The organism is Azoarcus sp. KH32C, assembly GCF_000349945.1.
Lineage (GTDB): Bacteria > Pseudomonadota > Gammaproteobacteria > Burkholderiales > Rhodocyclaceae > Aromatoleum.
Genome location: NC_020516.1, coordinates 2,916,342 through 3,030,396 on the forward strand (window position 1 = coordinate 2,916,342; position 114,055 = coordinate 3,030,396).

101 protein-coding genes and 2 pseudogenes (2 of these 103 only partly in view) are annotated in these 114,055 nt (G+C 65.9%); 49 read left to right on the plus strand and 54 right to left on the minus strand.

The genetic code is table 11. The features are described from left to right. Both AZKH_RS12740 and AZKH_RS12745 read right to left on the minus strand, forming a co-directional pair. Nucleotides 1-273, minus strand: partial view of an efflux RND transporter periplasmic adaptor subunit gene (locus AZKH_RS12740; RefSeq protein ID WP_015436190.1) — the beginning only. The gene continues 960 nt to the left of window position 1, outside the view; the window shows 273 of its 1,233 coding nt (coding positions 1-273); the start codon lies at nt 271-273; its stop codon lies beyond the left edge, outside the window. 31 nt (nt 274-304) lie between these two features. Further along, nucleotides 305-1,183, minus strand: coding sequence for an alpha/beta hydrolase (locus AZKH_RS12745; RefSeq protein ID WP_015436191.1), 879 nt, complete (start codon nt 1,181-1,183; stop codon nt 305-307). Between the two features lie 158 nt (nt 1,184-1,341). On the opposite strand from AZKH_RS12745, the gene AZKH_RS12750 reads away from it, so the two are divergent. After that, nucleotides 1,342-2,253, plus strand: a complete 912-nt coding sequence (locus AZKH_RS12750; RefSeq protein ID WP_015436192.1) for a LysR family transcriptional regulator — start codon at nt 1,342-1,344, stop codon at nt 2,251-2,253. Between the two features lies 1 nt (nt 2,254). On the opposite strand, the gene AZKH_RS12755 is transcribed toward AZKH_RS12750, so the two are convergent. Continuing rightward, a complete protein-coding gene (locus tag AZKH_RS12755) occupies nt 2,255-3,901 on the minus strand; it encodes a fatty acid--CoA ligase (protein ID WP_015436193.1) in 1,647 nt (548 codons plus the stop codon). Nucleotides 3,902-4,098: 197 nt separating this feature from the next. On the opposite strand from AZKH_RS12755, the gene AZKH_RS12760 reads away from it, so the two are divergent. Continuing rightward, nucleotides 4,099-4,704, plus strand: a complete 606-nt coding sequence (locus AZKH_RS12760) for a cytochrome c oxidase subunit 3 family protein (protein ID WP_015436194.1) — start codon at nt 4,099-4,101, stop codon at nt 4,702-4,704. A 3-nt stretch (nt 4,705-4,707) separates the two neighbouring features. Further along, nucleotides 4,708-5,016 carry a hypothetical protein gene (locus tag AZKH_RS12765; protein ID WP_015436195.1) on the plus strand — a complete coding sequence of 103 codons (309 nt, stop codon included), beginning with the start codon at nt 4,708-4,710 and terminating at the stop codon, nt 5,014-5,016. Between the two features lie 12 nt (nt 5,017-5,028). Here AZKH_RS12765 and AZKH_RS12770 read toward each other — a convergent pair whose 3' ends face one another. Beyond that, on the minus strand, nt 5,029-6,645 hold the full coding sequence (locus AZKH_RS12770; protein ID WP_015436196.1) for a methyl-accepting chemotaxis protein: 1,617 nt from the start codon (nt 6,643-6,645) through the stop codon (nt 5,029-5,031). An 84-nt stretch (nt 6,646-6,729) separates the two neighbouring features. Further along, nucleotides 6,730-7,179, minus strand: coding sequence for a cache domain-containing protein (locus AZKH_RS12775; protein WP_015436197.1), 450 nt, complete (start codon nt 7,177-7,179; stop codon nt 6,730-6,732). A 197-nt stretch (nt 7,180-7,376) separates the two neighbouring features. On the opposite strand from AZKH_RS12775, the gene AZKH_RS12780 reads away from it, so the two are divergent. From AZKH_RS12780 to AZKH_RS12795, 4 genes are all read left to right on the plus strand, one after another. Next, a complete protein-coding gene (locus tag AZKH_RS12780) occupies nt 7,377-8,780 on the plus strand; it encodes a PLP-dependent aminotransferase family protein (RefSeq protein ID WP_051071765.1) in 1,404 nt (467 codons plus the stop codon). A 389-nt stretch (nt 8,781-9,169) separates the two neighbouring features. Beyond that, complete coding sequence (locus AZKH_RS12785) at nt 9,170-10,249, plus strand: hypothetical protein (RefSeq protein WP_015436199.1); 1,080 nt, start codon at nt 9,170-9,172, stop codon at nt 10,247-10,249. A gap of 153 nt (nt 10,250-10,402) precedes the next feature. Continuing rightward, entirely contained in the window at nt 10,403-11,107 is a 705-nt protein-coding gene (locus AZKH_RS12790; RefSeq protein ID WP_015436200.1) for an HNH endonuclease, read from the plus strand. A 107-nt stretch (nt 11,108-11,214) separates the two neighbouring features. After that, on the plus strand, nt 11,215-12,132 hold the full coding sequence (locus tag AZKH_RS12795; protein ID WP_015436201.1) for a hypothetical protein: 918 nt from the start codon (nt 11,215-11,217) through the stop codon (nt 12,130-12,132). Between the two features lie 36 nt (nt 12,133-12,168). On the opposite strand, the gene AZKH_RS12800 is transcribed toward AZKH_RS12795, so the two are convergent. Beyond that, nucleotides 12,169-13,110 (minus strand): helix-turn-helix domain-containing protein, encoded by a 942-nt coding sequence (locus AZKH_RS12800; RefSeq protein ID WP_051071679.1) that lies wholly within the window; start codon nt 13,108-13,110, stop codon nt 12,169-12,171. A 369-nt stretch (nt 13,111-13,479) separates the two neighbouring features. On the opposite strand from AZKH_RS12800, the gene AZKH_RS12805 reads away from it, so the two are divergent. The 6 genes from AZKH_RS12805 to AZKH_RS12830 all read left to right on the plus strand — a co-directional run bounded on the left by AZKH_RS12805 (nt 13,480) and on the right by AZKH_RS12830 (nt 20,799). Continuing rightward, the gene (locus AZKH_RS12805) at nt 13,480-14,367 is read left to right on the plus strand and encodes a TorF family putative porin (protein WP_015436203.1); all 888 of its coding nucleotides are present in this window, start codon (nt 13,480-13,482) and stop codon (nt 14,365-14,367) included. A gap of 27 nt (nt 14,368-14,394) precedes the next feature. Then, nucleotides 14,395-15,834, plus strand: coding sequence for an ethanolamine permease (gene eat / locus AZKH_RS12810; protein WP_041656146.1), 1,440 nt, complete (start codon nt 14,395-14,397; stop codon nt 15,832-15,834). Between the two features lie 17 nt (nt 15,835-15,851). Continuing rightward, nucleotides 15,852-17,150 (plus strand): haloacid dehalogenase-like hydrolase, encoded by a 1,299-nt coding sequence (locus AZKH_RS12815; protein WP_015436205.1) that lies wholly within the window; start codon nt 15,852-15,854, stop codon nt 17,148-17,150. A gap of 38 nt (nt 17,151-17,188) precedes the next feature. Further along, the gene (locus AZKH_RS12820; RefSeq protein ID WP_015436206.1) at nt 17,189-18,580 is read left to right on the plus strand and encodes an ethanolamine ammonia-lyase subunit EutB; all 1,392 of its coding nucleotides are present in this window, start codon (nt 17,189-17,191) and stop codon (nt 18,578-18,580) included. A gap of 10 nt (nt 18,581-18,590) precedes the next feature. Beyond that, nucleotides 18,591-19,403 carry an ethanolamine ammonia-lyase subunit EutC gene (gene eutC, locus AZKH_RS12825; protein ID WP_015436207.1) on the plus strand — a complete coding sequence of 271 codons (813 nt, stop codon included), beginning with the start codon at nt 18,591-18,593 and terminating at the stop codon, nt 19,401-19,403. Nucleotides 19,404-19,863: 460 nt separating this feature from the next. Further along, nucleotides 19,864-20,799: a LysR family transcriptional regulator gene (locus AZKH_RS12830; RefSeq protein WP_015436208.1), complete on the plus strand. Its 936-nt coding sequence runs from the start codon at nt 19,864-19,866 to the stop codon at nt 20,797-20,799. 158 nt (nt 20,800-20,957) lie between these two features. On the opposite strand, the gene AZKH_RS12835 is transcribed toward AZKH_RS12830, so the two are convergent. Next, a complete protein-coding gene (locus tag AZKH_RS12835) occupies nt 20,958-21,503 on the minus strand; it encodes an SRPBCC family protein (protein ID WP_070099116.1) in 546 nt (181 codons plus the stop codon). A 98-nt stretch (nt 21,504-21,601) separates the two neighbouring features. Further along, a complete protein-coding gene (locus AZKH_RS12840) occupies nt 21,602-22,504 on the minus strand; it encodes a LysR family transcriptional regulator (protein WP_015436210.1) in 903 nt (300 codons plus the stop codon). Nucleotides 22,505-22,642: 138 nt separating this feature from the next. Here AZKH_RS12840 and AZKH_RS12845 point away from each other — a divergent pair, with 138 nt between their 5' ends. Further along, complete coding sequence (locus tag AZKH_RS12845) at nt 22,643-23,242, plus strand: FMN-dependent NADH-azoreductase (RefSeq protein WP_041657276.1); 600 nt, start codon at nt 22,643-22,645, stop codon at nt 23,240-23,242. An 18-nt stretch (nt 23,243-23,260) separates the two neighbouring features. Here the strand turns inward: AZKH_RS12845 and AZKH_RS12850 are convergent, their stop codons facing one another. The 3 genes from AZKH_RS12850 to AZKH_RS12860 form a co-directional block, all read right to left on the minus strand. Continuing rightward, a complete protein-coding gene (locus AZKH_RS12850) occupies nt 23,261-24,214 on the minus strand; it encodes a DMT family transporter (protein ID WP_015436212.1) in 954 nt (317 codons plus the stop codon). An 89-nt stretch (nt 24,215-24,303) separates the two neighbouring features. Beyond that, nucleotides 24,304-25,131: an AraC family transcriptional regulator gene (locus AZKH_RS12855; protein WP_015436213.1), complete on the minus strand. Its 828-nt coding sequence runs from the start codon at nt 25,129-25,131 to the stop codon at nt 24,304-24,306. A gap of 45 nt (nt 25,132-25,176) precedes the next feature. After that, nucleotides 25,177-25,761, minus strand: a complete 585-nt coding sequence (locus AZKH_RS12860; protein WP_015436214.1) for a hypothetical protein — start codon at nt 25,759-25,761, stop codon at nt 25,177-25,179. 216 nt (nt 25,762-25,977) lie between these two features. On the opposite strand from AZKH_RS12860, the gene AZKH_RS12865 reads away from it, so the two are divergent. Continuing rightward, on the plus strand, nt 25,978-26,484 hold the full coding sequence (locus tag AZKH_RS12865; protein ID WP_041656148.1) for a DUF1993 family protein: 507 nt from the start codon (nt 25,978-25,980) through the stop codon (nt 26,482-26,484). 46 nt (nt 26,485-26,530) lie between these two features. Here the strand turns inward: AZKH_RS12865 and xsc are convergent. After that, nucleotides 26,531-28,231, minus strand: a pseudogene (gene xsc / locus AZKH_RS12870) (sulfoacetaldehyde acetyltransferase); the annotation flags it as partial. Between the two features lie 227 nt (nt 28,232-28,458). Here xsc and AZKH_RS12875 point away from each other — a divergent pair. The 10 genes from AZKH_RS12875 to AZKH_RS12920 all read left to right on the plus strand — a co-directional run bounded on the left by AZKH_RS12875 (nt 28,459) and on the right by AZKH_RS12920 (nt 39,892). Beyond that, complete coding sequence (locus AZKH_RS12875; RefSeq protein ID WP_231874404.1) at nt 28,459-29,820, plus strand: aminotransferase class III-fold pyridoxal phosphate-dependent enzyme; 1,362 nt, start codon at nt 28,459-28,461, stop codon at nt 29,818-29,820. Between the two features lie 36 nt (nt 29,821-29,856). Beyond that, nucleotides 29,857-30,870 (plus strand): taurine ABC transporter substrate-binding protein, encoded by a 1,014-nt coding sequence (tauA, locus tag AZKH_RS12880; protein WP_015436218.1) that lies wholly within the window; start codon nt 29,857-29,859, stop codon nt 30,868-30,870. Beyond that, nucleotides 30,867-31,739 (plus strand): taurine ABC transporter ATP-binding protein, encoded by an 873-nt coding sequence (locus AZKH_RS12885; protein ID WP_015436219.1) that lies wholly within the window; start codon nt 30,867-30,869, stop codon nt 31,737-31,739. The genes tauA and AZKH_RS12885 overlap by 4 nt, the downstream gene beginning before the upstream one ends. An 11-nt stretch (nt 31,740-31,750) precedes the next feature. Continuing rightward, nucleotides 31,751-32,614, plus strand: coding sequence for an ABC transporter permease subunit (locus AZKH_RS12890; RefSeq protein WP_015436220.1), 864 nt, complete (start codon nt 31,751-31,753; stop codon nt 32,612-32,614). Nucleotides 32,615-32,753: 139 nt separating this feature from the next. Next, nucleotides 32,754-33,539 carry an aliphatic sulfonate ABC transporter permease SsuC gene (gene ssuC / locus AZKH_RS12895; RefSeq protein WP_015436221.1) on the plus strand — a complete coding sequence of 262 codons (786 nt, stop codon included), beginning with the start codon at nt 32,754-32,756 and terminating at the stop codon, nt 33,537-33,539. 11 nt (nt 33,540-33,550) lie between these two features. Further along, the gene (locus tag AZKH_RS12900; protein WP_015436222.1) at nt 33,551-34,327 is read left to right on the plus strand and encodes an ATP-binding cassette domain-containing protein; all 777 of its coding nucleotides are present in this window, start codon (nt 33,551-33,553) and stop codon (nt 34,325-34,327) included. Nucleotides 34,328-34,359: 32 nt separating this feature from the next. Further along, nucleotides 34,360-35,328: an aliphatic sulfonate ABC transporter substrate-binding protein gene (locus tag AZKH_RS12905; protein ID WP_015436223.1), complete on the plus strand. Its 969-nt coding sequence runs from the start codon at nt 34,360-34,362 to the stop codon at nt 35,326-35,328. Next, nucleotides 35,325-36,722 (plus strand): aldehyde dehydrogenase family protein, encoded by a 1,398-nt coding sequence (locus AZKH_RS12910; protein WP_015436224.1) that lies wholly within the window; start codon nt 35,325-35,327, stop codon nt 36,720-36,722. Before AZKH_RS12905 ends, AZKH_RS12910 begins: the two co-directional genes overlap by 4 nt. Beyond that, a complete protein-coding gene (locus AZKH_RS12915) occupies nt 36,719-38,248 on the plus strand; it encodes an AMP-binding protein (protein ID WP_015436225.1) in 1,530 nt (509 codons plus the stop codon). The genes AZKH_RS12910 and AZKH_RS12915 overlap by 4 nt, the downstream gene beginning before the upstream one ends. A gap of 54 nt (nt 38,249-38,302) precedes the next feature. After that, nucleotides 38,303-39,892 carry a rhodanese-like domain-containing protein gene (locus AZKH_RS12920; protein ID WP_015436226.1) on the plus strand — a complete coding sequence of 530 codons (1,590 nt, stop codon included), beginning with the start codon at nt 38,303-38,305 and terminating at the stop codon, nt 39,890-39,892. A gap of 39 nt (nt 39,893-39,931) precedes the next feature. Here the strand turns inward: AZKH_RS12920 and AZKH_RS12925 are convergent, their stop codons facing one another. After that, the gene (locus AZKH_RS12925; RefSeq protein ID WP_015436227.1) at nt 39,932-41,098 is read right to left on the minus strand and encodes a sugar diacid recognition domain-containing protein; all 1,167 of its coding nucleotides are present in this window, start codon (nt 41,096-41,098) and stop codon (nt 39,932-39,934) included. A 164-nt stretch (nt 41,099-41,262) separates the two neighbouring features. Between AZKH_RS12925 and AZKH_RS12930 the strand changes: the two genes are divergently transcribed. After that, complete coding sequence (locus AZKH_RS12930) at nt 41,263-42,627, plus strand: glycerate kinase (RefSeq protein ID WP_015436228.1); 1,365 nt, start codon at nt 41,263-41,265, stop codon at nt 42,625-42,627. Here AZKH_RS12930 and AZKH_RS12935 read toward each other — a convergent pair. Next, complete coding sequence (locus tag AZKH_RS12935; RefSeq protein WP_015436229.1) at nt 42,563-43,999, minus strand: C13 family peptidase; 1,437 nt, start codon at nt 43,997-43,999, stop codon at nt 42,563-42,565. The two genes, AZKH_RS12930 and AZKH_RS12935, sit on opposite strands and share 65 nt — an antisense overlap. Nucleotides 44,000-44,202: 203 nt before the next feature. Between AZKH_RS12935 and ccoG the strand changes: the two genes are divergently transcribed. The 3 genes from ccoG to AZKH_RS12950 are packed head-to-tail and all read left to right on the plus strand — an operon-like array spanning nt 44,203 to nt 47,736. Continuing rightward, nucleotides 44,203-45,660, plus strand: a complete 1,458-nt coding sequence (gene ccoG / locus AZKH_RS12940) for a cytochrome c oxidase accessory protein CcoG (RefSeq protein WP_015436230.1) — start codon at nt 44,203-44,205, stop codon at nt 45,658-45,660. Nucleotides 45,661-45,686: 26 nt separating this feature from the next. After that, nucleotides 45,687-47,351, plus strand: a complete 1,665-nt coding sequence (locus AZKH_RS12945; RefSeq protein WP_015436231.1) for a nitrite/sulfite reductase — start codon at nt 45,687-45,689, stop codon at nt 47,349-47,351. Then, nucleotides 47,329-47,736: a DUF934 domain-containing protein gene (locus AZKH_RS12950; protein ID WP_015436232.1), complete on the plus strand. Its 408-nt coding sequence runs from the start codon at nt 47,329-47,331 to the stop codon at nt 47,734-47,736. The genes AZKH_RS12945 and AZKH_RS12950 overlap by 23 nt, the downstream gene beginning before the upstream one ends. Here AZKH_RS12950 and AZKH_RS26365 read toward each other — a convergent pair. Then, complete coding sequence (locus AZKH_RS26365; protein ID WP_015436233.1) at nt 47,723-48,148, minus strand: DUF4383 domain-containing protein; 426 nt, start codon at nt 48,146-48,148, stop codon at nt 47,723-47,725. The two genes, AZKH_RS12950 and AZKH_RS26365, sit on opposite strands and share 14 nt — an antisense overlap. Nucleotides 48,149-48,400: 252 nt before the next feature. Between AZKH_RS26365 and AZKH_RS12960 the strand changes: the two genes are divergently transcribed. After that, on the plus strand, nt 48,401-49,900 hold the full coding sequence (locus AZKH_RS12960; RefSeq protein WP_015436234.1) for an FAD-dependent oxidoreductase: 1,500 nt from the start codon (nt 48,401-48,403) through the stop codon (nt 49,898-49,900). Nucleotides 49,901-50,055: 155 nt separating this feature from the next. Here the strand turns inward: AZKH_RS12960 and AZKH_RS12965 are convergent, their stop codons facing one another. From AZKH_RS12965 to AZKH_RS13015, 11 genes are all read right to left on the minus strand, one after another. Continuing rightward, nucleotides 50,056-50,571: a hypothetical protein gene (locus AZKH_RS12965; protein WP_015436235.1), complete on the minus strand. Its 516-nt coding sequence runs from the start codon at nt 50,569-50,571 to the stop codon at nt 50,056-50,058. Between the two features lie 45 nt (nt 50,572-50,616). Next, complete coding sequence (locus AZKH_RS12970) at nt 50,617-50,820, minus strand: hypothetical protein (RefSeq protein ID WP_015436236.1); 204 nt, start codon at nt 50,818-50,820, stop codon at nt 50,617-50,619. Between the two features lie 95 nt (nt 50,821-50,915). Continuing rightward, on the minus strand, nt 50,916-51,359 hold the full coding sequence (locus tag AZKH_RS12975) for a PRC-barrel domain-containing protein (RefSeq protein WP_041656151.1): 444 nt from the start codon (nt 51,357-51,359) through the stop codon (nt 50,916-50,918). A gap of 253 nt (nt 51,360-51,612) precedes the next feature. After that, complete coding sequence (locus AZKH_RS12980) at nt 51,613-54,486, minus strand: ATP-binding protein (RefSeq protein ID WP_015436238.1); 2,874 nt, start codon at nt 54,484-54,486, stop codon at nt 51,613-51,615. 595 nt (nt 54,487-55,081) lie between these two features. Beyond that, the gene (locus AZKH_RS26370; RefSeq protein ID WP_070099119.1) at nt 55,082-55,375 is read right to left on the minus strand and encodes a YqjD family protein; all 294 of its coding nucleotides are present in this window, start codon (nt 55,373-55,375) and stop codon (nt 55,082-55,084) included. A 537-nt stretch (nt 55,376-55,912) separates the two neighbouring features. Beyond that, nucleotides 55,913-57,421 (minus strand): glycogen synthase GlgA, encoded by a 1,509-nt coding sequence (gene glgA / locus AZKH_RS12990; RefSeq protein WP_051071680.1) that lies wholly within the window; start codon nt 57,419-57,421, stop codon nt 55,913-55,915. Further along, nucleotides 57,418-62,553 (minus strand): malto-oligosyltrehalose synthase, encoded by a 5,136-nt coding sequence (locus AZKH_RS12995; RefSeq protein ID WP_015436241.1) that lies wholly within the window; start codon nt 62,551-62,553, stop codon nt 57,418-57,420. Before AZKH_RS12995 ends, glgA begins: the two co-directional genes overlap by 4 nt. After that, on the minus strand, nt 62,546-64,450 hold the full coding sequence (gene treZ / locus AZKH_RS13000) for a malto-oligosyltrehalose trehalohydrolase (RefSeq protein WP_156822105.1): 1,905 nt from the start codon (nt 64,448-64,450) through the stop codon (nt 62,546-62,548). The genes AZKH_RS12995 and treZ overlap by 8 nt, the downstream gene beginning before the upstream one ends. Further along, the gene (locus AZKH_RS13005; RefSeq protein WP_015436243.1) at nt 64,447-65,661 is read right to left on the minus strand and encodes a glucose-1-phosphate adenylyltransferase; all 1,215 of its coding nucleotides are present in this window, start codon (nt 65,659-65,661) and stop codon (nt 64,447-64,449) included. Before AZKH_RS13005 ends, treZ begins: the two co-directional genes overlap by 4 nt. Continuing rightward, nucleotides 65,658-65,840, minus strand: coding sequence for a hypothetical protein (locus AZKH_RS13010; RefSeq protein ID WP_015436244.1), 183 nt, complete (start codon nt 65,838-65,840; stop codon nt 65,658-65,660). The genes AZKH_RS13005 and AZKH_RS13010 overlap by 4 nt, the downstream gene beginning before the upstream one ends. Before the next feature lie 2 nt (nt 65,841-65,842). After that, the gene (locus tag AZKH_RS13015; RefSeq protein WP_231874405.1) at nt 65,843-67,153 is read right to left on the minus strand and encodes a putative zinc-binding metallopeptidase; all 1,311 of its coding nucleotides are present in this window, start codon (nt 67,151-67,153) and stop codon (nt 65,843-65,845) included. A 428-nt stretch (nt 67,154-67,581) separates the two neighbouring features. On the opposite strand from AZKH_RS13015, the gene AZKH_RS13025 reads away from it, so the two are divergent. From AZKH_RS13025 to AZKH_RS27690, 4 genes are read left to right on the plus strand one after another with little or no spacing between them, the layout of a single operon-like run. Further along, nucleotides 67,582-69,024 carry an RNA polymerase factor sigma-54 gene (locus tag AZKH_RS13025; RefSeq protein ID WP_015436246.1) on the plus strand — a complete coding sequence of 481 codons (1,443 nt, stop codon included), beginning with the start codon at nt 67,582-67,584 and terminating at the stop codon, nt 69,022-69,024. Between the two features lie 37 nt (nt 69,025-69,061). Then, a complete protein-coding gene (locus AZKH_RS13030; protein ID WP_015436247.1) occupies nt 69,062-69,583 on the plus strand; it encodes a hypothetical protein in 522 nt (173 codons plus the stop codon). A 19-nt stretch (nt 69,584-69,602) separates the two neighbouring features. Next, nucleotides 69,603-70,721 carry a glycosyltransferase family 1 protein gene (locus tag AZKH_RS13035; RefSeq protein WP_015436248.1) on the plus strand — a complete coding sequence of 373 codons (1,119 nt, stop codon included), beginning with the start codon at nt 69,603-69,605 and terminating at the stop codon, nt 70,719-70,721. A gap of 38 nt (nt 70,722-70,759) precedes the next feature. Further along, nucleotides 70,760-71,587 carry a DUF2334 domain-containing protein gene (locus AZKH_RS27690; protein WP_070099062.1) on the plus strand — a complete coding sequence of 276 codons (828 nt, stop codon included), beginning with the start codon at nt 70,760-70,762 and terminating at the stop codon, nt 71,585-71,587. On the opposite strand, the pseudogene AZKH_RS28020 reads toward AZKH_RS27690, so the two are convergent. Together AZKH_RS28020 and AZKH_RS13045 are read right to left on the minus strand one after the other, a co-directional pair. Next, nucleotides 71,569-71,649 (minus strand): annotated as a pseudogene (locus AZKH_RS28020) (hypothetical protein); the annotation flags it as partial. The gene AZKH_RS27690 and the pseudogene AZKH_RS28020 sit on opposite strands and share 19 nt — an antisense overlap. Beyond that, complete coding sequence (locus tag AZKH_RS13045; RefSeq protein WP_015436250.1) at nt 71,630-72,808, minus strand: glycosyltransferase family 1 protein; 1,179 nt, start codon at nt 72,806-72,808, stop codon at nt 71,630-71,632. The pseudogene AZKH_RS28020 and the gene AZKH_RS13045, both read right to left, overlap by 20 nt. A 261-nt stretch (nt 72,809-73,069) precedes the next feature. On the opposite strand from AZKH_RS13045, the gene AZKH_RS13050 reads away from it, so the two are divergent. From AZKH_RS13050 to AZKH_RS13065, 4 genes are all read left to right on the plus strand, one after another. Next, nucleotides 73,070-73,630, plus strand: coding sequence for a bacterioferritin (locus tag AZKH_RS13050; RefSeq protein ID WP_231874406.1), 561 nt, complete (start codon nt 73,070-73,072; stop codon nt 73,628-73,630). A gap of 12 nt (nt 73,631-73,642) precedes the next feature. Then, on the plus strand, nt 73,643-75,931 hold the full coding sequence (locus tag AZKH_RS13055) for a VTT domain-containing protein (protein ID WP_015436252.1): 2,289 nt from the start codon (nt 73,643-73,645) through the stop codon (nt 75,929-75,931). Continuing rightward, a complete protein-coding gene (locus tag AZKH_RS13060; protein WP_015436253.1) occupies nt 75,903-76,706 on the plus strand; it encodes an endonuclease/exonuclease/phosphatase family protein in 804 nt (267 codons plus the stop codon). Before AZKH_RS13055 ends, AZKH_RS13060 begins: the two co-directional genes overlap by 29 nt. Before the next feature lie 63 nt (nt 76,707-76,769). Beyond that, nucleotides 76,770-77,156, plus strand: coding sequence for a ChaB family protein (locus AZKH_RS13065; protein WP_041656155.1), 387 nt, complete (start codon nt 76,770-76,772; stop codon nt 77,154-77,156). Between the two features lie 64 nt (nt 77,157-77,220). Here AZKH_RS13065 and AZKH_RS13070 read toward each other — a convergent pair whose 3' ends face one another. Next, nucleotides 77,221-78,243 (minus strand): cytochrome d ubiquinol oxidase subunit II, encoded by a 1,023-nt coding sequence (locus AZKH_RS13070; protein WP_015436255.1) that lies wholly within the window; start codon nt 78,241-78,243, stop codon nt 77,221-77,223. Beyond that, nucleotides 78,236-79,648: a cytochrome ubiquinol oxidase subunit I gene (locus AZKH_RS13075; protein WP_015436256.1), complete on the minus strand. Its 1,413-nt coding sequence runs from the start codon at nt 79,646-79,648 to the stop codon at nt 78,236-78,238. Before AZKH_RS13075 ends, AZKH_RS13070 begins: the two co-directional genes overlap by 8 nt. Nucleotides 79,649-80,052: 404 nt before the next feature. Here AZKH_RS13075 and AZKH_RS13080 point away from each other — a divergent pair, with 404 nt between their 5' ends. Continuing rightward, on the plus strand, nt 80,053-80,826 hold the full coding sequence (locus AZKH_RS13080; protein WP_015436257.1) for a hypothetical protein: 774 nt from the start codon (nt 80,053-80,055) through the stop codon (nt 80,824-80,826). Nucleotides 80,827-80,866: 40 nt separating this feature from the next. Here the strand turns inward: AZKH_RS13080 and AZKH_RS13085 are convergent, their stop codons facing one another. Next, nucleotides 80,867-81,202, minus strand: coding sequence for a hypothetical protein (locus AZKH_RS13085; protein ID WP_015436258.1), 336 nt, complete (start codon nt 81,200-81,202; stop codon nt 80,867-80,869). 51 nt (nt 81,203-81,253) lie between these two features. Beyond that, complete coding sequence (locus AZKH_RS26580; RefSeq protein WP_015436259.1) at nt 81,254-81,427, minus strand: DUF1328 domain-containing protein; 174 nt, start codon at nt 81,425-81,427, stop codon at nt 81,254-81,256. 297 nt (nt 81,428-81,724) lie between these two features. On the opposite strand from AZKH_RS26580, the gene AZKH_RS13095 reads away from it, so the two are divergent. From AZKH_RS13095 to AZKH_RS13105, 3 genes are read left to right on the plus strand one after another with little or no spacing between them, the layout of a single operon-like run. Continuing rightward, nucleotides 81,725-83,134 carry a trypsin-like peptidase domain-containing protein gene (locus tag AZKH_RS13095; protein ID WP_015436260.1) on the plus strand — a complete coding sequence of 470 codons (1,410 nt, stop codon included), beginning with the start codon at nt 81,725-81,727 and terminating at the stop codon, nt 83,132-83,134. A 29-nt stretch (nt 83,135-83,163) separates the two neighbouring features. Then, nucleotides 83,164-83,439: a hypothetical protein gene (locus tag AZKH_RS13100; protein ID WP_231874407.1), complete on the plus strand. Its 276-nt coding sequence runs from the start codon at nt 83,164-83,166 to the stop codon at nt 83,437-83,439. Continuing rightward, nucleotides 83,436-86,744 carry a DUF748 domain-containing protein gene (locus AZKH_RS13105; protein WP_041656158.1) on the plus strand — a complete coding sequence of 1,103 codons (3,309 nt, stop codon included), beginning with the start codon at nt 83,436-83,438 and terminating at the stop codon, nt 86,742-86,744. The genes AZKH_RS13100 and AZKH_RS13105 overlap by 4 nt, the downstream gene beginning before the upstream one ends. On the opposite strand, the gene AZKH_RS13110 is transcribed toward AZKH_RS13105, so the two are convergent. Genes AZKH_RS13110 through AZKH_RS26585 form a run of 4 tightly spaced genes read right to left on the minus strand, consistent with a single transcriptional unit; the run spans nt 86,739 to nt 89,106 of the window. Further along, nucleotides 86,739-88,109, minus strand: coding sequence for a phosphatidylserine/phosphatidylglycerophosphate/cardiolipin synthase family protein (locus tag AZKH_RS13110; protein WP_231874408.1), 1,371 nt, complete (start codon nt 88,107-88,109; stop codon nt 86,739-86,741). The two genes, AZKH_RS13105 and AZKH_RS13110, sit on opposite strands and share 6 nt — an antisense overlap. Before the next feature lie 32 nt (nt 88,110-88,141). Further along, nucleotides 88,142-88,486: a BON domain-containing protein gene (locus AZKH_RS13115; RefSeq protein ID WP_015436264.1), complete on the minus strand. Its 345-nt coding sequence runs from the start codon at nt 88,484-88,486 to the stop codon at nt 88,142-88,144. Further along, on the minus strand, nt 88,483-88,929 hold the full coding sequence (locus tag AZKH_RS13120; RefSeq protein ID WP_015436265.1) for a BON domain-containing protein: 447 nt from the start codon (nt 88,927-88,929) through the stop codon (nt 88,483-88,485). The genes AZKH_RS13115 and AZKH_RS13120 overlap by 4 nt, the downstream gene beginning before the upstream one ends. A gap of 15 nt (nt 88,930-88,944) precedes the next feature. Further along, complete coding sequence (locus AZKH_RS26585) at nt 88,945-89,106, minus strand: DUF1328 domain-containing protein (RefSeq protein WP_041656161.1); 162 nt, start codon at nt 89,104-89,106, stop codon at nt 88,945-88,947. Between the two features lie 397 nt (nt 89,107-89,503). On the opposite strand from AZKH_RS26585, the gene AZKH_RS13130 reads away from it, so the two are divergent. The 5 genes from AZKH_RS13130 to AZKH_RS13150 are packed head-to-tail and all read left to right on the plus strand — an operon-like array spanning nt 89,504 to nt 93,599. Next, entirely contained in the window at nt 89,504-89,722 is a 219-nt protein-coding gene (locus AZKH_RS13130) for a hypothetical protein (RefSeq protein ID WP_156822108.1), read from the plus strand. Nucleotides 89,723-89,726: 4 nt separating this feature from the next. Further along, a complete protein-coding gene (locus tag AZKH_RS13135; protein ID WP_015436267.1) occupies nt 89,727-90,095 on the plus strand; it encodes a hypothetical protein in 369 nt (122 codons plus the stop codon). Further along, nucleotides 90,092-91,552, plus strand: a complete 1,461-nt coding sequence (locus tag AZKH_RS13140; protein WP_015436268.1) for a RimK family alpha-L-glutamate ligase — start codon at nt 90,092-90,094, stop codon at nt 91,550-91,552. Before AZKH_RS13135 ends, AZKH_RS13140 begins: the two co-directional genes overlap by 4 nt. Continuing rightward, a complete protein-coding gene (locus tag AZKH_RS13145; protein ID WP_015436269.1) occupies nt 91,549-92,802 on the plus strand; it encodes a glutamate-cysteine ligase family protein in 1,254 nt (417 codons plus the stop codon). The genes AZKH_RS13140 and AZKH_RS13145 overlap by 4 nt, the downstream gene beginning before the upstream one ends. Beyond that, on the plus strand, nt 92,763-93,599 hold the full coding sequence (locus AZKH_RS13150) for an N-formylglutamate amidohydrolase (RefSeq protein ID WP_015436270.1): 837 nt from the start codon (nt 92,763-92,765) through the stop codon (nt 93,597-93,599). Before AZKH_RS13145 ends, AZKH_RS13150 begins: the two co-directional genes overlap by 40 nt. A 25-nt stretch (nt 93,600-93,624) precedes the next feature. Here AZKH_RS13150 and AZKH_RS13155 read toward each other — a convergent pair whose 3' ends face one another. Continuing rightward, entirely contained in the window at nt 93,625-94,416 is a 792-nt protein-coding gene (locus tag AZKH_RS13155; RefSeq protein WP_015436271.1) for a hypothetical protein, read from the minus strand. A gap of 254 nt (nt 94,417-94,670) precedes the next feature. Here AZKH_RS13155 and AZKH_RS13160 point away from each other — a divergent pair, with 254 nt between their 5' ends. Beyond that, nucleotides 94,671-95,219, plus strand: coding sequence for a hypothetical protein (locus tag AZKH_RS13160; protein WP_015436272.1), 549 nt, complete (start codon nt 94,671-94,673; stop codon nt 95,217-95,219). Between the two features lie 21 nt (nt 95,220-95,240). Here AZKH_RS13160 and AZKH_RS13165 read toward each other — a convergent pair whose 3' ends face one another. From AZKH_RS13165 to AZKH_RS13200, 9 genes are all read right to left on the minus strand, one after another. Further along, nucleotides 95,241-95,621 (minus strand): four-helix bundle copper-binding protein, encoded by a 381-nt coding sequence (locus tag AZKH_RS13165; RefSeq protein WP_015436273.1) that lies wholly within the window; start codon nt 95,619-95,621, stop codon nt 95,241-95,243. A 121-nt stretch (nt 95,622-95,742) separates the two neighbouring features. Continuing rightward, a complete protein-coding gene (locus AZKH_RS13170) occupies nt 95,743-96,618 on the minus strand; it encodes an SDR family oxidoreductase (RefSeq protein WP_015436274.1) in 876 nt (291 codons plus the stop codon). Nucleotides 96,619-96,655: 37 nt separating this feature from the next. After that, a complete protein-coding gene (locus tag AZKH_RS13175; protein ID WP_015436275.1) occupies nt 96,656-96,892 on the minus strand; it encodes a hypothetical protein in 237 nt (78 codons plus the stop codon). A gap of 26 nt (nt 96,893-96,918) precedes the next feature. Continuing rightward, on the minus strand, nt 96,919-97,095 hold the full coding sequence (locus AZKH_RS27300; RefSeq protein WP_015436276.1) for a hypothetical protein: 177 nt from the start codon (nt 97,093-97,095) through the stop codon (nt 96,919-96,921). Between the two features lie 215 nt (nt 97,096-97,310). Further along, entirely contained in the window at nt 97,311-98,225 is a 915-nt protein-coding gene (locus AZKH_RS13180; protein WP_015436277.1) for a DNA-3-methyladenine glycosylase, read from the minus strand. 89 nt (nt 98,226-98,314) lie between these two features. Further along, nucleotides 98,315-100,771, minus strand: coding sequence for an EAL domain-containing protein (locus AZKH_RS13185; RefSeq protein WP_015436278.1), 2,457 nt, complete (start codon nt 100,769-100,771; stop codon nt 98,315-98,317). 34 nt (nt 100,772-100,805) lie between these two features. After that, nucleotides 100,806-101,291: an adenosine-specific kinase gene (locus tag AZKH_RS13190; protein WP_015436279.1), complete on the minus strand. Its 486-nt coding sequence runs from the start codon at nt 101,289-101,291 to the stop codon at nt 100,806-100,808. A 70-nt stretch (nt 101,292-101,361) separates the two neighbouring features. Beyond that, the gene (locus AZKH_RS13195; RefSeq protein ID WP_015436280.1) at nt 101,362-101,589 is read right to left on the minus strand and encodes a DUF3820 family protein; all 228 of its coding nucleotides are present in this window, start codon (nt 101,587-101,589) and stop codon (nt 101,362-101,364) included. Beyond that, the gene (locus AZKH_RS13200; RefSeq protein WP_015436281.1) at nt 101,586-103,061 is read right to left on the minus strand and encodes an aminoacyl-histidine dipeptidase; all 1,476 of its coding nucleotides are present in this window, start codon (nt 103,059-103,061) and stop codon (nt 101,586-101,588) included. Before AZKH_RS13200 ends, AZKH_RS13195 begins: the two co-directional genes overlap by 4 nt. Nucleotides 103,062-103,221: 160 nt before the next feature. Between AZKH_RS13200 and AZKH_RS13205 the strand changes: the two genes are divergently transcribed. Further along, nucleotides 103,222-103,905: a DUF6781 family protein gene (locus AZKH_RS13205; protein WP_015436282.1), complete on the plus strand. Its 684-nt coding sequence runs from the start codon at nt 103,222-103,224 to the stop codon at nt 103,903-103,905. A gap of 4 nt (nt 103,906-103,909) precedes the next feature. On the opposite strand, the gene AZKH_RS13210 is transcribed toward AZKH_RS13205, so the two are convergent. The 8 genes from AZKH_RS13210 to AZKH_RS13245 form a co-directional block, all read right to left on the minus strand. Then, nucleotides 103,910-105,070 carry an MFS transporter gene (locus AZKH_RS13210; RefSeq protein ID WP_015436283.1) on the minus strand — a complete coding sequence of 387 codons (1,161 nt, stop codon included), beginning with the start codon at nt 105,068-105,070 and terminating at the stop codon, nt 103,910-103,912. 29 nt (nt 105,071-105,099) lie between these two features. Then, nucleotides 105,100-106,674 (minus strand): alpha,alpha-trehalase TreF, encoded by a 1,575-nt coding sequence (treF, locus tag AZKH_RS13215; RefSeq protein WP_015436284.1) that lies wholly within the window; start codon nt 106,672-106,674, stop codon nt 105,100-105,102. A gap of 12 nt (nt 106,675-106,686) precedes the next feature. Beyond that, nucleotides 106,687-107,862, minus strand: coding sequence for an ABC transporter ATP-binding protein (locus AZKH_RS13220; RefSeq protein ID WP_015436285.1), 1,176 nt, complete (start codon nt 107,860-107,862; stop codon nt 106,687-106,689). Nucleotides 107,863-107,897: 35 nt separating this feature from the next. Next, nucleotides 107,898-108,743, minus strand: coding sequence for a carbohydrate ABC transporter permease (locus AZKH_RS13225; RefSeq protein ID WP_015436286.1), 846 nt, complete (start codon nt 108,741-108,743; stop codon nt 107,898-107,900). After that, nucleotides 108,740-109,744 carry a carbohydrate ABC transporter permease gene (locus AZKH_RS13230; protein ID WP_015436287.1) on the minus strand — a complete coding sequence of 335 codons (1,005 nt, stop codon included), beginning with the start codon at nt 109,742-109,744 and terminating at the stop codon, nt 108,740-108,742. Before AZKH_RS13230 ends, AZKH_RS13225 begins: the two co-directional genes overlap by 4 nt. 99 nt (nt 109,745-109,843) lie before the next feature. Continuing rightward, a complete protein-coding gene (locus AZKH_RS13235) occupies nt 109,844-111,112 on the minus strand; it encodes an ABC transporter substrate-binding protein (RefSeq protein WP_015436288.1) in 1,269 nt (422 codons plus the stop codon). A gap of 37 nt (nt 111,113-111,149) precedes the next feature. Continuing rightward, entirely contained in the window at nt 111,150-112,856 is a 1,707-nt protein-coding gene (locus tag AZKH_RS13240) for an alpha-glucosidase (RefSeq protein WP_015436289.1), read from the minus strand. A 22-nt stretch (nt 112,857-112,878) separates the two neighbouring features. Continuing rightward, a protein-coding gene (locus AZKH_RS13245; RefSeq protein ID WP_015436290.1) for an alpha-glucosidase crosses the window boundary here: on the minus strand, nt 112,879-114,055 show its 3' portion. It continues 473 nt past the right edge of the window; only the last 1,177 of its 1,650 coding nucleotides appear in the window; its start codon lies off the right edge, out of view; the stop codon is at nt 112,879-112,881.

The following is a 114,055-nucleotide window of genomic DNA, read 5'->3' on the forward strand; positions in this document are numbered from 1 at the left end:
GAAATGCACCTCCTGCACCGTGCCGGCGACGCGCGAGCGGATGTCCACGCGCTCGACCGCTTCGAGCCGGCCCGAGAATTCGTCCCAGGTCGCGACCTCGCGCTGCTCGACGGTCGCGACCGACACGGGCGTCGCAGCAGGCGCTGCGGCAGCCGGGGCAGCTTCCACCTTCGCGGACCAGGGCGCGGCAATGCCGGCGGCGATTGTGGTCAGGCCGATCGCGGCAGCGCCGGCGATCCAGAGGCGACGTGGTTTCCGGATATTGTTGTTCATGACATGACTCCTGTCGGGGAACGGCCGTGGATCAAAGCGGACCGGGAGACGCCGGCTCGTGGCCGGCGGGCCGTGCTGCCCGGTTCGCGATAAGGAATTCGTGGATGCGCGTGCGCACCGGCTCACTCCAGGAGTCGTGGGTGACCGCCGGGTTGAGCAGCGCGTCCGGCCAAGCGCTGGGCGCCGGCAGTACGCATTCGGCCGACGGCACACCGGCGGCCCGCAGCCGCCGCGCATAGGCGAGCGTCTCGTCGCGCAGCGGATCGTCCTCGGCGGTGATCAGCAAGGCCGGCGGCAAGTCGGCCAGGCGCAATGAGCGGCCGGGAATCGCATAAGGGTGCTCGGCATTGGCCGGTTCGCGCAGGTAACTGCACCAGCCGGTCGCCAGCGGGCAGCCGGCGGGACCCTGCTCGCTGCGGCGAACGGATGCCGTGCCGAGGCAGGGGTCGAGCATTGCCGACAACAGGATCTGGCCGGCGAGCCGCGGCGCGTGACGGTCGCGGGCCATCAGCGCGATCGCGGCGGCGATATTGCCCCCCGCCTCCTCGCCTGCGACGAAGACCGAAGCCCCCTGCCCCGCGAGCTGCGCGCGCTTCCGATAAGCCCACTGCAAGGCCGCGTAGGCGGCATCGACCGGCGCCGGGAACGGATGGGCCGGTGCGAGCGGGTAATCGACGGACATCACGACCGCGCCCGCGCCGAGCAACAGATTGGCAACCGCCGCGCCGCTGTCGAGCGATCCGGAAACGAAGGCCCCACCGTGGAAATGGACGACCAGTGGAGACCCCGAGCTACGCGTCCCGTAGACGCGGACGTTCAACGGCGCGGCAAGGCCGACGTCGATGCGGCTGTCCGCGATGGGCGGCAGTTGCGTCGGGGTTGCGGATCGGGTCTGCGAAGACGGGGACATTTTCGTTCCGGGACGGCGTGCGCCGAATACTGTGTTGGTGCCCTGAACGATAGATGTCACTCGCTGTGGAATAAATAATCATTCCGTAGCTTCTTTATTTATGTTGGTGAATAATCGCGCTGCAGCAATTGCAGCGATCGAACGGGAGGGAGAGGCAAATGGACCAATTTCAGGCACTGCGCGTCTTCGCGCGCGTCGTCGAGGCCGGCACTTTCACGAAGGCGGCCGACTCGCTGGGAATGCCGAAACCGACGGTGACGAAGCTGATCCAGAGCCTGGAATCGCACCTGCGCGTAAAGCTCCTCAACCGCACCACCCGGCGCGTCACCGTCACCGCCGATGGCGCCGCCTACTACGAGCGCACCGCGCGGCTACTGACGGAACTTGAGGAAATCGACGCCAGCTTGTCGAACGCGCAGGCCTCGCCGAAGGGGCGCGTGCGAATCGACGTCCCTGCCGTGCTCGCCAGCCGGATCATCCTGCCCGCGCTGCACACCTTCCACGCACGCTATCCGGACATCCAGATCGACATGGGCGTCGGCGACCGGCTGGTCAACCTGATTGCCGATAACGTCGACTGCGTCGTCCGCGGCGGCAATATCATCGATGAATCCTTGGTCGCGCGGCGCATCTCCCAGGTCGAATTCATGACCTGCGCAACGCCGGGCTACCTGGCGACTTACGGCGTGCCCACGCATCCCTCCGAACTCGACGGGCCACATCGCGTCGTCGGCTATTTTTCCGCCGGCACAGGACGCATCTCCCCGTTCGAATTCGAGCGCGACGGGGAACGCATTGAAATCGTCGGCAATTACGGCGTTGCCGTGAACGACAGCAACGCCTATCTCGCCGCCGGCTTGGCGGGGCTCGGCATCATCCAGAGCGGCGCCTCCGTCCTCCAGGAGCATGTGAAGACCGGCGAGCTCGTGCCGGTGCTCGAAGACTGGACGACCCCGGGGCTTCCGATCTACGTCGTCTATCCGCCGAACCGGCATCTCAGTGCCAAGACCCGCGTCTTCGTCGACTGGATCGCCGAATTGTTCGGCCCGTCGAATGTGCGGAGGCGCTGACTCAGCTCGCCCGCTCGCGTAGCAGCTTCTTGTTGATCTTGCCGACGCTGGTTTTCGGGATCTCCTGCACGAACACGATGCGGTCGGCTTCCGGCACGCCGTATTTGCATAGGCGGTTCGTCTCGACCTGGCGCATCAGGTGCTCGCGGATCGCCTCTGGCGCGAGCGTGACCCCGGGCTTGGGCACGACGTAGGCCATCGGCCGCTCGCCCCACTTGTCGTCACGGATCGCGATCACCGCGGATTCCTGCACGCCCGGCACTTCCGCGATCAGGCTTTCGACCGCGATCGACGACACCCACTCGCCGCCGGTCTTGATCACGTCCTTGATGCGATCGACGATGCGGACGAAGCCGTCCGGCTGTACCACCGCCACGTCCTGCGTATGCAGGTAACCGCCCGCCCACAACTCCTCGGACGCCTGCGGCTTCTTGAAATACGCCTGGGTCAGGAAGGGCGCGCGCAGCACGATCTCGCCCTGCGCCTGGCCGTCGTGCGGCACATCGCGCATCTCGCTGTCGACGACGCGGAATTCGATCATCGGCACGGGCCGGCCCGTCAGGGAGCGCAGACGCACCTCGGCATCGAGGTCCGCGGGTGCATCCGCATCGCGAATCTGCGCGAGCGCCACGATGGGCCCCGTTTCCGACATGCCATAACCGGCAAACACGTCGATCCCCCGCTCCACTGCCGCCTTGCATAGTGCCGACGGCAATGCGGCGCCGCCGATGATCACCTTCCAGCCCGAGAGGTCGTAATCGCCGCCGGCCGCGGCTTGCAGCAGCATCTGCAGGATCGTCGGCACGCAGTGCGAGAACGTGACCTTCTCGTCGCGCTTTAACTTGAGCAACGCGTCCGGGACGTAACGCCCGGGCAGCACAGTCCGCAATCCGAGCAGCACGGCGACATAGGGAACGCCCCACGCGAGTACGTGGAACATCGGCGTGATCGGCATGTACACGTCTTCGCGATGCAGGCGCTGTCCTTCCCGCGGGGCGCACAGGCTCAAGGCCGTCGTCAGCGCATGCAGCACGATCTGCCGATGGCTGTAGCACACGCCCTTCGGGTCGCCGGTCGTGCCGGTCGTATAGAAGGTCGCGGCCTTCGTGTTCTCGTCGAAGTCGGCGAAGTCGAAGTCCGGCGATGCCTTCCCCACCAGTTCCTCGTACTCGCCCGCGAAGCTCAGCGTTGTCGCCGGCATCGCCTGTCCATCCGCGAGCACAACGATCTGGCGCACGGCCTTCAGCTCCGGCTTCAGCTGCTCCAGCAGCGGCACGAAGTCGGCATGCACCAGCACCACTTCGGCTTCGGAATCGTTCAGCGTGTAGGCGATCTGCTGTGGCGACAGGCGCACGTTCACCGTGAACATCGTCGCCCCCATCATCGGGATCGCAAAATAGCTCTCAAGGTAACGATGGCTGTCCCAGTCCATCACCGCGACCGTCGTGCCGGGGCGCACGCCGATCGCGCTCAGCGCCGATGCGAGCCGCCCGATGCGTTCGCGGAAGTCGCTGAAGCGGTAGCGCATTTCCCCGCGGTAGGTGATCTCCTGGTTGCCGTACAGGCTCACCGAATTCAACAGCAACTGCTTGATCAGCAGCGGATAGGCATAGGCCGACGCGGCGGCCGCGATCAGGTTGTCCGTCATGGCTGTCTCCACCCTTGTTGTTCGATGTGCGGGATGCTCGTGCGCTAGTTCAGCATAGCGTTTGCCCGTCGTTGCGCCGATGAAAAATGCCGCATCTGCAACTGTTACGCACGGAAATGGTCCGGCCTGTATCTGTGCTTTCCGACCGCAACTTGAAAGAATGGAAAGCAAACCATCCACGAACCGGCAGGGCGAAAATGACTGCAGCGGCAATCCCGGCAATCGATGTCGGCGGCAAACCGGAAACCCAGGGGCGGATACCGGGCAACCATGGCATCTGGGTCGGCATCACCTGCGAATTCGTCGAATTCCTCGTGCTCTTCGCCGTGTACTTCATCGCCCGCGCGCACTTCCCCGCGGCCTTCCAGGATGGCGCTCCACGACTGTCGGTCGTCGCTGGCACCGTCATCACGCTGCTGATGGTCACCAGCAGCTTCTTCCTCGCCTGCTCGCTCGCCCGCATCCGCGCGGGCCGTCATCGCGAATCACTCTGGTGGCTGGTCGCCGCGCTGGTCCTCGCGCTCGGCTATCCGCTCGCGAAATACCTCGAAATCCAGTGGAACCTCGCGCACGGCATCAACGGCGAATCGGGGATCTTCTTCACCGTTTATTACTACCTCACCTTCACGCACCTGGTGCACGGCTTCTGGGGCATTCTCGGCATGCTGTGGGTGCTCGCGCGCCATCTTTCCGGTGGCTACACCGCCGACAACCACGACGGCCTCGAAGCGCTGGCGAGCTACTGGCACGCCACCGACATCATCTGGCTGATCATCTTTCCGCTCTTCTATGTGCTGGCCTGACCCATGAAAGCGATCCCCGCGCCCCCCTCGACCTCGCTGACGCCGCTCGTCCTCTCCTGGCTCGGCCTCGTGACCCTGACCGTGTTCAGCCTGTGCCTCGCGCAATGGTCGGGCCACGCCGCGTGGCTGCAGCTGCCCGTCGCCGCCATCGTCTGGCTGAAGGGCTGGATCGTCGCGCGATCCTTCATCGAATCCCACCTCGCCCATCCCTTCATCGCGCGCGTGCTGCGGACCTTCATCCTCTGCGTGCCGCTCGCGTTGATCCTGACGACCTGGTTCGGCGATCGCATCGCGCGGCTGACGACGCTGTAGCGGCCGCGCCGTTCAGCGCCGGAAGCGCGAGACCAGCTCGCGCAAGGTCCCGGCATGGTTGTGGACGTTGCTCGCCATCTCCTCTCCGCGCTGCGCGGCGTGAGTGTTGATGTCGCTCTTCTGAACCAGGCGCTCGACGTTCTCGGCGATCAGCGTGCTCGCCTTGGCCTGTTCGCGCGCTGCGTCCGACACGTCGATGAGGTTCCCCAGCGCCACGGACGCCGAGCGCTGCAACTCATCGAGCGGATCCTGCAGGTCGTGCATCAGTTTCACGCCGGACCCCAACTGCTGCGTGGCGTCATCCATCTGCTTGACGGCCGCTTCCGTCTGATCGCGGATCGCCTCGATCATGACGTTGATCTCCGTCGTCGAAGAACTCGTCCGCTCCGCGAGTTTGCGCACTTCGTCGGCGACCACCGCGAAGCCGCGGCCCTGCTCGCCGGCCCGCGCGGCCTCGATGGCGGCATTGAGCGCCAGCAGGTTGGTCTGGCCGGCAATTTCGCGGATCACGTCGACGATGTGGCTGATCCGTTGCGAGGTTTCCTGCAGTCGATGGATCGTATCGCCCGTTGCCGACACGTCGGCCGCGATCTTGTTGATCTCGGCCACGGCTTCGTCGACGAGCGACTTTCCGGTCTCCGCAACGCTCACCGTCCGCTCGGCGACCGTCCGCGCGTTTTCAGCGTTGTCCGACACATGCGTGATGCTCACGCTCATCTCCTCCACGGCCGCCGCGATCGCGTTCAGCGACTCGCTCTGCTCCTGCACGCAGCGCGTGATCTCCGCAGCGGCCGACGACATCCCGCCCGCGGAGTCGCCCAGCGCGTCCGCACTGCCCGCCATGCTGCCGATGATGCGCCGCAGGTTTTCCTGCATGCGTTGCAGCGACCGCAGCAGGTCGCCGATCTCGTCGCGGCCGGCCGAAGCGAATTGCGCGCCGAGGTCGCCGCCGGCAATGCGTTCGGCGACGACCGAGGCCTCGCGAACGGGACGCGCGATGCTGCGGGCCATCAGGAACGCGCTCACCGCAGCCCCGGCAAGCGCGAGCACCAGCGTCGTGGCGACCACCAGCCGCGCCTGGGAATATGCGGCCGCGGCATTGTCATAGTCGGACTTGCTGATCCGCTGTTCGGCCTGCACGAGCTCGTCGGTCAGCGAGTCGAGAACCTTGAAATAGTCGTCCGCCGTCTGCAGCGCGGAGCGCCCCATGTTGATGTCGCTGTCCGCAAGGTCGATCGCCTGGGAGACGCTCTTGCGGTACTTGGCGATCTGCGCAGCGATCTTTTCTCCAAGCGCCCTTTCATCGGCAGCAAGGTCCGGCTTCGCCATCCAGGTGTCGAACTTCGCGACAACCCGCCCGAGTTCATCATCCGCCGCCTTGCCATCCTTCTGCAGCTGCGGCGAGCCGGAAAGATCCGCCCACATCAGCAAACGGTATGCACGGGCGTGACTCTCGAGGACGTCGGACCTGACTTCCTCCGCGGTCTGGAGGTATTGCTGTCGGACGTTGAACAGATCGTCGAGAACCTCGCGCTGGGTGCTCATCGTCAAATGGCCGGCGACGGCCAGCAACAACAGAAAAACCAAGGTGATCGCCGGCGCCACCAGAGCTTTCTGGTACAGGTTCATGGCGCATCCTCGAAGGAAGGTCGTGTGTGTGCTCCGTGCCGGCCCCTTGCAGCGCCGGCACGCGACAGGTCGAAGGAAGCCGCTTCAGCGCTTGTAGATGCCGGCGCAGACGACCGTGTCTTCAAGCTTCTCGCAATACATCTGCTTGGGAAGCACCTTCTTCGTGACAGGGTCGGTGAACTTGTAGTCCTGCCAGAACTTGCCCTTGCTCTGCGCGAGATCGACACGCTCCTTGACGAAGAGCTTGCCGTCGGGGTCCTTCATGTCGATGAGATCCTTGCCGACCTGCTTCGCATTCTGGCCGTGGGCTAGCACCTTGCCCTGAAGGTCATAGACGACGGGATAAAGGTCCCGATCGACCCACTTCGGGTCCTTCGCGGTAATCTCGTCGTAAGTCGCCTGCTTGTTAGCCTTGATCGCCGAGATTGCCTTCGTGACCATCGCTTCGGCGTCCTTCGCGGTCGCATATTCGCTTGCGATCGCCGTGTGTGCGGCAAGCAGAAGGCCGGTAGCCAGCAGTAGAGTGCGCCTCATCGTCGTTACTCCTTTGGGGTGGGAACGTCTTGTAGTTGTTTTCGGTAATCCGTTCCCCATTGTAGTGCGTCGAATATCGAATGCCGCCTTGTTAGGCACGTTCCGGGCGGCACATGCGACTCGACTTCATCCGGGTCAAGTACGCGTCCAGCCGTCAGCGGATAATGTCGTGCTGCCTCCTCCGCGCCGGAACCGACGTGAACCTCTACGACCGCCTCGCCCTCGACATCGAACAACGCATCCGCGACGGCGTACTGCGCGCCGGTGAGCGCCTGCCCTCGGTGCGCAAGGCCTGCGAATCGCAGCGCCTGAGCCCCTCGACGGTCCTCAAGGCCTACTACCTGCTCGAAAGCCGCGGCCTGATCGAAGTTCGGCCGCAATCCGGCTACTACGTCGGCCCCCGCGCCCTGGGCGCCCTCCCCGAGCCGCGGATGACGCACCCCGTCGGCGCCTCCACCGCACTGCAGGTCAGCGACTTCATCTTCGAGATCCTCGAAGCGGTCAAGGACCCCGCCGTCGTACCGCTCGGATCGAGCTTCGCCAGCCCCTACCTCTATCCGCTCGACAAGCTCGGCCGTTTCCTCGCCGCCGCCGCGCGCCACATGGACCCGCGCGCCACCGTCACCGACCTGCCGCCCGGCAACGACGAACTGCGCCGCCAGATCGCGCTGCGCTACCTCGCCGGCGGCGTCGCCCTCGCACCCGGCGAAATCGTCATCACCACCGGCGCGATGGAAGCCCTCAACCTCTGCCTCGAAGCCGTCACCCAGCCCGGCGACCTCGTCGCGGTCGAATCCCCCACCTTCCACGCCGGCCTGCAGATGATCGAACGGCGCGGCCTCAAGGTCATCGAGATCCCCACCCACCCGCGCGACGGCGTCAGCCTTGCCGCCCTCGCCGACGCGCTGCGCCACCACCCCGTCAAGGCCTGCCTGCTGATGCTCAACTTCCAGCATCCGATGGGCAGCCTCGTCCCGGACGACAACCGCCGCGCCCTCCTCGACCTTCTGCGCCACCACGACGTCCCGCTGATCGAAGACGACACCTACGCCGAACTCCACTTCGACCGCCACGCCCCGCTCGCCACCAAGGCCCTCGACAGCACCGGCCTCGTGCTCCACGTCTCCAGCTTCTCCAAAAGCCTCGCCCCCGGCTACCGCGTCGGCTGGGTCGCCGCCGGCCGCTACGCCCAGAAGATCCAGAGGCTGAAGCTCTCCGCGAGCCTCGCCACCACCATCCCAGTCCAGATCGCCATCGCCGACTTCCTCAAGCAAGGCGCCTTCGACACCCACCTCCGCCGCCTGCGCAGCGCCCTCGAAGTCCAGGAAGCCGCGATGGCCGCGGCGATCGAACGCTACTTTCCCGCGGGCACCCGCCTCACCCGGCCGCGCGGCGGCTATTTCGTGTGGGTCGAACTACCCCCGAACTGCGACGCCCTCGCCCTCCATCGGCGCGCGCTGGATGAAGGGATCAGCCTTGCGCCGGGGCCGATCTTTTCGGCGAAGCGGGAGTATGGGAACTGCATTCGGCTGAATTTCGGGCATCCGTGGACGGAGGAGATCGAGCGGGCGGTGAGGCGGTTGGGGGAGATGTTGCGGTAAGGGATGCGTCGGTCGGCTACCTCGCCGCGTGGTCCCCGCCTCGGTCCGGGCAGCCAAGCGTTGTTGCCGTTGGTGTGCCACGCGAAGGACCGCTCCATGAGACCCTCCGACGGGCGAATACGAACCACAAGAGGCGATTGATGTCCCCCCGAGGGGACATCCAAACCCCCTAGTAGTATGCTATGCAGTTGAAACGCCGCTTTTCAAGGATATCTATTCGCAGGAATACCATTCCCGGCCGCATCGGAAGCGTTGAACGGCAATCCAATCCGTGTGGATGTTTTGACAATCCAGAGTTCGGTAGACTCGACGCGAAGTTGGGGCGTAAAACTGAATCCCGATAACAAAGTTAGAACTACATCATCTTAACCGTTGATCTGACACAGAATATGAATTCAATTCTTGTAACGGGACTAGCTATTGGTTCAGAGCCTGAAATTGACGCTTGCTCTGCCTGCAATTATGACTTGTCTTGGCTTTTCGAGCACCCATCCACATTGCTTTGGGCAGACAAGATTATCGTCACCGAAGGAATTAAGAACGCAATTGATGGTGAGTATTTTGCTCATGTAGACAAGCCGGAGTTTTCCAAGGGATTAAAGACAATTTTTGAAATTCTTCAGGATGCAGGCTTGCTCGATGTCAGGAAAGCGGCAAACGTCATTACCCCAACGGTGCGGGATTCACTTTATGAGCAGATTGAACTTGATCGAAAACTGATGTGCGAGGTCTTTCCTAAGGATACTAGGCTCGCCGCTGACTCTGGTGTCCCTGGTCAGTTTTTCGTCCACGATTACGAGTACTGCACGCCAGCCTTGTGGTCTGTTTATGCGTCGCTTCATTTAGCGGACACGTGGGACACAAACGTTCTCTTCTCGCCGAACGTATACAACTATCTTCGATACAAATTCGGTTTGCAATCCGATCTCCTAAAGTCGGCCTCCCAACTCACCGCGTTCGAAAAAGTATTTTCTTCGTTTGTCCCGGAAACCCCCCTTCTCCCTTCGTACTTTATCGACACCCAGTGTGGCACCTGCACGACCGAGAAAACTTGTCGGTCCAATGCGCTGCCCAATCTCGAGGCAAACTTGCGGAAGATTTTGGCGTGGCGGGATTACGACGAGTTTCATGAAATGCGAAAAGTTTTCGATGATCTTTCGAAGAAGCGCCGAGAATGCGTCGACCCCACTGAACTGATAGCTGAATTTGAGCAGCGCGAATCTAAGCTTCAGCGCAGAATTAATGGCGTTTTTCCAAAGATCGAACGCTGGACAAACTTGGCGTCGGTTGTCGCAATCCCCGTTGCTCTAGGAGGCGTCACTTCCGGCTCGACTCTTCTTGCGTCATCTGCTGGAGCAATCGCGGGGCTGGCCGAGGTCTCTAAGAAATACATGGAGATCACGAAGAATCGCTATCGATGGCTTGGCTTCCGCAATAAGGCGGTAAAAGACGCAGCGTCGAAGAAGTAATCGAGTGTGCGTGAGCAGTCGGGGACTCAAGGGGGCTTTTCTTGGCGTCATTCATTTCCGGTGTCTCCGATCTCGCGCTCGATTTCGATTCGTCGGTGGACGGGCAGGGGGAGTCCATTTCATCCCTTATGTGTCACAAGAGGTCCTAGCGTAATGACATTCGAAGAGTGGCTCACTCATCAAGGACTGTCCCTGTCGTCGGTGAGCAAGTATGAAGCGGCGATTCGCGGCGCGATCAGCGAATGGGCAATGGACAACGACATTGTTGCCGGCCCTCTCACTTCAATTGTGAGTCCCTCAGCGTTTGGCGCCATAGCTGCGCGAGTCAGGGCTCTGCCGATTTACCAGGAACGGAATGAGCGCGGCCACAATATGTATAACAGTGCGCTTGCGAAGTTCGCAGAATACCTCTCCGAGTCGAAAGGTGGAGATCTTGAATCCGACGTCGATGACATTTTGCAGTCAAAAGAGGTCGGGGATACCGAGAAAGCTAACCTCATTAAGTCGAGAATCGGCCAGGGAACGTTCCGTCAGAAGGTCGTGGCTTACTGGGCTCGCTGTGCGGTAACCGGCTTCAAAGACCCAGCCTTTCTGGTTGCCTCGCATATTAAGCCTTGGCGAGCCTCAAAAAACTCCGAGCGATTGGACCCGTTCAACGGATTGCTGCTCTTGCCGAACATCGATAAAGCTTTTGATGGGGGCTACATTACGTTTGCTTCCGATGGGAAAATCATCATCTCCCCCCAACTCCCGGAGCCGTCGGTGCTCGGAATCTCCGAGGAAATGCATGTGACCCTCGACCGGCGCCATCAAGTCTTTATGGATTTCCATCGATCTTCGGTCTTTCGCGCCACCTGACATGACGTTGCAGCAGACGCCCGAAACCGGGGCGTTCTTCGAACAGGCCACGTGGTGCGGGCGGCCTGAATTTCACGTTAGCTTTTAACGGACGATCACTCGCCCCAATGCATCCATTTCAGGTAATTCAAAAGCTTCATCCATCTGTTTCGGTACCACTGACCTACCTGTTCGCGACAGTCGGATATATTTGGCGCTTCACGACAGGAACAAGTATCGGTGTTCTTATTCTCTCGGCCGCGGCATATTACGCAGCGAGCACGTTTGGGAGCGTAAAGCCATTCAGCTTTGGTGAGCTGATAGTCTGGATCGCCGGCCTTTCCGACGAGCTGAAGGCTGCTGCACTAACATCGGTCCTCACCATAACCGGATTTCTGATTGCATTTCATAGCTCAACGGCCTCGTGGAAAAAACAGGTTCAAAACCAATTGAAGCTTGACGCGGCGGTCGAGATCGAGGGGTTCTTCGCCGAGGTCTCGGCCCTGCTAATCGAGAGTAAGCTTTACGCTCAAAGCATTGTTGATGCGGTTATTCGCATACGTGAGTTGGGAGCAACTTCAGAAACGCAATACGAGCTACGCAGGATTGTCGAGGAAACGCCGAAGTTTCTTGATACGAGGCAGCGAATTTCGGCGTTGTCGGTTGGGGTTCACCGGCTGGCGGGCAAGAACCACACGCTGTTATCAACGGTTTGGGGTGGCCAAGAAGCCCTAGCGAACGCTATTGAAGCCTTTCAGGAAATTGCGGCGTGCACCTGGTTTCCAACTCCCTATGTGGACTGCGCGGATGAACGGTATATCGACATATTTGTCTCACAGGTCGACATAACAAAATGCGCTACCTTTATCGAAACAAGCGACGCGAAGGGGTTGTACATGAACGCGGTTACCGGTGGTCTCCGTGGCATCCTGATTGCCCCAGTCATGGAATTGAATCTTTCAGCGCTATGCAATTTGGCTAAGCATCGGCGGGTGATGGGCAAGGCATTTGGAGTAATCAGGGATGGTGGTCGAGGCCATGGTTAGCGGTTTAGTGACCCCCTGAACTATCATGGAAAATAATCACCCCTTCCCGTTAAACCGCCGATAAGTCTCCGACGGCAACTCCCCAAATAACTGCTTGTAGTCCCGCGAAAAATGCCCGAAGTGCCAGAAGCCCCAATAGGTGGCGGCTTCGGAGACGGAGGCGCAGGTCCGTAGCATGCGGCGGACGCCGTTGAGTCTGACCATCCTGAGAAAGGCGATCGGGTTGAGGTTCAGGACGTCCTGGAAGCAGTATTGCAGGGTGCGGCGGCTGACGCCGATGGCCTTGCAGACGTCGAGGATGGAGGTCGGGGATTCGGGGCGGCTGAGGATGAAGTCTCGGGCGCGGGCGACGATTTGCCAGCGTTTGGACAGGGAGATCAGTTCGCCTTCGGGGTGAGCGTCGTCGACCAGTAGCTCGGTGACGTTGGAGACGACCGAGTCGCGCAGCGAGCGCTGGAGCGGCGCGTTGTCCATGAGGCGCGGAGCGCTCTCCAGCATTTCGAAGAAGCCGCGCAGGAATTCGCGCATTACCGCGATCTTGCTCGCCTGTGCGACGCTGAGGTGCGGGCGGTCGAGCGAGGTTTCGAGCGAGGCCGCTTCGTCGTCGGACAGCGCGGAAAGTACCTGGTCACGGGAGATGACCACGCCGCCCATGACGAGATCGGCGGGAGAATAAAATTCGAACCCGCCGTCGCCGGAAAAGTGGTGCACCGTGGTGTTGTTGGTTATTGCGCCGCAAAAAACTCCCGACCCGGAAAGCTGCAATGGCACGCCCAGGGCGACGACGGCGTCGCTTAATTCCCCACTCTGAAAGAGGCCTTTGCTGGTGTATTCGACGAATAGGTGCACGTCGTCGAATCGGACTTCGGTATAGGTGCCGGTAAAGCGTCCGGGCGACATTTGGGCATATGTCTGATGCCATCCGCGCAATCTCGCGGCCTGCTCGTCGACGTCTTGGCTGGCAATGAATTGAAACATCCTTACCCCGTTGAGTCCCCATCAGGGTGGCCGATATTGCGGTGCAATGTGCCGCCTTGTGGTCGGCGCAATTGCCGCGGCGTGTGTAGAGAATAGCCTAAAGGGAGGGTGATGTTGCAAGCCATTGGATCGCCCCTGTGAGTACGGCGTCTGTGGGCAAAATTTGCCAAATTTGGATAGTCGTGGATCGGCGGTTCTGATTGGTGGCCGCCCTACCCCGCGCCTATCGCCGAAGTCATAGGCTCGGAGCGCTTTCCGAGCCGATCTGAAAAATGCCGATATCGGATAGCGCGAAATCGCCGCGATTTTTAACTTACGTCTCACGCTGCGGCAGATGTCCTGGCGCAGGTGAGCACCGTAAGGGAATCTATGGAAATCAAAAACACATTGCCTCGCACCAAGGGCATATCGGCGTTGATCTTGATTGGCCTTGCATTTCAGTTTTCGGGAGTCGCGGCGGCGGACGCGAACAAGGCGGACGATGCGGCCCCGTCCAGCATCACCGTGACCAGCTCGGCAACCTTGACCAACGACTATATCTGGCGTGGTCTGACGCAGACCTTCGGCAAGCCGGCGCTTCAGCTTGGCGTCGAGATGCAGCACGAGTCCGGTCTGTATCTGGGAGGCTGGGGTTCGAACGTGACCGAACGGTGGATTCCCGGTGCGAATCTGGAGCTTGACGTCTACGGCGGGTTTCGCAAGCCGATCCCCGGCGTCGAAGATCTCGGCCTGGATGTGGGGATGATCTACGTCTACTACCCGGGAGGCGACTACTCGAAGGCCCTGGATGGCAACACCTTCAAGGGTTCCAGCCCGAACACGCTGGAGGCCTACTTCGGGGTCACCTATAAATCAGTGTCGCTCAAGTATGGTCGGACACTGAGCAAATTCTACGGCTGGAACGAAAACAATTCGGCTCCAGGGGTCTTTTCGGCAACGGCGACTTCGGCTGGAGTCACCGGCTCGACGCGGGGTTCGCAATACGTCGAGTTGAATGTGAATCATGAAATCGGCGACGGATGGACCGCCAACGGTCAATTCGGGCATCAATGGATTGCCCACAGCAAGGGGCTCGACTGGAGTTACTACCGCGTCGGCGTCACCAAATCCCTGCCCTCGAACTGGAGCGTCGGAATCGCCTACTCGCGCACGAACGAGCCGAAGGCGTTCGAAGACTACGCATCCCTGACGGGCAACGGAGACACCGTCGATGCGGCACGGCCACGATTGCTCGTGTCGGTGTCGCGGCAGTTCTAAGAAAGAATTGATGGAGGAGCACACAAAATGACACAAGAAAGACATGGCCTGCATATCGGAAAGGTCACCCACCACGAATTGAAACAGACCCTGAATGCCTGGCAGCTGTGGGGTATTGCAGTTGGATTGGTTATTTCCGGAGAATATTTCGGCTGGAGTTACGGCTGGGCTTCGGCCGGCACATTGGGATTCGTCATCACCTCGATTTTCATCGCGGCGATGTATACGACTTTCATTTTCAGCTTTACCGAATTGACGAGTTCGATCCCCCATGCGGGCGGCCCCTTCGCTTATGGACGGCACGCTTTCGGGCCGGTGGGCGGTTATCTCGCGGGTTTCGCGACGCTCGTGGAATTCGTCTTCGCCCCGCCTGCGATTGCGCTGGCGATCGGGGCCTACCTCAACGTGCAGTTCCCTGAGCTGAATCCGAAGGATGCGGCCGTCGGGGCCTACATCGTCTTCATGCTGTTGAATATCGTTGGCGTGGAGATTGCCGCGACTTTTGAATTGTTCGTCACGGTCATCGCGATCTTCGAATTGCTCGTGTTCATGGGCGTCGTGTCGCCCGGATTCTCGCTCGACAATTTCACCAAGGGTGGCTGGTCCGGCCAGGACGAATTCAGCCTCGCGGCGATTCCCGGCATGTTCGCCGCGGTGCCGTTCGCGATCTGGTTCTTCCTTGCGATCGAAGGCGTTGCGATGGCGGCCGAGGAAGCGAAGGATCCGAAGCGCTCGATTCCTATCGCCTACGTCACCGGAATCCTGACGCTGCTCGTCCTCGCCATCGGCGTGATGACTTTCGCCGGCGCTTCGGGGGACTGGACCAAACTCTCCAATATCAACGATCCGCTGCCGCAGGCGATGCGCTCGATCGTCGGTGAGAACAGCGGCTGGACGCACATGCTGGTCTGGCTGGGGCTCTTCGGTCTGATCGCCTCCTTCCACGGCATCATCCTCGGCTATTCGCGGCAGATCTTCGCGCAGGCCCGGGCCAACTACCTGCCCGCCTATTTCGCCAAGGTGCATCCGCGCTTCAAGACGCCCCACCGCGCCATCATTGCCGGCGGTGTGGTCGGCATCGCGGCGATCTATAGCGACGAGCTGATCCAGTTCGGCGGCCAGACGCTCACCGCGAACGTCGTCACGATGTCCGTGTTCGGCGCGATCGTGATGTACATCATCAGCATGGCGGCGCTGTTCAAGCTGCGCCGCTCGGAACCGGGCATGGCGCGCCCCTTCGTCGCGCCGATGTATCCGTGGTTCCCGGCCTTCGCGCTGCTGGCGGCCGTGGTGTGCCTCGTGACGATGATCTACTACAACCCGCTCATCGCGGCGCTCTTCTTCGGCCTGATGGCTGCCGGCTACGTCGTGTTCCACCTGACCCGCCACCAGCGCGAAGTCGCGCCGCTGGACGATCTGCTGGAGTCGCCCGCCGAGCTCGCCGCCGAAGCGAACGTTGCCCGCTGAAATAGGAACACTCCACAATGGATAAGAAGCCCCTCCGCCTTACCTCGATCCTGCTGGCATCCGTTCTTGGCGCGAGCCTCGTCGGGTGCGCGCAAACGCCGCCGAACGCCCTCGCCGCCTCGGCCGTCACGGCACCCGCAAAGCTCTCCGCTGGCCGCTGGGACGGCTTCAACCGCGAGCGCATCGATGCGCTGATCGCTGCCTACGGCAAGTCGGCTCCCGGCTACGATGCGGCGAAGCCGCCGTATGTCGTGTTCGACTGGGACAACACCAGCATCTTCCTCGACGTCGAAGAGGCGGTGCTCGTGTATCAACTGCAGAACCTCGTGTTCGGTGCCACCCCCGAGCAGCTGGACCGCGCGATCCGCAAGGACGTTCCGCACGCCGCCTTCGGCAAGGACTACAACAACGCAGCCGGCGCGCCGGTCAACGTCGATGCGGTGGCGACCGACATCGTCGCGAGCTACACCTGGCTGTATCGCAACTACGCCGGCCTGAAGGGGGACAAGCCGCTCGACGAGATCAAGCGCAGTCCGCACTACGAGGCCTTCATCACGAAGATGCGCTATCTCTACGAGGCGATCGGGGACACCTTCGATCATGCCGTGTCCTATCCTTGGGTGACATATCACTTCACGGGGATGACCGAGGCGCAAGTGCGCAAGCTGACCGCCGATAGCGTGGCCTGGCAGCTGTCGCAACCGGTCGGCAAGGTGAAATGGACGAGTCCGGCGGAGCTGCCGGGCCGCGCCGGGGTCGTATCGATCTCGTGGAAGGACGGCTTGCGGCTGGTGCCCGAGATGCAGGAGCTGTATCGCACCTTGCGTGATGCGGGCTTCGACCTGTGGGTGTGCTCCGCGTCCTTCATCGACGTCGTCAAGGAGATCTCGTCGAATGCGCAGTTCGGCTACAACAACCCGGCGGACCGCGTGCTTGCGATGGAGCTCGAGCGCAACGCGGATGGCGTGATCCGGGGCGAGTTCCGTCGCGGATACGACCAGACGCAGGGCGTGGGCAAGACGCAAAACATCCGGCGCTTTCTGGTCTCCAAGTATGGGTACGGGCCAGTGTTCGTCGCGGGCGACAGCGAGGGCGACCAGAACATGATGCAGGACTTCGCCGACACGCGGATGGTGCTGATCGTCAATCGGCTCAAAGGCGAGGACATCGGCAAGTTCGCGCAAGTCGCCGTTGCGAGCCATGGCCAGTCCGACGCGAAGTATCTGCTGCAAGGGCGCAACGACAACACCGGGGAATTCGTGCCCTCGCAGTTGCACTACAAGCTCGGCAGTACCGAGGGCAAGGCGCTGAAGTGAGCGGCGAGAAGGATGGCGAAAGGAATGGAGGACCAAGGATGAGCGGCTATTCTCACACCATCGACGGCCAGGTCTGGCGCTTTCCGGATCTGAAGGCGCTGATGGCGAAGGCGAGTCCCGCGCGCTCCGGCGATCAGCTCGCAGGCATCGCCGCGGCCAGCGACGAGGAGCGCGTCGCCGCCCAGATGGCGCTGGCCGAGTTGCCGTTGCAGCGCTTTCTCGACGAGGCGCTGATCCCGTACGAGACCGACGAAGTCACGCGGCTGATCATGGACGAGCACGACGCGGCTGCGTTCGCCCCGGTCAGCCACCTGACCGTGGGTGACTTCCGCAACTGGCTGCTGTCCGAGGAGGCCGACGAGGCGGCGCTTGCCGCGCTCGCGCCCGGCCTGACGCCCGAGATGGCCGCGGCCGTCAGCAAGATCATGCGCGTGCAGGACCTGATCCTCGTCGCGAAGAAATGCCGCGTCGTCACGGCCTTCCGCAACACGATCGGATTGCCGGGGCGGCTTTCGACGCGGCTGCAGCCCAACCACCCGACCGACGAGCCCAGCGGCGTCGCCGCGAGCATCGTCGACGGGCTGATGTACGGCAGCGGCGACGCCGTGATCGGCATCAACCCGGCCACCGACAGCGTCTCCGCCGTGACGACGCTGATCCGCATGCTGGACGCGATCATCACGAAGTACGAGATCCCGACCCAGTCCTGTGTGCTGACGCACGTCACCACGAGCATCGAGGCGATCAACCGCGGCGCGCCCGTGGATCTCGTGTTCCAGTCGATCGCCGGCACCGAGGCCGCGAACGCCGGCTTTGGCATCAACCTCGCCGTGCTCGCCGAAGGACGCGAGGCGGCGCTGTCGCTCAAGCGCGGCACGGTCGGCGACAACGTGATGTATTTCGAGACCGGCCAGGGCAGCGCGCTGTCAGCCAATGCGCACCACGGCGTCGACCAGCAGACCTGCGAGGCCCGCGCCTACGCCGTCGCGCGCAAGTTCAAGCCCTTCCTCGTGAATACCGTCGTCGGTTTCATCGGGCCGGAATACCTCTACGACGGCAAGCAGATCATCCGCGCGGGTCTCGAGGACCATTTCTGCGGCAAGCTGCTCGGCGTGCCGATGGGCTGCGACGTCTGCTACACCAACCATGCCGAAGCCGACCAGAACGACATGGACATGCTGCTGACGCTGCTGTCGGTGGCGGGCATCAACTTCGTGATGGGAATTCCCGGCTCGGACGACGTGATGCTGAACTACCAGACGACGTCTTTCCATGACGCGATGTACATCCGACAGGTGCTCGGCCTGCGCCCGGCACCGGAGTTCGAGGCGTGGCTGCGCAACGTCGGCATCTTTGCGCCCGGCGATGCGATGCGCCTCGCGAAGAACCTGCCAGGCCCCTTCCATCGTGCGCTGGCGAACCTGAGCTGAGGACGCGGCCATGACCGATCCGATCACCGATACTGTCATCCCCAACGCCTGGGGCAAGCTGCGCCGCTTCACGCAGGCGCGCATCGCGCTCGGCCGTGCCGGCAGCAGCCTGCCGACCCAGCCCCACCTCGCCTTCCAGTTCGCCCACGCCCGCGCGCGCGACGCCGTCCATCATCCGTTGGACATTGAGCCGCTCCGCACGGGGCTCGCCGAACGCGGGATGGAGGTCGTGACGGTGCATAGCGCAGCACCCGACCGTCCGACCTACCTGAAGCGGCCGGACCTCGGCCGCAAGCTCGACGACGCTTCGCGCGCACGACTGGAAACCTATGCGGCACCGGAAGGCGCCGACTTCGATGTCGCCTTCGTGATCGCCGACGGGCTGTCGGCCTTCGCCATCGAGCAGAACGCCCTGCCCTTCCTGGACGTGATGCTTCCGCGGTTCGCGACCAACTACTCGATCGCCCCGCTTGTCATCTCCGAGCAGGCCCGAGTGGCGATCGGCGACGAGATCGCCGTCGCACTCCGTGCCCGCATGGTCGTCGTTCTGATCGGCGAACGACCGGGGCTCAGTTCGCCCGACAGCATGGGCCTCTACCTTTCTTGGCAACCTGAGATCGGCATGACTGACGCTCATCGCAACTGCATTTCGAACGTGCGGCGCGAAGGCATGAGCTTCGATCTCGCTGCGCACAAGCTGCTATACCTGATGACGGAGGCTCGCGGGCGCCGAATCTCGGGTGTTTCGCTCAAGGATGAGGTCGAAGCTCCTCCGGAACGCCTCGCCGCGCCGGCCGGCAACTTCCTGATTGAGGGAGCCTAGTGATCGCCGTGCAATGAATTTTCTGTCCTCCTAGGCCTTCGCACGTCTTGTGCGATGCCTGCCCGCGTTTCGGCAGTTTCACTCCATTTCACGACCGAACGCGGATTTTGCCGGTGTCAGGTGCGTCATGGACCCCATGATCAGCCTGCACCGGCCTTCTTTTTATTGTCTGGAGCCGCTAGGGCTGCGGTTTCGGCCTGCAACTCTTGCCTTCGTACTCGAATCGGTCGAGCCTCACTTCCGGTAGGAAGCCCGCTGCCACGAACTCTTGCCATGTCTGGTAAGACGCTGGCCAGTCTGCGTTTCGGGGGTAACCGTTCCGCTGTTCGCCGGCTTGCAGTGACTACATTTAACCTCCGCGAGCGGGTATCTGGGAAATAGAGAATCGAGGTAACACCATCTTGAAATCAGATGGATCGGCTAAACTCATACTCAAGCCAGACAGTTCGCCCTCCCTCACATGGAAATCAGACAGCTGCGATATTTCGTCGCGATCGCGCAATACGGCACCTTCTCGAAGGCCGCCGAGAAGACCTTCGTTGCACAGTCGGCGTTGAGCCATCAGCTTGCTCAACTGGAGGAGGAGCTCGGCGCCCGCCTCTTTCATCGCTCGCACCGAGGGGTCGAGTTGACCGAGGCCGGGCGCATATTCCAGACCCACGCGGTGGCGATCCTGAGGCAGATCGAGGATGCGCGGAGCAGCGTCCGCAGTTCGATCGGCCAGCTCACAGGAAAGGTCGTGTTCGGTGTGCCACAAAGCGTGTCGAATGCGCTCGCGGTGCCACTGCTCCAGGCCGTCCGCCAGCGCTATCCGCAGGTGGAGCTGGAACTCACCGAGGAGCTGACCGGTAACCTGACGCATCAACTGCGGATCGGCCGCCTGAATCTCGCCGTATTGTTCGATGACGGGCAACTGGGGGAATTTGCGTACGAGCGGATGGTCACGGAGCGCTTATCGCTGATCCGCGCAGCGGTGCCGGGCGAGCGGGTATCGGCGAAAGGAGTTTCGCTGAAAAAGGCGCTGACCTTGCCGCTGATCCTGCCGGCCGATCCCCATGGCGTTCGACCTATCATCGAGGCGAAAGCGCGCGCCAGCGGCTATCCGCCGCCCAACGTGGTCGCGGACATCAGTTCCGTCAGCATCCTGCGCACCTCGCTGCTCGCCGGCCTCGGGCAGACCTTGTTGCCGACGATGCCGCTCAAGCACGACATCGATGCTGGATTGCTGCACGCGAGTCCGGTGGTGTCGCCGGTCCTCACGCGCGTCGTGGCGATCTGCGCGTCGAAACACATTCCTGTTACCGCCGCGGCAGATGCCGTGTTACGGCTGACGGTCGAACTCTCGCACGAGCTATGTGCGAGCGGACAATGGGCGGACGCGACTCCCATCGCCTGATCCGCTCGTTGCTCACGACGTAGCTGTTCTCGAAGCACTCATGGGGTGGATCGACATTCAATGATCTTTGGCTAATGACCTAGTAATTGCGGAGCGATCGGCTTTTCGTGATCGAACTGCCATGAACGGGGAGTGTCGTTGCCGTCCGACTTTCCCGCTTAGCGCTCTAGCGCCGCCTTCAGTTGGCGGACGGCGAGGTCGGATTCGGCGGCGATCTGCTTGCGGGTCAGCAGCGGGTCGAGAAGTGCGGTGAGGAGATTGGGCATTCGGTAGCGCATGTCCCGCGTGAAGTGCGTGGCGCCGGCCTCTTCGCGGAGCGTATAGGTGATCCACGCGCGGCCGCCCTCCTCGCCGCCTCCCTCGATCTTCCACAGACGGGGCGCATCCCGTTCGACCACCGTCCACACTGCTCGCCCGCGTCGGCCGGCCACCAGGAAGTCCTCGGTCGCCTGCTCGCCGAGGTTGAGGGAGTGGTCGATTGCTCCGGACACGGCAAGCGACGACGGGTGCCATTTCGGCCAATTGCCCGGTGTGGTCACATACTCGAAGACTTCGCCGATGGGACGCGTGATGGTGACTTCGTTGGTGAGATGGACCGGCGCCTTTGGGGACGGCAGCAGGATCGTTGCAAGGATGGCAGCAAGGACAACGCCCGCGACGCTAGCGGTCCAGACGATCCGGCGTCTCCGCGAAGCACGTTTCATTGCCGATTCCGCATTCATCTCAGCTCCCCGGCGCACTGACCGCACTCACGGTTGAAGGGATGCTTCTTTATAGTTCGTTCAGGCTGCGAGCCGATGACCTAGTAGGCCGGTTTCAGCGTCGACTTGAGCAGGTCGATGAATGCGCTCGTCCGTGCCGGCAGCAGGCGTCTTCCGGGCGTCACGCACCACAGGGTCACCGTCGGCGGCTCCCAGTCGGGCAGGACGCGCCTGAGCAGGCCTTCCTCGATCTCCTTCTGCACATAACGCTCTGACAAGGCAACGATGCCCATCCCGTGCGCGGCGAGGTCGCGCTGCAGGATGGGGGAATTGACCGCCAGGGGCCCGTCGGGCATCCCCTCCCATCGCTCCTTTCCGCGCGACAGGCTCCAGGGGGCGGTTTCGCCGTTGCCGCTCATCAGCCGGAGGCAGACGTGCTTCTGCAGGTCTTCGGGCGTCTGAGGTTCGCCGTAGCGGGCGAGATAGGCCGGGCTGGCGTAAAGGCCGAGGTGCATCTCGTGGAGTTTTCGTGCGACGAGCGTGTTGTCGTCCGGCAGGCGGGTGGCGGCGCGCACGGCGAGATCGAAACGCTCCACGAGCAGGTCGACTCGGCGCGGCGAGAGGTCGAGTTCCAGGCGCACTTCCGGATAACGCGCGGCGTATTGCAGGCATAGCGAAGTCAAGTCCAGCTGGACGAAGTCCGGGAGCAGCGAGGCGCGCAACACGCCGCGGGGTGTGGCCTGCCGGTGCTGGGCGAGCGCCGAGGCGGCTTCGGTTTCCTCGAGGAGACGGCGGGCGTGATCGAGGATGCGTTCGCCGAAGTCCGTGATCGTCAGGCGCCGCGTCGTGCGCATTAGCAGCCGTTCGCCGAGCGTCGTTTCCAGCTGGGTTATCCGCCGGGAGACGGTCGATTTCGGCAGGTCCATGCGTTCGGCCGCACGCGAAAAACTGCCCGCTTCCATCACTTGGGCGAAGAGGATGAGGTCGTTGGCATCCAGGCTCATGATCTGCTCGATTGTTCCGAATATGGAACAATGATAATCATCTTAAGGACTTCTGATCCATTAGTGAGCTCAATAAACTTCGTCCCATGGTTGAGGCAGTTCCTGCCGGCCCCTACCCCAGAATCGGAGATGAAGATCATGAAAATCCTGCAAATCAACGCCAGTGCCCGTTCCGCCGGTGCGAACTCCACCCGCCTGGCCGATGCCGTCACCGCTCGGCTGAAGGCGCAGAATCCGGAAGCCGTCGTCGAGCTGCGTGACCTGGCCGCGAACCCGCATCCGGTCCTCGACGAACCGGCCCTGGGGGCGCTCTTTACGCCCGTCGAGCAGCGCACGCCCGAGCAGGCAGCCCGTGTGGCGTTGGACGACGCGCTGATCGCCCAGGTCCAGTCGGTCGACGCCATCGTGCTGGGTGTGCCGATGTACAACTTCGGCGTGCCGGTGCAACTGAAGACCTGGATCGACGCGATCGCCCGTGCCGGCGTCACCTTCCGCTACACCGCCAACGGTCCCGAAGGTCTGCTGAAGGGCAAGAAGGTGTATGTCGCCCTGGCGCGTGGCGGCCTGTACCGCGACACGCCGGCCGATTCGCAGGTGCCTTACCTGCGGAGCGTCCTGGGCTTCCTCGGCATGACCGACGTGGAGTTCATCTACGCGGAGGGTCTGGCGATGGGTGCCGAATCGGCAAGCAAGGCGTTCGCCGAAGCCGAGGCACGGATCGAAGAGCTCTTCGCCTGATCCGAGGGCGGCGTTCGATCAGGCGGGCACCGGTTCCGGCTTGATCCGTACCGCCCACAACACGCCGGCCACGAGCAGGCCGACGCCGACCAGCGTCAGCGGCGCCGGCCACTCGCCACGCAACAGGAAGGCGTAGCTCAGGGCTGCGAGCGTTTCGAAGACGATCATTTGTCCGACCAGGGCCGTCGGCAGTCGCTGGCTCGCCTCGTTCCAGCACAGTGTGCCGACCCAGGACGCGAGGAGCCCGATCGCGGCCATCAGGCTGACGAAGGCGAGTGGACGCGGGCCGAAGGGCATCGGCAGCGGATCGTCGGTGACGCCCAGCCACATCCAGAGTGCGACGTAGCCGATGAGCGCCATCGGCAAGGTCACGAGGCCTTGCGCCGTCGCCCAGGCCCGCGGCTTGCGGCCCGGGTGCTCGCGCAACCAGTCGGCGTTGCGTAGCGGGTACCAGGTCCAGCAGGCGAGCGCGCAGACGGCAAACAAGGCGCCGACGGCATAGCGTGCGTGGTCGGTTGTGGATTGTGCGGCCAGTGCGGATAGCTCGGCCTGATTGACGCAGGCGATGCCGCCGGCGATCACCAATAGCGAGGGAAACAGTCGCAGCCAAGGCAGTCGGCCGTCGCGCCGATGGTCGCGCAGGTTTGCGCAGATCGCGATGATCACTGGCAGCGTGCCGATCATCATCGTCGGCAAGGGGGCGCCGGCACGCTGGATCGCGCTGGCGAGACAGAGGTAGTAAAGCAGATTGCCAACCGCGGCGAGCTTGAATGCCTCGATCCAGTCGGAGCGTGTCAGCCGCGCGAGTTCGCCGCGGTCGAACCAGCCGAGCGGCAAGGCGATCAGGCCGAAGGCGAGGTATCGGCCGAAGGACTGCAGGGTTGCCGGATATTCAGGCAGCAGCAAGGGGCCGATGAAGACCAGGCCCCACATCATCCCCGCCGCCATCGCGAACGCGACTCCGGTCCACATCAGTGACTCTCCCAATTACGATGGGGCGAGTCTCGCATGCCGACGCAATTGCCGTCTTGTATGAGATTGCGCTCTGCTCGGCGTTCGGCTCAGGCGCGGACCTGTCGCTGGTAGCGCGCCGGCGTCACGCCGTAGCGTCGGACGAATGCCCGCGTCAGGTGAGCCTGGTCGGTCAGGCCGGTTGCGGCGGCGATCTGTGCCGGGGCCTCTCCGGCGGCCAGGAGGCGCTTGGCGGCATGGAGGCGCAGCGCCATCAGCATCTGCTGCGGCGTCGCGTGGTGTTGCGCCTGGAAACGGCGCAGGAAATGGAAGGGGCTCAGGCCCGCGACTGCGGCCAAGTCTTCGAGCAGGATGCGGTCGCCGAGGTGGGCGCGCATGTAGTCCAGTACCGGCGCGAAGCGCAGCGCCTTGTCGTCACGTGCCGGTGACGGCACGCGCGCATGCGGCCGGAGTTCGGTCACAAACTGATGCAGCAGGCTGTCGAAGGCCAGTGGCTCGCGCGCCCGCCACAGCGACTCCAGCAGGCACGACAGGCGGCGCGCACGGCTGCGGTCGTTGTCCACGACCGCGCCCGAGAACCACCACTGCGGCTCGCCACTGATCTCGGCGAGCACGTCCGGATCGATGTAGATCATCCGGTAACGCCAACCGCCGTCCGTCTCGGCGCGCCCCGTGTGCAGGATGTCGGGATTCATCATTACGATCGACTCCGGCGGCGCGAGGTGCTCGCTGCCGGCGTAGCGGAAGCGTTCGACGCCGCGCTCGATCACGCCGAAACCGAAGGCTTCGTGGGTATGCGGGTCGAAGGCGTGACGGACGATATGGGCCCGATACAGCTCGATGCCGTTGCGCCCGGCCGGTTGACTGAATTCGGCCTGGTCTGAAGGGTGATCGAATTGTTGGGGAACGCCTTGCATGGACGGCAATTTACAACAGTCCTACGGCTCGAGAACGTGCGCGGCCTAACTCGTGAGCAGCGACAAGGTCCAGCGCGACGGGGTGTTCGCTTGCGCCTGCAAAGCCCGCGCCGCGTTGCCCAGGATGCTCGCCCGCGCCAACTGCGTCGTTTCGGCGGCCGAATCGGCGTCCTGGATCTCCAGGTCCTTCCAACGTTGTGCGGGCATGGTGTCGTCGTGCTGCGGGATGGACCCGGAATGGTTGGCTCCCGCGCGATCGAGTTCCGCATTCAGACCCTTCACCGCGGAATCGAGGCCGAGGCGGTCGAAATTCGTCGAGATGTGGCCGGTCGTCCGTTGGATCTGCGTGCGGATGGCGTTCATGTAGGCGGAAAACTGCGCCACGGTGCCGGTCGCGACCTGCTGCATCGAGACGCGCTCGTCGAGGAGCCTGCGGCTGTCGGCGATCTTTTGCGCGTGCAGGGCGACCTCGGCGGAAATTCCGTGGTCGGCGGGAATGTCGACGTTCGCATCGACGCGCGCGGTGTCCGTCCGATCTTGCGGGACGCTCGCCAGTGCGCCCATGGCGGCGTCCACGTTGCGCGAAGGAATTCCAATCATCGAAGTTTCGGCGCGGATTGTGAGTGTCATGGCCGCTTCCCCCGGTTTTTGGGCGAAGCATAGAGCGGTGAGGCGTTTGCGAAAATTCGCAGGATTTCGAGGCAGTCCTCGTAAAAGTACGTAGATCGCGGTGGTGCGACGGAAGCGAAGGGAAACTTTCGTCCGGCGGCGCGATCGAGAGGACGTGCGGCCCCAATCGCAGCAGTACCGCATGACCGCCGAATCGTGATCCCGAGGAGAAGAAAAATGATGCTATCGATGTATCAGGCAAGCGCGCCGCGTTTCACGCACATGCTGAGCAATCTGTCGGCAATCCTGCAGAAGGCCGAGGAGCAGGCCGCTGCGCGAAAATTCGATCCGACGGTCTTGCTGGCGGCACGTCTGTATCCGGACATGCTGCCGCTGCTGCGGCAGGTGCAGATCGCCTGCGACAACGCCAAGGGGCCGGTCGCGCGGCTGGCCGGCGTGGAGCCGCCGAAACACGAGGACAGCGAACAGAGCTTCGCGGATTTGCAGGCGCGAATCACGAAAACCATCGACTTCATCTCATCGGTGGCGGCGAATCAGATCGACGGCTCGGAGGATCGGGACATCCAACTCAAGGTCGGGCCACGCGAGCTGCGCTTTACCGGCATGCAGTACCTGTTCGGATTCGCCTTGCCGAACTTCTACTTTCACGTCGTGACGGCCTACGACATCCTGCGGCACAACGGGATCGAGCTCGGCAAGCGGGATTACCTCGGGGAGATCTGAACGCATCCGCCGTTCGGTCTCCCCGAGTTGTCCTCGAGCAGTGGGATCAGGCTTCCGGCGCGCTGAAGGCTGCATACTTCGGCAGCAGGCGGCGCGGCGGCTTGAACGCGTCGCGGCGGAAGGGATCGCCGAGCTGCTGCGTGAGCCGCAGGTCGATCACCGTCGGACGGTTGGAGGCGATCGCGGATAGCAGCGCATCGCCGACCTGGTCCTCATGCTCGACGAGGATGCCGTTCGCGCCCATCGCCCTGGCGACCGTCGAGAAGTCCGGATTGGCGAGCTCGGTGCCGAGGAAGCGGCTGTCGAAGTAGTCGATCTGGTTGCGCTTCTCGGCGCCCCATTGGGCGTTGTCGAAGACGACGGCGACGACGGGGATGTTCTCGCGCACGCAGGTCATCACTTCGGCGAGGCTCATGCCCCAGGCGCCGTCGCCGACGTAGGCGATCGACGGTCGATCCGGTCGGCCGACCTTCGCGCCGATCGCGGTCGGGAAGGCGTAGCCGCAGTTGCCGAAGCTCATCGCAGCGAAGAAGGAGTTCGGCGTGTCGAACTGCAGATAGCTGTTCGACACCGAGCAGACGTTGCCGATGTCGGTCGCGACCATCGCGTTCTTCGGCCGGGCGCGGGCGAGCGCGGCCAGCGCGCGACGCGGATCCACCCTGCCCGGCTCGTTGGCGCCGGCGAGGCCGCGGAGTTCGCCTTCCCAGGCTTCGCGCTCGGCGGCGACTTCCCGGACCCGTGAGACATCGGGACGGACGAATCCTTTCAGCGCGCGCAGCTCCCCTGCGATCGCCAGGGCGGCCGCGCGGGCGTCGCCGTGGATGCCGAGCGCGATCTTCTTCACGAGGCCGAGCACACGGTGGTCGGCGTCGACCTGAATGATCTTCGCGTCCTTCGGCCAATAGTCGAGACCGTATTGCGGCAGCGTTCCGAAAGGCCCCAAGCGCGTGCCCAGCGCGAGTACGACGTCCGCGCGGGAAATGAGCCGCATCGCCGCCTTCGAGCCTTGGTAGCCGAGCGGTCCGGCGGCGAGTGGATGACTCGCCGGGAAGCTGTCGTTGTGCAGATAAGAGTTCACGACCGGCGCGCTGAGCTGTTCGGCGAGCGCCGTAAGTTCGGCGACGCCATCGGCCATCGCGACGCCGCCGCCCGCGACGATCACCGGGAATTTCGCGTCGGCAAGCAGGCGCGCGGCCTCGCGGATCGCGTCGCTGCCGCCCGGGCCGCGTTCGATCTTCAGCGAGCGCGGGATCTCGGTCTCGATCTCGCCGTAGAAGTAGTCGCGCGGGATGTTGACCTGCGTGGGGCCGCGCTCATGCATCGCATAGTGGAATGCGCGCCCGGTGAGCTCCGCGATGCGCGCGGGGCTGTTCACGTGCGTCTGCCAGCGTGTGATCTTGGAAAAGATCGGCAGTTGGTCGGTCTCCTGGAAGCCGCCGAGGCCGGCAGTGGCGCTGCCCGCTTCCGGCGTGATCGCGACCACCGGGGAATGCGCCCAGTAGGCCGCGGCGATCGCGGTGACGAAGTTGGTGATGCCCGGGCCGTTCTGCGCGATGCACACGCCGTGGCGCCCGGTCGCGCGGGCGTAGCCGTCGGCCATGTGGGCGGCGTTCTGCTCGTGGGCGACCGAGATGAAGCGGATCCCGGCGAGCGGAAAGAGATCGTGCGCATCCATATAGGCTGACCCGACGATGCCGAAGACATCGGTCACGCCTTGCGCGACGAGCGTCTCGACAAAGGCCTCGGAGGCGTGACGCGCTGCTTCCCTTCATAAGCTGACATGCATTTGTTCTCCGTGTGGTTCGTCCGGAAAGTGTATGAGTCGAGCGGAAAGCCGCTTCCAATAAGATCTGCTGTGCTTATGGTGGAAAGGCCCGCAAATACTCGATCCTGCTAAGAACAGCAGTTCTTGTTCGTTCAGTCGGGATAGGACGTCTGCTTACCATCTGCTCCATGTCTTCCACGGAGCACATCGTGTCCGAAGTCCTTGCATCGCCGGTCGAGCTGTCGAAGTCCGCTCCTTCTCAGCGGGGCAACTCCCAGCTCGACAACTACTGGCTGCCCTTCACGCCGAACCGCGATTTCAAACGCGAGCCGAAACTGTTCGCCCGTGCATCCGGCATGTATTACTTCGATCCGAGGGGCCGGCCGATCATCGACGGCGCGTCGGGCCTGTTCGCGACCGCGGCCGGCCATGCCCGCGCGGAAATCGCCGAGGCGGTATACCGGCAGCTGAACGAGCTGGATTTCACGCCGAGCTTCTACCGCGGCCATCCCCTCGCCTTCGAGGCGGCAGCCCGGATCGCCGCCCTGCTGCCTCACGGTCTCGACCGCGTATTCCTCGTCAATTCCGGCTCCGAGGCGGTCGACAGTGCGATGAAGATCGCGCTCGCCTATCACCGTGCCCGCGGCGAAGAGCGGCGGACGCTGTTCGTGAGCCGCGAGCGCGCCTACCACGGCGTCAATTTCGGCGGCGTCGCGCTGTCGGGTCTCGTGAACAACCGCCGCGCCTTCCCCCAAGCGGGCCCGCAGGCCGCCCACATGCGCCACACCTGGCTTGCGCAGAACACCTTCAGCCGCGGCCAGCCTGAGCACGGTGCGGAGCTTGCCGACGATCTGCAGCGCATCATCGACCTGCACGGAGCAGAGACGATCGCCGCGGTCTTCGTCGAGCCGATTGCCGGCTCGACCGGCGTGCTCGTGCCACCCAAGGGCTACCTCGAACGCCTGCGGGCGATCTGCGACCGCCACGGCCTGCTGCTTGTGTTCGACGAAGTGATCACCGGCTTCGGCCGCACCGGCAAAGCGTTTGCGACGCAGAGTTTCGGTGTGCGACCGGACCTCGTCACGATGGCGAAGGCGATCACGAACGGTGCGCAGCCGATGGGCGCGGTGGCGGTCGACCGGCGCATCCACGACGCGGTGATCGATGCCGCGCCGGACAACGCGATCGAGTTCTTCCACGGTTACACGTCGAGCGGCCACCCCGCCGCATGCGCGGCCTGCGTCGCGAGCCTCGATATCTACGAGCGCGAAAAGCTCTTCGCTCGTAGCAAGACGCTCGCGCCACTCTTCGAAACGCATCTGCACGCGCTGCGCGATCTGCCCGTAGTGACGGATATCCGCAACTACGGCCTGCTCGCCGGCATCGATCTGAAGCCCGCCGGCAAGCCCGGCAAGCGCGGTTACGAAGTGCAGAAAGCCTTGTTCGACGCCGGGCTCCATCTGAAGACGACGGGCGACGCGGCGATCCTCGCGCCGGCGCTGGTCGCGCAGCCCTCGCATCTGGAAGAGATCTTCGACGTGCTCCGTCGAGTGCTCGTCCGCCAATCCTGACTTCGATCCGATTTCTTTGACACTACAGGAACGACCATGACCAGCAGAAGAAACTTCCTCCTCGCCCTTGCAGCCACCTCTGCCGTCTTCTCTGCCCCGGGCTTCGCCCAACAGAAGGAGGTCACGATCGCCTATCAGGACATGCTGGTGCCGTGGCGCGTGGCCCATGCGGCCGGCGAGATCGAAAAGGCCACCGGCTACAAGATCAACTTCCGCCAGTTCGGCGGCGGCGGGGACGTGATCCGGGCGCTGGCGTCCGGGCAGGTGCAGATCGGCGAAGCGGGCTCGGCGCCGATCGCGGCCGGCATCTCGCAGGGGCTACCGGTGGAACTCTTCTGGATCCTCGACGACATCAACGACGCCGAAGCGCTGATCGTGCGTAACGGCAGCGGCGTCGCGAGCCTTGCCGACCTGAAAGGCAAGAAGATCGGTGTGCCCTTCACCTCGACGACGCATTTCCACACGCTGGTTGCACTCGACCACGCGAAGGTGAATGCGAACGACGTGAAGATCGTGAACCTGCGTCCGCCGGAGGTCGCGGCGGCGTGGGAGCGCGGTGATATCGACGCGACCTTCATCTGGGAGCCGGTGCTGTCGAAGGTCAAGGCGAGCGGGAAGCAGCTCGTCTCCTCAGGCGAGATCTCGAAGCAGACCGGCAAGTCGACCTTCGACGGCGTGGTCGTCAATCGCGACTGGGCGAAGGACAACGCCGAGTTCGTCGCGCAGTTTACGAAGATCCTCGCCGCGGCCGACGAGCGTTATCGGAAGGACAAGGCGAAGTGGACAGCCTCTTCGCCCGAAGCCGCGGCAGTCGCGAAGATCACCGGTGCAAAGGCCGAGGACGTGCCAGCGGGACTCGCGCTGTACCGCTTCCCGACCGCGCGCGAACAGGCGTCGCCCACCTGGCTCGGCGGCGGCAAGTCGAGCGGCGCGGCGGCGTCGCTCGCGGCGACGGCGGCCTTCCTGAAGACGCAGGGCACGATCGCGAACGTGCTGCCGGACTACTCGGTGGGCGTGAATCCGAAGTACGCCGAGAAGGCGGCGCAATGAGCGGCGGCGCCAGTCTCGCGTTGCGCCGCGGGAACGACATGGTGAGCGTCCCAGCGGCCATCGCGCCGGAGCCGGCGCGCAGCACGCTGTCGGTCCGCGGTCTCTCGGTGCGCTTCGGGGAGAAGCGCACCAGAGACGCACACGCGACACTGGCGCTCGCCGGCGTCGACCTGGAGATGCGCGACGGCGACTTTGTCGTCGCGCTCGGCGCCTCGGGCTGCGGCAAGACGACGCTGCTGTCGTGCATCGCCGGCTTCATCCAGCCGTCCGCCGGCGAAATCCGGCTCAACGGACGGCCGATTGCAGGCCCGGGCGCCGACCGCGGCGTCGTGTTCCAGAAGCATGCGCTGATGCCGTGGCTGTCCGTGCGCGACAACGTCGAGTTCGGGCTGCGGATGCGCGGCGTCGACGCGGGAGAACGCCGCGCGCTGGCACTCGACAAGCTGCGGGCGGTGAGGCTGGAAGCGGTCGCCGAGAAGCCGGTCTTCCAACTCTCCGGTGGCATGCAGCAGCGTGTGGGCCTCGCCCGCGCCTTGGCCTCGAACCCGGAAGTGCTGCTGATGGACGAGCCCTTCGGCGCGCTGGACGCACTGACGCGGGAACAGGTGCAGGAACTCGTGCTGCGGCTCTGGGCGAGCGAACGGAAGATCGTCTTCTTCATCACTCACGACGTCGAGGAAGCGCTGTTCCTCGCAACCCGGCTGATCGTGATGAGCCCGTCGCCGGGACGCATCGCGCACGCCTTCGACCTGCCCTTCTCGCGCCGCTACGTGGAGTGCGGTGACGCGCGGCAGGTGAAGTCCGATCCGAATTTCATCGAATGGCGCGAGCGCATCCTCGCGCTGATCCATTCGAATCGCGGCGAATAGCGAGCAAGACCATGACCGTTTCGCAACTCCGGGCCTTCGCGCCCGTCTCTCGTCGTTCGGCTCCCGAGAAGGCGCTTGCGCCCGCGCAGACACATCGTTTTCCCGATACCCGCCGCGCGCCCGGCGCTTCGGTCGCCACCGTCGTCACGCTCTTTGCGCTGTGGTGGCTTGCGACCGCGAGCGGCTGGATTCCGCCGCTGGTGCTGCCCGGCCCCTCCGCGGTCGTGGACGCGCTGCTCGCCGCCCACCGGGGCGAGCTGCAGGGCGGACGTACGCTGCTCGATCATTTCCTGTGGAGCTTCGGCCGCGTGCTCGCGGGCTTCGTGCTCGCCTGCGTGACCGCCGTACCGGTCGGCATGCTGATGGGTGTGTCGCGAGTCGCGCGGGGCATCTTCGATCCTCCGATCGAGTTCTACCGCCCGCTGCCGCCGCTCGCCTACCTACCGCTGATCGTGATCTGGTTCGGCATCGAGGAGACGGCGAAGGTCCTGCTGATCTACCTCGCCTGCTTCGCACCGCTCGCCGTTTCCGCGCGCGCCGGCGTGCGTTCGGCGCAGCCCGAGCAGATCAACGCCGCCCTGTCGATGGGCGCCTCGCGCCTGCAGGTGGTCCGTCACGTGCTCCTGCCTGCAGCGCTTCCCGAGATCCTGACAGGCATGCGCATCGCGATCGGATTCGGCTGGACGACGCTTGTCGCCGCGGAACTGGTCGCAGCAACCGTGGGGCTGGGCCAACTCGTCATGAATGCATCCAACTTCCTGCGGACCGACGTCGTGCTGATGGGAATCCTCGTCATCGGCGCGATCGCCTGGGTGTTCGACCTCGCGATGCGCACGCTGGAAGCGCGGCTCGTGCCGTGGAAGGGGCACGGTTGAACGGCCACGCGAGCGCACTTATTCGCTCGCGGACATGCCGCCGCATTGCTCCGGTGATGCAAAGCTAATACGGAAGAATTGGTTCCCCGACGGTGCCGGAGCCCAAATAATTTGCCCATAACAGAGCCCGGAGAATCAGATGTCACACCGCAAATCCCACACAGCCATCGACCGGCTCGGTCCTTGGATCGTACCGATCCTGCTGATCGTCGTTTGGCAGGCCGCCTCGTCGGCGGGCTGGCTGTCCACGCGAATCCTCCCCGCGCCGCTCGATGTCGCGAAGGCCTTGGTCGGCTTGGCCCAGTCCGGCGAACTGTGGGGCCACATCAGCACCAGCACCTGGCGCGCCTTGTCCGGCTTCGCGGTCGGCGGCGGCCTCGGCCTCGTGCTCGGCCTGCTGACCGGGTCGCTGCGCAGCGCCGAGACGCTGATCGATTCGACGATCCAGATGGTCCGCAACATTCCGCCGCTCGCGCTGATCCCGCTGGTGATCCTGTGGTTCGGCATCGACGAGGCGGCGAAGCTCTTCCTCGTGTCGCTGGGCGTCTTCTTCCCCGTCTATATCAACACCTTCCACGGTATCCAGTCGGTGGACCGCGGCCTGATCGAGATGGGCAAGAGCTACGGCCTGTCGCGCTGGGGCCTGTACCGCGAAATTATCCTGCCCGGCGCCCTGCCTTCGATCCTCGTCGGCGTGCGGTTCTCGCTCGGTTTCATGTGGGTGATCCTGATCGTCGCCGAAACGATCTCGGCGCAGTCGGGCATCGGCTACATGACGATGAATGCGCGCGAATTCCTGCAGACCGACGTCGTGCTCGTCGGAATCCTGCTCTATGCGGCGCTCGGCAAGCTCGCCGACCTGGCAGCGAAGGGCCTCGAACGCTGGGGCCTGCGCTGGCATCCGCGCTACCAGACGACCGCCTGAAGGGGAATGCAATGAACATCAATCCAGTCGAACAATCCATCCTGCAGCGCACCGTCAGCAGCGTGCGTGGCGCCGAGGTCGCGATCTCCGGCGTATCCAAGGCCTACGGTGGGCAGACCGTGCTCGACGGCCTCAACCTGAACATCGAAGCCGGCAGTTTCGTCGCGATCGTCGGACGCAGCGGCTGCGGCAAGAGCACCCTGCTGCGCCTCATTTCCGGGCTCGAACAGCCCGAGGCTGGCTCGGTCGCAGTCGGCGGCGGGGGCTTCTCCGGCATCGCGCGAGACGTCCGCTTCATGTTCCAGGATCCGCGCCTGCTGCCGTGGAAACGCGTGCTCGCGAACGTCGCGCTCGGCCTACCGGCCGCCGCACAGCCGAAAGCGCGTGAAGTGCTCGGACAGGTCGGCCTCGCGTCCCGTGCCAATGAGTGGCCGGCAGTGCTCTCGGGCGGTCAGCGGCAACGCGTCGCGCTCGCCCGTGCGCTAGTCCATGACCCGGCGCTGCTGCTGCTGGACGAGCCGCTCGGGGCGCTCGATGCGCTGACCCGCATCGAGATGCAGCAGCTCATCGAAACGCTCTGGCAGACGCGCAATTTCACGGCGCTGCTGGTCACCCACGACGTCTCGGAAGCCGTCGCGCTGGCGGACCGCGTGATCCTGCTCGAACACGGCCGCGTCGCACTCGATCTGCCGATGGACCTGCCGAGGCCGCGCGTGCGCGGCAGCGCAGAGTTCGCCGCGCTGGAGCAAACGATCCTCGATCGCGTGCTGCGCACCGGCGTGCTCTGACCCTCCTCCCCGTTGAAACAGGAATTTCGAACATGGTGAATCTTCAACGCAGAAAATGGCTCGGCACGATCGCGGCAGCCGGTGTCGCCTCGCTTGCGAGCTCCATCTCCCTGGCGCGCGCGGCCGAATCGCGGCAGGTCCGCATCGGCTATCAGAAATCCTCGACACTAATCACGCTGCTCAAGGGGAACGGCAATCTCGAAAAGCGCCTCGAAACGCTCGGCGTACGGGTGAGCTGGCACGAGTTCACGAGCGGCCTGCCGCTCCTCGAAGCGCTCAATCTCGGCAACGTGGATTTCAGCGCGGATGTCGCCGATACCGTGCCGGTGTTCGCACTTGCCGCCGGCGCGAAGCTCGCCTATGTCGCACAGGAAGCGCCTTCGCCCGAAGCCCAGGGGCTGATCGTGCGCGCCGACTCGCCGATTCGCACGGTCGCCGATCTGAAGGGCAAGCGCGTCGCGGTGACCAAGGCCGCCGGCTCGCATTACCTGCTGATCGCGCTCCTCGAAAGCGCCGGGCTGAAGTTCAAGGACATCGAACCCGCCTACCTGACGCCGGCCGACGGACGCGCGGCCTTCGAGCGCGGCGCGGTCGATGCGTGGGTCGTGTGGGATCCCTTCCTCACCGCCGCGCAACGCCAGACCCCCGTCAGGCTGATCGCCGACGGCAAGGGCGTCGCGGATTACCAGCGCTACTACCTCACCTCGCACGACTTCCTGAAGAACTCGCCCGACGTGCTCGGCCTGCTCTTCAACGAGCTGAAGACGACCGGGCGCTGGCTGAAGCAGAATCCAAAGGAAGCGGCCGCGCAGCTCGCCCCGCTGTGGGGACTTGACGCGGCGACCGTCGAAGCGGCGAACGCCCGCCGCAGCTACGATGTGCGCGCCGTGGTGCCCGACGCGCTGACCGAGCAACAGCGCATCGCGGATACCTTCTTGTCCGAAGGGCTGCTGCCGCGCAAGGTCAGCGTGTCGTCGGTGACGCTGTGGAAGCCGGCATGAGTGTCGCAGCCGACGTTTCCGCGTTGATCGAACGCGCCCGCATCGCGCAGACGGCATTCGCCACATGGCCCCAGGCGCGGGTCGACGAGGCGGTCGCGGCCGCTGCGTGGGCGATCCTCGAACCGGGACGCAATCGCGAGCTGGCCGAGCTCGCGGTCCGCAGCACCGGCCTGGGCCGCGTCGAGGACAAGGTCCGCAAGAACCACCGCAAGACGCTGGGCCTGTTGCGCGACTTGCACGGCGTGAAGACGGTCGGCGTAATCGGGGACGACCCCGAGCGTGGGATCGTCGAGATCGCACGGCCGGTCGGTGTCGTCGCGGCGATCACGCCCTCGACGAACCCGGCGGTGACGCCGGCCAACAAGGTCATCAACGCGCTGAAAGGCGGCAACGCCATCATCCTCGCGCCCTCGCCGAAGGGGGCAACGACCTGTTCGCGGCTGCTGGAATTCATCCATGCCGAGCTTGCGAAGGTCGGAGCGCCGCAGGGTCTCGTTCTGCAGCTTCCGGGAGGTTCCGGAAAGGAGGCCCTGCACGAGCTGATGCGCCAGGCGGATCTCGTCGTCGCGACAGGCTCGCGCGCCAACGTCCGCGCCGCCTACGAGAGTGGCACGCCGGCGCTTGGCGTCGGGGTCGGCAACGTCGCGACGATCGTGCTGCCGACGGCCGGTCCGGGCGCCGCCGCGGCACGCATCGCGCAGTCGAAAACTTTCGACAACGCCACGAGCTGCTCGTCCGAGAACAGCCTGATCCTCGTCGGCGACGCAGCGGACGGCATGCTCGCCGCGCTCGCAGCCGAAAGCGCAGTCCTCCTCGATCCGCAGGAAAAGGCGGCCCTCGCCGCCGCGATGTTCCCCGACGGCCAGCTCGCGCCGGCGGCGATTGCGCAATCCGCCGCACGCATCGCGCAGATCGCGGGCCTCAACCGACCGATCTTCCGGGACGCGCGCATCCTGCTCGTCGAGGAGAACGGTGTCGGACCCGAGTATGCGTTCTCCGGCGAGAAGCTGTCGCCGGTGCTCACCGTCTATCGTGTGCCCGACCTCGACGCGGCGATCGCGCTGGTCCGGCGCATCTACGACTATCAGGGCAAGGGCCACTCGGTTGGCGTCCACGGCGCGACCGCCGCGGAGGCGCTGCGCCTCGGGCGCGAGCTCCCGGTCGCGCGCGTGATCCAGGACCAGATCCACTGCTACGCCGTCGGCGGCTCCTTCGACAACGGCCTGCCCTTCTCGCTGTCGATGGGCTGCGGCACCTGGGGCGGCAACAGCTTTTCGGACAACCTGAACCATCGCCACTTCCTCAACATCACGCGCATCGTGAAGCCGATTCCCGAGCGCGTGCCGAGCGAGGCCTTGCTGCTGGGCGCCTACTGGGAGCGCTACGGACGATGAGTCGGCAGCAATCTCCGAACGTTCGCGCCCTGCTCGAAGCCCGAGCCGGCGAGACTCCGCATGGCGTCTACTGCATCTCGCCCGAAACCGGCCGCGAGATGACGTTCGGCGGCCTGCTGGACAGTGCCCGCTCGCTCGCTGCGCTGCTTGCCGCACGCGGCGTCGAGCCGGGTGCCCACGTCGCGATGCTGTTGCCGAACGGCCTGCAGGCGGTGCGGATCTTCGTCGGCGCGATGGCTGGCGGGCATGTGATCACCCCGCTCAGCCTCCTCGCCCGACCGGCGCAGCTCGCCTATGTGCTGGAGCACTCGGGCTGCCGTGCAGTGTTCGTTGCGCCGGAACTGGTCGAGCGCCTGGGCGAAGCGCTGTCCATGCTGCCCGACGGCGGCGCTTCAATCGAAGTGCTTGCGGCAGATCCGGACGAGCTCCGGATCGCGGACGAACCCGCCGTTTCGAACTTTCCCTCAGGCGCGCCGGATGCCGACGCTCCCGCGCTGCTGATGTACACCTCCGGCACGACGGGCCGTCCGAAAGGCGTCCTCCTGACGCACGAAAACGTCCTCGCCGGCGCACGATTCGTCAGCGAAGCGCATCGGCTTGGCCCCGACGATCGCGTGCTGGCCGTTCTGCCGCTGTATCACATCAACGCGCAGATCATGACCGTGCTCGCGCCGCTGTATCATGGCGGCAGCCTCGCGATGCCGCGGCGCTTCAGCACCAGCGCCTTCTGGCCGCTCGCCATCGCACAGCGCTGCACCTGGATCAACGTCGTGCCGACGATCATCGCCTACCTGCTCGAAGACCCCGCCGGCGCTAAGGGGCTCGACCTCTCGCGCATTCGCTTCTGCCGCTCGGCGTCGGCCCCCTTGCCGCCTGAGCATCAGCGAGCGTTCGAGGAGCGCTTCGGCATCGGCGTCATCGAGACGATGGGGCTCACCGAAACTGCGGGGCCCTGCCTCGCCAACCCGCCGGAACCGCTGTTGCGGAAATACGGCAGCCCGGGGCGTGCCTTCGGCAACGAAGCGAAGGTCGTCGATCCGGCGACCGGACGAGATTTGCCGGACGGACTTCCCGGGGAGATCGTCGTGCGCGGCCCCAACGTCATGCGCGGCTACTATCAGGGCGGGGAGGAAAGCGCCCTCGCCTTCCTGCCCGACGGCTGGCTGCGTACCGGCGACCTCGGCTATCGCGATGCCGACGGCTTCTTCTTCATCACCGGGCGCCTGAAGGAAATCATCATCAAGGGCGGCGAGAACATCGCGCCGCGCGAGATCGACGAGGTGCTGCTCGCACACCCGGGCGTGCTCGAAGCCGCCGCGGTGGGAATCCCTGACACGTTTTACGGCCAGGACATCCTCGCGGGCGTCGTGTTGAAGCCCGGCAGCGGCTGCGGTGAGGCCGATCTCAAAGCTCATTGCGAGCGGCATCTCGGGCGTTTCAAGACCCCGCGCGTCTTCCGCCTGCTCGCGGAACTGCCGAAGGGGCCGTCCGGGAAGATTCAGCGCCTCAAACTTCTTGATGCTTGAACCAAAAGCGCGCGCCGAAGAACAACTGAGCAAATCCTGCAGGAACCTGAATCGATGCCTGAAACCTTCCGAACCTGGCAAACCGCCGACGTCCGCAGCGCCCTGATCGAAGGCCGCGAAATCGCCCTCCTCGACCTCCGCGAAGAGGACGTCCACGCACAGAGCCATCCCCTATTCGCCGCGAACTTCCCGCTCGCGCGGATCGAACTGGACGCGTGGAGCAAGCTCCCGCGGCGCGACGTGCCGATTGTGTTGCTCGATGATGGCGAAGGCGAAGCCGAGACCGCGGCGGCGCGGTTGCAGGCGCTCGGCTACACCGACGTCGGACTGCTCGCCGGGGGACTGCGCGGCTGGGCGGAAGGCGGCGGTGAGCTCTTCCGCGACGTGAACGCGCCGAGCAAGGCCTTCGGCGAGCTGGTCGAGGCCGTCCGCCACACGCCTTCGCTGTCCGCCGAAGAAGTCCATGCGTTGATCGAGTCCGGCGCCGACATCCGCATCGTCGATGCGCGTCGCTACGACGAATACCGGACGATGAGCATCCCCACCGCAACCAGCGTCCCTGGCGCGGAACTCGCGTTGCGCGTGCCGGAGCTCGCGCCGAACCCGGACACGCTGGTGATCGTCAATTGCGCGGGGCGCACCCGCAGCATCATCGGCACGCAGTCGCTGCGCAACGCGGGCCTGCCGAACCGGGTCGCCGCGCTGCGAAATGGAACGATAGGCTGGACGCTCGCCGGCTTCGAGCTCGATCATGGCCAGACGCGCCGCTTTGGCGAAGTGTCGGAATCGACTCGTCGCGCAGCCGCTGAATCGGCTCGCGCCCTCGCCGGCCGGGCAGGCGTGCTTCACGCGCAGCCCGATGCGTTGCAAGTGTGGTCGGCGCAGGACGATCGCACGACCTATTTCTTCGACGTCCGCACGGCCGAGGAGTACGAGGCCGGCCATCTTCCCGGCTTCCGCCACGTCGCTGGCGGCCAGCTCGTGCAGGAGACGGAGATGGTGGCCCCAGTGCGTGGAGCGCGCATCGTCCTCGCGGACAACGACGGCGTGCGTGCGAACATGACGGCCTCCTGGCTCGCACAGATGAACTGGGAGGTGTGGGTGATCGATGGCGTTCCGGAGTCGGACTTCGTCGAACGCGGCCCGTGGCAGCCGTCGCTGCCGCCCTTGCCCGAATTCCCCGAAATCTCGCACGAGGAACTGGCCGCGCGGGCAGGAGCCATCGACACCCTCGTGTTGGACTTCGCGACCAGTGCGGAATATCTGCGCGGGCACATCCCGGGCGCCGCCTTCGCGCTGCGCTCACGTCTGCCCGACGCGCTCGCTGCAGCGCCGGACGTCCGCCATTTTGTGCTCACTTCGCCGGACGGCCGGCTGGCCCGCTTGGCGGCGCAGGATCTCGCCGCGCTGCGCCAGGATGCACGTATCGACGTCCTCGCTGATGGCACGGCCGCATGGCGTGCCGCCGGCCGGGAGCTCGAATCGGGCCCGACGCGCCTTCTCTCGCCACCGCTCGACCGCTATCGCCGCCCTTACGAGGGCACGGACAATGCGCGCGACGCGATGCAGGGCTACCTGGACTGGGAATTCGGGCTCGTCGCGCAACTGGAGCGCGACGGCACCCATGGTTTTCGGGTGCTCTGAGCGGCAGCCGGACGCGTGAGGGTCCGCCGCTTACCGCGATCAGAGCGCGCCCTGCTCCCTGAGCTGCAGGGCGACGTAGAGCAGCAGGCGGTCGTCGATGTTGGCGAGGTCCAGTCCCGTCAGCTCGCCGATCTTCTGCAGGCGATAGTCGAGCGTGTTGCGATGGATGTGCAGCGCTTTCGCGGTCGGCAGCGCGTGGCTGTCGTTGGCGTACCAGGCGGCCAGCGTCCTCATTAGCATACCGCTCGTCCGGTCGAAGGTCTCGAGTTGCGATAGCGGTTGGCGCAGCTGTTCCGCCTGCCAGCCCCAGTCGAGGCTTCCGAGCAGCACCGGCAGGCTGAGGTCGTAGTAGCAGAAGCTGTTCCGTTGCCGATTCCGCACCCGCCCTGCCCGGGCCGCCTTGCGCGCGGATTCGTACGACGTGGCCACCCCTTCGACGCCCGGCAGGGAAATCCCCATCGACAGGACGAAGGGTGTTTCCGAGACTGCGTTGATTACGTCGTGAACGGCCTGCAACCGCTTGCGGGCGGCAGAGGTCACTGCGGCGCGGGGTGCGGATGCGTCGAAAGCATCGAGCATCACGAGTTCGCGCGGGCTCAGCACGGCGGTGAGCATTTCCGACCAGCGTGAAGAAAGCTCGGACTGGGTGCGTTGCAGTGCCATCAGTGCGAGATCCGGACGCTGGGCATCTTCCGGCAGTTCCAGGACGAAGGCGGCCCGTGCCGAATGCATGTCGATGGCGAGGCGCCCGGCCCAGGCCTCCAGGCCGGCATCGGAAATCCCGGTCCGCCTGACGAGCTGATACACGAATTCTTCACGGTAGCCCTTCTCCCGCTGCAACTCTCCGATCAACTGCGCCTGTTCGAGGATCATTTCCGCCGTGATGCGGACGAGCTCCCCGAACTGGCGTACTTCATCCGGATGCCCGCTGATGCCGACGACACCGCAGATCTCGCCGCGGACGATCAGCGGCAGATTGATGCCGGGCTTGGCGCCGTGCAGCTTCTGCGTCGCGGCGGCGTCGACTTCGACGGTGCCTTGGCGTGTCAGCACCAGTTGGGCCCCGGCATGGAGATCGCCAATCCGGCCTGCCTCGCCGCTCGCGATGATGATGCCGCGCGTGTCCATCACGTTCACGCTGAACGGGATGATCTTCATCGTCCGCTCGACGATTTCCTGGGCCAGTTCGGGTTTGATTGCAGGCATCGCGGTTCCCAGTGCTTGCGCTTCTTCAAGGATATTGTGCAGATGCCTAATTATCATCCATTTTTAGTTGAGTAAATTAGGGTCTATGCACGATGAAGCTGCCTTCCTGCGCCCCTACCATTGCCGAGCATTGTTCGTAGAACGTCAATCATCAGGAGACATGGATGCCCATCAAGGGACTGCTGGCCGAGCCGATCGGCGCGAAGCGTGAGGCAACTGACCCGCGCGAGCTGCTCCAACGGATGTTCCAGGCCGCGATCGAGGCGGCGCAACCGGCGCACTGCATTCCGGCCCATCTGCCCGAAGCCCCCAAGGGGCGCCTGATCGTCATCGGGGCCGGAAAGGCCTCGGCGGCGATGGCGCGTGCGGTCGAAGACACCTGGCCGGGGCCCCTCTCCGGCTTGGTCGTCACGCGCTACGGCTACCGCGTGCCCTGCGAGCGAATCGAAATCGTCGAGGCGGCGCACCCGGTGCCGGATGCGGCCGGGCTCGCGGCGGCGGAGCGCATCCGTGCCCTCGTCAGCGACTTGACGCCCGACGATACAGTCCTGTGTCTGATTTCAGGCGGCGGTTCCGCGCTGCTCGCCTTGCCGCTCGACGGCATTACGCTCGAGGACAAGCAGTTCGTCAGCCGCGAGTTGCTGAGGTCGGGGGCGACGATCAGCGAGATGAACTGCGTGCGGCGCCACCTCTCGGCGATCAAGGGCGGACGCCTCGCCGCGGCCTGCCACCCGGCGAAGGTCGTCACCCTGCTTATCTCGGACGTTCCCGGCGACAACCCCTGCGATATCGCGTCGGGCCCGACGATCGGTGATCCGACCACCTGCGACGACGCGCTCGCGATCGTCCGCCGCTATGGCATCGAGCTCCCGCCCAACGTCCGCGCGGTGCTCGAAACCGACCGCGGCGAGTCGATCAAGCCGCGCGATTCGCGTCTGGAAGGTCATGAGGTGCGCATCATCGCCGCGCCGCAGATGGCGTTGGAGGCCGCGGCGCAAGTCGCGCGCGAAGCCGGCGTCACGCCCCACATTCTCGGCGACAGCATCGAAGGCGAAGCGCGCGACGTCGGCAAGGTGATGGCGGGTCTGGCGCGCCAGGTCGCCGAGCGGGGCCAGCCGTTCAAGGCGCCCTGCGTGCTGATTTCCGGCGGCGAAACCACCGTGACCGTGCGCGGCAAGGGGTGCGGCGGGCGCAACGTGGAGTTCCTGCTTTCGCTGGGCGTCGCGCTCGATGGGCATCCGGGCGTCCACGCACTCGCGGGCGACACGGACGGCGTCGACGGGCAGGAGGAAATCGCCGGTGCCTATCTCGCGCCGGATTCGCTCGAACGCGCGTGGGAACTCGGGATCCGGCCGAAGGAGAGTCTCGACGACAACGACGGCCACGGATTCTTCGGTGCGCTGGGCGATTCCATCGTCACCGGACCGACGTTGACCAACGTGAACGACTTCCGCGCCATCCTCATTACGGATGCCGCGGCCGTCCGCCCGTCTCCAGCCGACGCTCGACAGCGCTCAGCGCGACCCTGATGCCGTTGCCCACGGCCATCTGCGGCTCGGAGGCTTCCAGCCCTTCGACTGCTTCGCGTGCGGCGACGGTGCGCTTTGCCTGTTCGAAGGCCATTTCGAACGAATGGGTGTTGCGCAGCGCCTCGTCGAAGAAGGCGCGGCCGAAGAAGGTCCAGTCCGCCTCGTGGCTGCAGCCGTGCGAGTTGCGGTCGCGGCGCGCCGCGCTGATCACGAGGGTGTCGTTGCCGGACAAGGGCGGGACGAAGCCGCCCGAATAGCAGGCGGAGACGACCACCACGCGGTAGCGGATGCCGGCCGCTTTCAGCATCTGCTGCAGTCGTTCCGGCGTGAGGTCGTCAAAGCGGTAGGGCCACAGGCTGAGGTCGAAGCGGTGTTCGGGCGAGCCATGGGAGGTCATGAAGAGCACGAGCACGTCTTCGTCGCGGTTCATCCGCTGTCCGATCACGCGGAGGCTGCGTTCGAGCGCGGTGACGCTGGCGATCGGCCGCTCGGAGATCGTCGCCGGGTTATTGACGAGGATCATGCTGTGGCCGGCGGTGTCGAAGCGCTCACGAAACAGCGCTTCGACGGATTGCACTTCGCGCAGGAAGACGTCCTGCCCGCCGTGGCCGCCGACCGCGAGCAGGAAGAGCTCCGGTACGCCGGCACGCCCCGGCTTGACGCGGTCCAGCGCCTCCTCCAGCAAGTGTGGCTGCGCATACAGCACGGATTCGTTGGTGCTGCGCATGCGGCGTTCGCGTGCGGCGGCGTCGACGGACAGATCCCGGTGGGCGACCCAAAGGGATTCCTTCTGCTCGATCAGCAAGGGCGGCAGGCCGATCAGGAAGATCGTGGCCAGGAGGGCCGCGAAGCGCCGGCCGCGTCCGAGGCCGACTGTGCGCACGAGCGTGAGGACCGATGCGATGAGGCCGAGGCCGAAGGGTGCCCACCAGACGACCATCGCAGCCTCGCCGAAGGACCGCCAGGTGTGTTCCGGCAGCAGGCTCAGGCCTCCCCATACGACAGTCACGGCGAGCCATAGCGCGGCGAGCGCGACGGCGCCCGCGACTGTCCGGCTTTCGTCCCCCGCCGCCCGTGCGGTGATCCAGGCCGCGAGCAGCAGCCAGGGGATTCCGAAGAAGAGCGGCAGCACGCCGGCCGGATTAAATTCGCCCGCGCCATCGACACGCAGGAAATCGAGCGCGCCGCTGACCGCCATGTCCAGCAGGAACAGGAAGACCAGCTGCGGAACCGACGCTCGCAGCGAACGCGCCGCCGCAGGATGGAGCGCGAGAAACAGGAATCCTGCCCGCAGGTTGCATCCGAGTTCGGCGAGCAGTCCGTCGGCTTTGGGCGGGATCACGGGGGGCGACTCGGCCTGGTCGGTTTCCAATGCAGGGCTCCGGGCGGAAGGTCGCTCGCATTATAGCGCCTGCATAGATCGGCCATGGTTCCACAGGGCGTCGGCAGCAAACTGTTACGCTCGAAAATCAAAACAACTGGGACTGTTACGTTTCGCGCCCGGATGGTGTACTTCCGGCCACTGCCCCGACGCCGTATTCCACGCGCGCTGTGGGTTGCAGCGGGGACGTCATCATGCAAACGACATCATCGCGGGCAACGGGTGCCCGCATCGAGTTCTACCGCAAGACGGGCAAGATCCATCCGCGCACCGTTGCCGGCCGCTACAACAGCCTGCGCTGGGCGATGGTCTGGATCACGCAGATCGTCTTCTACGGCGCCTGCTGGCTGGACTGGGACGGCCGGCAGGCCCTGCTGTTCCATATCGCCGAGCGCAAGTTCTACCTCTTCGGCCTCGTTCTGTGGCCGCAGGATGCGCTGCTGCTGGCCTTGTTGCTGGTGCTCGCGGCGACGGGGCTCTTCCTCGTCACTGCAGTGGCCGGGCGGCTCTTCTGCGGCTTCGCCTGTCCGCAGACGGTGTATACGGCGATCTTCCGCTGGGTCGAGAACAAGGTCGAAGGCGATCACCTCGCGCGGATGAAGCTCGACCAGGCGCCGCCAAGCCTGCACAAGTTCGCGCGCAAGGGCGCCAAGCACGCGATCTGGCTGGCGATTGCGCTCTGGACCGGCATCACCTTCGTCGGCTATTTCACGCCGATCCGCGAGCTGCTGTTCAATCTCGGGCCCGGCGAGCTCGGGCCGTGGGAAGGCTTCTGGGTGTTCTTCTATGCAGGCTTCGCGTATCTGCAGGCCGGATTTGCGCGGGAGATGGTGTGCATGCACATGTGCCCGTACTCGCGCTTCCAGGGCGTGATGTTCGACCGTGAAACGGTGACCGTCAGCTACGATGCGCGCCGCGGCGAGCCGCGCAAGGGACGTGCGGGCGCAATGACGCAGGCGACGACACCGGTGACGGCAAAGCTCGCAAGCACCGGTCAGACGGCTGCTGCTACGCGCGGCGATTGCGTCGACTGCAGCCTGTGCGTGCAGGTGTGCCCGACCGGCATCGACATCCGCGACGGTCTGCAATACCAGTGCATCAACTGCGGACTGTGCGTCGACGCGTGCGACGACGTGATGACGCGCATCGGCGCACCGATCGGGCTCATCCGCTTTGCCTCCGAGCGCGAGCTCGCGGCGCCGAAGGCGGCCCAGCCCCGCGCGCCGATGCTCGCCAGCCTGCGTCGTCCGCGCTCGCTGGTGTACGTCGGCGTGCTGGCGGTGTTCACGGTGCTCGGTGCGTGGATGCTCGCCAATCGCGTGCCGCTGCAGGTCGACGTGCTGCGCGACCGCAATGCGCTGATGCGCGAGAAGCCGGACGGCAGCGTCGAGAACACCTACATGCTGAAGGTCGTGAACATGCTCGAAGAGCCACGCGCCTTCCACATCCGCGTCGAAGGACCGGCCGAGGCGCATATCGTCGGCGCCGACGTCATCCACGTCGCGGCCGGTAGCGTGCTGCCCCTGCCGGTGACCGTCGCGGCGCTGCCCGAGCCCGGCAAGACCGGCGTCCAGCCGCTGCAGTTCGAGATCGAAGCCCTCGACGGCGAGCCGACGCACGTGACCGAGCGCAGCTCCTTCCTGCTGCCCTGACCCATCCAGACTTCCACGAGATCGCCATGTACCGCTACGACGAAACTGACCAGCGCCTGGTCGACGAGCGCGTGGTCCGCTTCCGCGACCAGATGCGCCGCTTCCTGGCCGGGGAACTGTCCGAAGACGACTTCCGCCCGCTGCGCCTGCAGAACGGGCTCTACATCCAGCGCCACGCGCCGATGCTGCGCGTCGCGATTCCCTACGGCACGATGTCCGCGACGCAACTGCGGATGCTCGCCCGCGTCGCCCGCGAATACGACCGCGGCTACGGCCACTTCACGACCCGCTGCAACATCCAGTACAACTGGGTGCGGCTCGAAGACGCGCCGGAGATCCTCGCCGAGCTCGCGACGGTGCAGATGCACGCGATCCAGACCTCGGGCAACTGCATCCGCAACATCACGACCGACCCCTTCGCCGGCGTCGCTGCAGATGAGGTGCTCGACCCCCGCCCCTACTGCGAGATCGTGCGCCAGTGGTCGACGCTGTCGCCGGAATACACCTTTCTGCCGCGCAAGTTCAAGATCGCGATCACCGGCAGCCGCAACGATCGCGCGGCGGTCAGCTTCCACGACATCGGCGCGCGGGCGGTGCGACGCGAGGATGGCGAGATCGGCTTCGAGGTCTATGTCGGCGGCGGGCTCGGGCGCACCCCGATGGTCGGACACCGCATCCAGTCCTTCCTGCCGCGCCGCGAGCTGCTGAGTTATTTCGATGCGATCCTGCGCGTCTACAACCGCTACGGCCGGCGCGACAAGAAGTACAAATCGCGCGTCAAGATCCTCGTGAAAGAACTCGGGCCGGAAGCCTTCACTACCGAGGTCGAGCGCGAATGGGAGTTCCTGCGCGGTGGCGAGGCGAGTATCGACGATGCGCGCTTCGACGCGATGGAGCGGCATTTTCGCGCCCCGGAGATTCCGGCCGATGGCGAAAGCGCCCTGCCCCGCAACGGCGAACCGGCTTTCCTGCGCTGGCTGGCGCGCAACGTGACCGCACACAGGCTGCCCGGTCTCGCGATCGTGACGCTGTCGCTGAAGCAGACCGGCAACCCGCCGGGAGACGCGTCGGCCGCACAGATGGAGGCCGCCGCGGATCTCGCGGATCGATACAGCGCCGGCGAGATCCGTGTGAGCCACGAGCAGAACCTCGTGCTGCCGCAGGTTCGCATCGCCGAGCTCCTTGCGCTTTGGCAGGCCGCCGTCGGCCATCAACTTGCGACCGCGAATATCGGCCTGCTGACGGACGTCGTCTGCTGCCCGGGCGGCGACTTCTGCTCGCTCGCGAATGCGCGCTCGATCCCGATCGCCGAAGCGATCCAGCGGCGTTTCGCCGACGAAGCAGCGCTGGAGGATGTCGGGCCGCTGGAGCTCAACATTTCGGGCTGCGTGAATGCCTGTGGACATCACCATATCGGCAACATCGGCATCCTCGGCGTCGATAAGAACGGCGAGGAGTGGTACCAGGTGACGCTGGGCGGCAGCGAGGACGCCCCGCCTGCGATCGGCAGGATCATCGGGCCGTCCTTCCAGGCCGCCGACATCCCCGAAGTGGTCGAGAAAGTGGTGACCGTCTATCGGCGGCAACGCAGCGAGGGCGAACGCTTTATCGACACGCTGCGCCGCATCGGCGCCGATCCCTTCAAACAACATCTCTACGGAGGCGCCGATGGGCACCGTGATCAAGATTAACGAGGGTATCGTCGAGGATGCGGCTCAGCTCGTGCCGCTCGCCCGCTGGCTGGAATGGCGCGAAGCGGGCCAGGTGCCGCATCCCGGCAGCGGTGTTTGGCTGGAGCCGGACGACGATTTCGACGCCCTGCTTCCCGACCTCGACCGGCTGACGCTGATCGCCGTGAACTTCCCCGTCTTTACGGACGGCCGTGGCTACTCGGTCGCACGCTTGCTGCGTGAGCGTCACGGCTACCGCAGGGAACTGCGGGCGGTCGGTGACGTGCTGCGCGACCAGCTGTACTTCATGCGGCGTTGCGGATTCGACGCCTTCGCGCTGCGGGCCGATCAGGATGCGGAACTGGCGCTGCGGGCGTTTGACGACTATTCCGTCAGCTACCAGTAGCCTTCCTGTCAGGCGTGATGCGCCGTGTGCCGCGGGTGGTGCGGAACGGGTCCGAAACCGAGGTACAGCGCTGCGCCGGCAACGATCGCGTGCAGGCGACGTCGGCCGGGTTGTGGGCCATGCCCAGCAGCAGGCCGTGTCCGACGAAGATGCCGGCGATCGTGACCAGCCCATAAATCAGGCCGAAGACCCGGAAGTAGGTCGCGCTCGCGGCGTCGCTGCGGAGTCCGACGATGATGGCGACGATTCCCGAGATCAGGTGGACCGCGTTGTGAATCGGGTTCACCGCGAAGATCCCGAACAGGAGGGCATCGCCTCCGGGATCCCGATGAGGCGCGACCGCTTCGACGAAGCCGAGCAGTCCGGCAACGATGAAGGCGGCGCCAAAGATGAGTGCTGCGCGTCTAAGCATGATCTTGCTCCTTGTTTCCGGTCCCGAGCCGATGCCCGGTCCCGCGAAAATCGATGCAACCGGGGGGCCCGCACGCGCCGAGGGACGGAAAATGCGGGCCCTTGCTCCGGCACCGCGATTGCTCGGCGACTTGGGTATTCGGTGGCGGGACGTATCGCGAATGCGGCCCTCCGCGGTCTCGAACGCATTCGGGTCAGGGCTACGAGTTGGCACGGAAGGGGTAAGAACTGCTCGTAGCGTGTAGGAGGGAGCATGGACACCATTTCCATCTGGCGGGGCACGGCGGACAACACGATGTTTCCGCCGCTGGAAGGCCGGGCGACGGTCGACGTTGCAATCGTCGGCGGCGGCATCACGGGGCTCACGCTGGCGATGCTGCTGGCCGAGGAAGGCAAGTCCGTCGCGCTGCTCGAAGCGGGCTCGATCGGACTGGGCAGTACGGGCAACTCGACGGGCAACCTATATGGTGTGGTCAGCGAGCGACTGTTCGCGATCGGCGACAAATGGGATCGGCAGGTCATGCGGGCGGTGGCCGAATCGCGCAGCCAGGCGGTCGACCTGATCGAGCGCACGGCCAGGGCCCTCCCTGCCGAGGTCGGATTCGAGCGCTGCGATTTTCACCTTTACGCGACGACTGCCGCGGCGACCGAGACGGTCGAACGGGAATACCTCGCCGCGCACCATGTCGGCCTGCCGGCGCGCCTCGCGGACGCAGCGCCGATCGCCGTGGAGAGCCGGCGCGCGCTGATCATCGAGAACCAGGCCCAGTTTCATCCGCTCGCCTACCTGCAGGCGCTCGCGCAACGGATCGCCTCCGACCGTTGCCGCATCTACGAGCGTTCGGCCGTGATCGACATCGACGAACAGTCGCACACGCTGCACACGATGCGCGGGGTGGTCAGCGCACGCGACATCGTGCTCGCGACGCATTCTCCGAAGGGGCGCTTCCTGGTTCACGCCGAAATGCTGCCTAACCGCGAATACGGGATCGCCGCGAGGCTGAACCAAGGTCCGTATCCGCAGGGAATCTTCTGGGGACTGGGGGATTATTTCCATTCGATCCGCAGCCTGCGCGCGGGCGGTCAGGAGTACCTCATCGTCGTGGGCGAACACCACCGGGTCGGCCAGCACGACAGCGTCGACGCCTTTCTGCGCCTGGAGGAGTTCGCGCGGCGGCATTTCGATGTCGCGGAGGTGAGCCATCGGTGGTCGGCGCAGAACTATCGCGCCGCCGACCTCCTGCCCTACATCGGCCGCAGCCACGCATCGGATCTTCACATCGCGACCGGCTTCGGGCCGGACGGCCTGACCTACGGCACGCTCGCGGCGGCCATCATCACGGACCAGATCGTCGGACGCCCCAGCCCATGGGCCGAAATCTACCGGGCCGGACGTATCGAACCCGTGAGGGCCGCGTTGGGCGTGCTGGAGGAAAGTCTCGGTGTCGCCAAGGCCTTGATCCAGGATTATGCGGGACGCCCCGAAGCGCGGGCGGCGACGATCCGGCCGGGCGAAGGCGCGGTCGTGGAAGTCGGAGGCGAGAAGGTTGCGGCCTACCGCGATGCGGCCGGCAACCTGTCCGGAGTCTCACCCGTGTGCACGCACATGAAGTGCATCGTCCACTGGAACGCCGCCGAGAAGACATGGGATTGTCCCTGCCACGGCAGCCGCTTCGACGTCACCGGCGAAGTCATCGAAGGCCCGGCGCTGGCTCCCTTGCCGCGAAAGCACTTCGGGCAATGGCAGTCATGAGCCGCGGCCCGCCTGCTTCGGCTTGCCTCCCGGTGGTGGCTCCCGGGGTGGCTTCTTCGGCGGCACCGGTTGGGGATCGCCCGGTCCCTTCCGCGTCGGTTCGGCAGGCGGATCGCCTTTCGTTGGTGTGGTGTTCATGATCGTCTCCGATGCGTTCATTCGCGGGGAACGTCGAGCGAGACGCCCGCGGCTTCCGCCATGCGCGCTTGGCGCGCGAGCGCGCGCAGACATACCGCAACAGTGCCGGCGAACATTTCGTCGTAGACGGGAAAGGCTCCGCTGGCTCCGACCACGATCCCGTCGATGCAGACGCCACCGGTGAGCACCGTGTCGTGGGGCCGCAGTAGCTGCGGATACAGCTGCTGCATCTCGTGCCCGTCGCGCCCGCTTCTCCAGCTCAACAGCGCCTTGGCGCGCGCGAAGGCCGCGTAATCCGCGTCCCAGGCGTTGCGGTCGCCGAAAGCATGCTCGTGCAGCACGGCCTCGTCGAACGGCACGCTGCCCGCAGGCATCCCGGGATTCATGATCACCAGATAGAGAAAGCCGCTGCCGACGACGGAGCGGTCCTGCATGGCCGCATCGATCATCGGCGAAACGAGGGCGACGGCCTGTCGAGCCAGGGCTTGGGTCACGTAGTGGCTGCCGATTGGCGTGCGATGCGCTTCGTGCATGGTTTCAACTCCCGAGCGTTGGTCGGTGGGGGGCGCAGGGGGAAGCTATCGGTCGAGGATCGTGCGGAAGCGCCGCTGTTCGAAGACCTCGTTCGTGTAGTACTTCACCGTCTCGCCGACCGCAGCGAGCTTCGCGAGGATGACGAGCACCAGGGCGACGAGGGTTCTCTGCCGGTAGCGCATCAGCGCTGAGCGGAGCAGATGAAAGACGAAACCGGCCGTGGAGGTGGAACCGGCGGAATCCGGCATGGCGGCCGAGAGAGGTCTGGGGGGAAGGCCTTAACGCAACCGGGGCCGGCGGACCGGCCCCGGTTGCACGGGCGCTGGATCGTGAGGACCCTGGCTTACAGGTCGCTCACTTCCCAGTAGGCGCGTTGCCCGTAGTAGGCGTGGACTTCGCGCGCCCACGTCGGATCGGCCATCGTCGGCCAATGATCCTTGTCGAAGCCCGGTGCGGCTTTCAGGCGATCGGCGTCAACGTCCAGGACGAAGCACTTGCGTCCGACGTCGAGCGTCAGTGCCGACCAGGGAATTGCGAACAGCTTGTCGCCCATTCCGAGGAAGCCGCCGGACGACAGCACCGCATATGCGATACGGCCGCTGCGTACGTCGAGCATGATTTCCTTGATCTTGCCGAGATCCTGGTCCAAGCGGTTGACGACGTTATCGCCTTCGAGCGTGCTTGCGGCCATCACGTCGGGACCCGGACCTTCCGGTATGTCACGCGGGGCGCCGACGATCGGAGTCTGAGTCGACTGGGTTGTGCCTGGGGCATGGATGCTTGCCATTTTCATTCCTCCTGCATTGAAATTGCGGCTGGAACGAGCGCATGAGGCGCTGCCGTGGCGCTACTCGTTCCGTTTGGTGGCCGGCTGCGTTCGGGTGGATTCCCACGCACCCTGCTGCGTGCCGGATGCGCCACGGGATAAAGACATCCAGCAATCGACGTGCCGCAGGAGGATGCGTCACGCCCCGGGAGGTGGCCGCGCCACGGACGGTAAGAATTACAGAGACGTGTAGTTCCGGGCTTGCGGCTCGGGCCTAGGCTTCCCGATATTCGCCGTCGTGGATGGGAAGCGCCTCGATCTCGCCGCCGCTTCCATTGAGCACGGCTGTGATGGCGTTCACCAGCGACTCTTCGTCCACAGGTTTGCCGACCTTGCCCTTGAAGCCGGCACCGGAGAACTGCCCGTTGTCGAGATGCGTGAGGGCCGTCACCGCGATTGCGGGGATGTCGGAGCCACCCATCGAGCGGATTCGCCCGAGCACCTCGAAGCCGCTGTCGCCCGGCATTGCGATGTCCAGCAGGAGCACCGTCGGCGTGGACAGCGGGCCCGCGAGTTCCCATTGAGCAAACAGCGCTTCGCCCGACTCGAAGTCCAGCACCCGGGCGCCCGCGCGTCCGAGGATCAGCCGCATGACCTCCCGTGCGTCCGGGTCGTCGTCGACGAGTAAGGCGGTCACGCCGGTCAAGGTCCGCCGCGACGGCTTGCACACTTCCCGCTTCATGACGCCGGCGCCGCCTTGCTCGCGCGCACGGGGAAGGATCACCGTGAAGATGGAGCCCTTCCCCTCTCCGGCGCTCGTCGCCTGAACGGTGCCGTCGTGCAGCTCGACGAGGTTGCGCACGAGCGCGAGGCCGATGCCCAGCCCGAGGTAGCGGCGCGTCATCGAGGTGTCGGCCTGGCTGAAGCGGTCGAACACGTGGGGCAGGAAGTCGGCTTCGATGCCGATCCCGGTATCGGACACCGACAACTCCGCGCATTTGGATGTCATGCGCAGGCGCACCTGGACCTCTCCGCCTTCCGGCGTGAACTTGATCGCGTTCGACAGCAGGTTGCTCAACACTTGCTGCAGGCGGTCGAAGTCCCCGTCGACGCAGACCTCCTCGCACTCGCAGGCAAAGCCCAACTCGAGGTTCTTGGCCTTCGCGGGATCGCGCGAGAGTTCGAGCGCGGCGTTCACCACCTCGACCAGATTGACGCGATGCAGATGAAGCTCCAGCTTGCCGCTGATGATGCGCGAGGTGTCGAGCAGGTCGTCGATCAGGCGGGTCTGGTGGTCGATGTTGCGCTTGATCGCCTCGGCGGCGCGGGCGACGAGCGAGGGGTCGGGGGTGCGTGCCCCGATGAGGACCTGGCTCCAGCCCTTCAGCGCATTGAGCGGCGAACGCAGTTCGTGCGAAACGATCGCGAGGAACTCGTCCTTGGCGCGGTTGGCCCGCTCCGCCTCGCCGCGCAGGTGGTGTTCGGCGACGAGCAACTGTTCGAGATCGTGCTGCGCGCGCTTGCGTTCGGTGATGTCCTTCGCCACGCCGACGAGCCCGAAGACCTCGTCCTGGGCGTTGCGCAAGGGTGACTTGGTGACGAGATAGGTGCGCGTTTCCGATCGTACCGTACGCCGCTCCTCGACGACGACGGGGCGGCCGGTCTCGATCACGCGCCGGTCGTTCTCTGCGGCACGCCGGGTTTCCTCAGTGTCGCCGAAGATCTCCTCTTCCTTGCGACCGACGACTTGCGCCCGGTTGAGCCCCATCGCCTGCAGCGCCGCCGGGTTGATCATCATGATCTGGCCGTCACGGCTCTTGGCGACGATCAGTTCCGGGGTGCTCGCCGCGATGGTGATCAGCAGCGTCGTGCTTTCACGCAGCACCGACATCGTGCGGTCAAGCGCGCGCGTGCGTTCGGCGACCCGTCGGTCGAGCGCCGCGTAGGCTTCGCGCTCGGCATGCTCGCGGGCACGGTTCGCGCTGACGTCGCGAAGCACCATGACGCCGCCGGTCACGCGTTGCCGCTCGTCCTTGAACGGTGTCGCCGTCACTTCGACCGCCTGCAGTGTGCCGTCGCGGCGGCGGACTGCCGGCTCGCCCTTGACCGACACGGAATGCGAGAGCATGAAGGCGCTGTCGAGCGGGCAGCCCAGCGGACGGCCGGTCGGGCCGTCCACCAGGGCCACAAGCTTCGAGACAGACTCCCCGACGGCAGAAGCGGCGCTCACGCCCGTCAGGGCCTCGGCTGCAGGATTCATGAAGCTGATGCGCGCTTCGTCGTTGACCGTGACCACGGCGTCGCCGATATAGGCGAGCGTGACTTCCAGCCACTGCCGTTCGGTCTCGGCCCGCTGCTCGGCGCGCGAGCGCGAAAGGTGCATCTCGTCGAGCCGGCCCGACATCCACAAGATCAGCGCGACCGCTGCGACGATCGCGGAGACCGTCAGCACGCCCTCGCTTTCGGTGCTTTCGAACCAGCCGGCACGTAGTCCGAGTGTCTGCACCAATACGACCACCAGCGGCAGACCGATGGCCATGGGGACGAGGCGGCGGACCACCAGCGCGCCGGGCGAGTCGTGCTCCAGCAACTTGACGAGACGCGCCGCCGGCCGCGTGGCGAGGATGCTGAAACTCGCAGCCAGCAAGGCGACGGCGATCGGCAAGGGAATACTGAGGGACGGCAACTCCACATCTACGCGGACCAGGCGCACCGTGAGTCCCACCAGCGCGACGAGCACGATTCCCGCAACAGCCACGGCAAGGAACTGCGACCATTCGCGCGCCGGGCGCCCCTCGAGCGTCGCCAGGATCATGGAGATGCCGAGCAGCAGGTAGCACGAGGGGGCGCCGACGAGAATCGGCGACGGTTCGAAGAGCGCGGCAAGAAGCGGGAAGGCGGAGTGCGTCTCGCGCACCATGCCCACGTTCAGTGCGAGTCCGCCGAACGCCAGCATGACGAGTGCGGACGACGCGAGTACCACCAGCCATCGCCTCCTCGAGTCGACCGGCTGGGCCAGGGCGTGCAGCGAAAACGACAGGATGCCGAGCGCCAGCACGCTGCCCGCCTGGATCGGCGTCGAGCCGACGCTGATCGAGAAGAAGTCCTGGAGACCCGTCGCCCACGCGAGCAGGGCAAAAATCGCCATCAGCGAAACCACCGCGCGAGTCCAACGCCCCGCATGCTGCAATTTCGCGGCACGGGCCCCCGATCCGGCGGGAACCCACCTCGAAGACATTGCGGAAATGTCCGAGTGGACGGCGGTTCCCGCTGCGGGCGGAGAAACGGCGTCTGCACTACCTATGGTGGCCACGGTGCTCTGCTCTCATCCCTTCACGGAGTATGAATTTCCGTTCTTCCGAGGCCGAGCCGTAGCGCGCGCAATACCGCGATGGAGCAGCAACGTCGATGTTGCGGCCCATGGGTCGCCGTAACGCGCCCTGATTGCCGCAGCGGCGATACCGGCCACTAAAGTAAGAAGACCGCCGCCCCCCGCTTTTGGTTTCCTCGGTCGCCTCCTCAAGAAGCCTCCGAGCGTGAAACCTGCGGCTACGGCGGCCATCAGGCCCCGGCCGGAAACTGCGGCGTCGCGCTTGTCACGCAGCCATTGAGTGCTTGCCGATTCGAGGGCCCGGCGGTCTTCGGCAACCCGTGTTTCGGCCGCCAGCAGTTCCTTTTCGTAGTTTCTCAAGGCCTTCCTCGCTCCGCTGGCCGGCGCCGCAAACGCTGCTGCCCTCAATTCTTCATTGACGCGAAGTCAGGCGACTCAGCAACAACCCGACTCCCACAGCAATCGCGACGGAAGCGATCGGGTGGCCGCGTACGTACTCGCGCGCGCTTCCGACCCACTGCTCTTGCGTGTCCATCCATTGCTGGCGCATCTTCTCGCCCTTCATTCCCAAATCTCTGACACGCGCTGCGGTCGCATCGGCGACCCGATTCACGGTCTCCTGCGCGTTGCCGGAAAGCTTTTCGATCTGTTCGGCGCCCTGTTCTGCCGCCCCGATGATGGTCGGTTCTGTCGTTGTCGGTTGCATTTCAAAGTCCTCCAATTCGGTTCGTACGCCGCCAATCCTGTAATGGAAAACCACGGCAGCGTCTGTGGACCGGGCAACCCGCGTGCCCGAGTCCTTGCGGATGCCGAAACACCGGACGGCGGAAGCACCGATCCCGAATGTGCACGTGCACATTACAGCGGTGCCAAAATGGATATGCGTTACGAGATATGACGTTGACCGAGAGGTGGCAGCCGGCTGCGAAGCAATTTCGCGCAGGGGGATCTTTATTTCTGCAACGAAATTATGCGGTTGTAGAACGAGAAAGTCGCTACCACATGCGCTTTAAACTGCATACGCCGATCACGGTAGCCGGCTACCACGGCCCGCGATGCGAAGGTTCCGGAGTGGTGCGAAAGCCTCCCCGATGCACCGCAGTAGTATTTTCCCGGCAAAGGAGGAAGTTACACGAGGCGCCATGAAGCGCTCGCGATTATCGCGCCGGCACGGCCGGGCGAAGCCGAGCACCTCCCTTGCTGCAGGCGACCATCGATTCTTTCGACATAGAGGGCGAGTCTCCTATCCGCGCGAGGCGCCGGCCTCGACGGCCTCTATTTCGCCGCGCTTGCACAGCTCTTCGTAGAGTTTGATGTAAGCGCGCGCGCTCGCGCCCCAGCTGAAGTCGCGCGCCATGCCGTTGAGGCAAAGCTGCTGCCATGCGTGGGGATCGGACCAGGTTGCCAGCACGCGGTCGATGGTCTCGAGCAGCGCCGTGGCCGTGGGGTCGGTGAAGACGAAGCCGGTCGAGCTGCCGTCCCGCAGTCCTTCCGGGCTGAAGTCGCCGACCGAGTCGACGAGTCCGCCCGTGGCCCGCACGATGGGAGGCGTACCGTAGCGCTGGCTGTACATCTGGTTCAGGCCGCAGGGCTCGAACAGCGAAGGCATCAGGAAGGCGTCGGCGGCGGCTTCGATCCGGTGGGCCAGGGTCTCGTCGAAGCCGATGACGGTCGCCATCCGTGTCGGCCAGCGGCCTTCGGCGTCACGCAGCGAGCGCTCGAACTTGTCCTCGCCGGTGCCGAGGACGACCACCTGTACCGGGCGATCGAAGAGTGCGGGCAGCGCCTCGATGACGAGGTCTACGCCCTTCTGGCCGGTGAGGCGGCTGACCATCCCGAGCAGCAACACGTGGTCGTCTTCCGCGAGCTTCAGTTCGATCTGCAGCGCCCGTTTGTTGGCGCGCTTTTCCTCCAGCGTGTCGGCGTCGTAGTGACGATCGATGAAGGAGTCGGAGCGCGGGTCCCAGATCGCGGTATCGATGCCGTTCAGGATCCCCGAGAGGCGGTCGCGGCGTGTGCGCAGCAGCTCGTCCAGGCCGCAGCCGAGGTGCTCGCCGAGGATTTCCTGCGCGTAGGTCGGGCTCACCGTGACAATGCGGTCGGCGTAGTACAGGCCGGCCTTCAAGAAGGATAGCCGTCCCCAGTGCGCGAACCCTTCGGCCTCGACGACGGCGGGAGGCACGCCGAGCTCGGGCGCGATTTCGAGCGGGAAGATGCCCTGGAAGGCGAGATTGTGGATCACCATCAGGCTGGGTGCGGGGCGTTCGAGACCCGATTGGAGGTAGGCCGGCGCGAGGCCGGTCGTCCAGTCGTTGCAGTGAAGAAGATCCGGGAACCAGCCGAGCGGGCTGTCCATGCTCGCAAGCCGCGCGGCGACGCGCGACAGCAGGCCGAAGCGCAGCGCGTTATCGGCGTAGTCCAGGCCCCGCTCGTCCAGGTAGGGCCCGCCGCCGGGGCGGACATAGAGCGGTGGGCAGTCGAGCACGAGCGCCGGCAAGCCCGTCGGCAGCCGCCCGCGGAGTATGGCCGCCTCGGGCAAGCCGAATTCGGCAGGCAGGGTCGCGATGCGGCGCAGCCCGTTGGCCTGATCCAGCACGGAGGGGTATCCGGGCAGGAGCACGCGGATATCGATGCCCAGTTCGTATAGCGCGGGCGGCAATCCGGCACTGACTTCGCCAAGGCCGCCGGTCTTCGCCCATGGGGCGCACTCGGGGGTGGCGAACAGGACGGACATTGTGGGTTTCTTTGTCATGATGTGATGCTCCCGTTCGGTACGAGGAGCGCCAGCGGCAGCGGGTTGAAAAGTTCAGCAAGTTCGATTCCCGGGCGCCGGCCGATGCTCGCGGCGACCTGCCGTCCGCCGGTGAGCTCCTCTCGCCAGCGCAGCTCGCGCCACGGCAGGGTGACGAAGGTGCCAGCCCAGGTTTCTTGCGCAGCAGCGAGCGCGGCATTTCCATGGGTGAGCCCGAAATGCAGCCGGGTCGCGATCACGACGATCCGCTCCTTGCCGAGCACGCGGGCAAAGGCGAGCACATGGCCGGCCGCGGGCCCTTCGACGTCGAGCGGCACGTAGCGACCGAAGCGGAAGGTGTGTTCGAAGCGCTTGCGCACCGCCAAGGTCCGCCACAGCAGGTAGAGCTTGAGGCGGCCGTCCTCGGGGGCTTCGAGCATCGCACGTAGGGACGCGGGTGGGGCGCCTTCGGGAAAATCGCGGCGCAGCGAGCCGAGCTGTCTGCTCGCCGTCTCGAAGTCCACGGCGCGGCGGTTGTCCGGATCGACGAGGCTGAAGTTCCAGCGTTCGCAGCCCTGGTAGATATCGGGCACGCCCGGCGCGGTGAGCTTCACCAGCAGCATGTTGAGGCTGTTGAGGATGCCGAAGCGCGCAACGAGCGCCTGGAAGGGGAGAAAATCGGCGAGGAAGGCATCCGCGCCGTCTGCACCGAAGAGACGGCGCACGAAGGTGGAGAGTGCGGCCTCGTAGGCCGGCTCGGGGTTCATCCAGCTCGTGTGCAGCTTCGCCTCGCGTGCGGCCTTGAGCATGAAGGCTTCGACGCGGTCGGCGAGCTCCGCCAGTGCGGGTTCGTCGGGTGCGGCGAGCGGCCAGATGCCGAGCAGGGTCTGGTAAAGCAGGTATTCGTCGTTGCTCGAAGGCGCGGGGGCGTCGTTCACGCGGACCTTGCGGCGTTCGTTGATGCGCCGCCAGCGCCGCAGGGCAAGGCGCCACGGGCCGGGCATCTCGGAGAGCACGTCGATGCGCGCGCGGACGTCTTCCGAGCGCTTGCTGTCATGCGTGGAGGATGCGAGCAGGCTGAAGGGATGGTTCCAGGCGATGCGTTCGTTGGCGACGTGGAAGTCGTCGATGCCAATGCCGAAGTTGCGTGGGTCTGCGCCCACGTCGTTGAGCGAGACCAGGCGGTTGTAGCGGTAGAAGGCGGTGTCCTCCATCGCCTTCGCCATCACCGGCGCGGTGAATTGCTGGAAGCGCGTGGCGAAGCGCAGTTTCAGCCGGCGCAGTTCCTCGTCGGCCTCGACTGGCGCGGAAAGCAGCACGCCGCGCACGAAGCGCAGCACGCTCGCATCGCCTGCCCGGCCGCGCGAGACCGCCTCCTCGACCGCCCGCTCGATGTGGCGGCGATCGGATGCTGACACACCCTGCGGGTCGATGTAGCTTCGATAGACGGGGAAGGCGGCGATCACTTCGGCCAGCGCACTGCGCAGGCGGCTGCGGGTGAAGTCGCGGGTGTGCCGGTCGTAGCGGGCGATGTCGTACAGGAGGTAGGCGAGGCTCGAGAGTTCGCCGGGGAGCGAATGGGTGATGATCAGGTGCTTCGCTTCGAGCAGCACTTGGCTGAAGCTGCGCGATTCGCCGGTGAAGGCGCGGTAGATGCGCGACAGACGCGATTCCTGCGTCGGATCGACGAAGAGGTTGTTGCACAGGGCCGCGAAGCGGTAGCCGGTGGTGCCATGCACGGGCCAATCCGTCGGCAGCGTCTCGAATTCTCCGAAGATCTTTTCGACGACGAGGTATAGCGTATGCGGGCCGCCCGACGTCTGAGGCGCGATCTCGGCATGGCGGGCTTGCAGGCGCTCGAAATACCCGCGGGGGTCGGCCAGCCCGTCGGCGTGGTCGACGCGCAGGCCGGACGCCCTGCCCTGGGCGATCCAGTCGAAGATGCGCGCGTGCGTGGCCTCGAACACCACGTCGGACTCCATGCGCAGCGCCGCGAGGTCGTTGATGTCGAAGAAGCGGCGGTAATTGATGTCGTCGGCCGCGACGCGCCACGAGGCGAGGCGGTAGGCCTGGCGCGAGAGCAGCCGGTCCAGCGCGTCGAAGCTCTCGGGCCGGCCCGGCTCGCCGTTGAACGTCGCCAGCGCGGACGCGATTCGGGCGCGCAGCTCGGGCGAGCGTGCATGGAGCGCCGCGAGGTGGCGCTTGAAGGTTTCCTTGTCGCGGCGGCGCTCGTCGAGTCCCGCGGTGTCCGCGGTGCCGCGTGGAGGCATGCGGCGTAGGGCCGCGACCAGGGTCTCGAATTCGACGCCCCCTGCCCCGTCGTCCGTGATCGGCAGCCCGGCGGCGAGGATCAGCGGGTAGTCGCAGGGATCGACCGGGAAACGGTGCTCGTAGTAGGTCACGCTGAAATCGCCGCGTTCGGGCGAGAACGTCAGATGCAGCGCGCCCGCTTCGAGTTCGCGTCCGTACTGGTCGCCGAGCACCGGCAGCAGCACCTTGCCGCGCAGTTCGGGGAAAGGCGGATCCCAGTCGATGTCGAAGTACCCCGCGTACGTGGACGCCGGACCGTTTTCGAGCACGTCCAGCCACCAGGCGTTCGAGTCGCCGCCAACGCCAACGTGGTTCGGAACGATATCCAGGATCTGGCCGAGTGCGAGTCCGGATAGCCGAGCGCAATAGCGGTCGAAGTCCTCGTTGCTGCCGACCTCGGGGTTCACCGCGTGGTGGTCGACGATGTCGTAGCCGTGGCGGCTGCCCGGCCGCGCCTTCAGGAAGGGGGCGGCATAGACGTGGCTGATGCCGAGTTCGGCGAGATAGGGCAGGATGGCTTCGGCCGCCGCGAAACCGAAGTCGCTGTTGAACTGGAGGCGGTAGGTGGCGAGCGGAATGTCGGCCCGCTCGGGGTGGAATCCCGGCGGACCGCCGCTCAGCGGCAAGGCAGTGCTGGGCCGTTCGGCGGCGATCGCGGCGGCGACGGCAAGCCAGCGCGGGTCGACGGCGAGATCGGCGAGTTCCACTTCGAGCTTGCGGCGCCAGTTCGGGTGGGCCTCTTCGGTCGTCCCTGGGAAATCGGCCGATTCGAGCTGGTCGAGCACGTCTTCGAGCTGTACGGCAAGCATCGCCGCCGGGCTGCGCGCGAGAAAGCGGTATACCGCGGGGGCGAGTTCGGCCCCATGATCGGGTGGCGGTATGCCGGCATCGGTGGCGAGCAGGTCTTCGGCGCGCAGCGCCGCGATCAGCGCCTCGCAGTCCTCGCGCCGGCGCGCCGCCTGGCGTTCGTGCTGCTCCGCCGTCCGGTACAGACCGAAGGTCCGGCGAAGTTCGAGGTCGTGCCCGCTCCAGTAGCCGCGCAGCGTCGGCAGCTTGTGTGTGCCGACGACCGCGAGGGTGGCCTCCGGCCACTGCGGCGGGCGGAGGATGCCCGTGCGCTCTCCTTCGTCGCCATACTCGTGTGCGAAATACAGCGACCGGCACGCGAGCAGGCCATGGCGGGCCATCCCCTCCCGGATGACGGGCGGGGCGTCGCCGAGACCCTCCCCGATCATCACGCAGTTGTGACTGCGACTTTCCAGGCTGAGCAGGCCGAGGAGGTCCTGCATCGGAGATGCGACATAGGCGCCGGGGCATTCGAGTTCGGCGCCGCGCAAGCCCCCGGGCAGCCAGAAGAGGCGCATCAGCGCCGTCACGCGTTCGAGCCGCAGCGCGCCCGCATGGCGCATGTTCGCGCGCAGCACGGCGAGGAAGGGGGCGTAGGCCTCGTCGGCGAGTCGTTGCGGGATTACGGGCGGAAAGCCCCGATCCCGCCCGGCGGGATTCGATTCGTCGGGCGGCGCACCGGCGCGGGCACCGGATGCATGGAGGGTCGGTCTCGTCCAGGTCTCGGAGCCGGCTTCGTTCACGCCCATGGCCAAGTCGCGGCACAGGCCGACACGCATGCCGCGTGCGCGGGCCCGCGAGGCGACGGCCTGCAACTGTCCTTCGGCTTGCCATTGGAGGTATTCGAAGAACTCGATACGCAGCTCGTTTTCGAGCGCGAAAGCCTCGACGGCGCTGCCCTGAGCGTCGCGATACGCTTCGGGCCAGCTCGTCCAGCCCCGGATCGCGGGATCGAGCCGCCGGAAATGTGCCTGCAGTGCGTCGAACAGCGCGTGAAGGCGCAGGCTGCGCCCGCCTTCGCGCTGGAAGTCGCGAAAGAGGCCCGCGCGTTGCGTGCCCCGGTCGAGGTGCAGGCTGCGGAAGTGTTGGTAGAGCAGTTCGAGCACTTCGAGCTTGGTCGCAGCGACGCCCGCGTAATCGACCAGGGGCGTTTCGTGTAGCGCATCCAGACGGGCGCGGAATCCGGCCGACGCGACCCGCTCGCGCGCCGCCACGCATTCGGCGAAATCGCGCATCGATTCGATGTCGAGATAGAGGACGTTCAGCCATTCGCGATTTGAGGGGCTGTACGGGTTCGCATGTTCGGGCGCGTACGGAAAGAGCGCGTGCAGCGGATTGACGCCGACGAAGTGCGCGCCGGCGTCGGCCGCGATATCGACGAGCCGGCGCAGGTCACCGAAATCGCCCATGCCCCAGCTTCTCGCCGAGCTCAGCGCGTAGACCTGTACCGAGGGCCCCCACAGCCTGTCGGCGCCCGCGGGCTTGCACGAGGGCGGACAGATCGCAAGCATCGTTTCCGCGAGAGCCGTCGACGAGGCCGGGCGCTCGTGCAGCGAAAGCCGGTGATAGCCTTGCGGGAGGCTCAGGGCCAGCGCGATCTCGGTGGCGACGTGAGCGTCTCCGGGGGCTTCCGCTTCCGGCAGGACATCCACCGTCAGCTGGCCCTGCCGTTCGCCGCCTTGCTCCAGCGCGATCCGCCACCACAGCGTGCGTCCGGCGAGCCCGGCGGGAAACCGAACCGGCAGGCGCAGCGGGAGCGGCGCGGCCTCGAGGACGAGCATCGGCGGCATCACGCGGGAGTCGGCCTGTCGGCGCAGGGCTTCGAGGCGGGACGCCGCGTCCTCGTCGGGACGCTTCGGGTCCAGCGGGTGCCCCAGTGCCTCCAGCAAGGCGATCTTGCATTCCCGGGAGACCTCCGCATAGCGGCCCTCCCCGTCCTCGTAGTCGGGTTCGATGCCGAGGAAGCGGCACAGCGCGTCGACGGCGTCGCTAGCCATCGGACGGCTCCCACACATACGCCCGCACGCACCACGGCCCGAGGTGTCCGCATTCGATGTCGGGGCCGACCGCGGCGAAGGGAGCGACGTGCGGGTCCGGCAACTGCGGAGACGGGGCATTCGCCAGGTTCGCGCGCAGCGCCAGCGCCGAGCCGTCGGCGCAGGCCCAGCGGACCTCGAAGGCGTGCGGGCCGACGAAGTCGCCGCGACACCGGCCGGGCACGACGAGCGGGATCCTGGGCGTCACGAAGCGCTGCCGCAGCGACAGCAGCCGCTGGTAGAAGTCCTGCCAATCCTTTCCTTCGGCACCGTCGTAGGCGGCCCAATCGAGCTTGCTGCGCCGGAAAGCCTCTTCCGCGGCGGGGTCCGGCAGTTCGGCCGGAGGCTGCCCGACCGTTTGCGGCGCGACGCCGAACTCCCGGCGCCGGCCTTCGCGGATGGCGACCGCGAGCTCACCCTGGTAGTCGCAGAAATAGCGGAAAGGTGTCGTCGCGCCCGCCTCCTCGCCCATGAAGATCAGCGGCGGCGAGGGGGTCAGGAGCTGGATCGCGATCAGGGCACGCAGACGCCGGGCTTCGACGAGGGTGACGAGCCGTTCGCCGAAGGCGCGGTTTCCGACCTGGTCGTGGTTCTGCAGGTAGTTCACGAAGGCGCTCAGCGGCAGCCCCGTACTCGGCTCGCCGCGCTCGGCGCCGTGAAATACGGAGCTATCGCCCTGGAAGGCGAAGCCTTCGCAGAGGCAGCGCACGAACTGGTGCAAGGCGCGCCCGGCGTAGTCCGCGTAGTAGCCCTCGTGCTCGCCGGTCAGCAGGACGTGCGCGGCGTGATGGAAGTCGTCGTTCCATTGGGCATCGTAACGCCCGGCTTGTCCGGGCCGGCCGAGGCGGTTTGCGCTGTTGGCGACGTTTTCGAGGATGAGGTGGACGGGACGGTCGTGGATCTGCTCCCGTACGCGTGTCGAGAGCTCGGTCAGGATGTCGGGCGAGGAACTGTCGAAGATGCAATGCGCCGCATCGATCCGCAGCCCGTCGAAACGGTATTCCTCCAGCCAGTACAGGGCGTTGTGGATGAAGAACTCGCGCACGGGCGCGGCCGTTTCGTAGTCGATCGCGGCGCCCCACGGCGTCTCGTAGCGTGCGCTGAAGAACTGCGGGGCGTAGACGTGAAGGTAATTCCCTTCCGGGCCGAAATGGTTGTACACGACGTCGAGCAGCACCATCAGCCCGAGGCGGTGAGCGGCCTGGACGAAGCGCTTGAGCTCGTCCGGCGTGCCATATTCCGCCTTCGGCGCGAAGGGCAGCACGCCGTCGTAGCCCCAGCCGCGCCGGCCTGCGAATTCGGCCAGCGGCATCAGTTCGATCGCGGTCACGCCCAGTGCGGCGAGGCCTTCGAGCCGAGTCGCCGCGCCCGCGTAGGTGCCTTCCGGTGTGAACGCGCCCACGTGAAGCTCATAGATGACGGCCTCCTCCCAGGGGCGTCCGCGCCAGTCCGAATCCCAGCGGAAACGCTCGGGATCGACGAGCTCGCTGGGGCCGTGAACGCCGTCGGGATTGAAGCGGGACGCCGGATCGGGCACCTCGAGCTGATGATCGAGGCAGAAGCCGTAGCGGTCGCCCGGCCGGGCGCCGGCGACGGTGCAGCTATGCCAGCCGTCGGCCTTGGTGCAGGGATGGACGGACCGGGTGCCGCTTTCGTCGACGACGTACACCTCGACATGCTTCTCGGCCGGCGCCCAGAGCCGGAAGCGGTAAGCGATGCGCCGACCGTCTTCGACGACCGGCTCGGGACCGAAGGGCATCGTGTGGGCGAAGCTGGAATGCCGGCGCCGGAATGTCCCGGAGCCATGTGACCCTGAGCCTCGGTCGTCGATGGCCGCCTTCATGACGTCCGTTTTCATGATGTGAGCTGCGCCTTGCCGACGACCACGACGCCGCTGTCGGAGACGTGGAAACGCGCGCGGTCGGCCTCGTGGTCGTAGCCGATCCGCATTCCGGCCGGAACAATGTTGTTCTGGTCGATGATCGCGCGCCGGACTTTGGCCCCCGGCCCGATCACAGTATGGTCCATGATGATCGAGTCGAGGATCTCGGCGCCCTCCTCCACGATCACGTCGCGGCGGATCAAAGAGCGCTCGATGCGCGCACGGCGCACGACCACCCCCGCGGCGAGCGATGCGCTGTGGATGTGCGCGTCGTGGACCTGCGCCGCCTCGGTCTGGTCGGGGCTCGCGTAGATCGGCCAGCGGGGGTTGCTGAGGCTGAACTTGGGGTTTTCGCCCAGGGTGTCGAAATGGGCTTCGTAGTAGGCGTCGATGGTGCCGACGTCGCGCCAGTAGGCCGGCTCTTCGAAGTCGCGCATGCCGGGCACGGTGTTGGTCCAAAAATCGTAGGCCATCAGGCGATGGGATTCGCACATCGTCGGCAGCAGGTTCTTGCCGAAGTCGTGTCCGCCCCGCTTGTGGGCGCGCGTCAGGACGTCGACCAGGACGTCCGCGGTGAAGACGTAGTTGCCCATCGATGCGAGGGCGTAGCCGGGACGACCGGGCATCGGTTCGGCCTGCTCCGGCTTCTCGCGGAAGTCGCGGATGCGCCCGATCGAATCGGTGCGGATCACGCCGAAGGCGCTGGCCTGGTCCAGCGGAATCGGCAAGGCGGCGACGCTGGCGTCGGCGTGCGAATCCAGGTGGAACTGGATCATCTGCCGGATATTCATGCGGTACACGTGATCGGCGCCGAACACCACCACGAGGTCGGGCTTGATCAGATCGAGGAGGTGCAGGTTCTGATAGACCGAGTCGGCAGTCCCCTGGAACCACTCGGGTCCGCGTTGCATCTGGGGCGGAACGACGGTGATGAAGTGGTGCGGGATCACCGGGCTCAGGACCCAGGCCCGGCGGATGTGCTCGATCAGCGACTGGGACTTGTACTGGACCAGCAGGTAGATCGAGTAGATTTCGGAGTTGACCAGGTTGGACAGCACGAAATCGACGATCCGGTGGCGCCCGTCGAAGGGTACGGAAGGTTTGGACCGCTCCGCCGTCAGCGGGTGCAGGCGGCTCCCCTCTCCGCCTGCCAGCACGAACGCGAGTACTGACTTACCGGAAATCATGGTGCTCCTCCTTTGAGCTTCCTCGCTCGGGCGAGCATCCGACGCAGCGCCGCTTCGCTGCGGGAGAGACCGCTCTCGGCGTCCCGCGCGGAACCGAAGTCGTCGACCACGGTGCCGGCGAGGAACACGGCCGCCTTCAGCGTGCCGTCCCAGCTGCGGAAGTCCTTTGCAGTACCCATGGTCACGGCTCCCGTGTCGCGTGCCCCGCAGCCTCTTCGATGACGTGATGGACATACACGAGCTTGTCGAGCACCGGGTTCGGGATCACAAAGGGATAGACGTCGCCGTGCCCCAGACTGCGTCCCATGCTGTTGAGGAACTGCGACAGCGGCAGCCACTGTTCGAGCAGCACCTGGCGGAAGGGCTGGTCGTTGGTGGTGACCTCGGGCACGTCGGCGGGGCTGTCCGCGGACTGGTCGGAATGCAGCGCGAAGCCCCAATGTTTGGCGGTATCGAGGGCGTCCGAGATGTGGAGGTAGTGCGCCCAGGTCTCCGCCCAATCTTCCCAGGGGTGCATGGTCGCGTAAGCGCTGATATGGCTGTCTGCCCAGTTCGTCGGCGGGTTGGCGTAGTAAGCCTGCGACGCCTCGGCGTAGTCCCGGCGGTCATCGCCGAAGAGCTTGCGGAAGGTCGCGAGGCGGCCGCCGTGGCGGATCAGTCGATCCCAGTAGTAGTGGCCGATCTCGTGGCGGAAGTGCCCGAGCAGCGTCCGGTAGGCTTCGCCGAACTGCTGTCGCCTCGATTCCCGGCATGCGGCGTCGGCTTCGGCGATGTCGAGCGTGACCGTGCCTCCCAGATGCCCGGTCGTGGCCGTCGCGCCGTCGCTGCCCAGGAAGCGGAACGCCGGCGCGGGATGGGTGCGGTCGGCCTCGACCGGAAGCCCGAGGCGGTAGAGCGAATAGAAAAGGCGCCGCTTCGCGGTTTCGAGCCGGAACCAGGCCGGCTTGTTCGCCGGCTCGTCGAGCGCCGCGCTATGTTCGGTGTGGCGGCAGCTGAGGCATCGCTCTTCCGTAACCTCGGCCGGGACCATCCAGTTGCAGACCTGCTCCTGGAGGTAGTTACGGCACTGGCGCCACTTTCGCGCCGTCGCATCCGGCTTGCCGCTGTCCAGGCGGTGCCAGGTGCCGTCGCCGTCGGCGGCGAACGCGCCCATCTCCATCGCCGTCGGCTCGAAGCCGAGCACGGCACCGCAATTGCCGCAGCTCACGTTCTCGAAGAAGACGATGAAGCCGCAGTTGGTGCAGTAGAAGGTTTTCAAGCGCTCGCCAGCTTCTGCTGCTCCGCGGCCACGATGCGATTGGTGTCGAGCGAGGAGCCCGGCGGCGTGCGGCGCGGCGGCGTAGTCGTTTCCGGCATCGGCGGCGGTACGGCTCCGGTGGCCGGTGGCGACATCGGGGTCGTCGACCCGGGAGAGGGGCTCGGACTGCTTGGTGTCTGGCTGCTGGGGGGTGTCGAGGTGGGCGGCGGCGGGCTCGACGGCTTGCGGTCGCAAGCGGTCAGGACGCCTGCCAGGACCAGGGTGGCGGCGAGCGCGCGAAGTGGGGTCAGGGTCGTGTTCATCGGGTGATCCTCCTTGGTGTTCGTGTGCGACGGCGGGGGAAAATCCCCGGGGAAGTCCCGCTTCGCCGCCTCGTGCAGGTCGGCCGGCGGCGCCGAAGGGGAAAGAGGCCAAAGGGGCCGACGGTTGCGCCGCCGCGCACGCAAGTGACGTGCCCGACGCCTATGGCGGTGTGTGGCGCGAATCGACATACCGCAGCGCGGCAAGAGACGGAAATTCTTACTGCGCGGGTGTAAAACCTTCTCGCAAATATTTGGCTTGAATAGCCGCAAACTCAGTGTTTCCGCCGGTCTGGGGCGTGGCATGCGTCTTGCGCTTCATGGGCAGACCGGACACACGCGAAAACCCCGCAAGGAGACGAGATGACTCTTGGAATCGAGTTGCGCTTGCGTCAGCACCTCGCCATCACGCCGCAGATCCAGCAGGCCCTGCGGCTGTTGCAATTGCCTTCCCAGGAATTCGCCCAGGAAGTCGAGCAGGCCATGACGAGCAATCCCTTTCTCGAAGAAGACTCGGACGCGCCCTCACCGTCCCCTGCGATGCCGATGGGGGGCGACCGCGGCGAGATCCGGGCGCCCCCTGTCGAGACCGGAGATTCGCCGATACCGGCGGCGCTTCACGAGATGATCGGCCGCTCACGCAACAACGGGAGCGACGAGGAGCATGACTGGACCGAATGGACCGAGGCGCCGCTGACCCTGCGCGACAACTTGCGCAGCCAGCTGATGTTGTCGCCCATGGGCGATCGCGACCGGACCCTGGCGCACATGGTGATCGACGAACTGTCGGAAGCCGGATATCTGGAAACCCCGCTGGAGGAGCTAGCGGAATTGATCTCGCCGGAAGAGGAAGTCGATACCTGCGAATTGGGTGCGGCGCTGAAGCTCGTCCAGCAACTCGAACCGCCCGGCATCGCCGCACGGTCGCTCCAGGAATGCCTGCATCTTCAATTGCAGGCGCTACCGGCCACGACCCCCAGCCGTGCCCTCGCGCTCGAACTGGTGGGTAAACATTTCGACCTGCTCGCGCGCCGCGAATTCACGCGGCTGCAGCAGATTCTCGGTTGCGGAGAGGACGCCCTGCACGGCGCCCGCGCCTTGATCCGTACGCTGGACCCGCGTCCCGGGCGCAGCTTTGCGCCGGACAATACGCGCTATGTCGTGCCGGACATCATCGTGACACTCCAGCGTGGACGCTGGGTCGCGACGCTGAACCCGGCCGTCCAGCCCCAAGTGCGGATCAATCGCGCCTATGCGGAGATCGCCGCCAGCCGCGGCGGCTGCGGGGCGTCCTTCTCCCGCCTGCTTCAGGAAGCGCGCTGGTTGTTGCGCAACGTCGAACAGCGCTTCAACACGATCCAGCGCGTTGCCGATGCGATCGTCGTCCGCCAGCGGGTGTTCTTCAGCTACGGCGAGGCGGCGATGAAGCCGATGGCGCTGAAGGACATCGCGACCGAACTCGGCTTGCACGAATCGACCGTCTGTCGGGTCACGAACGGTAAATACATGGCGACGCCGCGCGGGCTCTTCGAGTTCAAGTACTTCTTCTCGCGCCAGCTCGCGACCGAGGACGGCGGGACCTGCTCCGCCACCGCCATCCGCGCGTTGCTCAAGGAGTTGATCGCCGCCGAGGACCCGCATGCGCCGCTTTCGGACGCACAGCTCGCACGCGTGCTGGCCGACCAGGGTTTTCGACTTGCACGGCGCACGGTGACCAAATACCGCACGTTGATGCGGATTCCGAGCGTCGAGTTGCGTCGCGTCGCCGGGCGGGCTGCGCCCGGCCAGCAGAAACCGGCCGCCTGAGCGGCGCCGGGGAGATTGATCCGCAGGGGAGAACATCGTGTCCACCATCATCGCCGGGCATTTCGATCATGTGGAACAGCTGCAGGAGGCGATCAAAGAACTCAGCCTCCATGGCTTTTCCCCGGCCGAGTACGCGATCTATCATCTGACGCCACCCGGGCAGGACGGCCTTTATTTCCTCGGCGGAGATTCAGGCAGCGATGAAGGCGGCCGCGGCGCAGTCATGGACGCTGCCGCGTTCGGCGGCCACCGCGCGCCGGCCGAAGCGCTTGCCGGCACCGGCGTCGGGGCCTATCTGGGCGCTCTTTCCGCTGCGATGAACCGCATGGAGGCGGCGGACGCGAACGTCGCCATCATCGAGGCCCCGGCGGACCCGCCGGGCGGCCAGATGCTTGCGATCAACGTCGACCGTCCCGGCGCCGAGGCGCTGGCGGTGACGATCCTCGGCCAAACACTCGCACGTCGGGTTAATCGAACCAGCGGGCAGTGGGCCGAAGGCCGGTGGTGCGACTTCGATCCGCGCCAGCCCCTGCTGACGCTGCTCAAGCGCGATCCCTGATCCGGCGGGGGGAACGGCGATGCACGTGTCCGACGTCACGATGTTCTATACCGCGCGCAGCGGCGGAATCCGCCGTTACCTGCGCGAAAAGCGCCGCTGGCTGCAGTCGCACCCCGGCTTCCGCCACTCGCTCGTGCTGCCGCGGGCGGCTGCCGCGGCCGGCGAATGCACGATGGAAGTGCCGAGCGTGCCACTCCCCTTCTCGCAGGGCTACCGCTTGCCGCTGGCGCGGACGGCGGCGGTGCGCGCGTTGGCGGCACTGCGCCCGAACGTGATCGAGGCTGGCGACCCTTACCAGTTCGCCTGGGCGGCGCTCGATGCCGGCCAGGCCCTGGGCGTGCCCGTGATCGGTTTCTACCACTCCGACATTCCGCGGCTGGTGGGGCGCGTCGGCGGCGCCCACGCGGCGCGCTTGGCGGAATCCTACGTCCGGCGGCTCTATGGCCGCTTCGACCTGGTGCTCGCGCCGAGCTCGTGCATGGCGCAGCGGCTGCGCGCCGTCGGCATTGCGCGCGTCGAACAGCAGCCGCTGGGCGTCGATACGACCGTTTTCCGACCGGCTCTACGCGACGAAGCATGGCGCAGCCTTCTCGCGATCGGCGAAGGCGAGCGAATGCTGGTCTTCGTCGGCCGCTTCGCCTCGGAAAAGAACCTTCCGGTGTTGTATTCGATGATGGACCGTCTGGGGCCGGGCTACCGGCTGGTGCTCGTCGGCAACGGCGGCGCCGTACCGGCGCGCGACGACGTCCGTGTCGTGTCCTACATTACCGATCCGGGCCGGCTGGCGAGGCTGGTCGCGAGCTGCGATCTCTTCGTGCACGCTGGCGACCAGGAAACTTTCGGGCTCGCGCCGCTCGAGGCCATGGCCTGCGGTCTGCCGGTGGTCGCGGCCCGCGCGGGAGGGCTGGCGGAGCTCGTCGACGACGAGGTCGGACGCACCGTGCCCTTCATCGATTTCGCGGCCCTGGCCGACGGAATGGCGGACGCGGTGCGCGAAGTGTGCGTGGAGGAGCGTCGCCGGACCCTGGGCGACAACGCCCGCCGCAGGGCCGAGGGCTACGACTGGGATCGCATTCTTCCCGACATCGTCGGGCGCTACATCAAACTGGGTGCGAGAACGACGCCGAGGCTCATGTGACAGCGGATCCGGCCTCTCCTGCCAGCCTGCCCCCCGCGGTGTGCGTAAGCCTCCATGACGTTGCGCCGGAGACCTGGCCGCGTTGTGAATGTTTGCTCAATGCCGTCGCGGCGGTCGCGCGCGTGCCGCTGACGCTGCTCGTGGTGCCGAACTATCATCGCCACGGGGACGACATTCCGCGCTGGTACCACGAGATGCTGCAGGACCGGCGTGCGATGGGCGACGAGCTCGCGCTGCACGGTTATGTGCACTACGACGAGGCGGCGCGGCCGCATGGCCCCATCGATTGGTGGCGGCGACGTGTCCTGACCGCAGGCGAGGGCGAATTTGCCTCGCTGGGCAGGCGTGCCACGGAAGGACGCCTGGCCGCAGGTCTCGACTGGTTTCAGCATCAGGGCTGGACACCGAAGGGATTCGTCGCGCCGGCCTGGCTGTTGAGCGAGGGCGCCTGGCGGGCGCTCGAGACATCTCCCTTTGCCTACACGACGACGGCGGACGCGATTCATCTGCTGCATCCGCGGCGCAAGCTGGCTACGCGATCGCTCGTCTACAGCACACGCAGCCCTCTGCGGCGGACCCTGTCGCTCGCCTGGAACGGGCATCGGCAAGCGGCGGCGGCCGGCACGCCGGTGCGGCTGGCCCTGCATCCGAACGACAGCCGTTATCCCGAAGTGATCGCACAAGTGCAAGGCTTGCTCGAACGGCTGCTGCGCGATCGAACGCCAATGACCAAGGCCGACTTCGTCGCACGCCAGCAGGCCTTCGACGCCGCCAACCCGGGCGTCGTTCAGGGTTTGATCACCGCCAGCGACAGCAGCGCGACGCCGCCGCCGAGGGCCACCCCGGCCAGCACGTCGCTCGGGTAATGCAGCCCGAGCACCATGCGCGCGAATCCTTCGAACAGGGACTCAGGCCGCGGTTGCCACATGGGCGATGCTGCTGTGCCGGGTGGCGAATTGAACCAACTGCGCTTCGAAGCGGCCGAGAATGAGCGGCCAGGCCAGCTCCAGAGCGATGTCGCGCGCATTCGCGCCAAAAAGGCGCCGCGTGTCGTCCAGAAGGGCCAGGGCTCGTGCGGCCGCGATGAAGGCGCTGGGCCCGTCCGCCGTGCTGACGACGCTCGCCGCCGCACGATCCTTGAGATGTTCGCCGGCGGCGCCGATGTCGTAGGCGACGATCGGAAGGGCGCTCGCCATCGCTTCGAGCACGACGTTACCGAAGGTCTCGCTCAAGCTGGGAAACAGGAACAGGTCGGCCGAGGCGTAGTGCATCGCGAGATCCTCGCCGCGCTGGATGCCGACGAAACGTTCGCCCGAGTCGGCTTCCCCTTCGTCGGCACGCTGCAGATTCGCGCGCAGCGGTCCGTCGCCAACCCACACGAGGCGCGCGTCGGGTCTGAGCTCTCTGATCGCGCGGAAGGCCGCCCGTACGAGCGCCGGGTCCTTCTCCGGCGCAAGCCGGCCGACGTGCAGGACCACCAGGTGCTCGTCGCCGACGCCCCATGCAACGCGCAACTGCCGACTCCGACGTAGCGGCGAGAAGAGCTGCGTGTCGACGCCGCGCCCCACGCACGCGAGTTTGCGATAACCCCTCTGCGTCATCTCGTCGGCCAGGGCGCGCGTCGGGACGAAGGTGACATCGCTATGGTTGTGAAAAGCGCGCAGCGCGGCAGCGATGATCCCGGCGAGCGGCCCGAGCCGGTAGTAGCCGCTGTACTTCTGGAAATGCGTGCGGTAATCGGTGGTGACCGGGATGTCGAGTTGGCGGGCGGCCACCAGCGCCGACCAGCCCAGCGGCCCCTCGGTGACGATATGGACGACGTCCGGCCGGACCTCACGCCAGCGCTGCAGCAGGCGCAGCGGCGCCGGCAGGCCGAACTGCAGCCCCGGGTAGCGCGGCAGCGGCAGGCCGCGCACGAGCATCGCGTCTTCATGGCCCTGGTCGGCGCCTTGCCGCGGGCGGACCACGCTCACCCGGTGACCGCGTTCGCGCAAATGATGGACCGCGCGCTCGACCGTGAGCGCGACGCCGTTGAGTTCAGGCGGATAGGTCTCGGTGACGATCGCGATCGACATGCCGTGTTCCATATTCTTCTCCTTCGCACGGAATCCGGCACGGGATCCTTGGCCGGCCGCCAGCCTAGGCAAATGGCGTTCCCGCGACAGCCGCGCGCACGGTCGTTTTCCCGCCCGAAAGGCCGCGCCGGCGGCGGAAAAATGTACATGCGGCTGTCGAATTTGCAGCGGGTTTACGCGGGGCGTGGAGGGCGGATACCGGTGATCCGGGAGGCTGTTCGGGAACACCGTTTGCTGAAACAGCCGCGTTCTCGACGACCAGGAGCAGACAAAATGGCTATGCAACAACCCCCTACCCTGTCCGATGTCCAGACGCTGCGCCAACGCGCGCGCAACCACCCCGAAGAAGGCGCGCTGACGGAGAACTACGGCGGCGACCGCGACACGATCCTGCGCATCCTCAATGAGGCGCTGGCGACCGAGATCGTCTGCAGCCTGCGCTACCGTCGTCATTACTACACGGCCAAGGGAATCGCTTCGTCGGCGGTGGCCGCGGAATTCCTCGAGCACGCGATGCAGGAGGACGGGCATGCGGGCCAGTTCGCCGAACGGATCACGCAACTCGGCGGCGAACCGGACTTCTCGCCCGATACGCTGTCCGCGCGCAGCCATGCGGAGTACGTCGAAGGCAAGACCCTGCAGGACATGATCCGCGAAGACTTGGTCGCCGAGCGGGTGGCGATCGAAAGCTATCGCGAGATCATCCAGTACATCGGGCTGACGGACCCCACGACGCGGCGGCTGTTCGAGGAGGTGCTCGCGGTCGAGGAAGAGCATGCCGACGACCTGTTGAGCCTCATTCAGCAGATCGGCGAACCGCGGAAGCGCAATTGAGTCGCGGGAAGCATGATTCGTCCGCACTACCCCTTGCTTCGCGATGACCGCGGTGTGGCGAGCGGCACTGCGGGAGGCGTGATGCCGGATCCGACCAGCCGCTTCCGTCCCGGCCGAAACTGCTGCACGGTGGCGCGGGCCAATCGCGCCGGCCTGATTGTCGACGGAGAGGATTTCTTCCGCAGCTTCTGGCTCGCGGCCGAGCAGGCGACGCGCTCGATCGCAATTCTGGCCTGGGATTTCAACAGCAACACGCGCCTGCGCTTCGACGAAATCGAGGACGGCGTGCCCGGGCGCCTCGGCGACTTCCTGAACTGGCTCGCCCGTCGCCGTCGCAGCCTGCACATCCACATCCTCGACTGGGACTACCCGATGGTCTTCGGCACCGACCGGGAGTTTCCGCAGCTCTACGGCATCGGCTGGCGCCCGCACCGCCGCATCGACCTCGCCTTTGACGACACGCATCCGCTGATCGCGTCACACCATCAGAAGATCATCGTCATCGACGACGCCTTCGCCTTGATCGGCGGCTTCGACCTCACCGAAAGGCGTTGGGATACCCGCGATCACCGCGCGGGCGATCCTCGCCGTGCCTGCAACGGCGTCCCTTACCCGCCCTTCCATGACATGGCGATGGCGGTCGACGGCAGGGCCGCGCTGGCGCTGGGCGAGATCGTCCGCGCACGTTGGCTGGCCGCCACCGGCAGCACCCTGCCCCGCCCGCCGCGCACTCCGATCGAGGTGAAATGGCCGCTCGGGCTGCCGGTGCGCTTCACGGACATCGACATCGCGGTCGCACGCACGCTGCCGCCGACCGACGACCGGCCCGCCGTCACGGAAGTGGAAGCGCTGTACCTCGACATGATCGCGGCCGCCCGCAAGCACATCTACATCGAAAACCAGTACTTCACCGTCGGCAGCATCGGCGAAGCACTCGCCGCGCGACTGAAGGAAGCGGACGGCCCCGAGATCGTCGTCGTCGTGCGGCTCTTCAGCCACGGCTGGCTGGAGGAGCACACCATGCACGTGTTGCGCACGCGGCTCGTGCAGCGCCTGCACCAGGCCGACCGCCACGGCCACTTCCACGTCTACTACCCGCACATCGACGGCCTGGCCGACGGGACGTGCATCGACCTGCACTCCAAGCTGATGATCGTCGACGACGAGATCCTTCGCGTCGGATCGGCCAATCTCAGCAACCGCTCGATGGGCATGGATACCGAATGCGACGCCGCGCTCGAAGCGCGGGGCGATGCCCGGGTCGCGCGCGCCATCGCGGGCTTTCGCAACGAGCTGCTCGCCGAGCATCTCGACACGCCTGTCGCCGACGTGGAAGCGGCGATGCTCAGGCGCGGCAGCATCGCCGCCGTGATCGACGAGCTCGCGCACGGATGCCGCAGCCTCAAGCCGCTCGAAGGTCTGCCCGAGTGGTCGGAATCGGTGGCCGACCTCGCACGGGTGGGCGATCCCGGACAGCCGGTCACGCTCGAAGCCCTGATCGAGGAGTTCGCGCCCGAGGCTGTGCTGCCCCCGCCCGACGGCCAGGCTCCGCTACCCGACGACGGTCTGCACGCGGGGATCGCGAGCAATCCGGCCGTGCGACACGCGGCCGCGCGTGTCGTCGCCATCGGCGCCGTGATGATCGCGCTGGTCGCCGTGTGGCACTACACGCCGCTTTCGCACTGGACCGACCCTGCGCGCATCACGGTGCTCGCCCGCGAGTTCGCGCACCAGCCGGCGGCGCCGCTCGTGATCATGTTCGCCTACACGCCGGCCTGCCTGCTGATGTTCCCGCGGCCTTTGATCACGCTCGCCGCGGTGGTCGCCTTCGGCCCGATACCCGGCTTCGTGTTTTCGATCTCGGGCATCCTGCTCGCGGCGCTGCTCACCTACGTTGCGGGCCTCACGCTGCCCAAGGAAACGGTGCGCCGCCTCGGCGGACCGAGACTGCGGCATATCACCGAAACGCTGCGCCGTCGCGGGCTCATCGCCGTGACCGCGCTGCGGCTGGTGCCCTTGGCGCCGTTCGCGGTCGAAGGCGTGGTCGCAGCCGCCATCGGCATCCACGTGACGACCTTCCTGGTCGGGACACTCATCGGAATGCTGCCGGGGACGCTCGCGACCACGGTGTTCGGGCACCAGTTGCAGGCCGCCCTGCACGACCCGTCGCGCATCGATTACGGCTTGATCGCCGTCGCGGTCGCGGGCTTCGCAACGATCACGCTCGTGGTACGCCGCTGGCTCGTTTCGCAGCTGCACCGCCCACACGGCCATGCCATTCACGACAAGCGGACTCGCTAGTTGGCGCAATCTCGATCACGTCCTGGGCGACGATTGCCTGCGCATTTCCTCGTACAACATCCACCGCTGCGTCGGCCGCGACCGCTGTCTCGACATTGAGCGGGTCGCGCGCGTGATCCGGGAACTCGACTGTGACACGGTGGGGCTGCAGGAAGTCGGCAGCGTGTCTGTTCGGGGGGAGGATTCGATGCAACTCGATTTCCTCGCCGCCGAAACCGGCATGACGGCGATTGCGGGCCATACCTTCATCCGCCACGACGGCAGCTTCGGCAATGCCTTGCTGACGCGGCGCCCGGTGCTCGCGGTTCGCCGGCACGATCTCAGTTACCTGAAGCGCGAACCGCGCGGCGCGATCGACGTAGACCTCGACATCGCCGGCAAGATCGTGCGCGTGATCGTCACGCACCTCGGCCTGCGGCCCGCCGAACGCCGTTTCCAGGTGCGGCAGATGCTCAAGGTGCTGCACGACATCCCCCCCGAGCGGCCCGTCGTCGTGCTGGGCGACATCAACGAGTGGCTTCCGCTGGGCCGTCCCTTGCGCTGGATGCACGGCTTGCTGGGACACGCGCCGGCGGAGCGCTCCTTCCCGTCCGGCCTGCCCTTGTTCGCGCTCGATCGGGTGTGGGTGCGGCCGCGGCATACGCTGCTCGCCTTCGAGTCGCATCGCAGCCCGGCCTCCCGCATCGCATCCGACCACCTGCCGGTGCGGGCGATCGTCGCGCCGGCCGCCCCCGAAGCCCGTTCGCACGTCCCCCATGTGCCGCCCAGGCGGTGATCCGACTCCCGGGCACGATGTTTTCTTATGGCAAGAAGCAAGCCCAGAAGTGAGGAGAACATCATGCCGAACAAAGCATTGCCCAGTACGCTGAAACGTTCTTCGCCGAAGGCGCAGCGCACCTATGCCAAGACCCTCGAGAACGCCGAGCGCGAATACGGCTCGGGCGAGCGTGCGAGCCGCACCGCGATCGCTGCGCTGAAGCATTCCTTCGAGAAGGTCGGCGACCACTGGGAAAAGAAGGACCACAAGGGTCCCTCGGATCCCGGTGCCGAGAAGACCACCTCGAACAAGAAACAGGCCGGCCGGAGGGATACCTATGGCGGCGTCGACGTGCTCGGCCACACCTACAAGGAGCTCTACGAGCGCGCGCGCGACCTCGACATCCGGGGCCGCGGACGCATGAACAAGGAAGAGCTCGCCCGAGCCATCGCGTCACGCCAGCGCTGAGCCAACAGGCGCAGCAACTGGGGCCGGCGATACCATCCGAAGGGCCGCGTTCTCAACCGCGCCCTCAACCATAGTGCAGATGGGTCGCCTTGCCCCGGAACACGCGGTACGCAAAGATCGTATAGGCGATGATTAGCGGCAGCACGACGGCGACGCCGACCAGGATGAAGGTCAGCGATTCCGGCGCTGCCGCTGCCTGCCACAAGTCCATGCGCTGGGGGACGATCCAGGGGAAGAGGCTGTAGGCAAGACCGTGGAAGGCCAGCACGAAGATCGCGACCGCGGCGCCGAAGGGCGTCCACGCCCAACCTTCTCTGCCCTGCGCGAGCTGGGCCGGCAGGCGGCGCAGCGCGATCGCGGCGAATACGAAGAGGCCGGCGGTGATCAGCGGGATCGGCGCGAGGAGGAAGACTTGCGGGATGTCGAACCACCTTTCGAAGATCGCGCGGCTCATCAGCGGCGTCGCAACCGAAACGGCCGCGATGCCGAAGGCCGTCAGCCACAGCGCGCGCTTCGCCCAGCGAACGGCGCGCAATTGCAGGGCGCCTTCGGTCTTGATCACCAGCCAGCCCGCGCCGAGCAGGCAGTAGCCGGACGCGAGTGCGAGGCCGATGAAGGCCGCGAAGAGCATGTTGGCCGGCGTGCGTTCGAAGCCGACCACCAGAAGCCCGAGCATATAGCCTTGCGATAACGCCGCGATCAGCGAACCGGCGCAGAAGGCGCGGTTCCACCACGGCTTTTGCTGCGCCTGGGCCTTGACGCGAAAGTCGAAGGACACGCCGCGCAGGATGAGGCCCAAAAGCATCGCCGCCACGGGGAGGTACAGCGCGCCCATGATGACGCCGTGGGCGAGTGGGAATGCGGTGAGCAGCACCCCGATGCCGAGCACCAGCCAGGTCTCGTTGGCATCCCAGAACGGGCCGATCGAGGCGACCATGATGTCGCGGTCCTGCTCGTCGGCAAGGCCCAGCAGGATGCCCAGGCCGAGGTCGTAACCGTCGAGGACGACGTAGACCAGGATCGCGAGCCCCATCACCACCAGGAACGCCAGCGGCAGCCAGCCGGCCGGTTGCGCGAGGTCAGGCATGGTCGGTGAGCTCCGGCTGATCGCTGTCTTCCTCGTCCGCGAGCACGTCGACGCCCATGACGGAAGGCGTCGCGACGGGGATCGCATCCTTCGCCGGCGGCACGTCCCCGGCCTTGCCGGCGAGGTGGAAAAGCACGGAGATGAAGGCGACGAGCAGCACGGCATAGAGGACGAGGTACATCGTCAGCGTGAGCGCGATGCGCGGCGCGGGCGTGGCGGACGCTGCCTGAGCAGTCGACAGGAGCCCTTGCACGAGCCAGGGCTGGCGGCCGATTTCGCTGACGAACCAGCCCGCAACGAGCGCAACCCAGCCCGAGAACGTCATCGCGACCAGGGCGCGCAGGACGCCTGCGCCGGGCTGACCGCGACGCCGCAACTGCCACCACGCCGTCCACGACACGGCCAGCATCAACAGCCCGACCCCGACCATCGTGCGAAAGGCCCAGAACACCGGCGCCACGGGCGGATGATTGCCGGGGAAATCCTTGAGGCCGCGGACCTCCGCGTCGAGCGAGTGGCCGAGATACAGCGACGCGAGGCGCGGAATCGACACCTCCATCCGGTTGTCCTGGAGCTCGCTGTCGGGCAATGCGAAGAGCACGGCCGGGGCGCCGCGCTGCGTCTCCCAGATCGCTTCCATCGCGGCGAGCTTGGCGGGCTGGTGATGGTAGGTGTTCTGGCCATGCAAGTCGCCGACGAAGATCTGCAAGGGAATCAGCACGGCTGCAAGGCGTACGCCGGTGCCGAGCGTGACCATCACGTCGTCACGCCGGTCCCCGCGGCGCCATCGCCACGCCGAGATGCCGGCGATCAGGAAGGCGATGGTCAGGCCCGACGCCATCAGCATGTGCGTGAAACGGTAGGGGAAGGAGGGATTGAAGAGGACCGCCAGCCAGCTCGTCGCGTGCGCCCGGCCGTCGATCATCTCGTAGCCCGCCGGGGTCTGCATCCAGGAATTCAGCGCGAGAATCCAGAACGCCGAAATCGTCGTTCCGACGGCGACCAGGAAGGTGGCGAGCGTGTGGACACGCTGGCTCACCCGATCGGCTCCGAACAACATGATTCCAAGGAAGCTCGCCTCCAGGAAGAAGGCGGTGAGCACTTCGTACGCGAGCAAGGGACCGGCGATGTTGCCGACCGTTTCCATGTAGCCCGGCCAATTGGTGCCGAACTGGAAGCTCATCGTCACGCCGGTGACGATGCCGATCGCAAAGGTCAGCGCGAAGACCTTGACCCACAGGCGGTAGGCGTCCATCCAGGCGCTGCCTCCGCCGCGGTTGTACTGCAGCTTGAAATACAACAGCACCCACGCGAGACCGATGGTGATCGCGGGGAACAGGATATGGAAAGTGATGTTGGCTGCAAACTGCAAGCGAGCCAATGTCACCGCGCCGAGAGCGTCCATCGTGGTGCGTACTCCTCCCGCCCCGCGGCGTCTTTCGCCGGGCCGCCGGCCCGTGCGTTTCCATGTCTCATCCTGTTCTCCGCGTTCGTTGCCGCGAGTATTCCCGTGCAAGCGCAGTGCCCGGTCCGGTTGCACCGAAAGCCGCGTCTTCTCGTCGCGCACGCCGCTGTTCGGCCGACATCAAGCGGTATTTTTTTCGTCGGCGTGCACATTCTTCACGAGTTCTTCAGCGGCGGGGTTCGCCGATTGGGCTTGCAGCCCGCGGCCTCTGGTGGCGAGGGGGAAAGAGCCTTTGCAGGATTGACTCGGGCCCGCCGTTTGCGGTGCACAAAAACCGTTTTCGCGTCGAGTGCGCGGGAACGGTGGTCCCTTGAACCGAAACTCACAGATTAAGGAGAAACGACATGGCTCAACCCAAATCCGCGAACGTCGATCAGAAGACGCAAGCCTCAGAAGGCGGCGGTCAGCAGACCGGTCGCGGGGAAGCCCGTGAGGAAGGCCGGGAAGCGATGGGCGGCGGCAGCAACGACCGCAGCGAAGGCCGTTCGGCGGGCAGCGCGATGGCCACCAACCTGGCGGCAACCGCACTGCGTGGCTTCGGCCAGCTGTTCGATCTGCAAGCTGCTGCCACCCGTATCGTGCTCCGTGCCCAATTGCGTGCAGCGGCGGCCGTCGGGCTGCCGGATTATTCCCGGATGCTTACGGTCGACGATGACCGGACGCTACGCCTGTTCTCTACGACGACCGACAACGCGGTCCGTCTGGCCAACCAGGCCGAGGACGCCCGGGGCGAGATTCAGGGTCATTTGCTGCGTCTGCTCGAGCGGCAGGTGATCGATTTTTCGGAACAGTGGCAGTACGGCCTCGACGAGCTTCAACAGCAGGCCACCGAAAGCATGGAAGATCTGAAGGCGCTGTCGCGTCAGCAGGCCGAGGAAATGGCCCGTGCGACCGAATCGCTCACCGAAGCCACCCGCGAGACTTTGCGCGAGGGCGGCGAGCAGTTCCGCGCAACGGTCCGTCAAGGCATCGAGCGTACGCGTGAGATTGCCGAACGGCAGACCGAAGCCCTGCAGGAAGAGGCTGAGCGCACTGGCGAAGCGATGCGTGGCGTCGCCCACCGGGCGGGAAGCGAGATGACGGAAGCAACGGAGCGTAGCGGACGTCGCAGTGCCTGAGGCCCCCGCCGCCCGGTAACAAAACGCCGGCCCGGGCAATTCAGTCCGGGCCGGTTTCATTTTGGGGAACATAGCCTTGGCCGCCCACGACGGTCATGCGAGCCGGCTTGTGGCCCTTGGAGGGGACTTCGGCGGCCGGTATGCACCAGGCGCCGGAGGCGAGCCCCCACCATAGTGCGGCGGGTACGAAAAATTGGCCCAAGGTGTCCCAGGGAGTGGGCGGGTTTCCAGCGAACGCCGGATCGTGGCGAATGCCGAGCGAATTGCGCCAGACGACGTAGACGTCCTCGTCGGCAATTCCGGCTTCTGAAATGCGCTCCATCAGCGGTGTCAGTTCATTTTCGCCGGACACGAGGCAATGAATGGTGCAATGCATCCGAACCTCCTCCCACAACCGCGTGGGAACCGAAAAAAGAACCGTCGCTTCTTAGAAGGCCAGCACGCCGAGTCCGACGCCGAAGATCAGCACAATCAGGAAGATCACGAGGGCAATGACGAAAAGAACCTTGGAAATGCCTGCCGCGCCGGCAGAAATGTTGGTAAAGCCGAACAGCCCGGCGATCAGGGAGATGACGAAGAAGATGATGGCCCACTTGATCATGCGCGTGGCTCCTTTTTGTTGAGTTGAGCACTAGGTGGAAGTGGCGGAAGCGGAGCGGGAGACTCGGAGCAGGAATTACACGACGCCGTAAGATCTACCTGAGCCCCACCGAAACAACCTACTGCCGGGACTGGACTACAGGCTCATTGCCGGCAAACCGCCGACGCTGAAAACTGACCAGCCGCGTTCCTGCGCGGCCCGGCCGAGCCATGCAAACCCTGTACCCGGGACAAGCCTGATTGCGGCATCCGCCTTGCTTCGTCAGGGTGGTCGGCCTTAGTTCCCGGAGTCGCCGTCATGCATGCCCCACCCCCTTCCGGCCGTACGACCGGCTTCCTCGCCAGAATCCTCCTCCTTCTCTTCCTGTTGACCGCCATCGTGGCCTGCTCTTCGACCGATGAAGCGCCGGACTTCGGTGCGCTGATGAGGGCGCAGGGGCCGGCCGTGGTCAATATCATCAGCCTGCGCTCGGTCGCGATCCCGGACGAAGGCCTTCTCTCCGAAGGCCAGGGCGACAATGAAGAGATGTCGGCGCACCCGCAGTTCCCGTCCGTCGACGAGCTCGGTTCCGGGATCATCATCCATCCCGACGGACTGATCCTGACCAACGCGCACCTCGTCGCCGAAGCCACCTCCGTCACCGTGCGGCTTGCGGACGGCAAGCGCGAATTCCCCGCGCGGCTGCTCGGCGCCGACCCGGAGAGCGACATTGCCGTGCTGCACATCGAGGCCCACGACCTGCCCGTGGCGAAGCTCGGCAGCTCCAAATCGCTCGCGCCCGGCGAATGGGTCGCGGCGATCGGTTCGCCCTTCGGTTTCACCAACACGATCACGGCCGGCATCGTCGGTGCCACCGGCCGCAACCTTTCCGACGGCGCACACACGCCCTTCATCCAGAGCGATGTCGCGGTCAATCCCGGCAGCTCGGGCGGCCCACTGATCAACCGGCACGGCGAGGTCGTGGGCATCAATTCGATGATCTTCAGCCCCAGCGGCGGGTATCTCGGCCTGTCGTTCGCGATCCCGATCGAACTCGCGCTCGACGTCGCGCATCGTCTGGAGCGCGACGGACAGGTCCGCCGCGGGCGCCTGGGGATCACGGTCCAGGCGCTCAGCCCCAGTCTGGCGCGCGCCTTCGGCGTCCGCGGGGACGGAAGTATCGTCAACAAGGTCGATCCCGACGGTCCGGCGGCGAGTGCAGGACTGCGTGCGGGAGACGTGATCGTCGGCTACAGCGGCAAGGTCGACGGTGCCGAGGAGCTGATGGAGCGCGTCGCCGCGTCCGAACCCGGGACGCACCAGACGGTCACATTATGGCGCGAGGGAGCGTTGCAGCAGATTGTCGTTACGGTGGGCGAATACCGCTCCCGCGTGCGCTTCCCGTCACTTGCCGGCCAGCCCGTTGCCAAGGCGGCGAACGACGAGCCCGAACTCGTGCTCAGCGATCTGCCACCCGAACTGTGCCGTCACATCGGGATCGAGTTCGGATTGCGGGTCGACCGCGCGCCGCCCGCCGATGGCGGCGATGCGATCCGTTATGGGGACATCATCGTGATGGTCGGTCATCAGGGCTTTGCCGATCGCCGGGAATTCCAGAATCTGCTCGGCGCGTCGGCGGGCGGATACGCGCCGCTGCTCGTGCGGCGGGGCATGTCCGCGGTGTATGTGGCGATCAAGGTTCCGGAGCGGCCGCGGGAGGCCGGTTGATGGCCCTCTTGCGGCTGGGTGGGCTGTTCTTGACCACCATCGGGGCGATCACGGGCTTCTTCCTGCTCTACCTCGGTGTCGAGTCACTGGAACGCGACGTGGTCTTCCCACTGATCGACCGGCGCAGCGTTCATCTTCCTCCGGCTTTCACCATTGCGGCGCAGCTCCTGCTTGGCGCGTTGCTGAAGGCGCTCGGCGTGATCTTCACGACGCCGCTCGCGGCCACCGTCTTAGTCCTCGTGCGTGCGCTGTATGTCGATGGGGACGAAGCGCCGGAGACGGCGCCGTGCGGGGGGCCAAAGTGAGCGCCTGGAGGCTTCGGGGGCGTTCCGCGAGGCGGGCGCTCTGGGCTGCCTGCATTGGCGCCCTTCTCGCGGTTCTGTACGCGCTGGCCGGCTTTCTGGTGCTGCCGTGGCTGATCGAGCGCGAGCTTCCGGCCGGAATCCACGAGCGCTTCGGGCTCAGCTTGAACATCGCCGCCGTGCATGCGAATCCCTTCCTGCTCAGCGTCGTCGCCGACGACGTCGTGCTGGCCCGGCCTGACGGAACGCCCTTGCTCAGTGCGCGACGTGCACGGGTCGATCTCGATTCGGTGGGTGCGCTGACGCGTCGCTGGACGATCGGTGCGATCGAGCTCGAAGGCGCGATGCTGGAGCTGGTCCTCGGCGAGGACGGGCGGCTGGAACTCCCGGAGGTGACACCGGCGCGCTCCGAGTCGGAACCGCCCGCCTCCCCGCACGAGCTGCCGGCCCTGCTGTTGCGCAAGCTGGAGCTGCGCGACGGGAGCGTCATCCTGCGCCAACGCGGTGTGCCGTCGGGCCTCATCGCATTGCAGGCGATCCAGATCGAGGCGAACGCGTTGTCGACCGTCGCCGATGCGCCGCCCGCGCAATACCGGCTCGCAGCCGGATTACCCGGCGGAGGATCGCTCAAGGCGGAGGGCGAACTCGGCATGGGCGCACGCAGCGCGTCCGGCCGCCTTTCGATTGAAGATGCACTGGTCGAGCCCTGGTGGCCGTTGTTCGAGCGACGGTGGGGCTTGGCCTCGCCGGGCGGGCGGCTGAGCTTCGGCGCGCGCTACCGCGCCGGCCGAGCCGCGGGTGCGGCGGACGTGATGCTGGACGGGCTGACGCTGCATGCGGATGGTCTCAGGGTCGCGCGCGCGGACGCGGCGCAGACCGAACCGCCGCTCGCGGCGATCCGGCACATCGACGTGGCCGATGGGAGCCTGGAACTGGCCTCGCGCCGTGTGCAGCTGAAGGGCCTGCGGCTCGCCGACGGCACCGCCAGCGCGACGGTCGATGCCGAGGGCCGGATCGACTGGGCTGGACTGCGCCGCGCAACCTCCGACAAGAGCGACAAGGACGCGCCCTGGCGTGTCGAGATGCCGGCCGCTACCCTCGAAGACATCGCGTTGCACTACCGCGAGCTGGCGGAGCCCGGCCGGCGTTTCGATGCCGAGCGGGCGGAGGCGCACGGGGACCTCGTGCTCGATGGCGCCAAGGGCGGCCTTCATGCAGACGCGCTCGCCACGAGCCTCGCGAAGCCGAGCTACGCTGCCGGTGATGCCGCACCCGTTGTCGCAGAGCGCATCGAACTCGCGGGCGGGAAACTCGATACGGCGGCCCGTGAAATCGTCGCCGAGCGGGTCACGCTGGAGAAGACGGCGCTCGACTTCGTGGTCGATACCGAGGGTCGGCTGAAGCTGCCCGGCGGATTTGCGGGCGCAAAGGAGGGCGTAAAGCCGGAGACGGCCGGGCATGAGGCGCCGGCTCCCAATCGCTGGAACTATTCCATCGGCGAACTCGTCGCGCGGGGCGTCGATGTCAGCCTCGACGATCGGCGCGCCGATACACCGCTCGCCTTGCGTGGCAGCGGCGAAGCGCGCATCAGCGGACTTACGAGCAGGCGGGCGGAGCCCTTCGCCTTCGAGGCTCGCATGAAGCTCGTGAGTGGTGGCGAACTCCGTGTCGATGGGCATGCGACGCTCGACGGCAAGGGCGCCGAAGCACATGTGCAGCTCGCCGACGTCAATCTCGCCCCGGCAGCCCCGTTGCTGCAGCGGCATACGACCCTGCGCCTCGCCGGCGGCAGCTTGGGATCGGATATCCGCCTGCGACGCTCCGGCGCGGAGCCTCCACAGATCAGCGCGGAAGGCAGCGCGCGGATCTCTGGCCTCCGTCTCGACGAAGCCGACAGCGGGACGAGTTTATTTTCTGCCCGGCAGGTCAGCGCCGAAGGCCGATGGCAGCTCGCGCCGCCGAGCCTGCTCCTGACCAAGGTCGTGCTCGACGGCCCGGATGCCCGCCTCATCGTCGACCAGAACCGCGAACTCAACCTCGCCGACCTGTTGCGCAAGCGCCGCGCCGCTCGCGAGCCCGAGAAGGCGAGAACGGGTGCGGAGCCGCCCGCCTTGGCGCTGCGCATCGAGCGGATCGAGGTCCGCGATGGTGCGGTCGACTTCGCGGACAACAGTCTCGTGCTGCCCTTCTCCACCCGCGTCCAGTCGGTTGCGGGAAACGTCCTCGGCGTCGACAACCGGCCGCGCAGTGAGGCCGTCGTCGATATCGGCGGAGGGATCGAGCCCCATGGGGAAGCCCACGCTCGGGGCCGCATCCGCCCCTTCGCGCCGGGCGAATTGACCGATCTCTCGGTCAGTTTCGACAACGTCGAGATGCCCCAGCTTTCCCCCTACTCGGCGACCTTCGCCGGGCGCACGATTGCGGCCGGAAGACTGTGGCTGGACGTAGCCTACCGGGTGTTCGACCGGCAACTCGACGGCAACAACGCTGTGACGCTGGAAGATTTTGTGCTCGGCGAGCGGGTCGAGGCGCCGAACGCCCGTGATCTGCCGCTGGAGCTCGCGGTCGCGCTCCTCAAGGACTCCAAGGGGCGCGTCCATCTCGAGGTGCCCGTGCGCGGCAACGTCGGCGACGCCCATTTCGAATACCGCCGGCTCGTCGCCGATGCGCTGGGAAATGTGCTGGAGCGCGTGGTGACCGCACCGTTCCGCCTGCTCGCGCGGCTCGTCGGGCGCGGCGAGGATGACACGCTGCAGGCCATCGACTTCGAGCCCGGCAGCGCACGCCTGTCGGCCGAGGAAGAGGAAAAACTGCTGCAGCTCGCCCACGCACTCGGCGAGCGCCCGCAACTCGTCCTGACGCTGCATGGCGGCTATCTCGTCGGGCGGGACGAAGAAGCGCTGCGGATCGAGCGCACTCGGCGCGACATCGCGACGGCGGCCGGACAAAAACCCGGCGAAGGCCCCGTCGGCGAGCTCGATTTCGGCGATACGGCTATTCGCGGCACTGTCGCCCGCCGCTACGAAACCGTGGCCGGCAGCGACGCACTGGCAGCCTTCCGGCGCGATTTCGCCCGACGCAATCCCAAGGGGGGCGAAACGGCACTGCACCGCGAACTCTTCGACCGGCTCGTCGAGCACGAACCCCTGCCCGCGCCGGCGCTAGGCGAACTCGCGCGGCAGCGCACCGCCGTCGTGCTGAACTATCTCCGGGATCATGGAGTGGACGGAGGGCGCCTCAAGTCGGCGGAGCCGGTCGCCGTCGATCGGGGCGACCCGCGCGTCGAACTTGCGCTGGAAGCCTCATAGCACGTACTCCCATCGCTGCGCGAGCCATTCGAGGAAACGCGCGCCGAGGCCCCGTCGCTTCCATTCCGCCTGGGTGACTTCGTGGGACGCGGATTCGTCGAGTGCGAAGAGCTTTTCCAGCTCGGTCGCGAAGCCGCGGTCGACCACGAGCACGTCGGCCTCGTAGTTGTGCACGAAGCTGCGCCAGTCGAGGTTCGTCGACCCCACGCTGGACCATACCCCGTCGATGACGGCAGTCTTGGCGTGCAGCAGCGCGTCACGCCGTTCGAAGATCCGCACGCCTGCCGCCAGCAGCGCGGCGTAGTGCGAGCGCCCCGCATGGAAGGGTGCCCAGAAGTCGCTGAAGCCCGGCAGCACGAGGCGAACGTCGACGCCGTGCCGGGCCGCATTCTGCAGCAACTGTAGCGTGCGCTCGTCCGGGATGAAGTAACCGTAGGTCAGCCACACCCGGGCCTTCGCATTCTCGATGGCCGACATCAGGGCGACGTAGAGTTCGCTGCGCTCGACGGACGGATCGCCGACGACGAGCCGCATTGCCATGTCGCCGGCTCGCACCGATGCCGCCTTGCGCGCGGCCGTGCGCCCAGGCGGCGGCACATCGCATTTCTGGCGCTCCCAGGTGTCGTCGAAAAGCTCTTGGAACTGCGCCACAACCGGCCCGCGCACCGCGACGTGCGTGTCTCGCCAGCCGGCCTTCGGATCGGGCGGCGCGCGCTTGCGCCCGAAGGAGCCCGAGCTATATACGGCGCTGATGTTGATCCCGCCGGTGAAAGCGACGCGCTGGTCAATGATCATGATCTTGCGGTGGTCGCGGTTGTTCGCATTGAGCCGCGGATCGCGTTGCAGTGCCAGGGGATTCAGCGGATTGAAGGCGCACACCGCGACGCCGGCGGCTCGCAGGCGGTCAAAATAGGCCTGCGGCGTCGCGATCGAGCCGGCGCTGTCATACAGGACACGAACCTGCACGCCGGCCGAACGTGCAGTCTCCAGCAAGGCGGCGAGACGTTCCCCCGCGCCTTCTGCTTCCAGGATGTAGGTTTCGATATCGATGCGCTGGCGCGCCAGCCCGATCTCGCGGAACATCGCGGCCTCGGTCTGCGGGCCGTCGATCAGCAGGCGGGCGTCGTTCCCCACCACGAGCGGCTGCGCGAGCACGCCTTCGACTTGCCCCAGGTGATAGCGGAGCAGGCCCGTGCCATCTTCCCGTTCGAGGTCGCGGATCACGCCGCGCGAGCGCTGCGGCCCGAGCGGGCCCCGCTCGTCTTCGACCCGCACTGCGTTGCCGGTCGAAACGAAGCCAGACGGTGGCAGCTCGACTGCCGGCCCGATCGCGCATCCGGCGAGGATGACGTGTAGGCCGGCCACGGCGAGCAATGAGTTATATGGCAATTTCGCAATTACGACGCGGGCTTGATCCTGATGTCGTTCTTGACGGACTGGACGCCCTTGACGCTGCGGGCAATTTCCGCTGCCTTCTGCGCCTCGGCCTGGGTGCTGACGAAGCCGCTGAGTTGCACGACGCCGCGGTAGGTTTCGACGTTCACTTCGCGCGCCTTCACTTCCTTGCTCTCGACCAGTGCGGCCTTGACCTTGGTGGTGATGGTCGCGTCATCGATGTACTCGCCCGGCGATTCGCTGCGTTTCGAATCCGAGTCCCGCCCGCGCATCGAATCGCACGCGCTGATCAGCGGAAGGGAGAGGATTGCAACTGTGGCGCCTAGCATGGTTCGTCTGTTCATCATGGCGATGTCCTCGTTTCTTGTTGATTAAATATACGGACGGACGCGAAGGATGGGCGCCCTGCCCGCCCCGGAAGCTCTGACTCTGTCTGCGGCGCGGGAGTCGCCGCGCCGCGCAGCGCGTTGATGACGACGGCAACGCCATCGATCCGGCGGGCCACCTCGTCAGCGCGCGCAATCTGTTCGACGGGCACGGCGCCGGCCAAGGTCACTTCGCCCTTCTTCACGGTGACCGTGATGGCGTTTGCCTGCAGGTGCCCGTCGGCCGTCAAGGCCGCATTCACGCGGGACTTCAGCTCCGCGTCGTCCACCTGCTGCTGCAGGCGTGATCGCGGTGCCGAGCCCTGGGTGGTGCGCTCGATACCCTCGCCGCAGGCGGGCAGGCTCAGCGCAGCCGCTCCGCACGTGGCGAGCACGAGGAGGCGGGCGATGCGGAACGTTTTCATGTCTGGAGCCTCCGGTCATCTTCGTAATACGCCGAAGATGAGAGAGACGATGAAGATCACGATAAAGATGTAGAACAGGACCTTCGCGATTTCTGCGGCGCCGGCTGCGATGCCGCCGAAGCCGAAGAGTGCCGCAATGACTGCAATGACGAGAAAAACTGCCGAGTAATACAGCATGAGACACCTCCTTTGACGTGGCCGTCCCATCTCTGGTGCCTTTGCGTCCGCAATTTCCGTACCGCTTCTTTGTCAGCGCGTTATCACAGGCAACTTCCAGTGTTTCACATGCCTGCGTTGCCGTTTTTCTATCGGCAAACCTGAAAAAACTGCCAGGACGCGGGTAAAAGTTACACGTCAGGGTTCTGTCCGTGGGGCGATCCATCCGTCTTCGGGATTTCCGTCCGAAGAATGGGGCTTTCCTCTCCAATCGCGCGAAGTGCAAACCCCGTGCCCGCCCCCGACTTGGCCCGCAGTCGCCGATTCGAGGCAGGATGATCGCGGCAGATCGGCGAGGCACATGTCTTGCGTTCTGCCCCGGTATCACCAGCCCGGTATCATCAGCAGAGGGACGACCATGATCCCGACAATCAGCACCCATGGATTCCTGCAGGGCTTCGGGACCACCGAAGTCTGGCCGCATCGACACGAGCCGGATCAAGCCCCCAGGCCGTCTCCCAACCCCTCGCCCGATCCGGTACCCGAGCCCGACCCCGAGGCGGATCCGGATCGCTTGCCGCTGCACGACCCGGAGCCCGAGGCCGAGCCGATGTCGCTGCGATACGGCGCGGGCTGACGGAATGCTTCCAAACTCCCTGCGTTTGCCCCTTTACATGCTGCCCCAGCCCACGGAGACGACCTGCGGGCCGACCTGCCTCCATGCCGTCTATCGTTACTGGGGTGACGAGGCGAAGCTGCAGGACGTCATCGGCCGTACCCGCGCGCTGCAGCACGGCGGCACTTTCGCCGTCTTCCTCGCCTGCGACGCGCTGCCCCCCTACGGCCCGCATCCTTACGGCGGGATGCGGGATTACTGGATCCGCATGGACCGTGTATTCAACGCGATCCTCCTCGGCATCGTGACCCACGATGCGAATCTGCTCGTGCTGGCGCCGCGCAAGTCCGGGGAGTCCGAAGGAGAAGACGAGATTGAAGGAGGCAGCGGATGAGTACGCTGATCGTCGTCGACGACCCTGGGGATTGGCCGGTGGGCGGCGACGGCGTTACCGTCGTTCCCGCCCGCAGCTACCTCACCGACCCCACCTACGGCGAGGACAAGGCGGCCCGCGTCTTCAACCTGTGCCGCTCCTACCGCTACCAGAGCATGGGCTACTACGTCTCGCTGCTCGCCGACGCCCGCGGGCATCGCCCATGGCCCCGCGCCGGCACGATCGAGGACATCCAGTCGCAGAATCTCGGCCAGGTCCTGATCGCCAACCTCGCCCAGCTCGTCGACCAGTCGCTGGAACCGCTCAAAGCGGACCGCTTCGAGCTCAGCGTCTACTTCGGCCGCAACCTTGCCCATCGCTACAACGTGCTCGCCGAGCAGCTGTTCCAGCTGCTGCAGGCGCCGCTGCTGCGGGTGCGCTTCGAGCGTACCGGCGGACATTGGCATGCACGCAGCGTCCGGCTGATCGGGATCCGCGAAGTACCCGATATTCACCGCCAGTTCATGTTCGAGGCGGCAACGGGCTACTTCGCGACGCGCGTGCGTCCGTACGACGGGCGGCCCGCGCGTCAGTACGCATTGGCGATCCTGCACAACCCGGAGGGATCGCACCTGCCGTCGAACCCCGAAGCGCTGGCCAAGTTCGCGCGGGTGGGCGAGGCGCTAGGCATGCGCGTCGAGTTCATCACGCCGGCCGACTACGCGCGGGTGCCGGAATTCGACGCGCTCTTCATCCGCGACACGACCTTCGTGCACCACTACACCTACCGCTTCTCGCGACTCGCGCAGAGCGAGGGGCTGGTGGTGATCGACGACCCGGAATCGATCCTGAAGTGCAACAACAAGGTCTATCTTGCCGAAATGCTCGCCCACCACAACCTGCCGGTGCCCCGCACGCTGCTGATTCACCGCGGCAACATCGACCAGGTCATGCCGCTGCTCGCGCTCCCCTGCGTGCTGAAGCAGCCGGACAGTTCGTTCTCGTCGGGTGTCGACAAGGTGGAGACGGAGCAGGAACTGCGCGAGAAGGTGGCGTCGCTGCTCGCGCACTCCGACCTGATCGTCGCCCAGGAATGGCTGCCGACGGAGTTCGACTGGCGGATCGGCATCCTCGACCGGCGCGTGATCTTCGTCTGCAAGTACTACATGGCCGAGGGCCACTGGCAGATCATCGACCACGACGGCGAGCGCGAAGGACGCGTCGAGGCGCTGGCCGTCGGCGAGGCGCCATCCGAGGTCGTCGAGATCGCGCTGCAGGCGGCCAACCTCATCGGCGACGGCTTCTACGGCGCCGATATCAAGCAGATCGGCAATCGCTGCTGCATCATCGAAATCAATGACAACCCCAATGTGGACGCGGGCAACGAGGACGGCGTCCTGCGCGACGCCCTGTACCGCGAAGTCATGGGGGTGTTCCTGCGCCGGCTCGAGCACCGGCGCGAGGGAGGGGAAGCATGAGTCACAGGCACGAACTGCCGGCCTTTGCCGGCTACGGGGTCGAGATCGAATACATGATCGTCGACCGTGATCACCTCGACATCCGCCCCTTCGCCGACCGGCTCCTCGCGGCCGGCGCCGGCCAGCCGGCGTCGGAGGTGATCCACGGCAACATGGGCTGGTCGAATGAGCTTGCGATGCACCTCGTCGAGCTGAAGAACCTCCACCCGGTGCCGTCGCTGGAAGGCCTCGTCGATGCCTTCCACGAGGAAGTGCTCGCGGTCGACGATCTTCTCGCGCCGCTCGGCGCACGGCTGATGCCGAGCGGCATGCATCCCTGGATGGATCCGGCGACCGAGACGCGCTTGTGGACGTTCGACAACGCCGCGGTCTACGCCTGCTTCGACCGCATCTTCGATTGCCGGCGCCATGGCTGGGGCAATCTGCAGAGCATTCATCTGAACCTGCCCTACTGCGGCGACGAGGAGTTCGCCCGGCTTCACGCCGCGATCCGCCTCGCGCTCCCCATCCTGCCGGCGCTGGCCGCGAGTTCGCCGTGGGCGGACAAACGCCCGACGGGGTGCATGGACTATCGGCTGATGATGTACCGCGACCACCAGAAACAGGTGCCCTCGTCGATGGGCAATTGCATCCCCGACCCGAGCGCCTCGCAGCGCGAGTACCAGACGCAGGTGCTCGCGCCGATGTACCGCGAGGTCGCGGAATACGGCTCGGTCCCCGGCCAGTGCGACACGAACACCTTGCGCCACGAGTGGCTGAACGTGCGCGCCGCGGCGCCGCGTTTCGAGCGCAGCGCGATCGAAATCCGTGTCCTCGACGCGCAGGAGTGCCCCTTCGCCGATCTCGCCGTGGCCGCGGCGACCGCGGCGCTCGTACGCCATCTCTACGACACTGTAGGCGCGGAGGCCGAGGCCGGCCTCGATACGCTCAGGCTGGTGGCGATCTTCGACCGCTGCATCCAGGACGCGGAGCGCGCCGAGATCGACGACGGCGAATATCTCGAACTGCTCGGTTGCGACAGCCGTCCGCGGACCGCGACGGAACTCTGGGCGGGTCTGATCGACCGCCTTCAGGCGGACGGCTTGCTCGCCGCGCAATGGCTGCCGGCGCTGCACCTGATCCTCAGACGCGGAACGCTGGCGCGCCGTCTCGCCATGGCCCTCGACGACGATCCCGGCTGCCTGCTCGGCGTGTACCGGGAACTATGTGAATGTCTCCACGACAACCATCAGTATCCGGGGCCGCGCTAGTCCTGTCGCCCCTCTACGGGGGCGGACCGGGGCAGATTGGCGGAACCTTCTTCCTGATCACCTGCGAACACGGCGGCAAGCGCATCCCCGTGGCCTACGCGGCTCTGTTCGCGGGACAAGAGGGACTACTGTCCAGCCATCGCGGCCACGATGCGGGCGCCCTTACGCTGGCACGCGAACTCTCGGCCGCGCTGCATGCACCGCTCGTGTCCTCGACGACCAGCCGGCTACTCGTCGATCTCAACCGCTCGCCCGGCCACCGTGACCGCTTCTCCGAGATCACCCGCCCGCTGCCGCGCGATGAAAGGGCCGAGATCGACGCGCGCTACTACCGGCCCTACCGCCGACGCGTCGAAGGCATCATCGCCAATGCCCTCCATCATGGCTCCCGCGTCGTCCACATCTCCAGCCACAGCTTCACGCCGGTGATGGACGGCCGGGCGCGGACTGCGGATGTCGGTTTCCTGTATGACCCGCACCGGCCCCCCGAAGCCGATCTTTCGCGGCAGTGGATGATCGCCCTTCAGCAACGGGATGTGGCATTGCGGCTACGCCGCAATTATCCGTACACGGGGCGTGCCGACGGCTTCTGCGTTGGCTTGCGCCGCCGCTACCCCCCCGAGGTCTACGTAGGACTGGAACTGGAGGTGAACCAGCGTTATGTGACGGCGGGCGGCCCCGCGTGGCGCAAGTTGCGCGCGGACATCGTCGCGGCGCTCCTGCATGCCGTCGGCGGTCGGAAGGCGGGAGAGTCGTCGAAGCCGACGACTCCCCCGCACCAAGCCGCTCGTGTGTGATGCGCTTTCCGATGGGCGCCGACCGTCAGCCCGGAGTCGGTACGTGATGTACGACCCGCGTTTGCACCGCGCGCTGCTCGCCGTAGCGTCCCGGCATCGCGCGCCGACGCGCGCCGCGCGCACCCACCATTCCGCCGCCCGCACCCGCGAGCAGGGACAAGAGCATCGCCGCGCTCAACCACGTGCTGGCGATCGATGCGGCCTGGGCGGCATCTTCGACGCGGTTCGCCTCTGCCTGCGTTTCGGGGCGTCCCCTGCGCATCGCCATTGCCCGGTCGACCGCCGCCGTCGCCTGGTTTTCGGTCATTCCGAGCCGGTCACGGAGCACGTTCGTCGCCGTCGCCCGGTCGCCGCGTTCGATGCTTGAGAACAGCTCGGCGATGGCCGATTCGTTGCCTGGAGTCGCCGCAACCGACGAAGCGGTGTTGAACATGCCGGTCAGCGCATTTCCGGTGACCGAGCCCGTCACGATCGCGAAGAACAGCACGGTCGCTCCCCAAGCGACGATGCCGTGCAGTACCCCGTCGGTGCTTCGCCGCAGCGACGAACTGCGCGCCGCGACGTATCCGCCGACGAAGGCGGAAATCAGCATGCTCACGGTGTTCCAGAGCGCAGCGGCAATCGAAATACCGCTGCCGCCGGGCCGGGCGCCGGCTCCGAATGCCGCGAATCCACCGGCGACCCCGATCAGGGTCAGCAGCAGATGGACTCCCACGCCCACCGCAAAACCGGCGACCACGGCACCCCACCGGATTCCGGTCGTCACCGACGTGTGTTCGAGCTCGTAAGCCGTCGTTTCTATCGTCCTGGTTTCCATTGCTCATCCTCTCGTTCTGCAGGTAAAAGCCGGCCCCGAGGGGCGTATGCGTTTGCGAGCAAAGGACGTTCCGGCGTCTGCCCGCTCCCCCCATTCCCTGTCGCTGAGGGTGGAACGAAATTCCTACGTGCCGGGTGTAATTCCTACTGAGCTCGGGCGGCACGCGGCAGTGTCCGCCGGAAAACCCGTAGGCATGCGGCTTGCAGCGGTTGGCGGCACGTGCGTTGCGGCTGCGGCTTTATCACAGGTGTCCCATGACAGAATCGGCTCAGAATGTGCTGGAAGAATTCCTTCAGGAGCACCGGGCCTTGCGCTCGCGTCTCACGATCCCCGGCCAGGAAGCCGATGATCCGGCACTTCCGTCGCGGGATGTGACCGCTGCGCTACGTCGCGAAATGGATGAACTCGGACGCCAGCTCCTGCATCACTCGCGCCTCGAATGCGAGATTCTTGATGTGCTGAAGTCCCAGAGCGACTCGCCGACCCAGGGCCTGCCGGAGGCGGTGGCCCGTTGCGAGGCCGCGAGGCAACTCCTCGAGCGCCTGGACGCGCTGTCCTATATCGCCGACGATGCCGCGTTCAATGCGCTCTACAAGTTCTTCGTCCGCAGCGCGCAGACCTATCTCGACGAGGTGGAGACGACCGTGATCCCGGAGGCCTGCGAAAGCCTCGAAGGCGGAGAGCTGAGCCGGCGGGTGCAACTGGCCACCGAGGAGCACGCCGCATCGATGCCGGCCGCGACGCGCGCCGCCGACGGACGGCTCGATATCGGCACCGGCGAGGACCGCAGCCCGGCGATCTGAACGGCCGCCCTTCCGGCGACCTCACATATCCGTCATATTCTCGCAAGAGTCCTTGCAACGCCGGCACGCCTCGATGCACAGCTCCATCTCGTCGAGGTCGCGGCAGCTCGAGATGCAGGCGTCGCAGACATCCGCGCACACCGCGCAGATCTGGCGGTGCAGCGACGAGCCGGTCGTGAGCACCTCCGCCGCCAGCGCACATGTTCGGGCGCAGACGATCATCGTGCGCAGGTGGTCTTCTTCGACGTGCCGGCCGCCCTTGCGCAGACAATGACCGGTTGCCATGCCGAGGCACACGAGCTCGCAGGAACGGCAGTGTTCGATGCATTCGGCGATATCTTGCGACAGGCCGATTTCGCGGGCGAGTTCGGCGCCCGCGGGCGCGAATGCGGACATGTTCATCGATATTCTCCTTGGTCAATAAATGCCGGCGGGCGCCCGGCACTGGCGCAGCCGGTGCAATCAGCGTTCCGTGAGGGTCCTTCCGAAGCTTGCAGGCGCGGCTTTCATCGAATCGGTCGCCTCAGCCGTTGATGATCTCGCCGCCGTTCGGATGCAGCACCTGCCCCGTCATGTAGCTCGAGTCGGAGCTGGCCAGGAAGATGTAGCTGGGCGCGACCTCGTCCGGCTGGCCGGGCCGGCCCAGGGGCTCCTTAGCGCCGAAGCTCGCCACCTTCTCCTCCTCGAAGGTCGAGGGGATCAGCGGCGTCCAGATCGGGCCGGGGGCCACCGCATTGACGCGAATGCCCTTCGATGCCAGCGACTGCGCGAGCGAGCGCGTGAAGGACACGATCGCGCCCTTGGTGGCCGAATAGTCGATGAGGTGGGCACTGCCGCGATAGGCCGTGACGGAGGTCGTGTTGATGATGCAGGCGCCTTCCTTGAGGTGGGAGAGCGAGTGCTTCGTGAGGTCGAACATCGCGAAGAGGTTGGTCCGGAAGGTGCGTTCGAGCTGTTCGCGCGTGATCCCTTCGAGGCTCTCCTGCGGATGCTGCTCGGCGGCGTTGTTCACGACGATGTCGAGCCGGCCGAATTCCTTGATCACCTGCCCGACGACGTCCTTGGTGAAGTCCTCGTTCCCGACATCGCCTGCGATCAGCAGGCAGCGCCTGCCTGCGGCCTCGACGCTGCGGCGGGTGTCCTCCGCGTCCTCGTGCTCTTCGAGGTAGACCACGGCGACGTCTGCACCCTCCTTCGCAAAGCCGATTGCGACCGCCCGCCCGATGCCGCTGTCGCCACCTGTGACGATCGCGACCTTGCCCTCGAGCTTGCCTGCCCCCCGGTAATCCTTCATGTGGTCCTGGGGTTGCGGCCTCATCGGCGCTTCGCGGCCGGGCTGGACGTCCTGATGCTGCGGCGGCAGGGTCTGATGCTGTTTCCGCCCTTCTTTTTCGCTCATTGCTCGCCTCCCCGTTCCGGCTATCCGTCTCGGGTGCTCAACGGCGTCCGCGCGCGTAGAAGCCCGCGACCGCTCCGAGTGCGCCTCCGGCGAGCGATGCGAGCGCCAGAGCCGTCCAGGGGCGCAGCACCACCTGTTCGCGGCAGCGCTCGCGGACCGCAGCGAGCCGCTCCTTCGAAGCGGGTTGCGACTCCGATTCCTCTTGAACGGGGTGGCCCGTGTCGCTCGAATAGACCTTCACGTCGTGACCATGGATGTCTTCAAGTGCGTTCATCTTCTGTACCTCCTTCGGTTCGCCGCTCAGCCGATTTCGCCGAGCAGCATCGTCTCCAGCCAGTCCTTCACCCGTGCCACGTGCTCGTTTTCGCGTTTGAGCGCCCGCTGGAACTGCGGGAGTACCGCATCCTGATCCGCCTCCTTGGCGAGGCGGATCAGGAGAGCCCAGCAGGCGCTGTCGAGGAGTTCGGCACTCAGCATGGCGGGCTAGACGCGGCGTACCACCATGCGTCGATTGTTTGCCCCGTTGAGTGCAAACCATGTTCCCGCGTTGTTGGTAGCGTTCGCAGACGAGGGATGCCGCGCCGGCAGTAGGACTTACACATGTATCGCTAACATCAGCGGCATGCCGGCCAAACGCCGTCCTGGTCCGGCGTGAGGAACGGCCGTCGACCATGACGCGCAGACAGCCGTGCTCAGTAGGCGGTGGAGGACTGCGCGGCCCAGAGGTGGGCGGCGACCAGCGCGCGCCAGGGCGAGAAGTCGGCGAGCCATTCCCTGGCCAGGTTTTCGCCGATCCGGTCGGGCGAAGCGATCAGCGTCTGGATTCCGCGTCGCACGGCAACGTCGCCATGCAGCGAGCCGTCAAGCCAGCCGAAACCCCGCAGCAGCATGTAATTGACGGTCCAGGGGCCGATGCCGCGCAGTTCGAGCAGCCGATCGCGGATCTCGTCGACGGGCAGCACGACGGGCAACGTCTGGCACCACGTGTCGAGCGGGAGTCGATCGTCGGCCGCGAGTTGCGACACCGTCAACAGCGTTCTCGCCTTTGCGGCCGAAAAACCGGCGCCCCTGAGCTCGTCCTCGGCCAGCGCGCCGACCTGGCGCGCTTCCGGGTAGCACATCAATCCGCCGGAATGCCGCACGCCCGTCGCGAGGATGAGCTTGCGGCGCAGCGAAACGGCGGCGCCGACGCTGATTTGCTGCCCCGTGACCGCCCACGTGAGCGCTTCGAAAGGCGTTGCCGTCACCGGCACCCGCAAGCCGGACTGGCGGGCCAGCAAGGGGCCGAGGCCGGGGTGGTCGCGGTAGCGCTCTTCGAAGGCCTCGATGCCCTGCCCCAGCCCCAGCATGCGGCGCGCCATCGCTTCGAAGCGCCCTTCCCCACCGACGGGCGCGTCGCCGTCGATGGCAAGCTCGGCGATGGCCTGCCCGGTGCCGAAACGGATGCTGAGACAAGCGGGCCGCCCCTCCCACTGCATCCCCTTCTCCAGCACATCCACGCCCACCCGTTCGCCGACTTCCTGTGCGTCGCGCTTGTGAAAGGCGAGGATGTCGCGGGACCGGAAGCCGGCGGGCAGTGGCAGGATGCTGGAAAGCCGTGCGCTCATTTCGCGGGTGGGGAATCGGCGAAAGGCTTCAGTCTAAGGCCGCCGAGCCGGCAAGGCACCCCGGCTCTTGCTGTCGAATTCGGCGATATTCAGTGCAGCTGCGGATCGCTCGCCCCGGCCCAACGCCAGTTGGCGAAGGACTCGGCAAGGATAGGCTCGCTGATCACGTAGCCCTGCGCGACGTCGCAGCCCTGTGCCGACAGGTGTTCCCAGCCGGCCGGGTTCTCGACGCCCTCGGCGACGACTTCGAGGTCGAGGTCGTGCGCGAGGTCTATCGTCGAGCGCACGATCACCGCGGAATCGTTGTTCGACAGCATGTCCTGCACGAAGGACTTGTCGATCTTGATCGCATCGACGGGCAGCTTCTGCAGGTAGGACAGCGAGGAGTAACCGGTGCCGAAGTCGTCGATGAAGAGATCAGTCCCGAGATCCTTCAGGCGATACAGCGTGTCGCGGCAGCCCTGCGGGTCCTGCATCAACGCGCTCTCGGTGAGCTCGAACTGCACTGTCGTCGGGTCCGCGCCCCAGGTCGCGAAGTGGTTGCGTATGCGCTCCAGCAGCTTGGGATCGCGCAAGTCGCGCGCCGACAGATTGACGGCCACCGGCATCACCAGGCCCGCTTCGCGCCAGACGTAGCTCTGCCGGAACGCGGCCTGCATCACCCAATCGGTGAGCGGGCTGATCAGTCCGCTCTGTTCGGCCAGACCAATGAAATCGCCCGGCCAGAGTGTGCCGCGCTGCGGGTGTTCCCAGCGGACCAGCGCCTCTACACCGCAAAGGCTGCGGTTCGAGAAGCGCGCCTTCGGCTGGCAGTAGAGCCGCATCTCGCCGCGGTCTATCGCCCGATGGAGGTCGCCGATCAGCGCAAGCCGCTGCGCGCATTCGCGGTCTCGCCCGCCGGTATAGAGCGCGTGCCCCTGGCCCTGCTGGCGAGCCTGGTGCATCGCCACGTTGGCGCGGCGGATCAGTACGTCGGGCTCGTTGCCGTGGCCCGGGAACACGGCCGTGCCGATGCTCGCGCCCGCGTCGAGCATGATCTCGCCGACAGCGACCGGCTCGAGCAGTTCGAGCAGCAGGCGTTGCGCGGTGCGCGATGCGGCCGCGGCATCGGCGCGCTGCAGCAGGATCGCGAATTCGGATTCGCCGACGCGCGCGACGTTCGCGGCGTCGGGAATCACCTTGCGGATGCGGGCCGAAATCTCGCACAGCATCGCATCGCCCTGCTGGTAGCCGAGCGTCTCGTTGATCTCCTGGAAGTGGTTCACGCCGAGGACGAGCAAGGCGAGCGGCGAATTCCACGCCTTGGCGGCTTCGATTTCCGAGGCGAGGCGCATGCGCAGGCGCCAGCGGTTCGGCAGCCCGGTGAGCGCGTCCTCCTCCGCCATGCGTTTGATCGTCTCCTGCGCCTCGCGGCTCTTCTGGCGCGTGCGCAGTGTCGCGATGCCGAAGGCGAGGTCCTCGGCAAGTTCGGTCAGCAGCTCGACTTCGGCCGCATCGAAGGCGTCGGCTTCGCCCGCCGCGATGGTCAGGTTGCCGAGGATCTCGTCGCCGACACGCAGCGGGAAAGCCGTGAATGCGAGCAGGCCGCGGCTCAGGTCCTCTTCCCGCCAGGGCGCGAGATCCGGATCGTCGCGGGTGACGCGGCCGATGCTCGGATGTCCGGTCCGGATCGCCATGCCGGTCGCCCCGCGTCCGCGCGCACCATCCGCCCACGTGAGTCCCTGCGAATCGAGGAAGGCGCGGTCAATGCCGAAATGAGCCTGCACCGCGATGGTTTTCGCGTCATCGTGCTGCGCGAAGCCCACCCAGGCCATCCGATAGCCGCCCTCTTCGACGATGATGCGGCAGATGTCCTCAAGCAGCGTGTGCTCCTCGGCGGCGCGAACCAGGGTGCGGTTGACGGCGCTCAGCGTCTTGCGGGCACGGTTGACCCGCTGCAGTGCCTTCTCGGCTTCGGCGTGGCGATGCGCCCGCCGCAGGGTGCCGATACCGTAGGCAAGGCCGTCCGCGGCCTCTTGCAGCAGCTCGATCGCTTCGGGGCCGAAACCGTCGGCGCAGTCGGTGGCGACGAGCAGCGCACCGGGCACACGGGTGCTGCACGGCAGCGGCAGGGTCGCGATAAAGGGGGGATGGCCCGCGGGATGCCGCGGCGCTTCGGGGTGGTCAGCGGCGGCGGTTTCGTCGTCGACGCAGCCCTGAACGACGAACGGACGGCCGGCGCAGATCGCATCGCGGATGTCTTCCGTGCCGGTTGGCTCGCCCATGTCCAGCAGATCGTGCTCGCCCTGGTTGTCGGGCGGCAAGCCGCAGGAGGCGACGCTGCGCAGCGTGAGGCATTCCGCGTCGGCATAGTGGATCGCCGCGAAGCGATAGCCGGCCGTCTCAACCAAGGCCTTGCAGACCTTGGCGACGAGATCGCCCTCCTTCGTCGCCAGCCGCAACGCGAGGTGAATTGCCCGAAGTGCCAAGAAGGCCTGGCGCGCCGATTGCTGCTCGGCGACCAGCGTCGCAGCCTTGCTTCCCTTGCCCCGAACCCTTGCGTTCATGGCCTGCCCCGAAAAATCGCGGCTTCGGCACCCCTCAGAGCTTGTAACCGATATGCCGCAAAAGCTGCTTCCGCGAATCGATCTTCGCATCGTCCTCGATCCCGAGCGGCGGCGAGCCGTCGATGACACCGACGATTCCGCGCCCGAGATCCGTCTCCGCAATCAGCACGTCGACCGGATTGGCCGTCGCGCAAAAGATCCCGCACACCTCAGGCACCTGCTTGATCGAATTCAGCACATTCACGGGGTAGTAGCCTTCCCCGAGGAAGACGATGAAGCTGTGTCCGGCCCCGATCGCCTGCGCGTTGCGCTGCGCCAGGGCAATCATGTCCGGGTCCGTACCCGACCACCGTATCAGGCGGTCCCCGGAAGCCTCGCAGAAGGCGAGACCGAAGCGTATGCCTGGTACTGAAGTAAATAACGTTTCATGGAGGTCTTCGGCTGACTTGATGAAGTGCGTCTGGCCGAGAATGAAGTTGATCGACTCGGGTTTGTCGATCCGGACGGCGGTCAGGTTCATGTGCGCTTGCTCCAGGCAGGCCTACCACTTTCAACATAGCACCCCGACCGTACGCTCGTCGGCAACATGCCTATATTTGCGGATTTATTCCCTTGCGCAGCGGTGCCAGCAGGCCGGTCAAGCCATTGTGATCGAGTTCGTGCATCAGTGCGAGGAGCCGGCCGAGCTTTCCCGACGGAAACCCTTCGCGCGCGAACCAGTTGAGGTAGTGTCCCGGCAGGTCCGCGATCAGGCGGCCCTTGTACTTGCCGTAGGGCATCTCGGTCGTGAGGAGGGCTTCGAGATGCTCGGGATTCATTGCGGCGCCGCCCCGCCGGCGGCCGTCGCGGCGAGGATGGCCGTCAGCAGGTGCCAGACGCGCCCGACCGACGCGATCTCGACGCGCTCACCGGGCGCATGGGCGCCGCGGATCGTCGGGCCGAAGGACACGATCTGCATGTCCGGGTATTTTGCGACGATCAGTCCGCATTCAAGCCCCGCGTGGATGACCTGTACGTGCGACTCGGCGCCGAACTCGCGCTGATAGACCGAGCGGCACAGCGCCAACAGCGGAGAATCGGCCTGCGGTGCCCAACCGGGATAGTGGCCCGACGGCTCTGCGCGGGTTCCCGACAGGCTGAAGAGGCTCACGATCTCGTCGGCGAGCGCGAGCGCCGCGTCGTCGAGCAGGGAGCGAACCATGAAATTGCACGAGCCCTCCGTCGGCGTCAGCGACACAACGCCGAGGTTGTTGGAGGTCTCTACGACGCCGGGAACGCTCAGGCTGCGGCGGTGCACGCCGTGCGGCGCGGCGTGCAGGGACGCGAGCCACACGGCCTGATCCTCCGCGGACATCACCGGTCCGGGATCGTCCTGCACGAGCCGCAGGCTGACGCCTTCGTCCACACCCTTCAGTTCCGTGCGCAAGCGTTCTTCCCACGACGCGAGGGTCGCGGCGATCTCGGCCCCACGTCCAAGCGGGACCGCCACCCGGGCGACGGCGTCCCGCGGCAGCGCGTTACGCGCAGAGCCGCCTGCGAGACCGGCGAGGCGCAGCGGCATCAGCCGTTCGAGATCGCGCAGCACTCGGACCAGCAGCTTGATCGCGTTGCCGCGCTCCTCGTGGATATCCACACCCGAATGGCCGCCGCGCAGGCCATGAAGTTCGATGCGCCAGGGTTCGAAATCAGTCGGAAAATGCTCTTCGGCGCCGTCGCAGTGTACGTTGACGTCGAGGCCGCCCGCGCAGCCGATATAGAACTCGCCCCACTCTTCGGTGTCCAGATTGAGCATCAGGCGCCCCTGCAGGACGCCCGCCTCCAGCCCTTGCGCGCCGCCCATGCCGGCTTCCTCGTCCACCGTCAGCAGCGCTTCGATCGGCCCGTGCAGCAACGACCCGTCTTCGAGCACAGACAGGATCAGCGCAACGCCGATGCCGTTGTCCGCCCCGAGCGTCGTGCCGTCGGCGGCCAGCCAGTCGTCCTGGCGCAGGGGCCGGATCGGATCGCGCGAAAAATCGTGCGGCGACTCCGGATTCTTCTGGCACACCATGTCGAGATGCCCCTGCAACACGACACCGGGTGCGCCTTCGCAGCCTGGCGCGGGCGGCTTGCGGATCAGCAGGTTGCCGGCCGCGTCCACCGTCGTTGCGAGGCCCTTGGCGTCCGCCCACTGCCGGATGCGATCGCGCAAGGCGCCCTCCGCCTTCGACTGGCGCGGGATGCTGCACAAGGTGGCGAAGTGGGCCCACACCGTGGCGGGCTCGAGACCGGAAAAGACGGGATCGGACATGGGCTGTTTCACATTCGGGTCGAATGGCCCATGGTAAGGCACGCCACATGCATTGGTGTCCCCTCGATACGAATTGTTCGATCTCCGCCGGAAGATTCCATCGCCATCGGCCGCGAGCGAGGCCATACTGAATGAGACTGCCAACCTTGGGGGAGCAATCATGAGCCAGTCTACCGAAGGGATCGAACGCGATGTGCATGCGGCCGTCGATGCCGACACGGCCTCCGTTGCGGACCGCGTGCGCACGATCACCTTGAAGGCGCTATCCGAGGGCAGGCTCGATTCGGCGGCGCTGAAGGAGGTCACGAGCGCGGTGCTGAGAGGCGCGCAACAAGGGATCGAGCGCCCCGACCGCGAACGGACGGAAGCAATGCGGCAGGCCGTGCGTGGGCTCGACGAGGCGCTCGCAGCGGCTGCGCAGGCGACCGTGCTCGCGATGCAGGAAGCGATCGGCCGCGGCAGCGAGTTTTCGAAGCAGGAACTGCGGGGCACGCTCGATCAGATCGGTGCGATGGAGTCCAACTTCCTGAACACGCTCGCCGACGCCGGACGTGCCGCCAACGGACTCGCGCGGACGACGCTGCACGAGCTCGCCGAACACGCGCGCCACAGCGGCACGCAGATCGGCAGCCGGGTAGCGGCTGCCAGTGCCGAGCTGACGCGCGCCCTGGCCGCCCTGACCCGAGATCAGGTACAGACGGGCGCCCGGACCGTGCGCAACGAAGCCGGTCTGCTTGCCGCGCTCGCGTCCGGGATGCTCAGGGGGATCGCCGACCGCCTCGACCCGAGCAAGTCGCACGACCGTAAGCCCCCGGCCACGCCGTCCGCTCCGCCCGACCTGTGACCCGTCAGGGCCGCACCGTCGATAGCGGCATCGGCCGTTCCGCCTGCGCGCCGAGCACCCGGGCCTGCCACGCGATCAGCACGCTGACCGCGGCCAGCGTCACGAGTACCCCGTTCAGGGACACGAAGCTCGCGACGCGTCCGAGCAGCAACGGCCCGAGCAGGCCGCCCAGCGCACCGATCCCGGAGACGAACGCAAGCGCTTCGCCGCCGATGCGGCCGACCGCCGAGAACACGACGGGCGCCGCCGCCGCGAGCCCCAGCCCGACCGCGCCGAAGGCGAGCATCGCAACGGGTACGGAACCCAGCATCGCCGCGAGCGTCAGCGCGATCGCCGAAACGATTGCGCCGCGCCGGACGACGTTCCGCGGACCGTGCCGCGTGACGAATCCGTCCGAGAACATGCGACCGAGGGCCATCGCGCCCGAAAAGAAGGCCAGGCCGAGCCCCGCGACGCCCGGGCCCGCCTTCAGCTCCTGGCTCAGGTAAGCCGAAGACCAGCCCATCATCCCGTGTTCGAGCACGATGCTCGATCCGAACAACAGGCCGGTGCCCAGGTACAGCTCGAGCGGCACGTGAGGCGGCGGCGCGGCTTGCGCATGTTCGGCCGGAGCGGGTTCGAGGTTCGCTGCCACGAAACGATGGATCGCCGCGACGGCGAGGCCGACCGCTGCCATATGCAGCGCGAGTCCCACGCCGAGCGCCGCCAGAATGCTGCTCAGGAAGGCCGAGAGCACGTTTCCGACGTAGAAGGTCGCATGCAGCCGCCCCATCATCCGCGTGCTTTGCCGCAGCTCCCATTCGGCGGCCTGGTGGTTGATCGCGACGCCGACGCCGTTGTAGATCATGCCCTGTGCGAACAGTCCGACGAGCAGGCCGGGAAGACCCGGCAGCCACGGAATCGACGCGAGCACCACGCCGCCCGCGAGGCCGAAGCGCGCGAGCATCACGCGGCTGCCCCAGCGCGCCAGCACCCAACGGTTGACCGGATACGCGAGCACCCCGCCCAAGCCTCCGGCAAAGAGCACCCAACCCCATTCCGCGTTGTCGAGTCCCCAGCGGGCGACGAATTCCGGCTGGCGAGCCATCAATACGCTTCCCACGGCTCCGAGCGCAACGAAGCCGTTCAACAGGGCCCACAGGGGCCCCAACTTGTACTTCAACATGGTGTCCTCAGGATTGGAGAGGGAATAGTTCAGGACTGCTCGGTCGCCGACGCGACGGCGTCCTGGATCACGGCAAGCAGGGCATCGGCCGCGGGGTCGCTCGGCCGCTCGGGTTCGCCTCGCGCCTGCTCCCCGAACTCGGAGATGAACGCCCGCACGACACCGTTCGTCCAGCCGAAGCCGTCCTGCACCGGGTACTCGCCCCCGCCCGCGAAGCGCGACATGTCGCAGACGTCGTACTTCTCCATCAGCTTGCCGGTGCGCTGATACACGCGGTCGGCGAGGCTGACGAAGCGGGCGGCGATCTCCCGTGCCAGCACCGCGTGGCCATGGCGCAGCAGCCCCTGGACGACGATCCATTGCAGCGGCGCCCAGCCGTTGGGGCTGTCCCATTGCTGCGGCGACTCCGTCAGTGTCGTGACGACGCCGCCGGCCCGCAGGAAGTGCGTCTCGATCACATGCGCGACCCGCGACGCGTGTGCGTCGTCGAGCAGGCCGCAGTACAAGGGGAAGGCCCCCGCGAGCGACCAGCAGCCCGTTCGCGCGCCGTCGCTCAACGAGTAATCGAAGAACCAGCCGTTCTCCTCGTCCCAGCAGTATTCCAGCAGCGCCGCCTTGCGCCGCTCGGCGGCCGCGGCGTAGTCCGCCGCGCGCGCGTCGCCGACACGGCCCAGCCAGTCGGCGAGACAGACTTCGACGCGATACAACAGGCTGTTGAGATCGACCGGCAACAGCTCCGTCGTCCGGATGCTCTCCAGCCCCTCCCCGTCGCGGCACCAGCGCGAGCTGAAGTCCCAGCCCGATTCCGCGCCCGCACGCAGGTTGCGGTAGAGCGCGTGCTGGTACTCGGGCGCCGCCTGATGGAAGAGTTCGACGTCCTCGGCATACGACTCTTCGCGCGGCGTGTTGCGCTCGTCCCAGTAGCGATTGAGGATCACGTCCTCCCGCAGCATCACGGTGCGGCGATGGGCGAGCGGGCGGCCCGCGAAACCGCGCACGCCGCGGTCCGTCCAGTAGCGGTACTCGGTTTCAAGCTGCGGCAGCCAGCGCGTGATCGCTTCGAACCCCGCCTTGCGCTCGAACAATTCCAGCATCAGGCAGAACACCGGCGGCTGCGAGCGGCTCACGAAGTAGCGCCGGTTGCCGTTGGGCACATGACCGTAGGTGTCGATCAGCCACGCGAAGTTCTGGATCATCGACTCGACGAGGTCGAGCCGGTCGGATGCGACCAGGCCTTCCATCGTGAAGTAGCTGTCCCAGTAATAGATTTCGCGGAAGCGCCCGCCGGGCACGACGTAGGGGTGCGGCAGCGGAATCAGCGATCCCGTCTCGATGCCGCTCGGTTGCCGCGCGAGCACGGACCACAGCGTATCGATGTGCGACGCCAGCGAGGTCGCCGCCTCCGGCGGCGGCGCCTCGAGGTCCGAGGACATCACGAAGTGGGTGCGCACGAAATCTTCCAGCAGCGCCCGGAAGCGCTCCTGGATCACTTCGGGCGCGACGATTGGCACGCAGTCGGGAAACGTCTTCGAGTCCGCGAAGAGACGAAGAAGCTGGACCGCGTGGAACAACGCGTCGGTGGACTTGTGCCCGGTGTCGCTCACGTTCGTTTCCTTTCAGTGTGCCGCGTTGGCACGAACCCTCTCGGAAAACACGATCGGCGCCGCCTCGCCGGGCCGCGTGTCGGAGGCGCCGACGCGCAGCCGCGGATAGGCTTCGCCCGTTTCCGCGAACAGGTGGCAGTGTTCGGGAGGCAGCCGATATCCGACCGTTTCGCCCGCGGTCACGGTGCTGCGGTGCGGATTGCGCACCACCCACGGATCTCCGCGGCCGGCGTTGTCGAGATAGTGGTAGGTCTCGTTGCCCATGTGTTCGACGAACAGAACGTCGGCAAGATTCGGCGCGTCGGCGACGTCGCCCCACTCGATGTGCTCGGGCCGGATGCCGAGCTTCACCGGGCGCCCTTCGTCGGCGGCCGGCGTCGCGACCGGAATCGCGAGCTCCTTGCCGCTCCAGAGCTGGACGACGCTCGCCTCCGTACCTGCGCGCAACAGGGTCCCCGGCATCAGGTTCATCTTCGGCGAACCGATGAACTGCGCCACGAATTCGTTGGCAGGATGGTCGTAAAGTTCCAGCGGCGAACCCACCTGCTCCACGTTGCCGCGATTCAGGACCACGATGCGCTGCGCGAGCGTCATCGCCTCGACCTGATCGTGGGTCACGTAGATGATCGTGGATTTCAGGCGGCGATGCAGTGCGGCGATCTCCATGCGCATCTGCACGCGCAGCGCGGCATCGAGGTTGGACAGCGGCTCGTCGAAGAGGAAGAGCTTGGGCTCGCGGGCGATCGCGCGGCCGATCGCGACGCGCTGGCGCTGGCCGCCGGAGAGGTCCTTCGGGCGGCGCTGCAGCAGGGGTTCGAGCTGCAGGATGCGGGCGCTCTCCTCCACCCGGCGCGCGATCTCGGCCTTCGGCAGCTTCGCGAGCTGCAGGCCGAAGGCCATGTTCTCGTACACCGTCATGTGCGGGTACAGCGCGTAGGACTGGAACACCATGCCGATGCCGCGCTCGGAAGGCGTGTCGTCGTTCACGCGAGTGCCGTCGATGTACATGTCGCCGCCGGAGATGTCCTCCAGGCCGGCGATCATCCGCAGCAAGGTCGATTTGCCGCAGCCGGACGGGCCGACGATGACGACGAATTCGCCGCTATTCACCTGCAGGTCGATGCCCTTGATGACCTGGGCCGATTCGCCGTAGCGCTTGTTGAGTTTGTCGAGAGTCAGTTGTGCCATGTTCGTAATTCCTTGTCGGGGTCGAGTGTCCGGAGTCAGCCTTTGACGGCACCGGCCGTGAGACCGCTGACGATGCGCTTCTGGAAGATCAGCACGAGCGCGATGATCGGGATCGTCACGATCACCGACGCGGCCATGATCTCGCCCCAGGGCAGTTCATATTGGGAGGAGCCCTGCAGCATGCCGATGGCGACCGGCACGGTGCGCTTGTCGCTGGAGATGATGAAGGTCAGCGCGAACATGAACTCGTTCCATGCGCCGATGAAGGCCAGCAGCCCGGTCGTCACGAGCGAGGGCCCCATGATCGGCGCGAAGACGCGGGTGATGATCACCCACAGGCCTGCGCCGTCGACGATCGCGGCCTCTTCGAGTTCCACCGGCAGCGAGCGCATGAAGGTCGTCAGCACCCATACCGTGAAGGGCAGCGAGAAGGTCGTGTAGGACAGGATCAGCGAACCGATCGAGTCATACAGGCCGAGGAAGCGCACCAGCTCGAACATCCCCGACAGCACCGCGACCTGCGGGAACATCGACACGCACAGGATCGTGAAGAGGATGTACTTGCGCCCGCGGAAGCGCACCCGCGCCAACGCGAAGGCCGCGGTGATCGACACCAGCAGGCAGATCCCGACCGTCACTGCTGCAACGACGAAGGAGTTCAGCAGGCTGCGGCCGACACCGTTTTCGCCCAGCGCGTTGAGGTAGTTCTGCCAGTGGAAGCTCGTCGGCAGGTAGTTCGTCAGGAAAAGATCCTGCCCGGTGCGCAGCGAGGTCAGCACCGCGTTGTAGAACGGGAACACGGAGACTACGGTCACGACCAGCGCCGCGAGGTAGATCCAGAACTTCGCCCCCAGCTCCTTCTGTTTGCGGGTGAGTTTCATTGCCGCGCCTCCTTGCCTTCGTGGCTGAAGCGATTGATCCACAGGAAGCAGGCGGCGATGCCGGCGACCATCATGAAGACCAGCACCGAGGCGGCCGAACCCGCCCCCATCTCCTGGAAGGACACCATGCGCTCGCGGGCGTAGCCGGAGATCGAGATCGTCGCCTCGCTGTTGGACGTCAGCACGTAGATCAGGTCGAACACGCGCAGCGCGTCCATCGCACGGAAGATCAGCGCGACGATCATCGCCGGCATGATCAGCGGCAGCGTGATGCGGCGGAATCGCTGCCACGCCGTCGCGCCGTCAACCCATGCGGCCTCGTAGAGGTCGGCCGGGATCATCTGCAGGGCGGCGAGCAGCATCAGCGCCATGAAAGGCACCGTCTTCCACACGTCGGCGATCACGACGGCCCACATCGACAGGTCGGGCTCGGCGATCCATGCGAGCGGCGTGTGGATGAGGCCGATGCGCGTCAGCAAGTCGTTCACGACGCCATACTGGTCATGGAACATCCAGCCCCACATCTTCGCGGTGACGATGGTCGGAATGGCCCAGGGCACGAGGATCGCGGCGCGCACGAGGCCCTGCCCGCGGAACTTCTGGTTCATCAGCAACGCGAGCAGCATGCCGAAGACGAGTTCCAGCGATACCGAGCAGCCGGTGAACCAGAGCGTATTGCCGACAGCCTGCCACCACAGCGGGTCGGCCAGCACGCCGAAGCGCTCGCCGTCGGCGAAGTCCAGGTAGTTCGCGAACCCGACGAAGTTGTACTCCTCGGGGGTGTCCATCGCGGCGTCGGTGAAGCTGTAGAACAGCGTCCGCACGAGCGGCCAGCCGGCGACCGCAAACAGCAGGATCAGCGCCGGCGCGACGAGCAGCCAGGCGGCACGGGCGCGGCGTTGCTGCAGGCTGCGCTTGCGCGTCACGGCCGGCGGTTCGGCCCGGGGCCCTGCCATCGCCGGGCCCGCGGCGGGCAACAGCCCTTGTGAATTGTGGGTCATGAATGTCTCCTCCATAGGCGCGGTCGGCACCCGGCGCGGCGCTGCATTGCCCCCGTTATAGGCGGAGGGCATGCAGGCCGCGTCGGCGTTACACGATGATTACTTCCACTCGCGACCCTTGATGCGCTTCAACTTCTCTTCGAGGTCGGCGACGGCCTGCTCGCCGGTCGCGCGCCCGCTCAGCACGTCATAGCCGGCGTTGAAGACCGCCTTCGAGACCTTCGGGAATTGCGAGCGCGTCGGCGTCGAGGGGCGCGGCACGGCGTTCGCGAAGACGTCCTTGAACTCCGCAAGGTAAGGCGCCTTGGCCTGGACTTCGGCGTCCTGGTAGCTCTCGATGCGTGCCGGCGGGATGCCCAGCAACAGGAAGGCGCGCTTTTGCGTCTCCGCCTCGGACAGGATGCGCACCAGCTTCGCGCCGGCCTCCGGATTCTTCGAGTACGCGCTCACCGCCCACTGCCAGCCGCCGAGGGTCGCGGCGTGCTGGCCGTCCTCGCCCCCCATCGGGATCGGCACGACGCCGACCTTGCCCTTCACGGGGCTGCTCTTGTCCTGCGTCAGCAGGTAGGCATAGGGCCAGTTGCGCATGAACACCGCGTCGCCGTTCTGGAACACCGCGCGCGACTCCTCTTCCTGATAGCCCATCACACCTTTCGGCGCGATCGTGCCGACCCAGCTCGCGGCGGTGTTCAGTGCCTTGGCGGCCTTCGGGTTGTTGATCGTGATGTTGCCCGCCGGGTCTACGAAGGTGCCGCCGTTGTAGGACGCGACCCATTCCAGCACGTCGCAGCCCAGCCCCTCGTACGCCTTGCCCTGGAAGACCAGGCCCCACATGTTCTTCTGCCCGGCATCGCGTTCGGCCTTCTGAATCTTGGTCGCGATCCGCGTCAGTTCTTCCCAGGTCTTGGGCGGCTGCTCCTTGTACTTTTCGAGGAGATCCTTGCGGTAGTACAGCATCCCGGCGTCGAGCTGACCCGGGACGGCCTTGATGCGGCCATTGACGACGTTGTTCTTCCAGTTGTTCGGGAAGAAGGCCGGCTCCAGGTCCTTGACCTTGTCGGTCAGGTCGTAGAGATGCTTGTCGAGCAGGCCGACCCAGATCACGTCGACCGACAGCACGTCGACGGCGCTGCCGTCCTTCGCCGCGAAGATCTGCTGGTAGAGCGCGAGTTTCTCGTCGGAGGCCGCCGGCATCTCGATGAATTCGAGCTTGTGCGGCGTTTCCGACTCGAAGCGCTGCTTGACGTGTTCGCAGTAGGGCTTCATCGCCCCGGAGATGTTGCAGGCCATCTTCAGCGTGTCGGCGTGGGCGGCGGGCAGCACGGCGAACAGGGTCGCAGCCAGGGCGGTGGGCAGCAGTTTCTTCATGATGTCTCCTCGGTTATGTCTTGTGGTGTGGTGCACATCAGCTCACGCGATAGACGCGCGCTTCATAGGGACGCAGAATCAGCGCGCGCGTCTCGTCGTGGGGTGCGACCGCGACGTTCGCGAGCATCAGGTCGGCATGGTGCAGCGCGAAGCCGTCGTGCCGGTATGTGGCGTCCTTCCCGGACAGGTTGGTGATCACGAGGAAGCGTCCGTCGTCCAGCGTGCGGGTGTAGGCATAGATCTGCGGGTCATCCGCCATCAGCAGCGTATAGCGGCCATAGACCAGAACCGGTTCGGCCTTGCGCAGCCGGATCAGCTTGCGGTGGTAGTTGAGCACCGAGTCCGGATCCGTTTCCTGATCGGCGACGTTGATTGCAGTGTAGTTTTCGTTGACCTTGAGCCACGGGCGGCCGGACGTGAAACCGGCATTCGGCGACGCATCCCACTGCATCGGCGTGCGCGAGTTGTCGCGCGCGATCACCGACAGCTTTGCGATCACCTCTTCCACCGGCACGCCTTTCGCGCGCTGCAGCGCGTAGTCGTTGCGAGCGAAGACGCAGTTGAAATCGTCGATGCTGTCGAAGCGCACGTTCGTCATGCCGATTTCCTGGCCCTGGTAGATGAAGGGCGTGCCCTGCATCAGGAAGTACATCGTCGACAGCGCCGTCGTGCTCTCGCGCCAGTAATTCCGGACATCCCCCCACTTCGACACGATGCGCGGGATGTCGTGGTTTTCGAGGAAGAGCGCGTTCCAGCCCACGCCGTCGAGCGTGGTCTGCCAGCGCGTGAAGATCTTCTTCAGCGCGACGAGATCGAGCGGCGCGGACGGGTCATTCGCCCACAGCGTCAGGTGCTCGAACTGGAAGAGCATGTTCAGACGCTGATGCGCCTCGCCGACCCATTCCACCGACTGCTCGGCCGAAACGCCGTTGGCCTCGCCCACCGTCATGATGTCGTAGTGGCGGAAGCTCTCCTGGCACAGGCTGTCCATGTAGTCCAGCACGCCGGGCACGTTCATGTGCATGTCGAAGCTCGGCACGTGGTCGAGCTTGTCCGGATTGGGGAGGTCCGGCAGCCCGGGCACCTTCTTCATGTGGCTCACCGCGTCGAGGCGGAAGCCGTCGATGCCCTTGTCGAGCCACCAGCGCACCATGTCGTTCACGGCGCCGCGGACCTCCGGGTTCTCCCAGTTGAGATCCGGCTGCTTGGTCGAGAACAGATGCAGGAAGTACTGGCCGGTCGTCTCGTCGTACTTCCACGCCGAGCCCTTGAAGATGCTTTCCCAGTTGTTCGGCTCGTCGGCGGGCGTGCCGGGCTCGCCGCCCTTGCCCTCGCGCCACACGTACCAGTCGCGCTTCGGGTTGTCGCGCGAGGAACGTGATTCGACGAACCAGGCGTGCTCGTCGCTGGTGTGATTGACCACGAGGTCGAGGATCAGGCGCATGCCGCGGCTGTGCACCGCGTCGAGCAGGCGGTCGAAATCCGCCATCGTGCCGAACTCGTCCATGATCGCGTGGTAGTCCGCGATGTCGTAGCCGTTGTCGTCGTTCGGCGACTTGTACATCGGGCAGATCCAGATCACGTCGACGCCGAGCGATTTCAGGTAGTCGAGGCGCATCGTGATGCCGTTGAGGTCGCCGATGCCGTCGCCGTTCGAGTCCATGAAGCTGCGCGGGTAGATCTGGTAGGCGACCGCCTCCTTCCACCAGGCCTTGCTCACCGGCTTGATGCCTTCTTTTTTCATTCTGCTGGACCTCTCTGTCAGGTTAGACCGCCGACGCGCCGAGGGCGATGGCGAAGGATTCGTAGGGCTTGAGTTCGAGGCGGGCGCCGAGCCGGCTATGCGCGTCGTAGTTGCAAATCAGGCTTTCGCCCGCGACGCCTTGCAGCTCCGGCGGCAGATCGAGCTCGACCGGCACGCCCGAGAAGTTGTTGATGACGACGATGCGCTCGTTGCCAAGCCGTCGTTCGTAGGCGAAGACCTGGGGGTGCTCCGCGAACAGGGCACGGTAGTCGCCATGGACGATCGCGGCGTGTTGCTTGCGCAGCGCGACAAGGCGGCGGTAGTGATGGAAGACCGATCCAGGATCGGCGAGCGCCGCCTCCGCATTGATCTCGCGGTAGTTCGGATTCACCGCAATCCACGGTTCGCCGCGCGAGAAACCGGCGTTGGCGGAGGCATCCCAATGCATCGGCGTCCGCGCGTTGTCGCGGCCGTTGGCGTAGATGCCTTCCATCATCGCCTCGTGCGGCACACCGGCCGCGACGCGCTCGCGGTACAAGCCCAGCGACTCGATGTCGCGGTACTCGTCGATCGACGCGAAGCGCACGTTCGTCATGCCGAGTTCCTCGCCCTGGTAGATGTAGGGCGTGCCCTTCAGGCAGTGCAGCGCGGTCGCGAGCATCTTCGCGGACTCGACGCGGTAGCGCCCGTCATCGCCGTATTTCGACACAGCCCGCGGCAGGTCGTGGTTGCACCAGAAAAGCGAATTCCAGCCGCTGTCGGCGAGTTCGGTCTGCCACTTCGTCATCACACGCTTGAATTCGACGAGGTCGAAGGCGCGCGGCTTCCACTTGCCATGCTCGGGGTCGTGGGTGATCGTCACGTGCTCGAACTGGAACACCATCGACAGCTCCCGCCGCACGGGGTCGGAATAGAGCTTCGCGATCGCCGGCGTCGCGCTCCAGGTCTCGCCGACGGTCAGCACGTCGCGATCGCCGAAGGTCGCGGCGTTCATCTCCCGCAGGAGCTCATGCAGGCGCGGACCGTTGCTCGTGATGCCGCGGTCGACGTCCTTACCGATGAGGTCGATCACGTCCATGCGGAAGCCGCCGATGCCACGGTCGAGCCACCAGTTCATCATGCGGTGCACTTCTTCCTGCACCTTCGGGTTTGCCCAGTTGAGATCCGGCTGGCGCTTCGAGAAGAGGTGGTAGTAGTAC

Bases quoted from the DNA above. Each gene is read 5' to 3' on its own strand.
- AZKH_RS12995 (WP_015436241.1), bottom strand. From the start codon at position 62,553: ATGGCTAGCGACGCCGTCGACGCGCTGTGCCGCTTCCTCGGCATCGAA.
- AZKH_RS13165 (WP_015436273.1), bottom strand. From the start codon at position 95,621: ATGAACATGTCCGCATTCGCGCCCGCGGGCGCCGAACTCGCCCGCGAA.
- AZKH_RS13135 (WP_015436267.1), top strand. From the start codon at position 89,727: ATGCTTCCAAACTCCCTGCGTTTGCCCCTTTACATGCTGCCCCAGCCC.
- AZKH_RS12770 (WP_015436196.1), bottom strand. From the start codon at position 6,645: ATGAACCTGTACCAGAAAGCTCTGGTGGCGCCGGCGATCACCTTGGTT.
- AZKH_RS12835 (WP_070099116.1), bottom strand. From the start codon at position 21,503: ATGAAACGTGCTTCGCGGAGACGCCGGATCGTCTGGACCGCTAGCGTC.
- AZKH_RS12775 (WP_015436197.1), bottom strand. From the start codon at position 7,179: ATGAGGCGCACTCTACTGCTGGCTACCGGCCTTCTGCTTGCCGCACAC.
- AZKH_RS13190 (WP_015436279.1), bottom strand. From the start codon at position 101,291: ATGAACCTGACCGCCGTCCGGATCGACAAACCCGAGTCGATCAACTTC.
- AZKH_RS13145 (WP_015436269.1), top strand. From the start codon at position 91,549: ATGAGTCACAGGCACGAACTGCCGGCCTTTGCCGGCTACGGGGTCGAG.
- AZKH_RS12790 (WP_015436200.1), top strand. From the start codon at position 10,403: ATGACATTCGAAGAGTGGCTCACTCATCAAGGACTGTCCCTGTCGTCG.
- AZKH_RS12845 (WP_041657276.1), top strand. From the start codon at position 22,643: ATGAAAATCCTGCAAATCAACGCCAGTGCCCGTTCCGCCGGTGCGAAC.
- AZKH_RS12760 (WP_015436194.1), top strand. From the start codon at position 4,099: ATGACTGCAGCGGCAATCCCGGCAATCGATGTCGGCGGCAAACCGGAA.
- AZKH_RS13085 (WP_015436258.1), bottom strand. From the start codon at position 81,202: ATGCATTGCACCATTCATTGCCTCGTGTCCGGCGAAAATGAACTGACA.
- AZKH_RS13180 (WP_015436277.1), bottom strand. From the start codon at position 98,225: ATGAGCGCACGGCTTTCCAGCATCCTGCCACTGCCCGCCGGCTTCCGG.
- AZKH_RS12815 (WP_015436205.1), top strand. From the start codon at position 15,852: ATGGATAAGAAGCCCCTCCGCCTTACCTCGATCCTGCTGGCATCCGTT.
- AZKH_RS12900 (WP_015436222.1), top strand. From the start codon at position 33,551: ATGAACATCAATCCAGTCGAACAATCCATCCTGCAGCGCACCGTCAGC.
- AZKH_RS13220 (WP_015436285.1), bottom strand. From the start codon at position 107,862: ATGGCACAACTGACTCTCGACAAACTCAACAAGCGCTACGGCGAATCG.
- tauA (WP_015436218.1), top strand. From the start codon at position 29,857: ATGACCAGCAGAAGAAACTTCCTCCTCGCCCTTGCAGCCACCTCTGCC.
- AZKH_RS12855 (WP_015436213.1), bottom strand. From the start codon at position 25,131: ATGCAAGGCGTTCCCCAACAATTCGATCACCCTTCAGACCAGGCCGAA.
- AZKH_RS12960 (WP_015436234.1), top strand. From the start codon at position 48,401: ATGGACACCATTTCCATCTGGCGGGGCACGGCGGACAACACGATGTTT.
- AZKH_RS12785 (WP_015436199.1), top strand. From the start codon at position 9,170: ATGAATTCAATTCTTGTAACGGGACTAGCTATTGGTTCAGAGCCTGAA.
- AZKH_RS27300 (WP_015436276.1), bottom strand. From the start codon at position 97,095: ATGCTGAGTGCCGAACTCCTCGACAGCGCCTGCTGGGCTCTCCTGATC.
- AZKH_RS12830 (WP_015436208.1), top strand. From the start codon at position 19,864: ATGGAAATCAGACAGCTGCGATATTTCGTCGCGATCGCGCAATACGGC.
- treZ (WP_156822105.1), bottom strand. From the start codon at position 64,450: ATGAAAACGGACGTCATGAAGGCGGCCATCGACGACCGAGGCTCAGGG.
- AZKH_RS12745 (WP_015436191.1), bottom strand. From the start codon at position 1,183: ATGTCCCCGTCTTCGCAGACCCGATCCGCAACCCCGACGCAACTGCCG.
- AZKH_RS12905 (WP_015436223.1), top strand. From the start codon at position 34,360: ATGGTGAATCTTCAACGCAGAAAATGGCTCGGCACGATCGCGGCAGCC.
- AZKH_RS12970 (WP_015436236.1), bottom strand. From the start codon at position 50,820: ATGCCGGATTCCGCCGGTTCCACCTCCACGGCCGGTTTCGTCTTTCAT.
- AZKH_RS13130 (WP_156822108.1), top strand. From the start codon at position 89,504: ATGATCCCGACAATCAGCACCCATGGATTCCTGCAGGGCTTCGGGACC.
- AZKH_RS12865 (WP_041656148.1), top strand. From the start codon at position 25,978: ATGATGCTATCGATGTATCAGGCAAGCGCGCCGCGTTTCACGCACATG.
- AZKH_RS12750 (WP_015436192.1), top strand. From the start codon at position 1,342: ATGGACCAATTTCAGGCACTGCGCGTCTTCGCGCGCGTCGTCGAGGCC.
- ssuC (WP_015436221.1), top strand. From the start codon at position 32,754: ATGTCACACCGCAAATCCCACACAGCCATCGACCGGCTCGGTCCTTGG.
- ccoG (WP_015436230.1), top strand. From the start codon at position 44,203: ATGCAAACGACATCATCGCGGGCAACGGGTGCCCGCATCGAGTTCTAC.
- AZKH_RS13160 (WP_015436272.1), top strand. From the start codon at position 94,671: ATGACAGAATCGGCTCAGAATGTGCTGGAAGAATTCCTTCAGGAGCAC.
- eutC (WP_015436207.1), top strand. From the start codon at position 18,591: ATGACCGATCCGATCACCGATACTGTCATCCCCAACGCCTGGGGCAAG.
- AZKH_RS12755 (WP_015436193.1), bottom strand. From the start codon at position 3,901: ATGACGGACAACCTGATCGCGGCCGCCGCGTCGGCCTATGCCTATCCG.
- AZKH_RS13060 (WP_015436253.1), top strand. From the start codon at position 75,903: ATGCCATTCACGACAAGCGGACTCGCTAGTTGGCGCAATCTCGATCAC.
- AZKH_RS13050 (WP_231874406.1), top strand. From the start codon at position 73,070: ATGGCTATGCAACAACCCCCTACCCTGTCCGATGTCCAGACGCTGCGC.
- AZKH_RS12890 (WP_015436220.1), top strand. From the start codon at position 31,751: ATGACCGTTTCGCAACTCCGGGCCTTCGCGCCCGTCTCTCGTCGTTCG.
- AZKH_RS26370 (WP_070099119.1), bottom strand. From the start codon at position 55,375: ATGCAACCGACAACGACAGAACCGACCATCATCGGGGCGGCAGAACAG.
- AZKH_RS12840 (WP_015436210.1), bottom strand. From the start codon at position 22,504: ATGAGCCTGGATGCCAACGACCTCATCCTCTTCGCCCAAGTGATGGAA.
- AZKH_RS12820 (WP_015436206.1), top strand. From the start codon at position 17,189: ATGAGCGGCTATTCTCACACCATCGACGGCCAGGTCTGGCGCTTTCCG.
- AZKH_RS26580 (WP_015436259.1), bottom strand. From the start codon at position 81,427: ATGATCAAGTGGGCCATCATCTTCTTCGTCATCTCCCTGATCGCCGGG.
- AZKH_RS12930 (WP_015436228.1), top strand. From the start codon at position 41,263: ATGCCCATCAAGGGACTGCTGGCCGAGCCGATCGGCGCGAAGCGTGAG.
- AZKH_RS12915 (WP_015436225.1), top strand. From the start codon at position 36,719: ATGAGTCGGCAGCAATCTCCGAACGTTCGCGCCCTGCTCGAAGCCCGA.
- AZKH_RS13075 (WP_015436256.1), bottom strand. From the start codon at position 79,648: ATGGACGCTCTCGGCGCGGTGACATTGGCTCGCTTGCAGTTTGCAGCC.
- AZKH_RS13205 (WP_015436282.1), top strand. From the start codon at position 103,222: ATGAGCCAGTCTACCGAAGGGATCGAACGCGATGTGCATGCGGCCGTC.
- eat (WP_041656146.1), top strand. From the start codon at position 14,395: ATGACACAAGAAAGACATGGCCTGCATATCGGAAAGGTCACCCACCAC.
- AZKH_RS12920 (WP_015436226.1), top strand. From the start codon at position 38,303: ATGCCTGAAACCTTCCGAACCTGGCAAACCGCCGACGTCCGCAGCGCC.
- AZKH_RS13210 (WP_015436283.1), bottom strand. From the start codon at position 105,070: ATGTTGAAGTACAAGTTGGGGCCCCTGTGGGCCCTGTTGAACGGCTTC.
- AZKH_RS13120 (WP_015436265.1), bottom strand. From the start codon at position 88,929: ATGAAAACGTTCCGCATCGCCCGCCTCCTCGTGCTCGCCACGTGCGGA.
- AZKH_RS12765 (WP_015436195.1), top strand. From the start codon at position 4,708: ATGAAAGCGATCCCCGCGCCCCCCTCGACCTCGCTGACGCCGCTCGTC.
- AZKH_RS13005 (WP_015436243.1), bottom strand. From the start codon at position 65,661: ATGATTTCCGGTAAGTCAGTACTCGCGTTCGTGCTGGCAGGCGGAGAG.
- AZKH_RS12980 (WP_015436238.1), bottom strand. From the start codon at position 54,486: ATGGCGATTTTTGCCCTGCTCGCGTGGGCGACGGGTCTCCAGGACTTC.
- AZKH_RS13150 (WP_015436270.1), top strand. From the start codon at position 92,763: ATGTCTCCACGACAACCATCAGTATCCGGGGCCGCGCTAGTCCTGTCG.
- AZKH_RS13045 (WP_015436250.1), bottom strand. From the start codon at position 72,808: ATGGAACACGGCATGTCGATCGCGATCGTCACCGAGACCTATCCGCCT.
- AZKH_RS13195 (WP_015436280.1), bottom strand. From the start codon at position 101,589: ATGAATCCCGAGCATCTCGAAGCCCTCCTCACGACCGAGATGCCCTAC.
- AZKH_RS13065 (WP_041656155.1), top strand. From the start codon at position 76,770: ATGCCGAACAAAGCATTGCCCAGTACGCTGAAACGTTCTTCGCCGAAG.
- AZKH_RS13140 (WP_015436268.1), top strand. From the start codon at position 90,092: ATGAGTACGCTGATCGTCGTCGACGACCCTGGGGATTGGCCGGTGGGC.
- AZKH_RS13035 (WP_015436248.1), top strand. From the start codon at position 69,603: ATGCACGTGTCCGACGTCACGATGTTCTATACCGCGCGCAGCGGCGGA.
- AZKH_RS12965 (WP_015436235.1), bottom strand. From the start codon at position 50,571: ATGCACGAAGCGCATCGCACGCCAATCGGCAGCCACTACGTGACCCAA.
- AZKH_RS13185 (WP_015436278.1), bottom strand. From the start codon at position 100,771: ATGAACGCAAGGGTTCGGGGCAAGGGAAGCAAGGCTGCGACGCTGGTC.
- AZKH_RS26585 (WP_041656161.1), bottom strand. From the start codon at position 89,106: ATGCTGTATTACTCGGCAGTTTTTCTCGTCATTGCAGTCATTGCGGCA.
- AZKH_RS13155 (WP_015436271.1), bottom strand. From the start codon at position 94,416: ATGGAAACCAGGACGATAGAAACGACGGCTTACGAGCTCGAACACACG.
- AZKH_RS12925 (WP_015436227.1), bottom strand. From the start codon at position 41,098: ATGCCTGCAATCAAACCCGAACTGGCCCAGGAAATCGTCGAGCGGACG.
- glgA (WP_051071680.1), bottom strand. From the start codon at position 57,421: ATGACAAAGAAACCCACAATGTCCGTCCTGTTCGCCACCCCCGAGTGC.
- AZKH_RS13175 (WP_015436275.1), bottom strand. From the start codon at position 96,892: ATGAACGCACTTGAAGACATCCATGGTCACGACGTGAAGGTCTATTCG.
- AZKH_RS12945 (WP_015436231.1), top strand. From the start codon at position 45,687: ATGTACCGCTACGACGAAACTGACCAGCGCCTGGTCGACGAGCGCGTG.
- AZKH_RS13170 (WP_015436274.1), bottom strand. From the start codon at position 96,618: ATGAGCGAAAAAGAAGGGCGGAAACAGCATCAGACCCTGCCGCCGCAG.
- AZKH_RS12850 (WP_015436212.1), bottom strand. From the start codon at position 24,214: ATGTGGACCGGAGTCGCGTTCGCGATGGCGGCGGGGATGATGTGGGGC.
- AZKH_RS13115 (WP_015436264.1), bottom strand. From the start codon at position 88,486: ATGATGAACAGACGAACCATGCTAGGCGCCACAGTTGCAATCCTCTCC.
- AZKH_RS12805 (WP_015436203.1), top strand. From the start codon at position 13,480: ATGGAAATCAAAAACACATTGCCTCGCACCAAGGGCATATCGGCGTTG.
- AZKH_RS13225 (WP_015436286.1), bottom strand. From the start codon at position 108,743: ATGAAACTCACCCGCAAACAGAAGGAGCTGGGGGCGAAGTTCTGGATC.
- AZKH_RS13070 (WP_015436255.1), bottom strand. From the start codon at position 78,243: ATGCCTGACCTCGCGCAACCGGCCGGCTGGCTGCCGCTGGCGTTCCTG.
- AZKH_RS12910 (WP_015436224.1), top strand. From the start codon at position 35,325: ATGAGTGTCGCAGCCGACGTTTCCGCGTTGATCGAACGCGCCCGCATC.
- AZKH_RS12800 (WP_051071679.1), bottom strand. From the start codon at position 13,110: ATGTTTCAATTCATTGCCAGCCAAGACGTCGACGAGCAGGCCGCGAGA.
- AZKH_RS12975 (WP_041656151.1), bottom strand. From the start codon at position 51,359: ATGGCAAGCATCCATGCCCCAGGCACAACCCAGTCGACTCAGACTCCG.
- AZKH_RS13235 (WP_015436288.1), bottom strand. From the start codon at position 111,112: ATGAAGAAACTGCTGCCCACCGCCCTGGCTGCGACCCTGTTCGCCGTG.
- AZKH_RS12950 (WP_015436232.1), top strand. From the start codon at position 47,329: ATGGGCACCGTGATCAAGATTAACGAGGGTATCGTCGAGGATGCGGCT.
- AZKH_RS12860 (WP_015436214.1), bottom strand. From the start codon at position 25,761: ATGACACTCACAATCCGCGCCGAAACTTCGATGATTGGAATTCCTTCG.
- AZKH_RS12795 (WP_015436201.1), top strand. From the start codon at position 11,215: ATGCATCCATTTCAGGTAATTCAAAAGCTTCATCCATCTGTTTCGGTA.
- AZKH_RS13200 (WP_015436281.1), bottom strand. From the start codon at position 103,061: ATGTCCGATCCCGTCTTTTCCGGTCTCGAGCCCGCCACGGTGTGGGCC.
- AZKH_RS13080 (WP_015436257.1), top strand. From the start codon at position 80,053: ATGGCTCAACCCAAATCCGCGAACGTCGATCAGAAGACGCAAGCCTCA.
- AZKH_RS13025 (WP_015436246.1), top strand. From the start codon at position 67,582: ATGACTCTTGGAATCGAGTTGCGCTTGCGTCAGCACCTCGCCATCACG.
- AZKH_RS26365 (WP_015436233.1), bottom strand. From the start codon at position 48,148: ATGCTTAGACGCGCAGCACTCATCTTTGGCGCCGCCTTCATCGTTGCC.
- AZKH_RS13240 (WP_015436289.1), bottom strand. From the start codon at position 112,856: ATGAAAAAAGAAGGCATCAAGCCGGTGAGCAAGGCCTGGTGGAAGGAG.
- AZKH_RS13055 (WP_015436252.1), top strand. From the start codon at position 73,643: ATGATTCGTCCGCACTACCCCTTGCTTCGCGATGACCGCGGTGTGGCG.
- AZKH_RS13010 (WP_015436244.1), bottom strand. From the start codon at position 65,840: ATGGGTACTGCAAAGGACTTCCGCAGCTGGGACGGCACGCTGAAGGCG.
- AZKH_RS13095 (WP_015436260.1), top strand. From the start codon at position 81,725: ATGCATGCCCCACCCCCTTCCGGCCGTACGACCGGCTTCCTCGCCAGA.
- AZKH_RS12885 (WP_015436219.1), top strand. From the start codon at position 30,867: ATGAGCGGCGGCGCCAGTCTCGCGTTGCGCCGCGGGAACGACATGGTG.
- AZKH_RS13230 (WP_015436287.1), bottom strand. From the start codon at position 109,744: ATGACCCACAATTCACAAGGGCTGTTGCCCGCCGCGGGCCCGGCGATG.